General features: G+C 31.8%; 101 protein-coding genes and 4 pseudogenes (1 of these 105 only partly in view). 6 read left to right on the top strand and 99 right to left on the bottom strand.

Annotated elements, in window-relative coordinates; all coding sequences use genetic code 11:
- The 23 genes and pseudogenes from CDLVIII_RS32535 to CDLVIII_RS12575 form a co-directional block, all read right to left on the bottom strand.
- Positions 1-132, bottom strand: a 132-nt coding sequence (locus CDLVIII_RS32535; protein WP_278245928.1) for a carboxylesterase family protein, incomplete at its 3' end; no start/stop codon positions are given.
- 40 nt (positions 133-172) lie between these two features.
- Positions 173-514, bottom strand: a complete 342-nt coding sequence (locus tag CDLVIII_RS32530; protein WP_009169836.1) for a carboxylesterase family protein — start codon at positions 512-514, stop codon at positions 173-175.
- Between the two features lie 362 nt (positions 515-876).
- Positions 877-2,769 (bottom strand): beta-glucoside-specific PTS transporter subunit IIABC, encoded by a 1,893-nt coding sequence (locus CDLVIII_RS12665; protein WP_009169835.1) that lies wholly within the window; start codon positions 2,767-2,769, stop codon positions 877-879.
- A gap of 1,191 nt (positions 2,770-3,960) precedes the next feature.
- Positions 3,961-4,743: an aldo/keto reductase gene (locus CDLVIII_RS12660; protein WP_035301771.1), complete on the bottom strand. Its 783-nt coding sequence runs from the start codon at positions 4,741-4,743 to the stop codon at positions 3,961-3,963.
- A 212-nt stretch (positions 4,744-4,955) separates the two neighbouring features.
- Positions 4,956-5,921 (bottom strand): aldo/keto reductase, encoded by a 966-nt coding sequence (locus tag CDLVIII_RS12655; RefSeq protein ID WP_009169834.1) that lies wholly within the window; start codon positions 5,919-5,921, stop codon positions 4,956-4,958.
- 34 nt (positions 5,922-5,955) lie between these two features.
- Positions 5,956-6,432, bottom strand: a complete 477-nt coding sequence (locus tag CDLVIII_RS12650; RefSeq protein ID WP_009169833.1) for a flavodoxin — start codon at positions 6,430-6,432, stop codon at positions 5,956-5,958.
- A 101-nt stretch (positions 6,433-6,533) separates the two neighbouring features.
- Positions 6,534-7,034, bottom strand: a complete 501-nt coding sequence (locus CDLVIII_RS29300) for a flavodoxin family protein (protein WP_050816264.1) — start codon at positions 7,032-7,034, stop codon at positions 6,534-6,536.
- A 177-nt stretch (positions 7,035-7,211) separates the two neighbouring features.
- Positions 7,212-7,506 (bottom strand): annotated as a pseudogene (locus CDLVIII_RS12640) (flavodoxin family protein); the annotation flags it as partial.
- Positions 7,507-7,519: 13 nt separating this feature from the next.
- Positions 7,520-7,933 (bottom strand): cupin domain-containing protein, encoded by a 414-nt coding sequence (locus CDLVIII_RS12635; protein WP_035302260.1) that lies wholly within the window; start codon positions 7,931-7,933, stop codon positions 7,520-7,522.
- 301 nt (positions 7,934-8,234) lie between these two features.
- On the bottom strand, positions 8,235-8,876 hold the full coding sequence (locus CDLVIII_RS12630) for a carboxymuconolactone decarboxylase family protein (RefSeq protein WP_242835915.1): 642 nt from the start codon (positions 8,874-8,876) through the stop codon (positions 8,235-8,237).
- Positions 8,877-9,105: 229 nt separating this feature from the next.
- Complete coding sequence (locus CDLVIII_RS12625; RefSeq protein WP_009169829.1) at positions 9,106-9,867, bottom strand: flavodoxin; 762 nt, start codon at positions 9,865-9,867, stop codon at positions 9,106-9,108.
- Positions 9,868-10,216: 349 nt separating this feature from the next.
- Positions 10,217-11,131 carry a prolyl oligopeptidase family serine peptidase gene (locus CDLVIII_RS12620; RefSeq protein ID WP_242835913.1) on the bottom strand — a complete coding sequence of 305 codons (915 nt, stop codon included), beginning with the start codon at positions 11,129-11,131 and terminating at the stop codon, positions 10,217-10,219.
- 274 nt (positions 11,132-11,405) lie between these two features.
- Complete coding sequence (locus CDLVIII_RS31990) at positions 11,406-11,714, bottom strand: flavodoxin (RefSeq protein WP_050816263.1); 309 nt, start codon at positions 11,712-11,714, stop codon at positions 11,406-11,408.
- Between the two features lie 16 nt (positions 11,715-11,730).
- The gene (locus CDLVIII_RS12610) at positions 11,731-11,916 is read right to left on the bottom strand and encodes a hypothetical protein (RefSeq protein ID WP_035301770.1); all 186 of its coding nucleotides are present in this window, start codon (positions 11,914-11,916) and stop codon (positions 11,731-11,733) included.
- Positions 11,917-12,181: 265 nt separating this feature from the next.
- Positions 12,182-12,313, bottom strand: coding sequence for a hypothetical protein (locus CDLVIII_RS32525; RefSeq protein ID WP_278245919.1), 132 nt, complete (start codon positions 12,311-12,313; stop codon positions 12,182-12,184).
- Between the two features lie 285 nt (positions 12,314-12,598).
- The gene (locus tag CDLVIII_RS29890) at positions 12,599-13,204 is read right to left on the bottom strand and encodes a flavodoxin (RefSeq protein WP_242835911.1); all 606 of its coding nucleotides are present in this window, start codon (positions 13,202-13,204) and stop codon (positions 12,599-12,601) included.
- Between the two features lie 272 nt (positions 13,205-13,476).
- Positions 13,477-13,620 carry a hypothetical protein gene (locus CDLVIII_RS31765; protein WP_207636829.1) on the bottom strand — a complete coding sequence of 48 codons (144 nt, stop codon included), beginning with the start codon at positions 13,618-13,620 and terminating at the stop codon, positions 13,477-13,479.
- A gap of 130 nt (positions 13,621-13,750) precedes the next feature.
- A complete protein-coding gene (locus CDLVIII_RS12600) occupies positions 13,751-14,311 on the bottom strand; it encodes a flavin reductase family protein (protein ID WP_009169825.1) in 561 nt (186 codons plus the stop codon).
- Between the two features lie 299 nt (positions 14,312-14,610).
- A complete protein-coding gene (locus CDLVIII_RS12595; protein ID WP_009169824.1) occupies positions 14,611-15,309 on the bottom strand; it encodes a DUF4405 domain-containing protein in 699 nt (232 codons plus the stop codon).
- 353 nt (positions 15,310-15,662) lie between these two features.
- Positions 15,663-16,415 carry an SDR family NAD(P)-dependent oxidoreductase gene (locus CDLVIII_RS12590; protein ID WP_242835909.1) on the bottom strand — a complete coding sequence of 251 codons (753 nt, stop codon included), beginning with the start codon at positions 16,413-16,415 and terminating at the stop codon, positions 15,663-15,665.
- Between the two features lie 141 nt (positions 16,416-16,556).
- Positions 16,557-17,990 (bottom strand): MFS transporter, encoded by a 1,434-nt coding sequence (locus CDLVIII_RS12585; RefSeq protein WP_009169822.1) that lies wholly within the window; start codon positions 17,988-17,990, stop codon positions 16,557-16,559.
- A 1,304-nt stretch (positions 17,991-19,294) separates the two neighbouring features.
- Positions 19,295-20,383, bottom strand: a complete 1,089-nt coding sequence (locus CDLVIII_RS12580) for an alpha/beta fold hydrolase (RefSeq protein WP_009169821.1) — start codon at positions 20,381-20,383, stop codon at positions 19,295-19,297.
- Positions 20,384-20,419: 36 nt separating this feature from the next.
- Complete coding sequence (locus tag CDLVIII_RS12575) at positions 20,420-21,271, bottom strand: aldo/keto reductase (protein ID WP_009169820.1); 852 nt, start codon at positions 21,269-21,271, stop codon at positions 20,420-20,422.
- A 157-nt stretch (positions 21,272-21,428) separates the two neighbouring features.
- Between CDLVIII_RS12575 and CDLVIII_RS12570 the strand changes: the two genes are divergently transcribed.
- On the top strand, positions 21,429-22,079 hold the full coding sequence (locus tag CDLVIII_RS12570) for a TetR family transcriptional regulator (protein WP_009169819.1): 651 nt from the start codon (positions 21,429-21,431) through the stop codon (positions 22,077-22,079).
- Between the two features lie 278 nt (positions 22,080-22,357).
- Here the strand turns inward: CDLVIII_RS12570 and CDLVIII_RS12565 are convergent, their stop codons facing one another.
- From CDLVIII_RS12565 to CDLVIII_RS12505, 13 genes are all read right to left on the bottom strand, one after another.
- The gene (locus CDLVIII_RS12565) at positions 22,358-23,260 is read right to left on the bottom strand and encodes an alpha/beta hydrolase-fold protein (protein WP_009169818.1); all 903 of its coding nucleotides are present in this window, start codon (positions 23,258-23,260) and stop codon (positions 22,358-22,360) included.
- Positions 23,261-23,264: 4 nt separating this feature from the next.
- On the bottom strand, positions 23,265-24,167 hold the full coding sequence (locus CDLVIII_RS12560) for an alpha/beta hydrolase (protein ID WP_009169817.1): 903 nt from the start codon (positions 24,165-24,167) through the stop codon (positions 23,265-23,267).
- A gap of 69 nt (positions 24,168-24,236) precedes the next feature.
- A complete protein-coding gene (locus tag CDLVIII_RS12555; protein ID WP_009169816.1) occupies positions 24,237-24,707 on the bottom strand; it encodes a flavodoxin in 471 nt (156 codons plus the stop codon).
- Positions 24,708-24,845: 138 nt separating this feature from the next.
- Positions 24,846-25,985: a low temperature requirement protein A gene (locus CDLVIII_RS12550; protein ID WP_009169815.1), complete on the bottom strand. Its 1,140-nt coding sequence runs from the start codon at positions 25,983-25,985 to the stop codon at positions 24,846-24,848.
- A 408-nt stretch (positions 25,986-26,393) separates the two neighbouring features.
- Positions 26,394-28,124, bottom strand: a complete 1,731-nt coding sequence (locus CDLVIII_RS12545) for a carboxylesterase family protein (protein ID WP_009169814.1) — start codon at positions 28,122-28,124, stop codon at positions 26,394-26,396.
- A 327-nt stretch (positions 28,125-28,451) separates the two neighbouring features.
- Positions 28,452-29,348 carry a helix-turn-helix domain-containing protein gene (locus CDLVIII_RS12540; protein WP_009169813.1) on the bottom strand — a complete coding sequence of 299 codons (897 nt, stop codon included), beginning with the start codon at positions 29,346-29,348 and terminating at the stop codon, positions 28,452-28,454.
- 194 nt (positions 29,349-29,542) lie between these two features.
- A complete protein-coding gene (locus tag CDLVIII_RS12535; RefSeq protein ID WP_009169812.1) occupies positions 29,543-30,502 on the bottom strand; it encodes a methyl-accepting chemotaxis protein in 960 nt (319 codons plus the stop codon).
- A gap of 20 nt (positions 30,503-30,522) precedes the next feature.
- Positions 30,523-31,575 (bottom strand): FIST N-terminal domain-containing protein, encoded by a 1,053-nt coding sequence (locus CDLVIII_RS12530; RefSeq protein WP_009169811.1) that lies wholly within the window; start codon positions 31,573-31,575, stop codon positions 30,523-30,525.
- 145 nt (positions 31,576-31,720) lie between these two features.
- A complete protein-coding gene (locus CDLVIII_RS12525; protein WP_009169810.1) occupies positions 31,721-32,077 on the bottom strand; it encodes a carboxymuconolactone decarboxylase family protein in 357 nt (118 codons plus the stop codon).
- A gap of 235 nt (positions 32,078-32,312) precedes the next feature.
- Entirely contained in the window at positions 32,313-32,675 is a 363-nt protein-coding gene (locus CDLVIII_RS12520; RefSeq protein WP_009169809.1) for a MerR family transcriptional regulator, read from the bottom strand.
- A 651-nt stretch (positions 32,676-33,326) separates the two neighbouring features.
- The gene (locus CDLVIII_RS12515; RefSeq protein ID WP_242835990.1) at positions 33,327-35,015 is read right to left on the bottom strand and encodes a carboxylesterase family protein; all 1,689 of its coding nucleotides are present in this window, start codon (positions 35,013-35,015) and stop codon (positions 33,327-33,329) included.
- 710 nt (positions 35,016-35,725) lie between these two features.
- Positions 35,726-36,133: a hypothetical protein gene (locus CDLVIII_RS31985; RefSeq protein WP_242835907.1), complete on the bottom strand. Its 408-nt coding sequence runs from the start codon at positions 36,131-36,133 to the stop codon at positions 35,726-35,728.
- Position 36,134: 1 nt separating this feature from the next.
- Entirely contained in the window at positions 36,135-36,881 is a 747-nt protein-coding gene (locus tag CDLVIII_RS12505) for an FIST N-terminal domain-containing protein (RefSeq protein WP_009169807.1), read from the bottom strand.
- 354 nt (positions 36,882-37,235) lie between these two features.
- On the opposite strand from CDLVIII_RS12505, the gene CDLVIII_RS12500 reads away from it, so the two are divergent.
- On the top strand, positions 37,236-38,180 hold the full coding sequence (locus CDLVIII_RS12500; RefSeq protein ID WP_009169806.1) for an IS982 family transposase: 945 nt from the start codon (positions 37,236-37,238) through the stop codon (positions 38,178-38,180).
- A 348-nt stretch (positions 38,181-38,528) separates the two neighbouring features.
- Here the strand turns inward: CDLVIII_RS12500 and CDLVIII_RS32520 are convergent, their stop codons facing one another.
- From CDLVIII_RS32520 to CDLVIII_RS12475, 5 genes are all read right to left on the bottom strand, one after another.
- The gene (locus tag CDLVIII_RS32520; RefSeq protein WP_278245916.1) at positions 38,529-38,663 is read right to left on the bottom strand and encodes a hypothetical protein; all 135 of its coding nucleotides are present in this window, start codon (positions 38,661-38,663) and stop codon (positions 38,529-38,531) included.
- Positions 38,664-38,734: 71 nt separating this feature from the next.
- Positions 38,735-39,319, bottom strand: coding sequence for a histidine phosphatase family protein (locus CDLVIII_RS12490; RefSeq protein ID WP_009169805.1), 585 nt, complete (start codon positions 39,317-39,319; stop codon positions 38,735-38,737).
- A gap of 205 nt (positions 39,320-39,524) precedes the next feature.
- Complete coding sequence (locus CDLVIII_RS12485) at positions 39,525-40,940, bottom strand: glycoside hydrolase family 1 protein (protein ID WP_009169804.1); 1,416 nt, start codon at positions 40,938-40,940, stop codon at positions 39,525-39,527.
- A 161-nt stretch (positions 40,941-41,101) separates the two neighbouring features.
- Positions 41,102-42,997: a beta-glucoside-specific PTS transporter subunit IIABC gene (locus tag CDLVIII_RS12480; RefSeq protein WP_009169803.1), complete on the bottom strand. Its 1,896-nt coding sequence runs from the start codon at positions 42,995-42,997 to the stop codon at positions 41,102-41,104.
- Between the two features lie 233 nt (positions 42,998-43,230).
- Positions 43,231-44,070, bottom strand: coding sequence for a PRD domain-containing protein (locus CDLVIII_RS12475; protein WP_009169802.1), 840 nt, complete (start codon positions 44,068-44,070; stop codon positions 43,231-43,233).
- Between the two features lie 747 nt (positions 44,071-44,817).
- Between CDLVIII_RS12475 and CDLVIII_RS12470 the strand changes: the two genes are divergently transcribed.
- Positions 44,818-45,195: a MerR family transcriptional regulator gene (locus tag CDLVIII_RS12470; protein WP_009169801.1), complete on the top strand. Its 378-nt coding sequence runs from the start codon at positions 44,818-44,820 to the stop codon at positions 45,193-45,195.
- Between the two features lie 555 nt (positions 45,196-45,750).
- On the opposite strand, the gene CDLVIII_RS12465 is transcribed toward CDLVIII_RS12470, so the two are convergent.
- Both CDLVIII_RS12465 and CDLVIII_RS31250 read right to left on the bottom strand, forming a co-directional pair.
- Complete coding sequence (locus tag CDLVIII_RS12465) at positions 45,751-46,647, bottom strand: DUF362 domain-containing protein (protein ID WP_009169800.1); 897 nt, start codon at positions 46,645-46,647, stop codon at positions 45,751-45,753.
- Between the two features lie 547 nt (positions 46,648-47,194).
- A complete protein-coding gene (locus CDLVIII_RS31250) occupies positions 47,195-47,353 on the bottom strand; it encodes a hypothetical protein (protein ID WP_186005563.1) in 159 nt (52 codons plus the stop codon).
- Positions 47,354-48,399: 1,046 nt separating this feature from the next.
- On the opposite strand from CDLVIII_RS31250, the gene CDLVIII_RS29880 reads away from it, so the two are divergent.
- Entirely contained in the window at positions 48,400-48,504 is a 105-nt protein-coding gene (locus CDLVIII_RS29880; RefSeq protein ID WP_083825344.1) for a zf-HC2 domain-containing protein, read from the top strand.
- Positions 48,505-49,286: 782 nt separating this feature from the next.
- On the opposite strand, the gene CDLVIII_RS31245 is transcribed toward CDLVIII_RS29880, so the two are convergent.
- The 16 genes and pseudogenes from CDLVIII_RS31245 to CDLVIII_RS12385 all read right to left on the bottom strand — a co-directional run bounded on the left by CDLVIII_RS31245 (position 49,287) and on the right by CDLVIII_RS12385 (position 62,603).
- Positions 49,287-49,712 (bottom strand): DeoR/GlpR transcriptional regulator, encoded by a 426-nt coding sequence (locus CDLVIII_RS31245; RefSeq protein ID WP_050816261.1) that lies wholly within the window; start codon positions 49,710-49,712, stop codon positions 49,287-49,289.
- 72 nt (positions 49,713-49,784) lie between these two features.
- Positions 49,785-49,980 (bottom strand): annotated as a pseudogene (locus CDLVIII_RS31980) (transposase); the annotation flags it as partial.
- A 285-nt stretch (positions 49,981-50,265) separates the two neighbouring features.
- Positions 50,266-51,600 (bottom strand): PTS transporter subunit EIIC, encoded by a 1,335-nt coding sequence (locus tag CDLVIII_RS12445; RefSeq protein WP_009169798.1) that lies wholly within the window; start codon positions 51,598-51,600, stop codon positions 50,266-50,268.
- 443 nt (positions 51,601-52,043) lie between these two features.
- Entirely contained in the window at positions 52,044-52,355 is a 312-nt protein-coding gene (locus tag CDLVIII_RS12440; RefSeq protein WP_009169797.1) for a PTS sugar transporter subunit IIB, read from the bottom strand.
- A 63-nt stretch (positions 52,356-52,418) separates the two neighbouring features.
- Positions 52,419-52,742, bottom strand: coding sequence for a PTS lactose/cellobiose transporter subunit IIA (locus tag CDLVIII_RS12435; protein ID WP_009169796.1), 324 nt, complete (start codon positions 52,740-52,742; stop codon positions 52,419-52,421).
- A gap of 1,383 nt (positions 52,743-54,125) precedes the next feature.
- Positions 54,126-54,338 (bottom strand): hypothetical protein, encoded by a 213-nt coding sequence (locus tag CDLVIII_RS12430; RefSeq protein WP_009169795.1) that lies wholly within the window; start codon positions 54,336-54,338, stop codon positions 54,126-54,128.
- A gap of 80 nt (positions 54,339-54,418) precedes the next feature.
- The gene (locus CDLVIII_RS12425) at positions 54,419-54,643 is read right to left on the bottom strand and encodes a hypothetical protein (RefSeq protein ID WP_009169794.1); all 225 of its coding nucleotides are present in this window, start codon (positions 54,641-54,643) and stop codon (positions 54,419-54,421) included.
- A 666-nt stretch (positions 54,644-55,309) separates the two neighbouring features.
- Positions 55,310-55,441, bottom strand: coding sequence for a hypothetical protein (locus tag CDLVIII_RS32515; RefSeq protein ID WP_278245915.1), 132 nt, complete (start codon positions 55,439-55,441; stop codon positions 55,310-55,312).
- A gap of 32 nt (positions 55,442-55,473) precedes the next feature.
- Complete coding sequence (locus CDLVIII_RS12420) at positions 55,474-55,758, bottom strand: hypothetical protein (protein ID WP_035301768.1); 285 nt, start codon at positions 55,756-55,758, stop codon at positions 55,474-55,476.
- Positions 55,759-55,966: 208 nt separating this feature from the next.
- Positions 55,967-57,478 carry a phosphoglucomutase gene (locus CDLVIII_RS12415; protein ID WP_009169793.1) on the bottom strand — a complete coding sequence of 504 codons (1,512 nt, stop codon included), beginning with the start codon at positions 57,476-57,478 and terminating at the stop codon, positions 55,967-55,969.
- A gap of 114 nt (positions 57,479-57,592) precedes the next feature.
- Complete coding sequence (locus CDLVIII_RS12410; RefSeq protein ID WP_009169792.1) at positions 57,593-58,510, bottom strand: transketolase family protein; 918 nt, start codon at positions 58,508-58,510, stop codon at positions 57,593-57,595.
- Positions 58,510-59,331 (bottom strand): transketolase, encoded by an 822-nt coding sequence (locus CDLVIII_RS12405; protein ID WP_009169791.1) that lies wholly within the window; start codon positions 59,329-59,331, stop codon positions 58,510-58,512. The genes CDLVIII_RS12410 and CDLVIII_RS12405 overlap by 1 nt, the downstream gene beginning before the upstream one ends.
- A 176-nt stretch (positions 59,332-59,507) precedes the next feature.
- Entirely contained in the window at positions 59,508-60,467 is a 960-nt protein-coding gene (gene pfkA / locus CDLVIII_RS12400; RefSeq protein WP_035301767.1) for a 6-phosphofructokinase, read from the bottom strand.
- A 155-nt stretch (positions 60,468-60,622) separates the two neighbouring features.
- Entirely contained in the window at positions 60,623-61,063 is a 441-nt protein-coding gene (locus CDLVIII_RS12395) for a PTS sugar transporter subunit IIA (RefSeq protein WP_035301766.1), read from the bottom strand.
- Positions 61,064-61,106: 43 nt separating this feature from the next.
- Positions 61,107-61,784, bottom strand: a complete 678-nt coding sequence (alsE, locus tag CDLVIII_RS12390; RefSeq protein WP_009169788.1) for a D-allulose 6-phosphate 3-epimerase — start codon at positions 61,782-61,784, stop codon at positions 61,107-61,109.
- A 30-nt stretch (positions 61,785-61,814) separates the two neighbouring features.
- Positions 61,815-62,603, bottom strand: coding sequence for a glucose-6-phosphate isomerase family protein (locus CDLVIII_RS12385; protein WP_009169787.1), 789 nt, complete (start codon positions 62,601-62,603; stop codon positions 61,815-61,817).
- Positions 62,604-62,983: 380 nt separating this feature from the next.
- Here CDLVIII_RS12385 and CDLVIII_RS12380 point away from each other — a divergent pair, with 380 nt between their 5' ends.
- Positions 62,984-63,769 (top strand): DeoR/GlpR family DNA-binding transcription regulator, encoded by a 786-nt coding sequence (locus CDLVIII_RS12380; protein WP_009169786.1) that lies wholly within the window; start codon positions 62,984-62,986, stop codon positions 63,767-63,769.
- 553 nt (positions 63,770-64,322) lie between these two features.
- On the opposite strand, the gene CDLVIII_RS12375 is transcribed toward CDLVIII_RS12380, so the two are convergent.
- From CDLVIII_RS12375 to CDLVIII_RS12365, 3 genes are all read right to left on the bottom strand, one after another.
- Positions 64,323-65,747 (bottom strand): PTS mannitol transporter subunit IICB, encoded by a 1,425-nt coding sequence (locus CDLVIII_RS12375; protein WP_009169785.1) that lies wholly within the window; start codon positions 65,745-65,747, stop codon positions 64,323-64,325.
- 116 nt (positions 65,748-65,863) lie between these two features.
- Positions 65,864-67,036 (bottom strand): mannitol-1-phosphate 5-dehydrogenase, encoded by a 1,173-nt coding sequence (locus tag CDLVIII_RS12370; protein ID WP_009169784.1) that lies wholly within the window; start codon positions 67,034-67,036, stop codon positions 65,864-65,866.
- 1,024 nt (positions 67,037-68,060) lie between these two features.
- Positions 68,061-70,463, bottom strand: coding sequence for a hypothetical protein (locus CDLVIII_RS12365; protein WP_009169782.1), 2,403 nt, complete (start codon positions 70,461-70,463; stop codon positions 68,061-68,063).
- A 438-nt stretch (positions 70,464-70,901) separates the two neighbouring features.
- Here CDLVIII_RS12365 and CDLVIII_RS12360 point away from each other — a divergent pair, with 438 nt between their 5' ends.
- Positions 70,902-71,972, top strand: a complete 1,071-nt coding sequence (locus tag CDLVIII_RS12360) for a galactose ABC transporter substrate-binding protein (protein ID WP_009169780.1) — start codon at positions 70,902-70,904, stop codon at positions 71,970-71,972.
- A 452-nt stretch (positions 71,973-72,424) separates the two neighbouring features.
- Here CDLVIII_RS12360 and CDLVIII_RS12355 read toward each other — a convergent pair whose 3' ends face one another.
- From CDLVIII_RS12355 to CDLVIII_RS12175, 37 genes and pseudogenes are all read right to left on the bottom strand, one after another.
- Positions 72,425-73,327 (bottom strand): conjugal transfer protein, encoded by a 903-nt coding sequence (locus CDLVIII_RS12355; RefSeq protein WP_035302250.1) that lies wholly within the window; start codon positions 73,325-73,327, stop codon positions 72,425-72,427.
- Positions 73,328-73,346: 19 nt separating this feature from the next.
- Positions 73,347-74,348 carry a bifunctional lysozyme/C40 family peptidase gene (locus CDLVIII_RS12350; protein ID WP_009169778.1) on the bottom strand — a complete coding sequence of 334 codons (1,002 nt, stop codon included), beginning with the start codon at positions 74,346-74,348 and terminating at the stop codon, positions 73,347-73,349.
- A complete protein-coding gene (locus CDLVIII_RS12345; RefSeq protein ID WP_347462525.1) occupies positions 74,345-76,603 on the bottom strand; it encodes a YtxH domain-containing protein in 2,259 nt (752 codons plus the stop codon). The genes CDLVIII_RS12350 and CDLVIII_RS12345 overlap by 4 nt, the downstream gene beginning before the upstream one ends.
- Positions 76,604-76,663: 60 nt before the next feature.
- A pseudogene (locus CDLVIII_RS12340) lies at positions 76,664-78,781 on the bottom strand (ATP-binding protein); the annotation flags it as partial.
- Between the two features lie 85 nt (positions 78,782-78,866).
- Positions 78,867-79,061: a hypothetical protein gene (locus CDLVIII_RS12335; protein WP_009168857.1), complete on the bottom strand. Its 195-nt coding sequence runs from the start codon at positions 79,059-79,061 to the stop codon at positions 78,867-78,869.
- Positions 79,062-79,076: 15 nt separating this feature from the next.
- Positions 79,077-80,306 carry an IS91 family transposase gene (locus CDLVIII_RS12330; RefSeq protein WP_009168856.1) on the bottom strand — a complete coding sequence of 410 codons (1,230 nt, stop codon included), beginning with the start codon at positions 80,304-80,306 and terminating at the stop codon, positions 79,077-79,079.
- Positions 80,307-80,388: 82 nt separating this feature from the next.
- Positions 80,389-80,730, bottom strand: a pseudogene (locus CDLVIII_RS12325) (ATP/GTP-binding protein); the annotation flags it as partial.
- The gene (locus CDLVIII_RS12320; protein ID WP_009169776.1) at positions 80,714-81,106 is read right to left on the bottom strand and encodes a conjugal transfer protein; all 393 of its coding nucleotides are present in this window, start codon (positions 81,104-81,106) and stop codon (positions 80,714-80,716) included. The gene CDLVIII_RS12320 and the pseudogene CDLVIII_RS12325, both read right to left, overlap by 17 nt.
- Positions 81,107-81,198: 92 nt before the next feature.
- Positions 81,199-81,699: an antirestriction protein ArdA gene (locus tag CDLVIII_RS12315; protein ID WP_009169775.1), complete on the bottom strand. Its 501-nt coding sequence runs from the start codon at positions 81,697-81,699 to the stop codon at positions 81,199-81,201.
- 11 nt (positions 81,700-81,710) lie between these two features.
- Entirely contained in the window at positions 81,711-81,932 is a 222-nt protein-coding gene (locus tag CDLVIII_RS12310; RefSeq protein ID WP_009169774.1) for a hypothetical protein, read from the bottom strand.
- 44 nt (positions 81,933-81,976) lie between these two features.
- Positions 81,977-83,167, bottom strand: coding sequence for a MobT family relaxase (mobT, locus tag CDLVIII_RS12305; protein WP_009169773.1), 1,191 nt, complete (start codon positions 83,165-83,167; stop codon positions 81,977-81,979).
- A 95-nt stretch (positions 83,168-83,262) separates the two neighbouring features.
- Positions 83,263-85,962, bottom strand: a complete 2,700-nt coding sequence (locus CDLVIII_RS12300; protein WP_186005562.1) for a hypothetical protein — start codon at positions 85,960-85,962, stop codon at positions 83,263-83,265.
- 21 nt (positions 85,963-85,983) lie between these two features.
- Positions 85,984-86,478, bottom strand: coding sequence for a hypothetical protein (locus CDLVIII_RS12295; protein ID WP_009169771.1), 495 nt, complete (start codon positions 86,476-86,478; stop codon positions 85,984-85,986).
- A 441-nt stretch (positions 86,479-86,919) separates the two neighbouring features.
- Positions 86,920-87,186: a hypothetical protein gene (locus CDLVIII_RS12290; protein WP_009169770.1), complete on the bottom strand. Its 267-nt coding sequence runs from the start codon at positions 87,184-87,186 to the stop codon at positions 86,920-86,922.
- 25 nt (positions 87,187-87,211) lie between these two features.
- On the bottom strand, positions 87,212-88,582 hold the full coding sequence (locus CDLVIII_RS12285) for an FtsK/SpoIIIE domain-containing protein (RefSeq protein ID WP_009169769.1): 1,371 nt from the start codon (positions 88,580-88,582) through the stop codon (positions 87,212-87,214).
- 411 nt (positions 88,583-88,993) lie between these two features.
- Positions 88,994-90,412, bottom strand: coding sequence for a glycoside hydrolase family 1 protein (locus CDLVIII_RS12280; protein WP_009169768.1), 1,419 nt, complete (start codon positions 90,410-90,412; stop codon positions 88,994-88,996).
- 297 nt (positions 90,413-90,709) lie between these two features.
- Entirely contained in the window at positions 90,710-90,904 is a 195-nt protein-coding gene (locus CDLVIII_RS12275) for a hypothetical protein (protein ID WP_009169767.1), read from the bottom strand.
- Positions 90,905-91,018: 114 nt separating this feature from the next.
- The gene (locus CDLVIII_RS12270; RefSeq protein ID WP_009169766.1) at positions 91,019-91,402 is read right to left on the bottom strand and encodes a YdcP family protein; all 384 of its coding nucleotides are present in this window, start codon (positions 91,400-91,402) and stop codon (positions 91,019-91,021) included.
- Between the two features lie 26 nt (positions 91,403-91,428).
- Positions 91,429-91,737 carry a YdcP family protein gene (locus CDLVIII_RS12265; RefSeq protein WP_009169765.1) on the bottom strand — a complete coding sequence of 103 codons (309 nt, stop codon included), beginning with the start codon at positions 91,735-91,737 and terminating at the stop codon, positions 91,429-91,431.
- A gap of 338 nt (positions 91,738-92,075) precedes the next feature.
- Complete coding sequence (locus CDLVIII_RS12260) at positions 92,076-93,185, bottom strand: diguanylate cyclase (protein WP_242835905.1); 1,110 nt, start codon at positions 93,183-93,185, stop codon at positions 92,076-92,078.
- 254 nt (positions 93,186-93,439) lie between these two features.
- Positions 93,440-94,594 (bottom strand): aldo/keto reductase, encoded by a 1,155-nt coding sequence (locus tag CDLVIII_RS12255; RefSeq protein WP_009169763.1) that lies wholly within the window; start codon positions 94,592-94,594, stop codon positions 93,440-93,442.
- 152 nt (positions 94,595-94,746) lie between these two features.
- Positions 94,747-95,124, bottom strand: a complete 378-nt coding sequence (locus CDLVIII_RS12250) for a MerR family transcriptional regulator (protein WP_009169762.1) — start codon at positions 95,122-95,124, stop codon at positions 94,747-94,749.
- Between the two features lie 72 nt (positions 95,125-95,196).
- Entirely contained in the window at positions 95,197-96,567 is a 1,371-nt protein-coding gene (locus CDLVIII_RS12245) for an MATE family efflux transporter (protein WP_009169761.1), read from the bottom strand.
- 143 nt (positions 96,568-96,710) lie between these two features.
- Positions 96,711-97,241 (bottom strand): flavodoxin, encoded by a 531-nt coding sequence (locus CDLVIII_RS12240; RefSeq protein ID WP_009169760.1) that lies wholly within the window; start codon positions 97,239-97,241, stop codon positions 96,711-96,713.
- 89 nt (positions 97,242-97,330) lie between these two features.
- Entirely contained in the window at positions 97,331-97,756 is a 426-nt protein-coding gene (locus CDLVIII_RS12235) for a cupin domain-containing protein (RefSeq protein WP_009169759.1), read from the bottom strand.
- A 127-nt stretch (positions 97,757-97,883) separates the two neighbouring features.
- Positions 97,884-99,053, bottom strand: coding sequence for an iron-containing alcohol dehydrogenase (locus CDLVIII_RS12230; RefSeq protein ID WP_009169758.1), 1,170 nt, complete (start codon positions 99,051-99,053; stop codon positions 97,884-97,886).
- A gap of 143 nt (positions 99,054-99,196) precedes the next feature.
- Entirely contained in the window at positions 99,197-99,958 is a 762-nt protein-coding gene (locus CDLVIII_RS12225) for a carboxymuconolactone decarboxylase family protein (protein WP_009169757.1), read from the bottom strand.
- A 65-nt stretch (positions 99,959-100,023) separates the two neighbouring features.
- Positions 100,024-101,178: an aldo/keto reductase gene (locus tag CDLVIII_RS12220; RefSeq protein ID WP_009169756.1), complete on the bottom strand. Its 1,155-nt coding sequence runs from the start codon at positions 101,176-101,178 to the stop codon at positions 100,024-100,026.
- A 608-nt stretch (positions 101,179-101,786) separates the two neighbouring features.
- Positions 101,787-105,836 carry an N-acetylmuramoyl-L-alanine amidase family protein gene (locus CDLVIII_RS29290; protein ID WP_009169755.1) on the bottom strand — a complete coding sequence of 1,350 codons (4,050 nt, stop codon included), beginning with the start codon at positions 105,834-105,836 and terminating at the stop codon, positions 101,787-101,789.
- On the bottom strand, positions 105,836-106,636 hold the full coding sequence (locus CDLVIII_RS12210; protein ID WP_009169754.1) for a hypothetical protein: 801 nt from the start codon (positions 106,634-106,636) through the stop codon (positions 105,836-105,838). The genes CDLVIII_RS29290 and CDLVIII_RS12210 overlap by 1 nt, the downstream gene beginning before the upstream one ends.
- Positions 106,637-106,745: 109 nt before the next feature.
- The gene (locus CDLVIII_RS12205) at positions 106,746-107,129 is read right to left on the bottom strand and encodes a YdcP family protein (protein ID WP_009169753.1); all 384 of its coding nucleotides are present in this window, start codon (positions 107,127-107,129) and stop codon (positions 106,746-106,748) included.
- Between the two features lie 20 nt (positions 107,130-107,149).
- Complete coding sequence (locus tag CDLVIII_RS12200; protein WP_009169752.1) at positions 107,150-107,464, bottom strand: YdcP family protein; 315 nt, start codon at positions 107,462-107,464, stop codon at positions 107,150-107,152.
- Positions 107,465-108,051: 587 nt separating this feature from the next.
- A complete protein-coding gene (locus CDLVIII_RS12195; protein ID WP_009169751.1) occupies positions 108,052-108,993 on the bottom strand; it encodes a hypothetical protein in 942 nt (313 codons plus the stop codon).
- Positions 108,994-109,893: 900 nt separating this feature from the next.
- Positions 109,894-111,798 (bottom strand): hypothetical protein, encoded by a 1,905-nt coding sequence (locus CDLVIII_RS12190; RefSeq protein ID WP_009169750.1) that lies wholly within the window; start codon positions 111,796-111,798, stop codon positions 109,894-109,896.
- Positions 111,799-112,647, bottom strand: coding sequence for a hypothetical protein (locus tag CDLVIII_RS12185; RefSeq protein WP_009169749.1), 849 nt, complete (start codon positions 112,645-112,647; stop codon positions 111,799-111,801).
- Positions 112,647-113,642 carry a hypothetical protein gene (locus CDLVIII_RS12180; protein ID WP_009169748.1) on the bottom strand — a complete coding sequence of 332 codons (996 nt, stop codon included), beginning with the start codon at positions 113,640-113,642 and terminating at the stop codon, positions 112,647-112,649. Before CDLVIII_RS12180 ends, CDLVIII_RS12185 begins: the two co-directional genes overlap by 1 nt.
- A 5-nt stretch (positions 113,643-113,647) precedes the next feature.
- A protein-coding gene (locus tag CDLVIII_RS12175; protein ID WP_009169747.1) for a GTPase-associated system all-helical protein GASH crosses the window boundary here: on the bottom strand, positions 113,648-113,932 show its end. 789 nt of this gene lie beyond the right edge of the window; the window shows 285 of its 1,074 coding nt (coding positions 790-1,074); its start codon lies beyond the right edge, outside the window — the gene reads right to left on this strand; its stop codon occupies positions 113,648-113,650.

The raw sequence follows: 113,932 nt of genomic DNA, 5'->3' as shown, positions 1-113,932 counted from the left end.
CGTATAGAAGGATAGCTCACTGGAAGCACCATTATTCAGTCCTCCGCCATGAAAAAAGACTATAACTGGCTTGTCTTCTTTTAAATTATTCGTCCATACATTCAAATACTGGCAGTTTTCATTGCCGACCATGTCCGCCGTTCCATTTGAAGGTGTAAAAAATTCATATGGGTTAACATGCCCAGTGCTTGCAAGCGTTCTGTCCTGTGGTGAAAACTTCCCCATAAGTAAGTGCTGAATGAAAATTATTCTCATAGGAAGTAATCGGGGTAGGATTTTTAAATCGTTCCGCTGTAGCATATGGAATCCCCTTAAAATTATAGACATTTCCTTCCTTATATCCCATCAATGTGCCTGCAGATACATCTACAAATGCCTGTGATACGGCTTTTACTTCATCCGCTGATGCCTCGCTCTGGCTTTCTGCCTTCGTTTGTGTATTATTCGCACATCCGGTTAGCAATATAAATGATATTCCTAAGATACATGCTTTTATCAAACCTTTTCTTTTCATATACTGTATCCATCCCTTCTTCTAACATATAAATAATTCCAAATTATTTTTCAACAGACATTTTTAAAGGTTAGCACGATTCATGAAGTATGCCCATTATCCTATCTAATCAAACACTCCATGTTTTAGTCTATCACCTTTTTATAAAGCTTTAGGTGGTATTTCATTATCACCATTGGGAGAAATGCGATTCTAGGCAACGAACGTACAAAACACTTTGGAATCTATTTTAGTAACTAATAAATATCTCCATTATATTGTTGATAAAAATCAATTTCCATCGCCTTCACACTGATTTGCCGATATTATGTCTCCCCATAAAAGTCTTTTCCAAAATCTTATATTAATCTTCATTTCCTCTCTTACATTACCTTCATTACTGGCTCCAGAGCCTTGACATCCTTGTCGGTCAGGGATATAATTTCTGAATAATCTGCCGTATTACTAACAATGACTGGTGTAACCGTTTCATATCCATCCTCTGTTATTGCTTCTAGATCAAACTCCAGCATCAAATCGCCCCTTTTGATTTTCTGTTCATTTTTTACATGAGCAGTAAAATGCTTACCATTTAAACTTACAGTCTCTAATCCTACATGAATCAACAGTTCTATGCCGTTGTCTGATTTAAGACCCAAGGCATGTTTGGTTGCAAAAATTGCTGCCACTTCCCCATCAAATGGAGCATACACCTTTCCTTCACTGGGAATAATGGCGAATCCTTTTCCAATCATCTCTGTAGAAAAGGTAGCATCGTTCACCTGACTCAAGGGAATTGTTTTTCCAGAAACAGGAGAATATATAGTGTTTCCTTCAATTAAATTTTCTGTATCCAATTTCTTTTTTTTTGCATCTGTCTGTTCTCTCAAATCTTCTGTTTTATCATTTTCCTCTACTTCTACCGGATCCTCAAATCCCATAAACCATGTAAGCACGAAAGAAAGTACAATAGCAATTCCAGCTGTCACAAATGCCATCACAATATTATTGGATTTTTCAGGACTGAGGAACTGCGGAAGCGACACTATAGAAGGTGTTGCAAACGCATGTGCTGCGAGCCTTACAAATCCAGCAAAGGCACCGGTAATACCGCTAGCTATACAGATTGCTGCCATAGGCCTCTTAAGCGGAATACTCACTCCATACAAGCCAGGCTCTGTCACTCCTGCCAGCAACGCAGAAAATCCTGATGCAGATGCAATCTGTTTCATATTACTGTTTTTAGATTTCAATGCTACTGCCATACAGGCAGATCCTTGTGCCAAATTGCTTATCAACATAGCCGGAAGCATAAGAGACTCCCCAACTGGTGTTGCTAATGCTGCCATTGTCACTGGTATAAATGCCCAATGCATGCCTGTCATAACAATAAACGGCATAGCTGATGCCATTATAATCATGGCCACAACACTTGCATGGTTCTGAATACCAAGTACTACTACTGCAAGACCATTTCCAATAAGAGAACCAAGAGGTCCTAAAATAATAAATGCTACTGGTGCAGAAATAAGTAAAATCAATGCAGGCTTTAAAAAATTCTTAGTTACAGATGGAGTAATCTTCTCCACCAGCTTTTCAATATAGGACATCCCCCATGCTGTTAAGATAATCGGAATGATGGTAGACGAATAGCTGGCCGACGTTACAGGAATTCCAAGAAAATACACACCTCCTGTTGCATTGTTAAGGAGTGCAATGAAATTCGGATGTAAAAGCACACCTGCCACTGCTGCCACCATATATGGATTCGTGTTAAACTTCTTCCCTGCAGAATATGCAATAAGCACAGGCATAAAATAGAAAGCACAATCACCCATAACCGTTAAAAGCTGCATGGTCTGATTAGTATCAGGCACAAAGAATCCCATAATAATAATTAAAACTTTAATCATACCTGCTCCAATGATTGCTGGTATGATAGGTGCCATGCAACCCGATATTACATCAAGAATCGCCATCACTGGGTTCTGTTTCGGCTTATTCAACGGATTTCCATTTGAAGAGTCCTTGAAGTTCCCAAGTTTTAAGAGTTCCTGGTAACATTTTGCCACATCATTCCCTATGATAATCTGGTATTGACCGGCTTTTTTCATCACTCCAGCTACCCCTTTAATAGCTTTTATCTGATCATCACTTACCATTTCTTCGTTCTTTAATACAAAACGAAGCCTGGTCATACAATGTGTAACACTTATGATGTTTTTCTCGCCACCCACTTTGTCCAGGATTTTTTTTGCAATTACTGAATAATCCATGTAAATTCCTCCATTGTTCATGATTTTATTATTATATAAAGAAAATCCAAACTAAAAAAAGCTACGCGCCGCATTCCTTATAATTTGAATTTCACCTTATGAATATAACGTTTTCTTATCCTACATACTACTTTATCAGTCCCGGATATGTTTGCTTAAATTCCCCATCTCTTATTAGGAGCTGATTTAATTTGATGCTTCGATATGTTTAATGGATATTTTCTCCACCAACTGCTGCAACTTGCTACTTACCATTAAACTTTCTAATTTAAAAATCTTCTCAATTTCTTCCACTCTTTGAATAGTACTCACTCAATCAGCGACTTTTCATTACAAAAGCAACTGCCTTGATACAATTATTTTAATACAAAAAGTCTTGATTTGGAACGAGAAAAAAGCTACGGCGGTTCCAACCAAAACGTTAGAACATTCATTAATACACTTACTTATCTTCGCAGGCTGATCAGCCTTTCAACTATCCCCGGATCATAGTGAGCCAAAAACAAACTTTTCCCTTCATCCAGTGCAACAATCGCTTTCATCTCACCATCCCAGCACAAAATCAAACACATTGAAATTTCCATCCATACGTTCTTAATGCGTAGTTGCAGGAAATACATATTATCCGTAAAAAAATTTTTAAGAACTGAAAAAGGCCTACACAGATATAATCATCCATGTAGGCTTTTGAATGGATATATTTTTTGTTATCTTACATAATTTTTCACAAGTTATATCAGAGCTATTTCAGAATAAAAATATTTTTTATAAAGTTACTTTGTTTATGATGGTAAGTTTTGTATTTTAAACTCACAACTACAAGCTCTTTATTTCAAGGCTGTCTGACAGTCGTCGCTATTGGGATAGTATAATGCTTGTCCTTAATAAAAAAACAGCCGTTTTAACATATAGAAAAGCCACTCACTGTAAGATAAATTAATTTAGATATTGTATAAATGTAATTTCAGCCTAATAATAACTTTTAGCTCTTAAAGATATTATCTTTTGGTATTTGGGAGTTTTTACTTATTCCTTAGTCCAAACAAGATTAATTGACATTACTTCTTCCTTTTCTGGATATAGAAGAACTACTATGAGCTTCTACTTTGTCTTTAAGTTCCATTATATATATATTATGCAGTAAGAACTACCCGATTGTATCAGATAGTTCTTACTATATACGCATTAATTTTATCTTACTAAGCCTGTTAAATATTCAACTGTTTGTGGATCATAATGTGAGAAGAATAAGCTTTCGCCTTTATCTAAAGCAGCAATCAAATCCATATCCTCTTTTGTTAATTCAAAATCAAATACGTCAATATTTTGTATCATTCTTTCCTTGCTAACCGATTTAGGAAGCACTGATACTCCTCTTTGAATAAGATATCTTAAAGCAACTTGTGCAATTGACTTACTATATTTATCTCCAATTTCTTTTAATATTTCATTGCTAAATAGGTTGTTTTTCCCTTCGGCAAAAGGTGCCCAAGCTTGAATCTGAACGCCATACTTTTTCATTACTTCCTGAGCCTTTACTTGTTGATTAAATACATGTGTTTCAACCTGATTTACTGCTGGAACAACTTCATTGAACTTAGTTAAGTCGATTAATCTGTCTGGATAAAAGTTACTTACACCTATTGCTTTAAGTTTTCCTTCTTTATATAGTTCTTCCATTGCACGATAAGTTCCATAATAATCATTAAATGGCTGATGGATTAATAATAAATCTAAATAATCCAATTGAAGTTTTTTTAATGATTCTTCGATAGATTTCTTTGCATTTTCATATCCAGCATTAGCAATCCATACCTTTGTAGTGATGAATAATTCTTCTCTTGGAACACCACATTTTTTAACAGCGTTACCTACAGCTTCTTCATTACCGTAAGCCTGTGCTGTATCGATTAGACGATAACCTACCTCTATTGCATCTAGTACACATCTTTCACATTCTTTTTGATCTGGAATCTGAAATACTCCATACTAATTTCTCCTTTATTCTAATTTTTTCTGCTTTTCGTTATTTAACTTAAGCAGAACTATCTTTGCACAACTGAATTTGTTGTTATATTATCACTATAATACATTTGAGTAACTCGAAGTAGACTGCTTTTATAATTTTTTCGACCTGTGTTACAAATATTAATTTAAATTGCTAATGCAAAAATTTCTTTAATTTATTAAAAATGTGTTTCATCTATATCAATTTTAGATAAAGCTTCATTAATACTAGCTAATTCTTCCTCCGTTAATGTTATATTATCAGCTCCCAGATTTTCTTCTAACCTATGCATTTTGGTTGTACCAGGAATCGGAATAATATAAGGTTTTTGAGCCAATTCCCAAGCTAATACGATTTGTGCTGATGTTACATTTTTACTTTTAGCTACTTTTGAGATTAAATCCAATAATGATTGATTATGGTCCATAACTTCAGGCTTGAATCTTCCCATGAAACTTCTGAAGTCACCTTCTTGATATTTTGTATTCTTTGTATACTTACCACTTAAGAATCCATTACCTAAAGGACTATAAGCAACAAATGAAATACCTAATTCTTCACATAAATCAAACAATTCTTTTTCTGGCTCTCTCCACACCATTGAATATTGATTTTCAATAGCCACTAATGGACATACTGCATGAGCACGTCTCATATAACCGATTGGTGCATTTGATAATCCCCATGCTTTGATTTTTCCTTCAGCGATTAATTCTTTTATTACTCCAGCAACAACTTCAGGTTCTACTTTAGGATCAACTCTATGTTGATAATATAAATCAATACAATCAACCTTTAATCTTTTTAAAGACCCTTTTACTTGTTCTCTAATAGATTCAGGTCTACTATCTAAGATATTTTGAGGTTTTCCATCAACAATTTCTTGGCCAGTAATACCAAATTTTGTAGCAATAACAACTTGATTTCTCAATGGCGCTAATGCTTCACCTAATAACTCTTCATTGGATTTACCGTAAACAACAGCTGTATCAAAAAAGTTACATCCTAATTCAACTGCCCTGCGAATCAATCGAATCATCTCTTCACGGTCTGCTGCTTGTCCATAAGCATGATCCATCCCCATACATCCTAGACCAATTCCAGAGACCTCAAGATTACTATTTCCTAATTTACGTTTTTTCATTTTTTAATCCCGACCTTTCACTATCTTTTATTTATTAAATCATTCCTAATTTCTGGAGACACCTTGATACTTCTTCTGACATACTCACGCTACCTCCACTAATTGAAAATCCTCTTAAAACATTTGATTTTGAACAAAGTTTCTTTATGTCCACTTGACTGTTACCCATTCCACCTCCTCCATGGGTACAAAATGGAATAATAATCTTATCAGAGAAATCATATGATTCTAAGAATGTAAATACACCCATCGGCATTGTGCTCCACCAATTTGGAAAGCCAATATATATTACATTATAAGAACTCATATTCTCTACTTTAGTTGATAGTTTCGGTCTACTGTTAATTTCTTTTTCTTTCTTAGCCACTTCAACTACTTCATGATAATTAGTTGGATACACTTCTACTGTATCAATTTTAAACAAATCACCTTTTACCTTATCATTTATTATATTTGCTATTACTTCTGTATTTCCGGAGTCTGAAAAGTATGCAATTAAACTTTTTACCATCTCTATCCTCTCCTATTCTTTTTCTTTGTTTTTAATATAGATGTATTTTATACATTTAGTATTGTTGAAATTCCAACACACAATATCTGCAGCTGTATATTTTATTCTGTAACCCATTCTCCAATCATACGAGCGTGTTGCAAATATTCTTTATTGTGTAAACAAGAATCTGCAGAACCACAATTTGTAAACACTTCTGTTTTAAATTCTTCAATGGATCTTTGAAGGCTTGGAAGCGTTAATATATTATTAACATGACGTTTCATTTCTTCAGTTGAAGACCCTGTACAGGTCAACAAAATCCCCACCTTTTTCTTTAAACCAAGTTGATAGGAAGGACAGCTAAATGTACAGCAAAAACGATCAATTACTGTAATAGCCTGTGCAGCCATGCAGTTATAATAGATTGGTGCTTCAGCAATAATTCCATCACTTTCGTGTATTAAATTTAGTAATTGAGAAAAATCATCTTCTTGTACACATTTACCACTATCTTTACATTTATAACAAGCTTTGCACGAACAGATATTCTTATCCCTCACATCTACTCTTTGAACTTTTGATCCTTTTTCCTTCGCCGCTTCCATAGCGGCTTCGATCAATGTATCACCGTTACCTCCGACTGTAGGTGTAGTAGTAATAAATAATATTTTTTCATGACTGTCACTCCTCTTTCTATCTATATATTTATCATCTGCATCAGGTATCTATTTTACATACTTGTTCGATGATTTCACTTTATTTGGTAAATTCTCACAATATATTATGACATCGTATGTTTATCTTATAAAATTAGTGAATATCCCTATTTCACGCTCTGGCATCTTTGCACCGATCTTTAGACCAGTTTCCTTACATTTTAAGAAAAATGTCATATTTCTTCCTAAAGTTCTCATAGTCTGAAGTCCTTCTATATCCTGTTTTACTTGCTCAGGAAGTAACACCGTGAACCATATTCCAATACTGTGACGAAACAATTGGCATCTGCATTAAAACAAAATATTTATTTAATTGATTATAAGTTGCAGTTGTTCCTGCTCTTCTTGCCGATATAACATACGCTGCAGGTTTTAAATTTAATATTTTTCTATTTTGTTAAATTATTATATTCTTCATCAGTTACAGGTTCTAGCCATTCAACTCCCCCCTTTTCAATATTAGGCAACATCGCAATATGTGTAAACCAGCTATTAGGTGTTGCACCATGCCAATGTTTAACATTCGGAGGTATCTTTACTACATCTCCTGCATGAAGAATCTGTACTGGCTTTCCTTCTTCCTGATAATATCCTTCTCCTCCAGTAACAAGCAGAATTTGACCCCCTGGATGTTTATGCCAACTATTTCTTCCGCCTGGTTTAAAAGTCACATTAAATGTAGGGCAATTAAAATTCTCATCATTAGATATCAACATTTCAACCCATTCTTCCCCAACAAAATGTTCCGTATCAGTACTTTTTTCACCTTTTGGGAAAATTACACCTTCACTTAAATCTTTCACATTTTCCTCATTGGCAGTTGAACTAGCTTCTTTTGTTCCTTTATCAGCATTATCATTAGTATCGGTAGTTTTAATTTCCTTTTGTGTGAAGCTTTCCTGACTACTTGCACTTCTTTGGCTATTATTACAAGATACTAAGCTAACAGCAATTATCATAGTAATTACTAATACTAATAAATCTTTTATTTTCTTCATAATTTTTCTTCCATTCTTATAAAGATTTTATTTGTTTTCACATGAAATCCGCAAACATTAATTTTCCAAGCTTTTTTAGATTTGGTATTACTAGACACGAATTAGATTATTTATTTGTAGCATTAGCTGCTCTGCTAATTAAAACCTTATCCAGAACCCCGCTTGCATTATCAGATTGTTTCTTGCCAACTTTTGTTTCAAGTACAGATATTATGTTTCTCATCTGTGCCTCAGTCAGTCCTACATTAAACCCAACGTTAAAATGCCCCTGTAACTGTGGATTGACACCATCAATACTTGATAACGCCGAAATGGTTGCTATCTCTCTGCTTTGGAAATCTAGTACATCTCTTCCGAATATGTCCCCGAAAAGATGTCCTTTCAAAAAATCATCAATAACGGGAACAAAAGTATTTCCGCTACCGGCTGGCATTCCTGTCAGGCTAGCCTCAATTTCTGTTCCAAGTTCTATGCTGCTTTTATTGGAAGGCAATGGACTTGCTACCTTACCAACCTCGTCCTTTATTCCTTTTTGCTCCCGTTCTTCCATGACAATTCTAAAAGTATTAATACCATTCAGACTACGTGGAAATCCTGCATATGCATACATCTGCACCAAAATTTCCTTAATTTCATTTACAGTTAAACCTGCATCCAACCCTTCGTTCAAAGCTATTTTCAGTTTTTCTAAATCACCATTAGCAGTAAACGCTGCGATTGTAACTATACTCTGTTGCTTGATACTCAAGCTTTGGTTATTTGTTGCTTGTGTTTTAAACCTATTGTTTACTTCCGCTTCTGTCGCTTTGCCTGAAAATCCACTCACCGAAACGAGCAGTGAAATCGATAAAATCATTACTATTAATTTTTTCATTTTCTTCTCCCTTTCTCAATAAAAAATTAAACCAAAAATTCTTATCTTCCTCTCTCTTTTATATTTATTACTTTAAACAAGAATTCTTCTCCCTTTATGCTAGTTATTTTGCATATCCTAAATCATTTAACCAGGAAATAATATTCGGTGCATCCTCCTCAACTTTGTTTCTTGATACCGTATATCCTTTCTCATTTACTGTTGCATTAGGTTCAAGCTTCTCAATAGTACTGATGGTATTTGAGAATCCACTGCCTCCATGGCTGTTAAATGGGATAATAGTTTTACCAGACAAGTCATATTCGTCAAGAAAAGAGTATACAATCATCGGCATATCTCCCCACCAATTGGGATAACCTAAGAAAATAGTGTCATATTGTTCTATATTGTCAATATGAGATTTGATTACAGGACGCGCATTTTTATCCTGTTCTTCTGCTGCTAAATCTACAAGAGTGGCGTGATTAGTAGGATAAGGTGTTTCAGGCTCAATGCGGAAAATATCTGCACCTGTATTCTCCTGAATCACGTAAGCCATATACTGTGTATTTCCCAAAACTTTTCCATCAATGACCACAGTACTGTTGTCTTCCTCCTTGGTCATATTGCTCGGATCTGTGGTTTCTGGCATAGAAAAATAAACAACAAGTGTTTTTGAGTCTTTCTCAGTAGGGGCAGTAGTTTTGCTAGATGAAGTAGATTCCTTAGATGCTTCACTTTGGCTGGACGCACCATCTGTATCGTTCTTTGCGGTATCAGATGAATCAAGCTTTGAATTGTCAGCAGAGGATGCACCTGTTTTGCTGCACCCAACAAAACTTAATAAAAGAACACAGGTCATCACAAAAGCAAATAATTTTTTCATATAATTTAACACACTCCTCTTAATATCTAATAAATCGTTCTTTCATCCTTAAGCCTCCCTAAAAAAATCTAGGAAGCAAAATACAACGTGGACTTTTTATTTGATTTATTTTTTAAACGGTTATTCTTTTAAAATATTTATCCCTAATTTCAGTATTGCGCAAATCGTACTTAATAATATTGTTAACTATTTTACTATCTCGTCACTAGTTATATATTTACATTTTTATTATAGATAAATTTGAGAATTAACAGAAGTTTTAATAAGTTCTTCAGCTTAAACCCAAAGGTTGTAACTAGTTTTATGAACAAAAAATCCACGAAGCAATTACATCGTGAATTTTAAAAATCTATTTTTTTAACAGCCATTCCATGATATCTTTGTCATAAGCAAACAGTGCACCGCCACCATGTTCATCAGCAGCTCCCCTTTGTACAAAATAATCATGATTTTTCACATCAAGTACTAATAACCGATTGATTTCTTCTTCTGTCATTCCCTGTGCTTCATATAATTCATGCAGTTTATGATATGCCTCTTTTGTTGGCCCTGAACCATAATAATCATCATTCTCACCTACTGCAAAATATACCGGAATACGTTTATTAACGACTGGTTCATAAGCTCCATCCCATCTTGAACTGCAATGCAGATATGCTGTAAATAAATCCGGTCTTTTTCCTAACACGATAGACATGGTTTCTCCACCTCCTGAATAACCGTTGACATATACTTTTGTTTGATCAATATTGTAATTATTAAGAAAATATTCTACTAATGCAATTGTCTGGTCAGCTGATTTCTCACCCCAGTCTTCAAGCTGGGGTGCAACAATAATCATATTCGAATTATATTTTTGTGCCTCGAATCCAAATTTCTCCGCACCCAGATTTACGCCAACACCTTGAAAATATAATCCTTCATAACCTGGAAGTGTAAAATATAATGCATATGACTCGCTTCCATCATAGCTTTCAGGAATATACACGTTATAATGAATATCACCGTTTGTTTGCGAATGAAGTACATTGTCTAGTAAAAAATTTTTGTACTTTTTTATTCCTTCCGTATTAACTTCCTCTACGGGATTTTTTTCTTCACTCACAGGTTCTTTATTGTATTCCTTTCTATTTTCACTACTTACATTCTCATTAGTTTTATTTCGTGAATCATGAAATAAAAACAAGTATCCCACGCCTATGAAGCCCAAAAGAAGTAATATTACAATCAAAATAACTTTTCTATTTTCCATATTTCTTTCCAATCTCTATAACTACTAAATTATTACGCAACTCCTTATTTCCATGCACTAATGGATACTATGCCTGTATGTTACCTCCTTTCATAAATCAAGTCCCTGAATCCAATCTGTAATTACTTTGGTTTGATCCTTTGCCATATCAAAGCCACGAATTGGCAATCCTTTGAGCACAGTTGCATCAGGCTTAAGCTCTTTAATTGTCTCATACGTTCCACAGCCACCGCTTCCCTCATGGGTATTAAAAGGAATAATAGTCTTACCTCTAAAATCATATTTGTCAAAAAAATGTAAACATAGTCTGTGGAAGTGTGTACCACCATATTGGATATCCAACAAAAATCACATCATAATCTGCAAAAGGAATTTGATTTTTTATTTCTGGTCGTTCATCTGCATCTTTTTCATGTTTGGCAATAGCCTCTATCTGTGGATACTCAGAATGCAATCCGGGGTATGCTTTTACAGACTCAATTTCTACCAGATCTGCACCTGTCTTTTCATCTATAATTTTCGCGAACCTTTCTGTAAATTTATCCTTCGATGAAAATATCGAAAGATATGTGACTAATATTTTTTTACAACTCATATATGTTTTCCCTTCCTTAATATAAGATCCTAGTATAAGACATAGATGCTAGCTTAACGCTATCCTCACTTATTGTATAGACCTCTGTTACAACAAATGGATTTTCCATTTTGTTTCCATATACAATGGAAGTCATTTTTATTTTGTTCAATAGAACAACAGTAGATCCATCTGCTGAATTATTTTCTCCTACTTCTTTCATTTTGTTTTATCCTCTCTTATTTAAACTAATAATTTTCCCTATCACTGCCATACGCTCTAATGTTTCTAAATGCCTACTTCTTTTTATCAATGCCCTCTTTTTTAGCCCTGCGGAAATATCATCTGCAACTTGTAAAATATTTAAATCAGCATAATAAAGTGAGTATTTCCTTTAATTCTTTCAGCCGGAAAATCAACAACCGCTACATCTCCGCCATATTTATTAGCAACATATGCCACTCATATGCCATCTCTCTAAAAGCTCTCTAGAAATCCTGGGGAATAGAAATAGATACTTCTTCTGGAAGATCATGACCAAAATAAATAATAATTACAATCTCGGTAAGTTTTTCAAAGCTCCAATCAGATATAATGACTGTTTCAAATTTTCCGCCCATAATACCAGTGTAAAGATTAGGAATTTCCTCTGGTGCTTCTCATCTTGAAAACTCATAGGTTGCCGGCTCAAGAGCCACAATTGCACGAACATTATCGCTTTTAATTGCAATATCCCATCCATATCCATCACTTTGAGAATGTGTACAAAGAATACCAGTGTCTCAAGACTTAATTCCGTGCCCACATAAAATATATATTTTTAATATAAAAGAATTGTATTTATATTAAAAATAAATATTGGCTTAATTACGTCTTGAGCCACTAGTTCTCATACCTCTAATTTTTTATTTCATGACTCCAATTTTATTCAGCCATTCAGATACAGCTCTTTGTACCTCTTGTGCATCTCTTACATTTGCACCTGGCATTTGAAAAGCATCAAGTATGGTGGAATCTTGGCAAAGCGCCTTGATAGAATTAACAGTTTCCCCCAATCCATATCCTCCATTTGTATTGAAAGGTATGATCGTTTTTCCCTTGAAATCATATTCTGATAAAAATGAAGCTATAGGTCTTGGAATGTTCATTGCCCATGTGGGATAACCAATATATACGGTGTCATATGAATCCATATTTTCTATCTTAGTTTTTAGTTCCGGTTTAAATCCAGCGTTAAACTCATCAACATTTCGTTGTACAGTTTCATGATAGTCAGCTGGATAAGGTTGAACCGTTTGAATATTTACAAGATCCCCGCCAACAAGATCATGAATTTGCTTTGCAACAATTTCCGTACTACCAATCAAGCCATCATTTCCAACATTCAAGCTCGCCGATGATATTACATCAACATTATCGCTAAAGTTTGTATTGCCGACTCTTGAAAAATATACCACAATGATTTTTTTAGTAGCCGAAGACGAGGTTTGTTCCTCCCTCCCACTTACCATATCGGACGAACTATTTTCGGCTGTGGAGCTGCTTCCAGATACCGATAATTCCGTACCACTGTTTTTTGAAGCGTTGACTGCTGTTTCCCCACTGCCGTTTGAGGTACATCCAAAAAACATAAACAGGAGCAGGAAACAACCTAATAGAACAAAAATACGATTTTTCATGTTACTCACCTTGTATAATGAACATATAGTAAAAATTCATTATACTTTTCCTTTCTTAAATATTTTTTACTATACTTAACATAAGACGTTGTGGATTAGTTTTTTCACTTTGTATAAGACATAGATGCCAGAATGCTATCCTCACTTATTGTATAAACCTCTGTTACAACAAATAGATTTTCCACTTCGTTTCCATCTACAATGGAAGTCATCTTTATTTTCTTCAATAGAACAACGGTAAATTCCATCTGCTGAATAGTTTTCTCCTCTCTTACTTAAACTGATAATTTCCCATCACCGCCATACGCTCTATTACTTCTGAATCAGTGTGCCAGAAGAACAATATTTTGTTCTCATCAGTGCCAGGATTACCTGTCTTTATTTCAATACTACTCCATCCTTAAATGCATTTCCAACTTTTTCTCCAAGTATACGGTAGGAACCCGTTGCAGAATCAAATGAAAGTGGCTGTAATTTATCAAAATCAATATTGCCATTTTCATCAATGATTGATTCTTCTGCACTCATGTTTACTACTTCACCAACTACTCTTAATTCTCCAAGTTCTTCGTTCATGCTGACAACCTTGCATTCCAAAGTCAATGGGAATTCATCAATGATTGGAGCGTCTACATGGATGCTCTTTGTTACATGAACCCCAGCTTTTGTAATCTTGTCTGTATCCTTTCCCGATTCAAGACCAAAATAATCTGCAATAACCAGATTATTTTTATCTGCAAAGCTTACGGTAAATGCTTTTTTCAGCTGCAGATTATCCGTTGTCTTATGTTTAGAAAGATTCAATGCGACGTGTTTTCCTCCACACTGTCCTCCCCATGCAACATTCATTGCATCTGGTATACCATTCTCATCATAAGTAGCTACGATTAATACTGGTAATGGTGTTACGATTGTTTTTATTCCAAAATCTTTCTTCATTTCTTTTATCCTTCTTTCTTTTATAATTTTTAATATATAGTTTTATGCTGCATTAACAGTAACAGGTAGTTATATTGTTATGACTATATAATAGTTGTTTAATAGGATACTAGATATCTAATTCGAAAATCCCCATTATTGCGTTCGTAATAATTCCGTACGCAAAGACATTTCACTAGCTTCCTATAAAGTAAAATTAACTTCCATTGTTTCTGCACTGATCTGAACAATTCCTTCCTGGAAAAGCCCTTTTGCGTATGGAGTTGTTATAAGTGCAAGTACCTTGGCTCATCCAAATGCTATTTATATCTCTTCTGATGTTTTTTGCGGGTATATATCTGTAAAAGCATTGAAAAATAATATGCAACACATGCAAATAACATCATCATAGCTATATATTCAGCAAAGAATAGTATTACTGGCTGATTAGGATCAAAGAATACAAATATGTTTTTCAAAAACATGTAAGAGGTTATATCATTTTTAATAAAGGCATATAAACCATAATAGGAAATCGTAATTTCCATCAATGAAAGTACTGCTTTATATGGACGAGAACCCGACTGAATTCCAGATGACTTACTGACTATACCTTTAATCATGTTTCCATGCATACCAAGATGCAAAGACATTAAAACAAATCCCCAATACGCTGACATCATATGCAGTTCCCGTGCAAAGGATGCGCTTCCATTTATGGGCAGAAAAGAAAACACATAGCGTGACATAATAATGCCACTAATCATTAATCCAATCATAGATACAAACACCATCAGATTGATAGCAGTCTGCAAGATTCGCTGCGGTGTGTATTTTCCTCGGAATAAATTTAGATACCAATTGGCATTTAGGACATTATGGATGATAAACGCTGCAAACATCACCGCTCCAATCCATTCATGTACTTTCTGGCCTGTTAGCGCATAGGCCATAAGAACTGGTAGTAGCACAGTTAATAAAATATCAATTGTAATTTTAAATTTCAGCTTTGCTGTCATTCTTTCATCCCCTATTATGTTAAGTAATATAATCATTATTATTCTTAACTATTACATAGAAAAACATCGAGATATGCAGACCTCGATATTTTCTTCCTCCCTTCTACACTTTAAAATGCCATGTAAGCATAACTTACACCATATTTTATTTAAACTATTAATCGTTCTTTTAAAAAACATTTTATCACTTAGAATTTACTCCAATTGATAAAATATCTTCTCTTATCAAAATATATGATAAAACCCCTCTGCACTTTTCAATTAAATGCAATTAAGAATTTAATTAATGTTATATAATTTCTATTAAATTAATTTATTTCAGTATTCGTTACCAAATATCTATGAGAATTCACTTAATTCAGGAAATCTGTGGTAATACTATCCTTTTTCCAAGCTTCCAGTTCAGCACGATCTGCATCAAGTGCATCGCTAACTACTTGAACTGCATCGCTTCCCAATAACAGTAAAGAAGGTGGATTCTGAGCTTCGACAGCCTTAATAATAAGCTGTGCTCCCTTTGCTGGATCACCAATCTGATGACCATCTGTAGTATCATTCTCTATTCGACGGAGTCCCGCAGTTTTTGCATAATCAGTCATAGCGATTTGAGATTGCTGCAATGAGCGGCCGGCAAAATCAGTCCTGAATGCACCCGGTTCAACAATTATCACCGATAAACCAAGAGGACTGACTTCTTTCTGAAGACCTCTTGACAGTCCCTCAAGTGCACATTTCGTTGCCGAATAGTAGCCAGATCCAGGTGCAGTAGTACGAGCGGCAATCAAAGATATATTCACGATTGTACCATGTCTTCTAGTCCTCATTCCAGGTAATACAGCCTTAATCAGTGCTACAGGTCCAAAGAAGTTTGTGGCGAAAAGTTCATCTACTTCTGCTTCATCTGCTTCTTCTACAGCAGCACGATAACCATGTCCTGCATTATTAACTAGAACATCCATTCCACCAAATCGAGCCTCTGCTTGTTGCACCGCCTGAGTAGTAATCTGCTTGAGGTTAGTCACATCTAATTGGATAGCTAATGCTGTATCAGGATAGGAATCTACAAGTTGAAAGCCTCCTTGCAGTAATGACTGCATTATCCCCATGTTTCAGTACAGCTTGAACAAGATTACGGCCGAAACCGCTTGAACAACCAGTAATTAACCACGTAGGCATATTATCACCTCTCTTTCTTTTAAAATAGATTTGCTTAATATGTGCTTTTTCATTTTCAAAACCTCCTGTTATTAATTTTTACAACATTTTTTTGTACCAACGCCAGTTTCCTTATTATAGTAAGACTTAAGCCGAGGATAGAGAAAGATCACATAAGAAATTAATGCAATTACCACAAAGATAGTTAATCCAGCAAATGCTGTTTCATATCCCAAGTATTTAATTCCCACTCCCAAGACTACAGCTCCAAACCCATATGCCAAGTCCGCAGTGGAAAAAAGCGTAGCGCTGGCAATGCCACGTCGGTTTTCTGGACAAAGCATATACGCCGTGGTCTGCAACAGAGGAAAAGCCACGCCAAACCCAAAGCCAAACAAAACTGCCGACACCATGAAAATAGCAAAGCTTTCAGCCCAATTAAGTACAACCAATCCACTAAACATCAGCACAATTCCAGGAATCATAACCGCAGTTACACCATGACTATCTGATAATCGTCCGACCATTAAGCGGACTACAAACAGTGCTAAAGCAAACACAGAAAAATACAGACCTATATTACTGATGCCACGATCAATACCATAACTAGCAATATATGCCATGATAGCGCCATATGGCATAATTGTGAATAAAACCACCAAACAAGTAGTTAACACACTCTTTTCGAATAATATACTACATTTAGAGGATAGCGATTTTGCCGGTGTAGCAGTAATATCATGGATAGCCTCATGTGTTGAAATAAAACCTGACTGAACAGAACTTCGCTTTCTCTCGTAATTCAATAACATGCAAACTCCTAAACTGATTATTCCTGCTAACGCGCCAGCTCCAAATAGCCACCATGCACCATGTTGCTGTAGCATATGCAGTCCCAATTCAGGTCCAAGCGCCATGCCGATGGTATTTGCCAGAGTATAAAATCCAATGCCTTCTGCTCGTCTGGAAGCAGGCACCAAATCTGCAGCCATAGTGCTACCAGCAGTAGAAGACGCGCTAAAACCAACGCCTTGAATCAAACGTATGATAAAAATTCCAGGCAAAGACACGAACAAACCAAAAAAAGGTGCGGCTGCAGCCATTATTATGACACCAATAAGATATACTGCTTTACGTTCCCAACTATCAGCAAGATTCCCCCATATTACTCGCGGAACAAGAGAACCTATAGTATAGACTAAGATGATAATCCCCCCCACTGAAGGATCAATAACTCCTATGCTACGTGCGAACAATGGCAAAGTCGGAGTAAACATAAATGTTGCAATGTACATAAAAACAGCGGCAACCAAAAGTAAAATAAAATTTTTTGTCCATAAAGGCTCTAAGTAAGATTGCTTTTTCAAATATAAAACTTCCTTTCTAAATAGTGCTTTTCTATTGCGAGGCGAGGTATTGTTTAATATCGGCTGTCCCATCTGTGCTTTCATGCTTTTGAAATTAAGCTGGCATGCAGAAATCTGACATGTTTTAAGCTTTTTAGCTTCCACCATCTCATGACCCATTACTTTTCCTACCAAATTGGAAATGCTTACGCAAGCGGGTTTGTATTAAATTAATGTCGATTGTGTGTGCAAGGTTATATAATCTTTGTTTTGATAAGCACCTCCTATGAATTGATTTTATGTATTAGAAATTTATGCCATTCTTTTACAAAAACAGCACTTTCCATTACTTTTTCTTTAAGCGGATTAAGCTGAACCTTATCAAATATAACTAATTCCACCCCTGCCTTCTTGAATTCCTGTTCTGAATATACATACTGAAGTTCACAATTTTCCTCCTTAATTTATCATAAATATTTACCATATACTCTTATATGCGATACAATTATCTTATGCTTGATAATTAACTCTAAGTCAAGAATTTTTTCATTTAAACATTTCCGAAAAAGTTAACCATTCTATTCTCTCACTAGGTTTTTTATATTTTTATTATAAATAAATTTGAGACTTACCAGAAGTTTCAATAAGTTCTTCAGTAAAAACCTAAAGGTTGTAACACAATCAAGTTAAAAGCCCATGATGCAACTGCAACGTGGACTTTTAACCTAATTTATTTTTTATTCCTATAATTCAAAAACCTGCGAAACAGCTTTTAAAAATGAACGTACATGCTCAGATGGAGTTGGTTAATGTAGTATTTCATAGTTCCATTCTACAGAAAGAATTTTTAACAATGGGTGTATATTCTCTCAAAGATCAAATGCCATTAATACATCATTGCATTTTCACACTGATTAAACACTCCCACATCATAAAACATGAAATCTTTTAAAGATTACCGTATCACATTCGAATGACCTGAAGTCAAGTATATTTTCACTTAATAACAACTCAACACATTATGATTGAGAAAGGTTTATTAGGTGGTGAATCCTTTGCCTCTATAGCTAGAAAGATTAAAAAACACCCTAGCACTGTTGCAAAAGAAATTTAAAAATATCGCTATTTTCCTAAAAGAGAAGTATCTAGAACTAAGCTTCCATGTTCTTTGAGAAAAAACTGCCAGATTCGTTTCCTATGTAATAAAAAGAATTGCGCTAAACTCTGCAAAATTTGCTACGTTCCATCGCGCGAAGCGGACTGTAAAGAACTTTGTCCTTATTACACTATAACAGTGTGTCCAAAAATTTAATAAAATGACTGAAATTCGGTATAATTCTTTGTGGATAATTTTGTTTTTCGCATAACTATGCCATTTTTGCAGATTCTTCTGAATCCGCATTTTCATTTTAAGGTATAAAAATGGAGCCTTTGCTTCATAGTTAAATCATCTATTTTGCAAAAGCCCCATTTATTTTCAAAATTTATTTAACATTCTTCTGAATCCACTTTTCAATATGATCAGCTATCACACCATTATTTAAATCCTCGAACATAAAATGATCATTTCCTGTAATACCTTCCTTAGGAAGATCTACTACCGTACAATTTCCACCTTGAGCGGTATAAGTATCCGCAAAATCATAGCAAGTCTGACGCATTGCCTGCCACATCTTTGTTGCCTGAATGGACGGATCCCCATTATCGATATAATCACCAAAATAAAATGTCACTGGTATATTCTTCTCTGTAACTGCCTTAAAATCCTCTGAGCCAGCAGCTGGTGCTCCGCCTGGCTCGATTGCAATGATTGCTGCAATGTGATCTGTGTATCCAGCTGCTGTCCATCCTGGACCACCTCCTTGAGAATGTGTTACTAGAATAGAATTTTTTCCTGTTCTTTTATATACTTCATCAATTGTTGCAGCTAACGCCTTTGCCACTGTCTTATTATCAAAGTCTGCTCCCATATCTGATTTCATACCTGTATCCGGTGTCATCTGTCTAAAGAACTGATCTACGGATGCATCATCATTCGGGAACTGAGATCCTTCATTGACAACAGATTTTCCACCCTCCCAGCGTCCGATTCTAAACTGGGTATACCAGCGCTGATCTAATGTCTTTGTGCTGATATCACCACTTACAGAAGTCATACCAGCCTCTCCACGTCTCGGTTCATCCACTAGGAATACACCGTGTCCTTTTCTCAAAAACATATCAGACCAGCCTTCCCTGCCATCTGGCGTTGTCATCCAGCCCATACGCGACTGTCCATAGCCATGTAGAAACACCATTGGGAGTTCTGTATTATTTTTCGGAATTTGGTAGAGTACATTCGCGTGATCTACATGAGAAGTCTGTCCTGCTCCACTTTCCTCCCACTGGTTCTCTGGATTAAATGTACCATTAGAAGTCACTGTGGTTCCTCCTGCTGAGAAGACTCCCTGCTCTGCAATAGACAGAACTTTTGAATTAGTATCATCTTTAGCTGCTATATTTCCACATCCAGCTAATAATACCAAGCTTATTACACCTGTTAACAGTAATGTTGTTATTTTTCTCTTTTTCATTAATGCCCCCCCTTTTTCATTAATTTCTACTTTTTCTTATTCGTGAACTTTAGCACCATGCAGATATTTTACAAATTCAGGACTGCTATGATCAACAATTTCACTATGTCCTAAATCCATCGCTGCAATTTTATTCATATCTTCCTGTGATAATTCAAAATCCCATATATTAAGATTTTCTACGATACGATTTTGATGTACAGACTTAGGAATAATTACAACTCCTCTTTGTGTATTCCAACGTAAAACCACCTGCGCAACTGATTTTCCATACTTCTCAGCTATCTCAGTAAGCATTGAATTTGTAAATATACCATGTTTCCCTTCTGCAAGTGGTCCCCACGCCTGCGGTTGAACACCGAATTCTTTCATAGTTGCCAAAGCATTCTCCTGTTGGAAAAATGGATGAAGCTCAACCTGATTAACTGCTGGTAATACCTGAGCAGTTAAACAAAGATCCGTCAATCTTTCTGGATAAAAATTACATACCCCAATTGCTTTTATTTTTCCTTCTTTGTATAATTCTTCTATTGCACGCCATGCTCCATAATAATCACCTAATGGCTGATGTATCATATATAAATCAAGATAATCGAGACCTAGCTTATCAAGTGAAGTCTGAAATGCTTTCTTTGCTTCTTCATACCCTGCATCTTGTACCCATAATTTTGTAGTGATAAAAAGTTCTTCTCTTGGAACACCACATCTCTTTATTGCTGCTCCTACTGCTTCTTCATTAAAATATGCAGATGCTGTATCAATCAATCTATATCCTGCTTGAATTGCATCAACCACTGCCTGTTCACATTGTGCTGGATCCGGCACCTGAAATACTCCAAATCCTTCCATTGGCATCATAATTCCATTGTTTAATGTTATAAATTCCATTTTTTCTACCTCCAAATTTTAATAAGTGACGTTTCGTTTCTTACTTTTTTATTATAAGTGACGTTTCGTTTCTTGTCAACTATATTTTTTTATGTTACACTAAAATATATATTTTTTATGTCACACTAAAATCAAATTCAATTTGGAGGAGAAATATATGACTGAATTTATTAGAGCCCGCAGCATAGAGCAAAAACAACGGCGCATGAGCGAAATCATAAAAACGACTAATCGACTTTTTCATGATCATACTTATCACGATATTACATTAACCACCATAGCAGAAGCATTAGGGTGGTCTCGCGGTAATTTATATAAATATGTAACAACAAAGGAAGAAATATTCTTGGAATTATATCTAGAAAAGCAGAATAACTATTTTTCCGACATAGAATCTGCTTTCTCAGACAAATATGATTTAACTGATGAAGAGTTTACCAATTTATGGACCAGTATTCTGGATAAACATCATGACTATTTACGATATTACGGAATCCTTGCTACCATTATTGAAACCAATGTTACTATAGATCGATTAGCTGAATTTAAGAAAACTGTTCTCTCTGGTTTTAATCCTATCATACAAATTTTAACTAAGCATTGTCATTGTATATCAAGTGATAGAGCTACTACTCTTTATTGGACTTTACTATTTCACGCATGTGGATTAAATAACGGTTGTGATGTCAGTCCACTTGTTGAAGAAGCAATGAAACTTGCTGGTTTACCAGAATTTAAAAATGACTTCTCTCAAAATTTTCGTAATTTTATGCTTATGTGCTTGAGTCACTATAGACATAATCACTAATATTAAAAGGTAGTGAAGAATATTTGAATCCTCACTGCCTTTTAATATTATTGGTTATTAATTTCAAATTATTCCATTAACATGCTGTTTCTTCCATTATTTTTTGCTGTATAACAACACATTGTCTACAGGCTTAAATATCGTTTCTTTGCTTTCGTTTTCTTTTACAGTTATTACTCCCAGACTAATCGATAATGATCCTAGTTAGGATATCTGATTCTTCATCTCAATATAATCCACTCATAATACTATTTAATCTACATATAACTCCATTCCATTTAACAGAAGAAATGCGGCAAGCCATTATATACATACTCCATAACGGCTTCAAGATTATGTACTCCACCAGACTTTAACTGGTAGCATACGTTGCCTTCATTAAAGGTATCTGTCAGCTTCATCATCTCATGCATTTGTGGATCCATCTGCCTTAAGATAACATCGCGAGTTCCAATTGCGCCATAAATATAGAAATCCTTATCGTTGTATTCGGAATTATGCACTAAGTTTCTTAAATACTGTGCAGTTTCCTTCGGCTGATACATACCTCCATAGACCTGTAAAATCCAGCAATCACCACTCATTGGTAGGTAATATTTAAAATAATCCAAATTATGAACAAATGTAAACCAAGTGGTTACAGCTCCAAGAGAAAAGCCGCCAAAGGCTCTATGTTCCCTTGATTTTTTCAGTCCAGATTCATCTGTTGTTCGGGCAAATGTACGTACAGTACTTTCTACTGCAGGAATCAGTTCATTCACCAGTTCCTTGTGAAAGACTTTCAATTCTCTTACAGATTTAGAAAAATCATTGGGCTGATTATACGGGTCAAAAGTAGGTGTTACCACGATAGTCGGCTTGATCATTTCATCCTCGATCATATGATCAAGCAGGTTTTTCATACGTGGATTTCCAAAACTAAAGAAATCCTCTGCAGTCATGGTCCATCCATGCATAATATAAAAAATGTCATATTTCTTATCGCTGTTATCTATATCATATCCATATGGCAGATAGACGTAAGCATATTTGCGGATTGACTGTTTTCTTCTTGAATAGTCATACGTATCATATTCTAACTTTACAATTTTCCCTTGGTGCTTTGCATGCTGATAATAGCTGTAGGGAATCGGTGTTGTCATACTCTGTTGTTTTCTTTCTAATCTTTCTCTTAAACTCATACGATCACCTCTTAGTATCTTTCATCTGCCTCTCCCAAAAAGAAATAGCATCATCAATCCATCCTTCTGCCACAGTTCCAATGCCTAACCCAAATCCATGAGGCATTCCCTTATATTTGTGAAACTCTGTATCAATTCCACAGTCAGACATATCCTTTAGTCTTCTCTGCATCACTTGCCAGCTTGCAATGTAATCGTTGGTTCCAACACATACATAAGTTGGCGGATCATTTCTGGAATATTCACTATGTCCTGTATACTGCATCACTATAGTTTTCGGTCCAAGAATTCTATCCCCACCGAATCCAGCCGGTCCATAAGTTCCTAAATATGCTGCCATTCTGGCACCTGCAGATCCTCCCCAAAGTGAATAGCATTCTGTGCTGACACCAAGCATTTCCTTATTACGAAAAATAAAAGATATAGCAGCTGCCAAATCCTCACATGCAGCCTGTGCCCCAGTTGTCCGGTACTGCAGTGCAAATGCGTTATATCCTTTCTTGCTTAGATACATGGCATGCGGAAAGCTTTCATGGATGGATCCTACATATACAAATCCACCACCTGCATTGACCACAGCAAAAGGTGCATCCTTTTTTCCTCTGAAGAAAAACAGACCGGTATCTCTTTTACTCGAATTCTTTTGCTTTTCTTCTTCAGTATAAATATCATAAAAAATCTGTTTTCCCTCATTAACCTTTTCCTGCATATAATCAAGGATTTCTATAGAATTTTCTGTATTGATATAACTGTGCCACGGAAGAAGATGCCCAATTTCATCTAATGTCTGCCCCGAATATGGATTCCGGTATCCTGTCGGGAAGAGAAATTGTCCAAATTCTTCAAATTCCGGTGCATTTATTATATCTACAAGTTTTGATTTTTCATATATCTTTATGATTTTCACCCTCTTTCATCAAATTTTTATAACTTTCATGTCATTTATCTACTCTTTCTTTTTATCCAAAAAATAGTATTAGAATTCGTTCTTTTTTAACCAAGATTGGAGATTTTTAATGTCTTTGTTGTAAAGTCCAGGGATAATATTTGCATTGTTTGCACTTCTCTTAGCATCATTCAAAGAGTTAGTAAACTGACTTGGGATGTCACTGTATGAATTTGCAAAGATATATACTTTCTTACCTTTCCAATCTTGAAAAGACTCAAAGAAAGTAGATACTGTCATTGGTGAAGTGTACCACCAGATTGGAAAAGCAACAATCACTGCATCATATTCATTAATATTGGGAAGTGGTGTTTTAATTGCAGGGCGTTTGTGATTATCATATTCGTCCTTTGCTTCTACATAAGCACAAGTGTTATAGTCTTTGCTGTATGGTGTTATTCTTTCAATTCTATAAAGATCTCCATTTGTTCTTTTTGCGATATCCTGTGCAATTTTTGTTGTATTTCCGCTCCAGGAAAAGTATGTAACTAAAGTTTTCATAAATCTTTTTCCTTTCTTAATTAAACTTATTTATTTGTGTTATTAATGCTGTTTTTTTGAAACATTCTTGTTCCTTGTTTCTGAATATTTAATTTGTCCTTTATTCTATTTTCCAACTTTCTTTATCAGTTTTTGATTTTAATTTTCCTTTTTTACAGAGCAAATTATAACTCCTGAAAGACTAGCTAGCAAAATTGTTACAAAAAACAAAGAGAAATATGAATTCATTAAATATAAAATGAATCCTGCTACCATTAGACTCATTCCTCCCACTATTCTATAATATGGAATTTTCTTGGTTATCTGCCATAGATACCATCCTTGCGATATAAGATATAGAATAGGGCCACCAAATAGAAGAGTGCTCCCTAAAGCTGATATTCCCGCATAAAGGTATGAAATCGCCAGTTCAATTCCTACCGAAAATAGAATTATTCCCGTTACCGTCACTATTTCACTCTTTGCTGCAAGCCCTGCAGCCATAATAGGATTTGTAGTTTCCTCAGCATGTCGAACTACCATATGATCTGAACCTCCAAAGTAAAGGGCTCCTAAAGCAACTATTGATATTAAAGAACTCATTCCTGCAAGCAATGTCATCAAATTAATTGAAACTGCTGACAAAGCTGCAGCAGCATTAAAAATTGCCTCTCCGAGAGCAATAATTAGAAAAAGTCTACATCTTTCAATCATATGGTCTGCATCAAATTCAACATTATCGAATCCGAGAACACAGCCCGGAACAGGATGTGCAAGCCAAGTTCCTATGATATCAATACCCGCTGCAATCCCCCACCAGATAAGCCTTGGCCCGCTATCAACAAACAAACCTGCTATCCAAAATGGCGCAGAAGCAAAGATCCATCCGAGCATTCTCAAGAAATGAATTTTGAATAGTTTTCTAGTAGCGGTAAAATTCGCAAATACTCCAATGCCTATCTGGCTTAACATAAACGGAGTTATAAATGTCCACGCTGCTTCTCCAAATGCATGATTAATAGAGGCATTCATGAACAGCCCTAAAAGCATCACTGTCATCATCATCCATTGAGTTTGAATCTTTCCAACATGTACGAACGTAGCCTGACTGCTCGCATACAACCAGACATTGTATACCGCAACCAGCATTACTATCATTTCCACCATTCCACGCCAGCTGAGATTATCCAGTAGATGTGATGACAGCTGAGACACTGCGAACGCAAATACCAAGTCGAAAATCAGCTCAAGAGGTGAAACCTCATACTTTTCTGAAGATGTTTTTACATTATCCTGCATAGTTCAATCTCCTTCAGTTAAATAGTAAATATCAGTAATTCTGTAAACTTGAAAACCTAGTATTAGCATCTCAACATCATTATTTAAAATCATGTTTCTCACACTGGTAACATTAACTATTTTACTGTATCTTCATTAGTTCTCTCTTTATATTTTTATTATAAGTAAATTTAAGAATTAACAGAAGTTTCAATAAGTTCTTCAGTATAAACCCAAAGGTTGCAACTAGATTTTGAAAAAATCCACGAAGCTATCAGCATCGTGGACTTTTAACATAATTTATTTCTTATGCTTCTAATATGTGGTACTATGTCAAGAAAAAGTACAAATTAAACTTTTACCAGCATCTCTAAAACACTGCCATATGATTTATGATAGCAAGGTTTTAGAAACGTCTTTGGCAAGATGTTAATATTTATAATTTGGTGCAAGTAGTGAGAGCAGCTTCTTATCATGGTTATATACAAGCTTCACCTTATTATCAAAAATCATTGTCGCACCAGCTTTACGGTCATAAGCTTCCCACTTAGGTAAATTGTCGATACTTGGGTTGCCAGTCTTTGCAAAATTGATCCATGCCTGACTCATGCGGTCTTCTAGAATCTTTGCCTCTTGACCTCCGCCAATCGTTGTATCCGCTTTATCTATATTATCAAATACAAATGGTATCTCGGATGTGTGGTATGCAGTGAACACACCATTCATAACCGGCGATTCCCAGCTGAAAAGATATGAATAAACAGGTGCTCCCTGTTGATCTGCCTTGCGAGACATAATCTTTAAAAGTGGCAGTCTAATCATTGAATCAATATATACTGCATCTGCCTTCTTTTTATCAGGGTATGCTTGAAGAAATGCTTGTACAACTTCATCCGCCTTATCTCCATAAGTATCCTTTAGATGCTTGTCCACTTCTTCTTCTGTCCATGTATTTGGATTATCTGACTGTGCTTTATCCATATTAAATACTTGCGACATAGCTGTCCACTCTGTTAGATTTGAACCAATTAGGAGTGGCACATCCTTACCAGCTTCCGCAAATCCTTTATCTGTAACCGGACTTGTAGGCATATAGTCTCCATCTACTACCGGTTCCCATGATAATGAATATCCTCCTCCAAGGGCTACCGGAATATGAAGTTCGTCAGCTGTCTGCTTAAGTGCTTTGTCAGATGCTTGTGACAGTTGTTCATATGGAACTGTCTGTAATTTTTCTATCTGATCCCCAGTAATTCCAAGGTTTTGAAGTGTAAGTTCTGTCACCCTTTTACTTGCTTCCTTTGAAGTAAAATTAACTCCCATTGGCTCTGTGGCACCGCTCTCAACAATTCCTTTCTGGAAAAGCCCCTTTGCGTATGGAGTTGTCATAAGTGCAAGTACCTTTGCTCCTCCACCTGACTCTCCAAATACCGTAACGTTATTAGGATCACCGCCAAACTGTTCAATATTATCACGAATCCATTGAAGTGAAGCTACAATATCTGTAATTCCTACATTTTCAGAGTATTTATATTTTTCACCATATTGAGAAAGATCAAGATATCCAAGAGCATTAAGACGATGATTTACTGAGACTACTACAACGTCTCCCTTTTTGCTAAGATTTTCACCATCATAGGGAGCTATCGCTGCAGATGACCCTGATTGAAATCCACCTCCATGCAGCCATACCATTACCGGTCTCTTTGCATTATTATTAATACCAGGTGTCCAGATGTTCAGATTCTGACTATTATTATCCATTGTAAATTGTCTTGATGAATTTTCCCAGTTGGACTCAAAAAATGCAAATGCACCTGATGTCTGTTCCTGTGGCGATATTGGTCCATAGTTAAAAGCAAGTTTTACTCCATCCCAGTGCTGTGCTTTCTGTGCTGGAACGAATCTTTCTTTCGCCTCAGCATATGGAACTCCATGATATGTATAAATTCCATTGCGAATGTATCCTTGAACTTTTCCTGCCTCTGTATCAACAACAGCGATACCAGGCCCTGCACTGATTGTCCCAGATTGTTCTGTTGCGCTTTTTGTTGAAGCTTTTGCAACAGAGTTATTGTCTGTTATTCTAAATGCAGTTACAAGCGAAAATGTCATCACACCAACTAATGCACGCAAAATAATTTGTTTGTTCTTTATCATATATTGTTTCCTCCATTTTTCAAATTGAATTATTCATTACATAACATCTGAAAAACCAACTATCCTACTATAAAAGTTAATCCCCCCTAATATTAATATTTCTTCAAAACTCTAAAGCTATAGCCTTTATGTTATGTAATCTTGAATACTAGAACTTAGCATAGAATAATTATAGTCGAGAAATTAATTTCACTAAATATACATATTACAGATAAAGTTATATATTTTACCGATTATTTTAACTTATATTTCCTAAATAATTATTCTTTACTACAAAAAATCAAAGAATTAGGCCCAATCAAAAAAATAACAAGTACAGAAGAGTATTTATTTTCTGAATTCCATAGGCGATATTCCTGTCTTCAACTTGAAAAATTTTGAAAAATGCGCTGGATATTCAAATCCAAGCATATAAGCAATCCTGTTTACTGGTTCTGATGATCCGAGGAGTAAAGTTTTTGCTTTTTCAATTAAATGCAGTTGAATATGTTCCTGCGTATTCTTACCAGTTTCCTTCCTTAGTAAATCACTTAAATAATTTGTTGAATAACCCATTTTATTCGCTAAATATTTAACATTTGGTATTCCTTTCTCCTCTAAGTCTTTTGAGTTAAAATAATCTCCAATCAGTATATTAAAACGTCTAATTACATCGTTATTTGCAATACTTCTGGTAATGAATTGCCTGCCATAAAAACGCTTGGAATAATTAAGCAGTACTTCAATATTTGAAACTATTAGATCCTGACTATACTCATCAATATTCTGATTCAATTCATTTTCAATTGTCTTAACGATATTGGTTATAATTTCTTTTTCTTTTTCAGATAAATGTAGCGCCTCACTGACTTCATATGAAAAGAAAGTAAACTCATTCATTTTACGCCCCAGCTCACTTTTTCTAATTAAATCCGGATGAAAACAAAGCATCCAGCCCTCCTGTTTTAATTTATAATCTTCATCATCTATTATTACAACCTGTTCAGGTGCCGCAGACATCAAACTCCCTTCTCTAAAATCATAATTTTGCCGCCCATATTTGAAAGGGCAATTGAGTTTTAAGGCTATAGTATACAATCCACTTACTGTTTGTGCATTTTTAGGTACATTTACACCAGAGATTTTATTCAAGTTCAATATTGTAATCAATGGATGTTTAGGTTTATCATATCCCACAACCTCATGCAACTCAGATATTAAATCGATTCTAAATATATTATTCATAAGTACTCCTTTACTCCTTTTCCTAGTAGTGAATATCATACTCTTTGAAGTGAGTTCATTAAATATATATATCAGATAAATTTATCTATTTTACATATTATTCCAACAACTTACTTACCAACCTATAAATGTACATACAGGCATAGAAATCGTTCCCCACCAGTCTGGATATATTAGATTGATTCATAGGTTATTTATAAATCTTCTTTTAACAATGGTTCCAATTGTTCAGTCATATTATCTATATTTTCAAAAAGGACACTTTTTCTAGTATCAAATTTATTAATCATATCTATATGCTCTGTCATATTATGATAAGATTTTTGTGATGCTGATATATAATCATCAATTTTTTGCATTCCACTCGAAGACTCATTAATAGCATTCAAAATTTCAGCATGCACATCATCGAGCTTTATTGCCGTATTTTTTATCTCATTAAAAATTTCATTTGTATCATCTACACTTTGCCCACCATTTTCTAAAACTTTTTGTGAAGTTTTAAATGCTTTGCTTAATTCTTCTGTACCATTTTCTACATCATCAACACTATTTTTCACAAATGAAACTAAATTTTTTATTTCACTTGATAATTTCCTTACTTCTTCTGCAACCACAGAAAATCCTTTTCCATTTTCTCCAGCTCTTGCTGCCTCAATAGATGCATTAAGTGATAGCATATTCGCTTGATTTGCGATACCTACAATTTCATTTGTGCATTTTTTAATTTCGTCAACCGAATTTTGTAACATTTTAAAGACACTATCCATTTCATTAAAGCTAGCATATACCCTGTTAGCATTTTCTTTTAAAACATTTCCCTGTGTTTCTGCTCTATTAATAGATTTGATAATATCATTTTTAACTTCTTCAAATCCTCCTGAAGCAATGTCTATCTTGGAAAGGATATTATTAAAATTATTATCAATTTCTTCATTTAGTTTGGAATTGTCATTTAAAACTTTTTTAAATGATAATTCAATTTTACGAATCTGTTCTGATGTATTTAATTCTTCTGTAGTTAAATTTTCGGTGCATTTCTTAAGATAATCAATAGCATATACAATAGGTGAAATATCTTTTGGGGCCTTGACATTATTAATTTCAATTATATCGTGAGCTTTATCTTTATTTCTAGATTGAAATAAATTCATAAAAGTTCTCCTTTCAAACTTTATTCAAATGCAAAACATACCATTGTTAAATTTACGTGTTGTGAATTAAAATGCTCTCCCATTGCTACAATTCCAACGTGATTATCAGTAAAATTCATTGTTTTTAAATAGTCGTCCCAATAATTTTCATTTCTAAAAAATGTATATCGACCTCCGCAATTCATAGAAAAAATCCCTGATATATGATTCATGTCCTTTTTAATTGAAGTTACTGTATTATTAATAACCTGTTTATAATCATCTAACTCTAAAATTGAAATGATATCCATATTGTTTATTCTTTTATAGCATTGCAATGCTCCATCCTGTAACTGACCAATCCCCATTATGTAAAACTCATCACCAACCCATTTTCCTAATGGGTTTTGAAAGTATTGTGTGTTTATTTTATTTGGAGAAATATTAAGATAATCACAATAAACAGATTCTGCTGGCTTGCCATTTAATTCATAAAGGATATATCTTTTTGAATCTGCTTTAGTTACTACCATTTTTAAATCAGTTGGCTTGTAAATAGTTTCCTTATAAACTTTTATCCTTCCATCATTCTTAATAAACGCATATGCACAAGCATCTTCATATATAACGCCATTGCAAGAAACCTTATTGAAATAAACACCAGCTCCTATTAAAGGAATATGCTTATTTTCCAAAATACTTCCTAAAGTTGTCATTAGACAGCTATGATTTCCTGTGGCTAAATCAATACAAATTGTATTTTGTGACTCTGCTTTTACCTTTTTTATATCCTCTTCCATTCGACTAATATACTTAACTGGCATAGAAGAAAGTTCTAATATAACATTAGCAGCTGCACTAACACAATCAGAAAATGCAATTACTGTTACTCCATTTTCAATTGTGGAATACTTTGTATAACTAGTACAAGTACATCCGATACTTGGAACACCTGGATACAATTGTTCTAATTCTTCTACATGGTCTTCAAATTTGTTTTTATTTGATAATAGTATTATTAAAGAAGGATTAACAACTCCTTTTACTGCTTCAGCTAAATTACCACTTCGACTTATTCCAATTTTTTGTTTCATAAATAAATCTCCTTTCAGATTATATCTACTCTTATCATACCTATCCTTCACTTGTCCTATTTGGTTGGTAGTAAAAAACAACTATAACTCTATCCCGAGTTCTCATTTTCATTCTTTTAACGCAAGAATAACATTAGAATTTAATTTAACAAATGCATATATTACAGATAAAATTATATATTTTAAGGAATGGAAATACTCTTCCGATTCCAAGATAAACTACGGATTGATACACAATTTCTTTCACTTCTACTGGTGTTACTCCAAAATTAAGTGCAGCTGGTACTATTGCCTTAAATTCATCAATCCCTCGACATCCAATCAAGGTTGCAATAATTGCTATCATTCTAGTATGATCATCTAAATTATCCTGTTTTACAACTTCATCAAATGCAAAGTTGTAAAAAAACTCAATAAATTCTGGGTCTGTTTCTAAGAACTTTGATTCATATCCTGGAAACATACTCTCATGATACTCTTTTGAAAAATCTGTAATTGCCATTTTTAATCTCTCCTTTATTTTCTTTTCTATTAAACACTTTTTCTCATTTCTTGGTCTTCATGCATTATCTGAAGACTAAGAATGTCTCTCTTTTCCAATTTACTTGTTCCATGGTTAATTACCAAATAACTGATTTGCTTGTTCCATTTTATTTATTATATCTATATTAAATGAGCAGTTTTTCATACATGCGCCACATTCTATGCATTCACTAACATGATGTTTTAATAAGTCATCATGATTTTGTAACTATTCCTTGTTCACATCTTTCTATTTTATAATCTAAACGATCTAAGGTTTTTTTCATGTTTTCCATTTTTTTAGCTAACTGTGCACGTTGCTCTTTTAACAGCTCTTTTCTTTCTTCAATAGTTTCATCTCCTTGTTGAAACAGCATAACATACTTAATTAAGACTTCTATAGGAAGGCCAGCACTTCTCATACATTTGATAAATTCAACCCGCTTGCAATTTTCTTCAGTGTAGTTCCTAATTCCACCCCTATTACGGTTAACATTAGAAATTAGTCCTATACGTTCATAATAACGAAGTGTCTCCTGTGAAAGATCAAATTTTTTACTTACCTCCTTAATCGTCATACGATTTCACCCTCTATCTTTTAGTTATTTTTATTGAATTTTAAACTTAACCAAATTCTACTTTTTGGAGTTAACTCAATGTCAATATTTTTTACTTTTACGTTATTTTTATGATTTGTACAAAAAATTATTACTTCAACCCAAACAGTTCTTAGCAAAAAATCATGAACACATACGATATGTAATTCCTAAGGGATACAGCCTAGATTAATATACACAGTAAGATGATAACTCTTTTAACAAATCATATTAACAGAACACAGCAAGGGACAGTCTAAACGGCTGCCTCCCGTTTAAGCTGTCCCTAATGCTTAAATAACAAGTTGCACAAACTCCTTAAATTGGTAGAAATTTCTCCAGATAAGACCGCACTTAAATAACACTTAGCTACATAGTGTAATTCGTTGCCACGAACTTAATCTTGCAAAATAGCAACATGTGGAATTTATTTTTGCACATAGAGTACAAATAAAGCGACTTAAATCTTGCATTTTCAATGATTTATATAAATCATAAATTTAACTTTTTACTTAATGGATAAAAAGTGTATGAAAAAATGTTGACAGCCTATCTCTACATTTTTCCAATATCTCTAAAATCCTGTTATGTTATTTACGATAGCAAGGCTTTAGAAACATCTTTGGCAAAATGTTAATATTGATAATTTGGTGCCAGAAGCTTCATAAGTTCTTTATCATGGTTATGCACAAGCTTCACCTTGTTATCAAAAATCATTGTCGCACCACCTTGACGGTCATAGGCTTCCCACTCTGGTAAATTGTCGGCACTTGGTTTACCGTTCCTTGCGAAACTTATCCATGCCTGGCTCATGCGTTCTTCTAGAATTTTGGCATCTTCACCTCCACCGATCGTTGTATCCGCTTTATCTATATTGTTAAATACAAATGGTATTTCGGATGTGTGGTATGATGTGAAAACACCATTCATAACCGGAGATTCCCAGCTGAAAACATAGGAATAAACAGGTGCTCCCTGTTGATCTGCCTTGTGGGACATAATCTTTAAAAGTGGCAATCTAATTGTAGTTGAATCAATATATAATGCATCTGCTTTCTTTTTATCAGGATATGCTTTAAGAAATGCATTTACAATTTCATCTGCCTTATCTCCATAAGTTTCTTTCAGATGCTTGTCAATTTCTTCTTCGGTCCATGTATTTTTATTATCTGATTGTGCTTTCGCCATATTCATTATTGGTGAAAAATCTGTCCACTCTGTGAGGTTTGAGCCAATCAAGAGCGGTACATCCTTACCAGCTTCTGCAAATCCTTTTTCTGTGACCGGACTTGTAGGCATATAGTCTCCATCTACTACCGGTTCCCATGACAATCCATATCCTGCCCCAAGCGCTGCTGGAATATGAAGTTCTTCTGCTGTCTGCTGAAGTGCTTTGTCAGATGCTTGTGACAGTTCTTCATATGGAATAGTCTGCAATTTTTCTATCTGATCCGCAGTAATTCCAAGGTTTTGAAGTGTAAGTTCTGTCACCCTTTTACTGGCTTCCTTTGAAGTAAAATTAACTCCCATTGTTTCTGTCGCACCGCTCTCAACAATTCCTTTCTGGAAAAGTCCCTTTGCGTATGGACTTGTCATAAGTGCAAGTACCTTGGCTCCTCCACCTGACTCTCCAAATACCGTAATGTTATTAGGATCACCACCAAACTGTGTAATATTGTCACGGATCCATTTAAGAGAAGCTACGATATCTGTAATTCCAATATTTTCAGAATATTTATATTTTTCACCATATTGAGAAAGATCAAGATGTCCAAGAACATTAAGTCGATGATTTACTGAGACAACTACAACATCTCCCTTTTGGCTAAGATTTGCGCCATCATAAGCAGCTGTTTGTGCAGATGATCCTGTTGAAAATCCACCTCCATGCAGCCATACCATCACCGGTCTCTTTGCATTGTCATTAATACCAGGTGTCCAGATGTTCAGATTCTGACTGTTATTGTCCATTGCAAACTGTCTGGACGGGTTTTCCCAACTGCTATCAGATCCGCCTGCACTCTGTTGTTGTGGTGATATCGGACCATAGTTAAAAGCAAGTTTGACTCCATCCCAGTGCTCTACTTTCTCTGCTGGAACGAATCTTTCTTTTGCCTCAGCATAGGGAACTCCATGATAGGTATAAATGCCATTCCTACTGTATCCCTGAACTTTTCCAGCCTCTGTCTGAACAACAGCGATATTAGGCCCTGCAGAAATTACCGCAGATTTTTCTGTTTCACTTTCTACCGATGTCGTCGAAGCCTTTGCAACAGAGTTCTTTTCTGTTATGCCGAAAGTAGTTAAAAGAGAAAATGTCATTACACTAGCCAATGCGGTCAAAATAATTTGTTTGTTATTTCTCATAGATTGTTTCCTCCATTCTTCAAAATAATCTCTCAGAATTTCTAAGCCTTCATTGGATCAGACACTGCTGCTTGAGCTGCGAAGCTTGTACACAACACTGTTACTTAAAGTAAAGCTTATAGGTAATTCTTTTCAATTCCTCCTTTTCTATTAAATATTATTTATTTTAAACGAAGTTGTATATTCTTCGATTAAAACTTTTACGTATATTAGACACTTAATTGGCATTTTCAATTCCAGTTAAGATCAATATTATTTGTTTACATTTATTTATTCAATATTCTCTCTATTCGAAATATCCAACTATAACTTAAATCTTCCCAAATTTTTATTATTCGCTGAATAAATAACCTCAATCCTTATACTTAAATTATATAGGGCTATTCAAATTAACAGAAGTTTCAATAAGTTCTTCAGTATAAACCCAAAAGTTGTAACTCAATTAAACTTAGGAATAAATCTCCACCTGTATCGTCTTGTATCATCGATGCCAAAAGTTAATTATTGTTAATTGACATTGCTCAGTTCAATGAAGTTGTTACAGCAGTAAATCAAGTTGAAACACATGTGTTTAATCAACAAATAAAAGTTCAAAAAATACTGAAAAAATATAAATATGGCGTTCAAATTTAAACTTGGGCACCATTTGCTGAAAGGAAAATAACTTATTCAAAGAGGAGTAAAGTTTTTGCTTTTTCAATTAAATGCAGTCGAATATGTTCTTGCGTCTTCTTACCAGTTTCCTTCCTTAGTAAATCACTTAAATAATTTGTTAAATATCCCATTTCACTTGCTAAATATTTAACATTAGGTATTCCTTTCTCCTCTAAGTCTTTTGAGTTAAAATAATCTCCAATCAGTATATTAAAACGTGTAATTGCATCTCTATTTACAGTACTTCTGGTGATGAATTGCCTGCTATAAAAACGCTTAGAGTAATTAAGCAATGCTTCAATATTTGAAACTATGAGCTCCTGACTATACTCATCAAGATTCTGACTAAACTCATTTTTGATTGTCTTGACGATATTGGTTATAATTTCTTTTTCCTTTATAGCATTGTAATGCTCCATCCTATAATTGACCAATACCCATTATGTAAAACTCATCACCAACCCATTTTCCTAATGGGTTTTGAAAGTATTGTGTGTTTATTTTATTTGGTGAAATATTAAGATAATCGCAATAAACAGATTCTACTGGTTTGCCATTTAATTCATAAAGGATATATTTTTTTGAATCCGCTTTAGTTACCACCATTTTTAAATCAGTTGGTTTATAAATAGTTTCCTTAAAAGCTTTTATCCTTCCATTATTCTTAATAAACGCATATGCATAAGCATCTTCATATATAACACCATTACAAGAAACCTTATTGCAATCAACACCAGCTCCTATTAAAGAAATATTCTTATTTTCTAAGATACTTCCTAACGTTGTCATTAGCCGGCTGTGATTTCCTGTAGCAAAATCAATACAAATTGTATTTTGTGACTCTGCTTTTACCTTTTTAATATCCTCTTCCATTCGACTAATATACTTAACTGGCATAGAAGAAAGTTCTAATATAACATTAGCCGCTACACTAATACAATCATAAAATGCAATTGCTGTTACCCCATTTTCAATCGTGGAATACTTTGTATAACTAGTACAAGTACATCCGATACTTGGAACACCTGGATACAATTGTTCTAATTCTTCTACATGTTCTTCAAATTTGTTTTTCTTTGATAATAGTATAATTAAAGAAGGATTAACAAATCCTTTTACTGCTTCAGTTAAATTACCACTATGGCTTGTTCCAATTTTTTGTTCCATAAATAAATCTCCTTTCAAATTTATATTGATTATTATCATACCTATCTTTTACTTATCCTATTTGCGAGTAAAATCTAAGAAGTCAAATAAACTTGACTAATAAATATAAGAACAGATCAGCACAAAATATATTGTACATTGTGCTGATGAAGCTGTTTGTTAGTAAATAACAACTATAACTCTATTCCAACTTCTCATTTTGATTCTTTTACGTAAGGATAACATTTGGAAGTTAATTTAACTCGTTGTGCTAGTTGAAATTTTAGAAAGATTTACAGATAGAAAAACTCTAGCATAGTATGTTACCCTATCATTGAAAAGTACCACCAAATCAATGAAGGGGGAAATACATATATGCTAGAGCTTTACAAGACAGATTCTATCACAACTATAGAAGATTTAAAAGATTTTATAACTGTCATATTTGTTATTGTTGATGACATCTACCAAGAAGTAACTCCAGCATACATTAAAAACCGTAAAAACAGTAAAAATTCAATAATGAATGATAGTGAAATAATAACACTCTCGCTTTCGGGTGAACTTATGTCTATTGATTCAGAAAAAGTTTGGCTTGGATATTGTAAAAGAAATTTAAAAGAACTATTCCCAAGTTTTTGTAGTCGAACTAGATTTAATCGAACCCGAAGGGCATTATATAGAACAATAGAATTAATAAGGCATAGTCTTACAAAATTTATTAGTTTGCAATATGATTGTTTTAGAATTGTAGATAGTATGCCAGTTTATGCTTGTAAATTTGGCAGAGCAAGATTTCACAAAACATTCACGGGCTACGCCGCCTACGGTAAGTGTGCTTCCAAAAAGGAAACTTTTTATGGATTTAAGCTACACTCTTTAATCACATTTGATGGTTATATAACAGACTTCATATTAACATCTGCAAGTATTGATGATAGAGAAGCACTATGGGAATTAACTGATAATGCAAAATATCTAACTATACTTGGTGATAAAGGATATATTGGTAACAGTATTCATACTGAATTATACTCAGAGCGTAGCATAAACCTTGTATCTTTAAAAAGAAACAATAGTAAAATACAGCTACCAAAAAAATTAAGGCAGCAAATATTCAAAAAACGAAGACTAATCGAAACAGTTAACTCTCAATTATCAGAGCAATTAAATGTACCTAAGGTACTTGCTAAATCAAGATTAGGATTATTAGCAAGACTTGAAACAAAAATATTAGCTCATAATATATGCTGCTTTATAAATAAGTTTTTAAGAAAAAGTATGGATATTTTAAAAATAAAACAGTTATTGTTTGGATAATATATCCATAAAGTTAAATATTATTTTTATGGGCGCATTATACATTAATCTATTGGTATAACAAGTAAATATAAGCACATAAAGGAATTGATCTTATATAGCACAACGAGTTAATTTAATAAATACATATATTACAGATAAAATTATATATTTTATAGATTTTTTTGCGAAAACCCCATCACAAATAACAGATAAACAAGAAAACACTTTATTCCCATGCAAAGCATCAAAAAATAGCTCTATTCTATATAATCAAGAATAAGAGCCATTTTAGTTTTAAGAAACCTGATATATAAACTTAAGAAAGAACTTCTAATTATTGTCATATCCTTTAATACTATTGGTTACTTAATCACGAATAAAATTTGTCATTGAACCAGTTAAAGCTTCAAACATCTCAATATTATTTTTTTTTGCACTTAATAAGCATGTTATATTATTAGCTAGTACTTTAAAAATTCTTACACCTTCCTCGTCTTTCATAACATCTTTAGGTGTGAAAACATGGATTTGATCCCAATAATTTGATGAAGCAATTGGCATTTGACATATTTTTATTGGTTGAGATTTTCAAAATTATGATTAATAACTTCTATGAGTCTGAATTCATTATTTTCATATTCAAATTTCAATATGCAACAGTTTCCAATTCTTTCTTTTTGAGTAACATCACTAGTATGTGCCCATTTTCTCATAAAACCTCTACATGAAGCACCATGGGAAACTACTAATACAACTTGATTATCTTCCTTATTCATGATTTCTAATAGTATATTGGAAATTCTATCTCTCATTTCCATTTCACCTTCGCCACCGAACTGAATGAAAAAATCACCATAAGGAATCTTTGGATTTAAATTTTCACTCTCCCCTTCGAGCTTTCCAAAATTCCACTCTTTTAACCCCTTTACTCTTGTATAAGACATATCTGTAACTTGTTCTAAAGTATCACAAGCCCTTTCTAAAGTAGATGAATAAGCATGATCAAATATAATATTATTATCTCTAAAATATTGCCCTACAACTTTTGCTTGAGCAATACCTAATTCAGTTAATGGCGAATCACACCATCCTTGAATTTTTCTTCTAATATTAAATAAAGTCTGTCCATGTCTCATTAGATATAATACTTTCTTCATATGTTTTCTCCACCTTAAACTCAAATATTTTCCGAAATAATTTATTGCAAATATTCATGTAGTTTCTAATTTCACTTATGTTTCTTTATTCTGTATATAGTTTATCACTTTGAGTTAACACCAGGTCAAGTAGTTTTTTAATTTTTACTTTCTTTTCAGATTCAATCCTTGATTATATTTCCTCATACCCTTTTACTCTTTATAATTAGTATATTAAATTTGCTCCATTTGCAGCAATAATTTCCTTGTACCAATAAAAGCTCTTTTTCTTATACCTTTCTAAAGTTCCACTCCCATCATCATGTCTATCTACATAGATAAATCCATATCTTTTTTTTAGTTCAGCTGTTGATGCACTTACTAAATCTATACATCCCCACGTAGTGTACCCCATGAGTTCAACACCATCTTCAATTGCTTCTGCAACTTGAACAAGATGATCATTCAAGTAATTAATCCTATAGTCATCATTTACAGTTTTATTACCATTCTTATTTATTATTAATTCATCAACAGCTCCTAATCCATTTTCAACTATAAATAATGGTTTTTGATATCTATCATAGAATTGATTAAGTATATATCTTAATCCTTCTGGATCTATCTGCCATCCCCAGTCTGATGCTTTTAAATATGGATTGTGTACTCCACCAACAAGATTTCCTTTTCCTTTTATATCTTTCTCAACATCTGCAGTTGCACATGAACTCATGTAGTAACTAAATGAAACAAAATCTATTGTATTTTTTAATATTTCTTTATCACCAGGTTCCATCCTTATTTCTATGTTGTTTTCCTTAAAAAATCTATTCATATATCTTGGATATTCTCCCCTTGCATGAACATCTCCAAAGAAAAGATTTTGCCTATCTGCTTCCATAGCTTTAAGTACATCCCTTGGTTTTGGTGTTAATGGATAGTTTGGTACTCCAAGAATCATACAACCAATTTTAAATTCTGAATTTATTTCATGACCAATTTTTACTGCAAGTGCACTTGCCACTAACTCATGATGCATAGCCTGATATAAATCTTGTTTACTTAATTGTTCTTTTGTAGTCCATATTCCAGCGCTCATATAAGGAAAATGAGTTGCAGAATTTATTTCATTGAAAGTTAGCCAATATTTCACCTTATCTTTATATCTAGTAAATATTGTTCTTACATAGTTTTCAAAAAATCTTATTAGCTTTCTGTTAACCCATCCATCATAATTCTTAGCAAGTGCGAGTGGAGTTTCATAGTGTGAAATTGTGACTAGTGGCTCTATTCCATACTTAGCTAATTCATCAAACACATCATCGTAAAATTGTAATCCCTTTTCATTTGGCTCTTCATCATCACCATTTGGAAATATTCTTGACCAAGCAATAGATAATCTAAAAACTTTAAATCCCATTTCTGCAAATAGCTTAATATCTTCTTTATATCTATGATAAAAATCAATTCCTATAAGCTTCATATTATCTTCTGTCGGCTTATCTGTTAAAGGCCCCATCACTCCTTTCGGTGCTATATCTTGAGTTGATAATCCTTTACCATCTTCATTATATGCGCCTTCAAATTGGTTAGCAGCTGTGGCTCCTCCCCATAAAAATCCTTCTGGAAATTTAATCGACATAATATTCCTCCTAAGTCTTATAAGTAATAGCATTCATATTATTTTACTATTTATTAAAATTGTTGTTAAATACTAAATTCTTAAAATTTGATTTAATTATTATTCATTAATTATACTAGCAAATCTATTTAATATATCTTCGCTAGCATAATCACTTAAATTTACTTTACTACTTTTATTAATTCATCTTTTTCTTTTACGTCTTTGTCTATTAATGATAATACATCTTTATAATCACTTGCATTAGTAACAAGAACTGGGGTTATTACTTCATATCCTTCTTTTTTTATTGCTTCTATATCAAATTCAACTAATAAATCTCCTGCATTTACTTTATCGCCGCTCTTAACATAAGCCGTAAAATGTTTTCCACCTAATTTTACTGTATCTAATCCTATGTGTATCAAAATTTCTATTCCATCATCAGATGTAATTCCTATAGCATGTTTTGTTTCAAATAATGCTGAAACTACCCCATTAACTGGTGATACTGTTTTACCTATATTGGGTATTATAGCTATACCTTTTCCCATTATTTCCTCTGAGAATGTTATATCATTTACTTGGCTTAATGACACTGATTTTCCTTGAATTGGACATAAAATTATTGATTCACTTTTAGATTCAACTTTATCTAAATTAGCTTCTCTGACTTCTATTTTTCCTTCATCTGATCTCTCTTCATTATCTTCATTTGCTGGATCATCAAATCCAATTATCCATGTTAATACAAATGAGCCTATCAATGCAATAGCTGCTGTTATTAGAGCATTAATAAAGTTAGAGCCTCCATTTGGATTAATAAATTGAACTATTGATATAAGTGCTGGTGTTGCAAAAACATATACTTTTAAATATACAATTCCTGCATAAATACCTGCTATACCACTTGCTATCATACTTGCTACTAAAGGTTTTTTATATTTTAATGTAACACCATACATTGCAGGTTCTGTTACTCCTGCAAGTAACGCTGAAATACTTGATGCACTTGCAACTTGTTTTAAATCTTTATTTTTAGATTTTAGTGATACTGCTAGAGATGATGCTCCTTGTGCTAAATTAGATGGGAGCATTGCAACTAACAATAATGTTTCATATCCTCCTGGATTAGCTAAAGCTGCTAATGCTATAGGCACAAATGCCCAATGCATTCCTGTCATAACTATTAACGGCATAAATGCAGCCATTAAAGGTAATGCAATCCAATTTGCCTTATCTTGAATTGTATACATAACTGTTGATAAACCCTTACCTACTAAGAATCCAATTGGTCCAATAACTATTATTGCAATTGGCATAGCTATAAGTAATATTAACATTGGTTTTAAAAAATTCTTTGTAACAGCAGGAGTGATTTTATCTACAAATTCTTCTATATATTTCATTACCCATGCCATCATTATTATCGGAATAACTGAATAACCATAACTTGCCTGTGTAACTGGTAACCCTAAAAATGATACAGGTGTTTCTGAACCAAGTAATTTTACAAAATCAGGATATACCATAACACCTATTACTGCCGCAAATATATATGGATTAATATTAAACTTTTTAGAAGTGGAAATTACAAGTATTATTGGTAAAAAATAAAACGTTGCATCTCCAAGAGCTGATAATATAGCATAAGTCTGACTAGTATTTGATAAAAGTCCAATAGTTGTAAGCAATACTACTAACACCTTTACCATACCTGCACCAATTATTGCTGGCATAGTAGCTGACATACTTCCTGATATTACATCTAGTACTTTTGTAATTATATTTTGTTTTTCATTTGAACTTGTAGTATTATTAACACTATCACTAAAATCACCAAGCTTTAATACTTCTTTATAACATTTAGAAACTTCATTTCCTATAATTATTTGATATTGACCGCCTTTTTTCATAATACCCATAACACCATTTATTTTTTTAACTTCTTCATCATTTACAATACTTTCATCTTTTAAGGTAAATCTAAGTCTTGTCATACAGTGTATGACACTATTGACATTACTTTCTCCACCTATTTTTTCTAATATTTTTTTTGCTACTATTGAATAGTCCATAATACAATAATCCTCCATTTAAAATAAATTTTTAGAATCAATTTTAATGAAGTAAAGCCCATAATACAGTTTTCTGCTTACAGTAACTACCTTTCATACTAATTTATCTATATTTATACTTTTATCTAATGCCTAGCTAAGCTCTTCTTTACAAAAAATACCCAAGAAACGTAAAAGAGCTCTTATTTAACGTTTCTTAGGTATAGCCTGCATTACCAGTAACAATCCTCCTCCTATTCAGTTTGTTTTGTGACCCTATTTATATGAACTGCTAAATACATCATTTCTTCATCGGTAAGTTCTGAATTAAATTCACTTTTAATATATTTTTTAATTTTTTCTGTACATTTATATGCTTCCTTATATTTTTCTCTCATCATTTCAGAAAGACTTTTATCCTCATCTTCAATTTCACTTCCTCTAAAAATTCTTTGAGAAAAGAATTTTAAATGAGTAATAAATCTTTCATAGTGAAGTGAATATTCATCTAATTCTAACTTATAATGAAACTTTACTATATTTAAAATATTTTGAATCATATTAGTCATACTCATAGTGTCATCTATATTGCTAGAGTTAAGTTGAGCATTAACAATATGTAACGCAATGTTTGCAGCTTCATCTTCTGGTAAATCAACTTTTAACCTTTTTTGAATTATTTGGAGCGCCTCTTTACCAATTAAAAACTCATGATTATAAAATCTTTTTATTTCCCATAATAACGGATTTTTAAACTGCACCCCTTCTTTAACTCTTTCCATTGCAAAATTTATGTGATCTGTTAGTAAAATATAAATGTTATCATTTAGCTTTTTTCCGAGAGAATATCTTGCATAGGATACTATTTCATTAGTTGTTTGAATTACTTCTAAAGGGATATCAGATAATAATTCTATTAATTTATTTGAATAATTTTTATCTTCTAGAGAATAAATCTTTTCAACTTTATCTTTATCAATAATTTCACCATTTTTTTTCTTGAATCCAAGTCCACATCCCATAACAAGAACTTCTTTATTGTTATTATCAAAAGATTGTACTAGATTATTATTAATTATCTTCTCTATCTTCATAAGTGTTCCCCTTTTTGAGTGAATTAATTTAACAGATACACTAACTAAAAATAAACTACAACTTCAAGTACTCCACATATTACATATAAAATTAAGATTCTAAACTTAAATTAAATACTATTTTATCTTATTAGGTACACAAAAAAAGACTGTACCTTCAAAAATAATATTAACAAAATATCATCTATAGAACGGTAAAGCCTGCACAACCAGTAACATTCCTTTTTCATTATATGATAAGGATATCATATAATTTTCAACATGTCAATTATTTTCTTTATATCCATGATAAAAGAAATTATGATACTAATACTGTAAGTCCATTTAGCTAGTTATAAACTCTTACATGATCAGGATCATTCATAACAAATATTATTATATTATTAATTAGTGTAAAAAAATTAAGTTTGGGATAAATTCAATATGTTTTTTATAAAATATAACTTATTCATTTTCCACGGTTAAAATGTAAATATTTATTAACTTACATTTTATTTAATTAGTGGATTTCACGATAGCAGCTAAGCACAACATTTCCACCAATATTTAATATTAACTGCATCTCTCATAGCTTTGATGTGCTCTCTTAGATATAAAATCGAAATGTTCTTACAATTATTGCAAAGGACAAAGTTTTCATAATATTGTATATTTCAAAATAATACTTAATGCTTCAGCTTCAATATTATTTAGCTAATATGGTCATCTACTAAATTTTTTCTTTTATCTTAGGTTATCATAAAACTTATGGCCATCGCAGAAATAAATGAAAAACGTAATACTACAATTAACACACTTCACTATTATGAACATGTTGGAGTAATCCCTTATATGAACTGTACCACGAATGAAATCAGTAATTATACGAAACAAGATTGTGAATGGATTTATTTTACTAAATGTATGCGATCAGCAGTTTTTTCGATTGCAACATTAATTGACTATGTTTTACTCTTTCAACAGGACGATGTGACTGTTGATGTTAGGAAAAAGCTTTTGATCGAGCATCTTAAAAAGTTAGTAGCAATAATGGAAGACATGTGTCAAATCTTAGAACGCTTGAATTACGAAATTGAAAGATACGAGCAAGTAGTTGTTCCAAGGGAAAATACGTTAAAAATTTAAAAATTACGTACGAATGAATATAAATTATAATACAGTAGCATCACAGATTTTACTGGCATGAATGATACCATAATAACAATAAGAAAGATTAGAAACAAAGAAAAGTAGATAAAATAATAAGTACTGATTTTATTTATTTTACATCAACAAAAGTTCATTTTTGAGAGAATAAGCTTAAATAAAAGCCTGGGAAATAAACTAAAACCGTTTGGTAACGGGGCTACTCTTAACCTACAGAGAAAGTGCTATAAAAAATATGGTTTACGGATAAGTGCATGACTAAACTGAATGAAGCAAAACTGGAATGTATGAATTCGGTGTAATTGAACTGAATCTGCATCATACTTATGTTACTGCCACAGCGGAGAATTATCTATTCATTAATAATTATTTATATCATTGGATAAGTGAATATGAATAATACAGAAAGAGTGCATTTTCAAATACCTAGCTATTTCATTATATACAATGCAAAGAATCAATCCAAGATTCTTTGCATCAATTCTTTTTATTAATGGTCTTTAATTATATGATACTTTATAAATAGGAACACAATTAGATTTCATATAAATCATAATTACGAGTTCCTAAGCCAATTTTCTCTGCATGCTCCAACGTATGAATTCCATGTCTTGATTCCATTCTCTCAATCAAAGCTTTTCCACCTGCTGCATATACAAGATCTACACATGCCTGATCTAACGCAACAGGATCTAGTGATGAGAGAATTCCGATATCGTTCATTTCCGGTCTTGCAGGATGAGAATCACAATCACAGTCTACTGACAAATTATTCATAACATTAATATAGATAATATTTTTTCCAACATAATCTGCCACTCCTTTTGCGGCTTCCGCCATAGATTCTAAGAAATCATCTTGTGGTGTATTTGGAGAAAAACCAGTAGTTTCTTTACCTGCACTGTGAATCAAGCTTTTTCCTATTGAAGATGCAATACCAATAGACATATTCTTAATTACACCTCCCAAACCTCCCATAGCATGGCCTTTGAAGTGTGCGAGGTTCACTACAAAATCATAGTTTGCAAAACTTGCACCAACTATATCCTCTTTCAAATGCTTTCCTCCTATAATAGGAATTCTTATTGAACCTTCTGCATCCATAATATCAACTGGCGCTATGGCAGTAAACCCATGTTCTTCCAAAACTTTATGATGAGATTCTGTATCTGCACGTCTTCCACCATATGCAGTATTGCACTCAACAATAGTCCCATTTACTATTTGAACTAACGGAGCTATTAATTTCGCAGATAGAAAATGATGCCCTCCAGGTTCACCACTAGAAATTTTCACTGCAACTTTTCCTATTGCCTTACAATTTAATACCGTATAAATTGCCATTAATCCTTCTGCACTAATATCTTCTGTCATGTAAACAACAGATTTACTCTTGCTATTGCTATTCTTCTTGCTTAATAATAATTTCATATTTTTCCTCCTAATAATTAAATATTTCTTATATTCATAATCCGAGTTCATTTCAAATGAACTTTCAATTTTAACTATTTGCCATTCACTAACTTTATATATAATTTCCTTTCTTTATTGTACATTTCAAGTCTAGCACTTGGAGTTCAGTCCAAGTCAAGGCTTTTTATAAAAGATCTTCCTAAAATGAAAAACTAATTTCGTGATTGCAAGAGTAATTTTATCTTACACGAAGTTAGTCTTGCACAAAAAAGTAGTTCAACTATTTTTATCATGTATTTGAGATAATTGATCCAGGTGATAGTTTAACTATTTTTTGATTATCTAACTAAAACTATCTTAAAGAGCTGTCTATACAGTTCTGCTGTTAACTTTACCATTGACATTCTATTACCGTTGTGTTATTTATATCATATCTTATAGCAAAATACTAAGTTCAAGAATTTAGTATTGCAAATAATAAGGTAGGCGGAATTTAGTCTTGCATTTTCAACGACTTATATAAATCACGAATTTAACTTTTCACTTAACGTTATAAAAGATCTTCCTAAAGATCTTTTAATATATTAATATTATGTCTATCATATTTTAACATATCAAAGACTCTAATCATTTCCTTCAGATGTTTTACAATATGAATATGCTGTTCACATTGCTTGCCGTATATACATTCAGAAATTTTTCCAAAATCTTGTACTAAATTCATATAGTAAGGCCATTTGGGAAATTCCAATACCAAACTGCTTTTGGTTATTCTATTATACAGAGAAAAGTATTTTGGTGTTGATATTTTAAGGTTACAATCGTCCATACAACATTGACACACGGTGCATATGCAATGCTCCTATACTACCATTAATAACCTCTGCAGCCTTTTTTACAATTTATCTTTCTGATCGTTTAAACTTATAAAATATTACATTTAACGTGTATTATTAAGTAGCTGCTCCATATTTGACATTCCTTAATACCACACAATTATTCCATCATGGCTTCCTATAAATAAATCAGATTGCCATAATGGTGCAGATATATCTAAATGACACTCTTTGAGCAATTTTTCTACTTGACTGCGTGACTTCCAAAGATGACTTTTTTTATCTCCATCGCATAAGCCTCTTCGATGTTCACACGCAAAACGTTTGGTTTACAAGTATCAACTATCTAATACATTTCTTCTAATTAAAAATAGCTATTTGAATTTATATAAAGCAAGACTTTCTTCAAATATTTACCGAATAATCCACAAAAATCTAGAATTCATATGCTTCCTTTATATTAGACAGTTAAAATAATAAAACTGTCAGTATGAAGTGAGTATATTTTTGTTGGAATAAAATGTCATTCAAACCTTCATGCCAAACGAATTTTAATCAAATTGCAATACTAAAACTTATTAGTTTAAAAAGAAAAAACAACTTACTTGCTTGGCTATGTCAAATTGATAAAAATTTGTACTTTGACTATTTTACAGCATTCTCCAACATAATTAATGTAGAAAACATACAAAAAGTAAATTCAAAAATTTTTCCAGAAGATAACATTGTAAAAAAAATGAACTACACTACATTTCAAAACTAGTTATTCAAATGCATGAGCCATATAGAACTGTAATTTTTTATAAAATATATTTCGAATTAAATTATAAATAAAGAAATAGCAAAAATTTACACTAAAAGTGAAACTTGGGCAAGAGTCACGTTTCACCATGCAAAACCATATGTTACAAAAAAATATAGAGGAGATAAAAACATGAAATGTGAAATAATTAGAGACTTATTACCTTTGTATATTGATACTACATGTAGCAAAAAAAGTACAATTCTTGTTGAAGAACATTTACAGAATTGTATATAATGTAATAAGCTTTTTAGAGATATAGATATCCAGCTGATTTAAAACTAAATTTTGAATATAATGATGAAAAAAAGAGCTAAAATATACAACTTTAATTGAAAAAAATCAAGATTTACATTAAAACAAGCTAATTAATAAAGACTTTTTCTTAAATCAAATTTTAATAATAAATAGACAATAGCCATACTAGCATATTACATTCCCCCGCATATGGATACAAATACAAATCAACAAGAAATAGGCAATAAATTAGCTATAAGTCCTTTATTTGTAAGGATTTAAGCGAAATAATCCAAATACCAATTAATCTCAAAAAGTTGATATTTCTCCTTTTATTGGATTCCAAACTGATTAAAATAACATTAGATAAGTATTTAATAAATAATTTTTTTGTTTCTAACCACCTCAAAATTTGCTAAATCCCTAAATACTTCAATAGAGGAACTATAAATTCGTCTTTATGAATGATATATCTATCATACCTCATACGATAAGAGCAACAACCTTCATCTCATGTATCTGCTACATCTACTCTTAAGAATTTAGATAATATTGAACTTTGTTTTACAAACTCGTCCATTCCCAATAAGCAGTATATGTAGTTCGTGTCCCTCATGCTAAGACTTTGTCTCCGACTTACTTTAGATTTAGATTCCACCTAACGATGAGCACTCTTGCTATTGACTAGCTGCTTCCACTATCAATCCACGGAGAATTTTCACTGCCAAGTTATTGTTACCCTGCCGTACACACAAAAATAAAATAATGATACGTTAATATCATTATTTCATTTTTTCTATATTAATTAAAGATAAAATTTTAGTTTCACCATTTTTCAGAATGGCTTTTTCTTCCTCATTAAATTTATAATCCGTAACTACATAAGTATAATCTGTAACTGAATTCACGTAGGTCAAAGCTCTTCTGTTAAATTTAGATTTATCTGCCACAAGAAATGACTGCTGACATTGACCAACAATCTGCTTCTTTAGGAATGCTTTGTCAGATGTAGGCGTCATCATGTTAAGTTTTTCATCAATAGCAGATGTTCCAAAAAATCCAATGTCAAACTTCATATGTTCCAACATATGTATTGCATAATAACCATAGATACTTCCTGTACTTTTTTGCACAGTTCCACCACAAGTTATCAATTCCACATTGCTGTTTCTCAGAAGACGAACAATCTCCAAATCGTTTGATATCACTGTAATATCACCTGTAAACAGGCCGATATACTACTCTTTAAACTCATTTGTTCATATGCTATATCTTCTTGGTATCTGATTTTTTATATACTCTTCTGTTATCTTCTTATTTCTTCCTACAGTATCTACATATTCTTTGCCCCAAAATTGTCTATTGCTATACTTGTACTTCAAATTTGTATGTCTATCAAAAATCATGAGTGAATTCTTATCCCACAAATGCTGAAACACTTAATTTTGGTGGTACACTTACAAGCATACGTATATGATATTTACAATTCCATTTAGCATGTGCTAAACTAGTATTGCCCATTTCGGACACACCTCCTATGCATTTTAGTTATGGTCGGCAAACTTACTACTATCTTACATTGGAGATATTGTTTTTCTACTCATAGCTAATAAAAGCTTTCCAGAACCACCGTTCTAACCTGTGATATTCTAAATACAAAAAAACTCAGCATTTATATAAATACTGAGTCTTAATCTTAATTAATTAAAATCTTTACTCTAAATATATTTTTAAATTGTTAACAAAAGGACTAATTAATTTTTATGCTTCTGTACCATCTCTAAGTTGAGCTGCTTGTTCGCTAGCATAAGCCATAGAATCTACCTTTTTGACGAAAGGAAGGTAGATAACTGTTCCTATTGCTAACATAATTACTTGTGTTATTGCTAACGATGGACCACCGATTAAGAATCCTGAAAGTATAGCTGGTGTTGTCCAAGGTGGCATAAGTCCACCCATTGGAGAAAGTATACCTGAAGCAATTAATCCATAGAATATCATTCCATTTATTGCTGGTATAATCATAAATGGTATAGCCATAAGTGGATTCATTACTATTGGAGTACCAAACAATATTGGTTCATTAATATTAAAGATTCCTGGTACCAATGATAATTTACCTAATTGTTTAAACTGTGCAGACTTTGTAATAAACAACATACAAATAACTACTCCGATAGTTTCACCTGAACCTGTCATATTAATAAAGTTATCCAGAAATTGTTGAGTTACTATATGAGCTCCATTTGCAAGTGAAAGTTTCCCTGCTGCTTGTAAAGCTGCATTATCCATAGTATTAGCTGTCAATATACCAGTCATAATACCACTTACAACATTACCACCATTTACACCAAAGAACCAGAAGAAAGGTACAAAGAATGCAATTCCTATAACTCCAAGTGGTGAATCTGATAAACCTTGTAATGGTGTTTGGATAATTTTATATATCCATTCAATCATTGTTGTGTTTAATCCAAATCTAAATATTGTATAAATAATATCGGCTCCTACAAATATTACTGCTGCTGGAATAATTGCTGAAAAGGCGTTAACTACTCCGGTAGGAACTCCTTCTGGCATTTTAATTGTAATATTTTTAGCTATAAACCATGAATAAATAGCTCCTACTGATATACCGATTATGATAGCCGCAACCATACCTTTACCGCCAGCCCAATCTATTGGAAGTACGCTTCCAACTTGAACTGGTTCTGCACCTTTTGCAGTATATATAACCCAGTTTGGAGTAGTGATTATAAAAACAACTAATGCCACTATACCTGCTGCCAAAGGTTCATGTCCTTCATTTTTTGCATAGGTATAAGCTATACCAATAACTGAAACTATAGCCATAATATTCATTGTTGCATTTTGAACTTTAAATAATGGATCAGTCCAACCTGCTCCAAATGTGGAAGTAAAGAAATTAGTTACTGTTACTGATGGAAAACAAGCTATTAATAGAAATATTGATCCTATAATATTTAATGGTAGAGCAAACAGTATACCATCTTTTAATGCTTGAATACCCTTAAGATTAATGAATTTCATAACCGTTGGTAATACTTTCTCGTTAAGTGTGTTACTTAATGACATAATAATTCCTCCTTGTAAATAAATTAATGTATATTTAGTGTAATAACTAGAAATTCATTATGTTATAATACATTTTTGTGCTACTATAAAATTTATAATTATCACTTTAAATTTATCTTCATTTTTTCCTGTATCATTTTATAATCAACTATTAGTATTGCACCAACTGAAATTACTTTTGGTTCACATATTTTTTTGCTTTCCCTATCGTGTATCCAACTTGTAACGCTAATTAAATAACGTTTACATTAACTATATTCCTATCCATCTTATAAATAAATTAATGTAATAACTAGAAACTTACTATGCTAGTACATTTTGCATTGCCATAGAATTTATAATTATCCCTTTAAATTTATATATTTCCATATTGCTCTAGCCAATAATATCCTAATCAAATCATATGAAAATTTATGACCATTATTAACTCCTTAGGTTTATCTTCATTTATTTCCTGCTAACTTTATTGCAAAATCTAATACTTTTGCTCCATTCATCATTCCATAATCAACCATTGGTATTACATCAACTGGAATTCCTTTTGGTTCACATATTTTTTTTGCTTTCCCTATCGTATATCCAACTTGTGGCCCTAATAGAACAACGTTTACATTTTCTAAACTTCTCTCCATTTGTGCTTCTGGAAAAGCTTCAATGTCTACTTCTAATCCTTTAGCTTTAGCTGCATCTTTCATTTTACTAACTAAAAGACTTGTTGACATACCTGCTGAACAAAATAATCTAATTTTTATCATATAATTTTCCTCCCAAATCATTTTTTATATTTAATATATTATTATTTGATTTTTTCTAGATACTTATTTGTTCAAAAACGTGTTTACAACTTTTCTTAGTTCAATTATTTGTTCAATTAAGTTTTTTTCTGTTACAGCTGTCATTAAATGATCTTGTGCATGCACAAATAAAACTGAAATATCTATTTTTTCACCATTTGCTTCTTTATGAAGAAAAAACGTTTGTCCATCATGTGCCTTAGACAATGCATCATTTGCTAATTTAATTTCTTCTTCTGCATTTTCATATCTTCCTTCATTTACTAAATTAAGAGCCATATAAGCATGATTCTTGCAATCTCCTGCATTTATTATAATATTCATAATTGCCATTTCTAATTCTTCCATCTTGATCTCCTCCATCTTTATGCTTTATTGTTTTATGTCACTATATAGAAAAATACTTGTACCAAACAATACATAAATTTTAAAAACCATTTTATTTACCACAGGCAATCAATTTCAGTTATTGTAAAAATTCCAACAATTATATAGTTTATTTTTTATAAAAGAATATGTTTAATCAATTAATTCTGAAACATTATTAAAGATTGCTGACCATATTAATATAATATCGTTTTCAATATAGGTAATATAAAAAATTATCTTCTAATGTATACCATTATCAGAAATAGGCAGAAGGCAATGACGCAAAAAAAGATTTGATTTACCAAAAGTTTCTTCAATGATAAGTCCTATAAGTTCTTTAGTATATCTGTATTATTTTTTCTTTTAGAATTCAGAATATTATCAAAGTTAACTACTTTATGACGCCTCTTTGCTTTGTGAATAAAATATTTTATTCACAACTATGACAATTAGCTTACACATATCCCCTCCCTTAAAATCATATATTTAGTAGCAACTTTAGTTTTATTATAATTACTCTAATATCCTTTTTACAGACCAAGATATTTCACCTTAAAGGGTGAAATAATTTATATTAATTTTTTCATTATTGTATGAATTGCTTAATACTTGGAGGTATTGGCGTTGTGAAATCAATGTTTACTTTTTTAATGTATAACTATATTCTAGATAATGAAAGTAAAATCAGAGAATTCTCTATTTATAGTGTTTAACTATGCAAACTATACTAATAATCCCCAATTACTTACTTTTCTTTTCAACATTTTAGAGTAAAAAAGGCGTCTGTACTGGTGCTAACTAAAATAGATAAAGTTTTTTAATAGAGCAAGCTGATTCTAGTAATTTATTCTTATATAAAATCCATAATCTTGGCTCCCTCAGAAGGACAAGAGATTCTAATAGTTGAACTTTTAGGAAACCTATATTCCAACCAGAAAAGGTACTTTATACTTTGCAGTACTTATATATATTCAAGAAAAGTTGTTGGATAGTTTTGGGACATTAGAATGAAAGATATTCTTGTAATGAATGCATTTATGTGAGCATGCGAAAGAATTTTATATACGGACCAGGGATCTCAATTTACAGCTTTAAGATTCCAAGTATTATTAAAAATGTATGCTGCTATTCATAATGAAAGTAAAAAAGTAAATACCTATACCGTATTATAGAACAATAAAGAGAGAACTCATTCAAAATGCTCATTATGAGTCACCTGAACAAATTCAAAAAGAAAACTTTTAAACACATTGAAATTATTATAACTAAAAAATATATTCTTTAGAATTGCTTAACTTTATGTCTACAAAACCTGACAGGGAGCAGTTCATTTGAGAGCTCTAAAATACGATTTCGTGATATTTATATATATATCTTCACTATGTATTCATATTGATATTCCACTTTTAATATTTTAGTTAATTCATTTTCTCTTATATACTCAATAGCCCTATGAAATTCTTCAGCACTGATTTCCACATCATCATTAGATAGTGATACTATTGATTTTTTGCTAGAGCGTGTCGTTGGTGTTTCTTTTATTTTTTCTAATATTATATATACATTACTACTCATACTACCACCTTCCTATATTTCAATTATATAAATTTCACCAATATACTTTTAAAAAAACATATTTCTAAAACTTCAGCAGATCATTTAGAAACATCCGCATATAACTTTGTTATATATTGATGGTCACGTTCTACTTTTAATATTTTTACTAAATCATTTTCCCATATATATTGAACAGCTGCATCAAAGTCTTCAACTTGCAAATTTACATTGCTGATAGATAACACCACTATCGATCGCTTGCCAGATTGTATTATTGGCACTACCTTTATTTTTTCTAATATTGTATTTACATTATTATTCATATTTATCATCTCCTTACGATATAATATTATATAAAAAATATAAAATCTTTTGAAATATTACATTCTATAATAGTTAAAGAGCTTTTTTGTTTTATTATTCTAGAAGAAAATAAAGGCAAATTAAGTACTTCTACCTAATCTACCTTTATTTTTTGTTTTCTAGTTTTATATTTGAGTTGTTTAACATATAGATATAATATCACATTATTACATAGTAATTCTTATATTTTCAAAATTCCTAAAAATATAAAGAGCATAGATTTAATTTAATAAACTATATCTCTCAAAATTCAACTTATTTTATTAGCTGCACCTTTATTATCAAAATCATCTACAGCTCTGATGCATAATTCCATGATAATAGAATAAATAAGCTTGTAACTTATTCGAAAAAAATTCAACAAATTATCATTATCTAAAACTTATATCGCACATATTCATGTTCACATGGATTGCCGACCGTTATATATAGTCTTTTCTTAAGGTATTATAATAAATGATGCAAGAGTTTTGACGATATCGTAACTTTTAAATCAATATGACGGCATATAGATTTTAATCATGATCCATCAAAATTTTCTTAATAATTCCAATATTCATGTGTCCGTAATGCTGATTCATCAGATTACAAATTCTATCTAAACGTTGGTAGCTGTCTAGCTGTAATTATGGTGCAGTATCCACTTCCTTAAAACGTTCTGTAATATAATGATTTAAGTGTAAAATCATATCCCTTTCTGGATATAGAAGTTCAAAATCATTATGAATACTTTCAATACCTAACATACGACCGTTCATATCCGCTATATGATAATAGCCAAGACCAAGCACTATTGTATAGCATCATAAGCACGTTCCTCCCTCACAACTTTAGACAGATAATAACCTACCGGAATATTAAATGAGTAATTTTTGCCTATAGTAGCATTTGCACACATTACGATTCCAGCGGATGAAAATATGAATTCACTGGACTTTGAAAAACTTAATATGAATTGTTGAAGACAATTACCATGATGGATTTTTAATAATTCTATTGGTGCTTCAGTAAAAAAATCTATATTTTGCCCTAGAATAGTTTTCCCGTCTTGTATTGCCTTTCTTGTTACTGCCAATTATCTATATCTGAAAGTTCTGAAACATTATTACAATGGAAAGTAAGCTCATTATAAAACACTTCTTTATAATTTCAGTATTTATGCTTAATTATTTATAAAACTTATAATGAACTGTTATTTTTTCTTTAACGTTATTAAACTCATCAATAGTAATTTTATCCATCAAAGTTTCCACTAATCTCCTATCACATTACTCACCCCTTAGTTATTTAATACTGCTTATTTCTAATTGATCATATTTCTCTAAAAATGGAAGTAATTTATCTATGATTATTTGAGTTCCACCTTTTGTATCAGACTCTATATTTAAGGCTAAAACAGGTTCATGTAATGATAATCTTAATAAAAACCATCCATCCCCATTAGCCTTATTGCAGGCAACTCTAATGCCCTCATAATTATTAGGCACTATACTAAAGCCAGTTCTATTCGCATAACTTTCTAGATCACCTATTATTCTCGATCCATATTCTCTAAAATTCTCTTTCCTAATTTCAATTCTAAAATCTGTGCTCTCACATGGCATTTTTAGGTCTTTTATCAAACTTTCGATTCTTTTACCTTCTGCATTTAGCTTGGCCATTTTAATTAGTATCTTAGCAATTAAATATGCCCCATCATCTAAGAAATAGTTTTCTTTTAGTGCCGCATGACCTGATGTTTCAATAGCTAAATCAGATTCTTTTCCTTCATTGTTTAACCTTACTGCTTCATTTATAACATTTCTATACCCTCTTTTAAATCGGTGATGGATTCCTCCTGATTTATTAATAAATTCACCTAATCCAGTTGAGGTTATAGAATCAGTTACTATTATAGAATTGGGATGCTCCTCTAAAACAATCGATGAAATTAATGCTATTAATGCATTTTTATTTATTTCCATTCCATGTGAATCTACGATTGCAGCCCTATCTACATCTGTATCAAAAATTATTCCTAAATCAGCCCTATTTTCTAATACTGCATTTCTTATAGATTCCATTGCTTCTTTATTTTCTGGGTTTGGAATATGATTTGGAAAGGTTCCATCAGGATCAGTAAATTGACTTCCAGTTATATCTGCTCCTAAAGTTTTTAACACTTTATATGCAAAAAAACCACCTGCACCATTGCCAGCATCAACAACAATTTTAAATCCTGCTAATGGTTTATCATAATTTACTTTAGCATCAGCACCACGCCTAATCATTCCTGCTAATATCTTTGAATATTCATCAATGAGATCCACTTTTGAAACTTCGCCTAAATTTGCACTATTATAACTTTCTTCTTTAGAAGCTATTGAAAGAATATTTTGTATATCTTCCTTCTCACATCCACCTTCTTTTGTAAAGAACTTTAATCCATTATAGTAGTAAGGCAGATGACTTGCTGTAATCATAATAGATCCATCACATTTATAATTCTCTAAAACTGTAGTCATAAACATTGCTGGTGTTGTTGCCATTGAGCAATCATATACACTGCATCCTAAATCTGTTAATTCTTCAATTACAGCAGCTTTTAAATCTGGACCTGAAAGCCTTGAATCAATTCCAACGGCAATCTTTAAATTTTCAGCTTTTGCATTTATTTTATTTTCTAGCATTCTTACAAATCCATAAGCTATGAATTTTGCAACCTGAGGAACTAAATTAACTTTCTTTCCTGCTCCACCAATAGCTATTCCTCTTATGTCTGAACCATTTTGTAATTTTTCATAATCTACTAGCATATTACGATACCTCCTACTGCATTTAGTTTATAAAGTATAACTATAAATTTCAATTATGCATGAAAATAGCTGATTAATAATTGTTAAAAGCATAGGATCTTTCATACTACTTTTCTAAAACAACTTTACAGTTTCAACTATATTATCTGTTGTTAAACCGTAATGCTCTAATAATGCATTTGGGGTTCCTGACTGACCAAATACATCATTTAAACCAATCAATTTAATTTTAGTAGGTAATTCTTGTGACAATACTTCACAAACAGCTGAGCCTAATCCGCCAATTACACTATGTTCTTCTACAGTTACAACTTTACCATTTTCCTTTGCTACTTTAACAATAATATCTTTATCTATTGGTTTTATAGTTGCAATATTTACAACTGTTGCATTTATACCTTGGTCTTTTAATTTTTCTGCTGCTTCCAGGACCTTAGCAACCATCATTCCAGTTGCAATTATTGCAACATCTTTACCTTCTTTTAAAATTTCACCTTTTCCAATTTCAAACTTATAGTTTTCGTCATGAATTGTTGGTGTAGCAGCTCTGCCTAGCCTTATATATACTGGTCCATAATATTCTGCTGCTGCATATATTGCTGCTTTTGCTTCTATATCATCTGCTGGATTCAATACTACCATATTAGGTATACTTCTCATTAATGCTATATCTTCAACTGCCTGATGAGTACCTCCGTCTTCTCCTACTGTTACTCCAGCATGTGTTGCTGCTATTTTCACATTTAATTTTGGATAACATACAGAATTTCTAATTTGTTCAAAAGCCCTGCCTGCTGCAAATATAGCAAAAGAACTTGCAAATGGAATCTTACCACTTGCTGCAAATCCCGCTGCTGTTGCTATCATGTCCTGTTCCGCTATACCCATATCAAAAAATCTTTCTGGGCAGACTTTTTTAAATTCTATTGTCTTTGTAGCCTGCGCTAAATCTGCATCTAAAACTACTACTTTTTCGTTTTTACTTAATTCTACTAACGTTTTACCGTATGCTTCTCTAGTTGCTGCTCCCATTATGCTTCTCCCCTTCCTAATTCTTCTATAGCTGCTTTTCTTTGCTCTTCATTTGGAGCTGTTCCATGCCAGCCTGCTTGATTTTCCATAAATGATACTCCTTTACCCTTTACAGTTTTTGCAATTATAACTGTAGGTTTACCCTTAATAGCCTTAGCTTCATCTATAGCACTTCCTATTGCTTCTAAGTCATGTCCATCTATTTTAATTACATGCCATCCAAATGCTGCAAATTTCTCATCAATCGGATTTATATTCATAACTTCTTTATTTGGGCCATCTATTTGTAGACCGTTAAAATCTAATATTGCTATTATATTATCTAATTTATAATGTGCAGAACTCATTGCCGCTTCCCAAATTTGACCTTCTTGAACTTCTCCATCTCCAAGAATTACATATATATTGTGATCTTTATTATCAAGTTTTGCAGATAGCGCCATTCCATTTGCGGCTGATAAACCTTGCCCTAGTGAACCAGTTGACATATCAATACCCGGTGTTGATTTCATATCTGGATGACCTTGTAACATAGCGCCAATCTTTCTTAATTTAACTAATTCTTCTTTTGGAAAATATCCTCTTTCAGCTAACGTAGCATAAAGCGCTGGAGCTACATGACCTTTTGATAGTACCAATCTATCTCTATCTTCCCATTTTGGATTTTTAGGATCAATATTCATCTTATCGAAATACAATACTGTTAATATATCTGTAACTGATAAAGATCCTCCTGGATGTCCTGACTTTGCAGCTGCTACAGCTTCTATAATGTTTATTCTTACATTTTTAGCTACATTTTTTAATTCAGGTATATTCATAAATTATTCCTCCTTATATTTTTTTAAAACGAAAACATCCCTTTCTGGAATAATAGAATTATTACAAATATTAAACCAATCAAAGGAATGTTCTTAAATAAAATCTTTTGTTATTTATTAAAGGTTTCATCGTAGCTTTTAATGAATATTCAATACCAATATACGTTCTGCCAATATTAGATAGATAAAATTTGTGATAATTTAAACAAATCATCTGCAAAGACTTTTTCTTTTTTTATAGCATCACATATATTGTCTGCTATTAAATGGTTATCTCTAATACCAATGGCACAATTTGACTTCCCTTCTAGCAGAAGCTCAACTGCTTTTGCCCCCATTTGGCTTGCCAAAATTCTATCAAAAGCAGTAGGTGCACCGCCTCTTTGCAAAAATCCCAATACCGTAACCCTAGATTCAATACCAGTCTGTTGTAATATTTCTTTTTTCAAATCTTCTGCTGAACCTCTTCCTTCTGCTAAAACGATAATATTGTGAGCCTTACCACGCTTTTTTCCTTGTAATAATTTCTGTGCTATATCGCTAAGTTCATATTGTTTTTCTGGAATGAGAATGCTTTCTGCCCCACCTGCAAGACCAGCATATAGAGCAATATCCCCACAGCATCTTCCCATAACTTCAATAATAGTAACTTTTTCATGAGACATGGATGTGTCTCTTATTTTACTGATCGCATCTAATACTGTATTAAGTGCTGTGTCAAAACCAATTGTATAATCGGTATAAGGCAAATCGTTATCTATAGTTCCAGGAATACCTATAACCTGTATATTTTCTCTACTAAGTTTGTTGGCTCCTTGAAATGAACCATCACCACCAATTACTACTAATCCTTCAATCTCATGCTCTTTTAATATAGTACTGGCAGCTTGAATTCCTTCATCTGATTTCATTTTTTCACACCGTGACGATTTTAAAATGGTTCCACCTTTATGAATAATATCTCCAACCGAAGATACATTCATCTCTTTTATTTCTCCTTTTAAAAGACCGGTATAGCCTCGCTTAATACCAACGACTTTAAGATTATAATGATGTGCAGTCCGAACTACAGCTCTAATGGCCGCATTCATCCCTGGTGCATCTCCACCGCTGGTAAGTACACCAATTTTCTTCATTCCTTTATCCTCTTTTCTAAGATGAGCTTGATACACTTCAAGCTCATTATTTTAGCTTGCTTATTATGCTATTGCTTACTATATTCAGTATTTCATTCATATACTTTTTATCACAATCGTTTACTACTTTTTCATTTACTTAATAGCAAAAGTTATTAGATAACTTCTATTTCTTCTAAAATATTACAGATTACTTTTTTATCTTTTGCTTCACGCAATTTTTGAACATTACCTATATCTGAACACACGGTAGCAATTGAACCAAGAATTTTTATATGCTCTCCGTCTCTACCAGCGATACCAATTAGAATATAGGCTATTCCATCTTCAAATTGTACACCATCTGGAACTTGTAAAACTGATATTCCCGATGTAATAATGTACGGCTCTGATCCATCTGTTCCATGTGGAATAGCTAGATTATTACCAATATACACCGTTGCTCCTCTTTCCCGATCTACCATGCGCTCTACATATTCTTTATAAACGTATCCATTTTTCACTAAGGTATCTCCACAAGCGCGAATCGCATCCCATTTGTTATCGAATCTTGCATTAAGGATAATATTATCTTCACAAAGTATAGCACGCTTCAAAGTAATCCCTCCTTCTAACACTGTTGTCATCCTATATTAATGTTTAATTATTAATACATTTATTAAACATATTCATCATTTTATCCCATGAAACTTTTAAATCTGCATCTAAATTAAACAATCCTGATGATCCAACGATAAACACTTCTGTACCTGCTTCAGCTAATTTTTTGAAAGTCTTTTCATTACATGAACCATCAACTTCAATAAGGTAAGAATATCCATTCTCTTCACGTAATCTTTTAACTTCTTCAATTTTATCTAGCATTTCTTCAATAAATGTCTGACCAGCAAATCCAGCATCTACTGTTAATATTGTAATTTTATCTAACATACCAAGATAATGCTTAATGTATTCCACAGGGGTTGCAGGATTAAGTACAACACCAGTTTTACAACCTAAAGCTTTTATAGTACGCATAATTCTGAATGCATCCTTATTAATTGTTTCAGCATGTGGTGAAATATAAGTTGCTCCTGCTTTTGCTATACCTTCTAAAAAATCTGCAGGATTTTCCACCATTAAGTGAGCATCCATTGGAATTTTAGTAATTGTTTTTAATTGTTCCATCATAGCTGGAGACAACGAAAAGTTTTTCACATAATGTCCATCCATAATATCGACATGAAAGATATCTGCCCTCTCATTTAAAATTTCAATTTGGTTTTTTAAGTCTAAAAAGTTAGCGCACATAAGTGATGGTGCAAACATTGGTTTCATAAATTATCATCCTTTCTTCTACTAAACTTATTAAAATTTAATGAACTTATCCATATAATTAATAGGATTATTCAAATAATCATATAAACTTGGATTTTCTACGAATTGATCATAAATCGGCTTGTCCATAGAAATTCCCAATGATGGATTTTCTGATATATTTGTGATTTTTACATCAGCCACATTCCCATAATTAGGATTCACAACTGCTTTAAATCCTAAATTTCCATTTTCCGTGATATAGTAACTCATTCCATGATTTTCACCAATAGGTCCATACATATTACTACATTCAGTAGAAACTAAATCTGCAAAAACCAACGGTTCATTTCCAACATTAATAGTCACATGACCATAATCTGGTGGTATAAGCAATTTGTCACCTGAATTAGCTTTAACTGCATAAGCTTCAACAATATCTCCATTTTCATTTGATTTCTGTAATACAAAAACTGCATTTCCTTGCATAACTTCGTAAATTTCAGGATATGAAATTCCTTGATCTGGAACCTGACAATGATAATGTCCAGATGTTTTTTTGAATTCATCTCCCATGTTACCTGGTCTAACTACAATTAAATCATATCTCAGTTTATGCTTTGCAAATAAATCAACATCCTGTTTCATCATTACGCCTTCATAAAAGTTATAAAAAACTTCTTCATTTAGAACATCTGGATTTTTTAATAAGTTTTTCATCTGACTAGTAGATTTACCAGATGAACTTATACAATTTACTTCTTCTTCAAAATGCATTTCACAATTATCCTGCTCAAACATAACTGGAAGTGGACAATTATTGATCTGTTTCTTATTCATCATATCACTCCTATCAACATATTCTCTTTGATAAACAATCTGTTCTTTAATAAATCGAGCAAACTTTGCTCGTCGTGTTTATTTGTGTTATTTTGTTGTTATATGTGTATTATATATATTTATTTTTGTTTTGTCAATGCCATTTTGTCATTTTAGCAACTATATCAACATGTAAATTATTATTTATACACATGATAACCACATTTAAGCATATAAACTCTCATAAATATTTAGAAACTCATATGCAAACTTATGCAATTCTTTCACTTTAACAATGTGTTTTTTTGTTATTTTCCCCAATATTCAATATGTATTTGTTGTTTTTAATGGATAATCGTGTTATAATAATTATAAATATTTATAGGAAAGAGGTTCAGAGTATGGAAAAACTACTTGCTGTGGACCGACAGCAGAAAATTGTAGAGTTGCTAAATAGCAATGGTAGCATGAAGGTTCAAGATCTTGCTAAATCTTTTCAAGTATCTAAGGAAACAATTCGTCGAGATTTAACCTATTTATCTGAAAAAGGTCTTGTAAAAAAAAGTCACGGTGGTGCCCTAGCTCCTAACGATTATGAATTAGAATTAGATACAGTCTCGCTAGAAAATCGGATAGATAAAAATATGGATCTAAAAATGCAGTTATGCAAAAAAGCATTAGAATATATTCCACCTAATGCTGTCATTTATTTAGATACGGGTAGTACAATTCATTGCCTCGCTGAACTTTTAAGTCAAATGTCTGGCTATACAATTGTTACCGCATCGTTAAATGCTGCAAATACCTTAGTAAAAAGCAATAACCGAACTTTAATTACTGGTGGTCAATTAAATCCAACCACTATGGCTATCGATGGACTACAAACAATTGATTTTATTAGCAAGATTAGAGTTGATACAGCCTTTTTAGGTACTAATGGATTCGAGCAGCATAATGGTCCGTCAGGCACTGACTTTTCAGATGTGCAGGCAAAGCAAACCATTGTTCGCAATTCAAGAACTAATATCGTTATTTCAGAAAGTCGGAAAGCATCTTATTCTGCTCTACTCCAGTATGCAGAGTGGCGGGACATTGATTATTTTATTACAGACTCTGATTTACCTCTAAAGACAAAACAAAAACTCGATGACATGACGACTGTTATCACACTGCAAAAATATCAATGACAAAAAAATGATCCACACAAAGACAAGTGTTGATCATTTTTTATGCATGATTTTAATCACAGCTATATCTATTAAAATATATTCAAGTAAAAAATCTCATCAAATTTTAATATTGAATAAAGCAATGATTTTAAATGAACAAGCATTTAATGTCATAATTAGCCTTTTATTTTTTAGATTGGAGTTTTTTTTACTTATGAGTAAATTTGCAAATAATAGAGGCATATATAAAAATTAATTAAACTTATTGATTGAAACATGAAAGTTCTTTAATGCATTAGTTTAGAAAGATATGCATTAAAGAATTTTACTACTGTGAATAATTATAAAATTAAGAATTCTTCCCAAAAATAAAGTATATATCTGCAATATTATTTATAAAACAATTAATAATAACTCCAACCAATTAAAATGCTATTGATTGGAGTTTTAAATATTATACATAAACGTTTTCTATCATGACCTTTTTTATTATGGGAATGGTCTACTATCACAGACATCTTCCATATAGCCTACCTCTTAATTACGGCAGCATAAGAAATTCTTTATAGTATTAAGAATTCTTTATATAATTTATAATTTTATCATATTCAGAGTTTTCTAGTAAATTTGACACTCCAAATACTGGTATACTTTTATTATATTTCTTAATTGTATCGTGTACTCTTTCTTCTAATGCTTTACTTGTGATAATAATATCTGCACTTTCTGGAATATCTTTCACTGAGGAATGCTCTACATTTATCTCCAACATAGCCTTATTCAATTTATTTTTCATTAGAGAAACGCCCATTACGCTTGAACCCATTCCTGCATCACAGGCGAAGAGAATATTTTTAATTTTTCCAGCTGATCTTACAACTGTTGCAGAAGCAGAAGTTACAGAAGTTGTAGCAGTTGGCATTCCAGGAATTGAAATTGCAGGACTTTCTTCTTCGCTTTCTTCTTCATCTACAGATTTATCTCCAATTAGAAGTAATCCTGTTACTGCACAAGTTACAACTAACCCTACCGCATATCCTGCTATATTAGCAAAGAATGTTCCCTTTGGAGTCATAGCTAATAATGCTATAAAACTTCCTGGAGAAACAGCTGCAACTGTACCACCATGTAAAATACTAAGTGTGAAAAGTGCTGCAATATTTCCTGCTATAGGTCCTAAAATTGTCTTAGGTTTAGATAATATATAAGGGAATACTACTTCTGCAATCCCACCAAAAAACATTATAATTGTTGCTGCTGGTGCTGACTTTTTAGCAATACCTTTTCCAAATATTGCGAAAGCCAACGCAACTCCAACCCAAACACTACCATTTGCTTCTACAAGGAACAGAATTGATTTTCCTGTAGCTGCTGCTTGTTGAACACCTAATGGTACCATAATACCATGATTAATTACATTGTTTAAGAATAGAACATCCGCTACTTGTACAAAAATTGATGTAAATGGTAATATATTAGCATTTACTAGGTATTGAACACCAGTCGATAAAACATTCATTATTGCATTTAATACTGGTTGGACTGTTATTAATCCAAGAAGCATTAAGAACAAGCCTACGAATCCCATAGAAAAGTTATCAACTAGCATTTCCATACCTGGTTTAACTTTTCCTTCAAATAGCTTATCCACCTTTTTCATAACGAAAGCTCCTAGCGGTCCCATTAACATACCCCCAGCTAGCATAGGTACCTCAGCACCAACAACTACACCCATAGTTGCAATTGCACCAGCTACTCCACCACGACGTCCGTGAATCATAGTTCCACCAGTATAACCAATTAGAACTGGCATTAAATATTGAAGAGTCGGTGAAACTAAACGGGCGAAAAATTCATTTGGAATCCATCCTGTAGGAATAAATAATGCTGTTAAAAACCCCCATGCGATAAATGCTCCAATATTAGGCATTACCATACCGCTAAGAAATGTTCCATACTTCTGAATTCTCATTTTTATAGAAGTGTTTTGACTCATAATTTCATCCTCCTAAATATACTTTTTTATTTTGTTTTTAAATATGTGTTTAATCAAAAATAATGTATTATTGCCTTACTAAATAGTTAACCAATATATTATGAAATACTTCCTAATTAATATCTTAATTTATCCTGAATCGCTTTTTGTTCATAGTAATGTTGTAGAATCAATGTATGCATTCTGTCATCTTGCTTAATGCCTGTAAAGTGTTCAATCGCATAAGTAATCCCTTTTTCTTTAATACACTTTTGTACTTCTACAGCCTCAACATCCTCATTATCAAGCAAGAATACTAAAGCGATGCCCTTTAGCAGATATTCATTTTTTAAATCTCTTTCCTCACATTGAACACATGGTCCTACCAATCTATCAGTAGCTCCTAATTTTCTAATTGGAGAACGTGTGACCATTGATACACTATAATCTACCCCTTCTGCCTGATACCTTCTAATACCAAATTCAACATACTCATCCATTTCATCTTCCGAGAAATCATATTTTTTACTAATTAAGTTTGCAGATTCCATCATGACACAACGAATTTGTTTAACAAATTCCTCATTTATAAATACATCACGAACGCTGTCATACCCATGTGTATAACCAAGATAACCTGCATAAGCATGCCCACAATTAATCACATACAATTTTCTTTCTATATATTTCTGTAAATTATCTGTGTAGCGTGCTCCTTGTATTGGCTTTTGTTTTGGATTGCATAGCTTAGGTTCTTCAACTGCTAATTCAAAGTAATCAGCTATATTAACTCCTAATTTGCCATCCTTTTCAAAACCTAAAACAATACGATCTACAGCTGTGTTGGGAAAAGCAGCAATCGTTTCCAACTCTTTGCTGGTAATTTCCACTCCACAATTTTTCATCGCTTCTTTAAGAATATCAGTAGCAAACATAGCGTTTTCACATGCCAATACATTTACTTTTTCTTTTCCAGCTACTAAGCGTTCCTTTAATCCTTTACATAGAACTGGAGCAATTTTAGATAAATTGTTAGCCCATACAGAAGTAGTAATAATATCCGCTTCAACAATAGCTTGAATAACTTCTTCTGCATTTTTAATTGATGAAATAGCGCTTACGTGGTCAATCACTCTTTTCTCATAGTTATGATCAATAAGGTATAGATCATAACTATTCGTATTATTAATGCTAGAAATTAAATCTTCACTTACATCTACAAAAATAACTTCATATCCTGATTGATGGAGAAGATCTCCAATAAAACCTCTTCCAATGTTACCTGCTCCAAAATGTACTGCTTTTTTCATGACTATCCACCTCTTCTTTAACAAATTAATATTGATATAAATTTTAAATAAATTTCATTGCTATAAATAACAACCCGTACACCACCACCTTTCGTGTGTTATAGCAACTCTGGGATGACACACAATGTTTAAATTCATGGATCATAACCAAATCACAGCCACAATCTAAAAATAAGCATTATAACAAAATTGTTACCTGATCTGAGCCAGGGAATATTCTTGTGAAACAAGGATATTCATGTTAAAAACTTCCATCAGCTCCACATCCGTATTTGTGTTTATATGTTGCTTTTTTTGTTTATATGTGTATTATATAGAATTAAGCATTGCAAGTCAATACCATTAATGTTTTTTTATTAATTTATTTTTTTGTTTTTTAATTATTTTGTGACTTTATTAGGAGTCGTGGCAAAAATATTGATTATTCACTTTTCTTAAGCTTCTTCTAGTATTTCCATCAGTAAGCCTAATTAATTTTCTAAATACACTTCTATTTGCAAATTTATTCATAAATAAAAACAACCTCCAATTTTATAATTGAAGGTTGTCCGTAATATTAAGTATTTATTCATTAAAAATCATTATTTTATTCAACACTAAAAAATTAAATTCTGAAAGTGAAAACTTTAAAAATTTTTAACCTTTTCTTTATATGCTAGTTTATCCAATCTTTTGATAATTGACATCGATGAAAAACTATTACTCACTAATTCCTACATACTTTGCATGCAAATTTTCTCCAACACGAAGTTTAGGTGTCGATTTTAACATTTAATATCTGGAAAACTTTGCTTGAATCGCCATTTCGCCTCTACATATATTCTTGTTAATGTATCGATATCCCCACGTCCTTCCATAAAAACAATATCAACTCATTCTTCCGGTGTGAAAAGATGCAAAGGAGCACTCAAACGACTCATTCGACCAAGCATTGCTATTTTAAGTTTCTTTTCATTCGGTAGAATTTTTATGGAGATAAACACTTCTAAAATATTTAGCTCTTAGAAATTAAAATATAACATTACTAATTCAACAAAGTTTTAACTTGTCCAGAAATTAGTGCCCTTAGTATATAGACAGCTTTATCCTTTCTATGTTCAGGAATTTCATTACCAATATAAGATGCTTGAATGCACAAGTAATCGACATACTCATCTACTGTTTTAAGTGATTGAGATAACATTCTTTCGAACTGCTGAGCAATGTTTTGTTGTACTTCAGAATCAAGTAGTAATAATAATTTTTGACAATCAAACTCACTGAGTTTAATAAGCAAGAACTTTAATACTCCCCCACTTTCTATCCATTCATGTGTATTAATATATTCCATCACCTTTTTCATACTTATAAAATTTGATATAACCATAAATGTTTCAAAATTACCACTTAATATCAACTTATCAATTGCTATATAATCTTTTTGATAACCAAAGATAGAGTATAATACATCAACAAAATACTTTTCCTTCATTACATCTTTTATCCTCGAGATTTCATTAATAAATTGAATTCTTGCTTCATCATTTAGGAAGTTCGTATTTTCTAATGTGCCATAATATTCATCTTTAAAAATATATTTAAATGATATAAAAATTGCTAGACTCAAATATCTTCTTTCAGAACATTCCTTTACTATACTTTCATTTATTGGTGAACATATATTATGAAAAATCCATTTAATTAAATCAGAAGAAATTCTATGGCCAATATTACTAATATTATAATCCGCTATGGCCTTAGCAACAAAATCCACGTTCTGTTTTTCAAGTATATTATCTTCATAATATCTAGATGAAATCAGATGTTTAAAAAAACGTACTTCTGCCTTCCATTTCCAATTATCCGGTCCTGTATATAAAATACGATAAATAATAAAAGACATAATATATTTTACTTCCATGAACTCACCTAATTTATTTATAAAACTTTGGTTAAGTTCATTATTTTTCAATCCAGTAAAGTAATGCAGTAGTTTATCCTTGAGTGATCTTTTTAATTCTTCTCTAAAATTTATATGACCTCCACATATATCTCCCCCTTGTATTTGATCATAATTCTTCTTGTCTTCCTTCCAGTTTTTAATATCTAATATATACTCGATTTTCCTATCATCCATTTGCAAGATTATTTCTTTTTCCTTTTCGAGAACTTCTATTATAAAATTACAATATCGTTCAATTATTTTTTTTCTTAACAGTTCACTGCAATAATCACTACTTTTAAACGAATAATATAGTTCCTTTATTATGAGAAGCTTACGAACTGAGTCACATAATGAAATGATATCTTTTTGAGAAGAAACAGCTTTCCAAACTTCCTCAGGAAAATCAAGGAACTCAATTTTATCTAATAATGTATTGTCATTTCCATAAACCGTCTCAAACATGGATGAAAATTTCTCTTTATCTCCATTAGATTCTTTTTGCATTAAATTAAACATAAAATCTTCTTGTCTTGTATATATTTCTAATAGCTTATCAAGCGGTAGTTCAAGCTCACTTTTCTCATAATGACTCCAAAAATTTGAATTTATTGATCGTAAGCTTGCCAATTTATAATATGAGTTTTGGTTCTCAGAACTTTCGAAAAAATTCTTTAATGGAGCCAAAATTTTTTTATCTTGGTTTTCCTTCTCCCATTGATACCATGAATATACATAGCATAATACTGAATAGAGCATTTCTTTCCTCTGTGATTTTTCTATATTTGATAAATCTTTAAATAATATTTTTACAAAATCATAATAATCTGATTTAATCGTTTTGTTAAATATAAACTCATACTCATTAAGAATATTTCTTTCAATTTGTCTGGTTATCCTGTCTTCACCCTCTTGAACATAAAAGAGTACATTACTAATCATTAGACCCTTTATAAATAAAATAATAAACTCCATCATAATGATCGTTATCGAAACATAAAAGAGTGAATCGGCATAACCATAATATTTACCTAGTAAAGACACTTTCGTGAAATCTAAAATTGAATAGACAGATAAATATAGAAGTAACATTCTAAATAATGTCGAATTGAATACTCTATATTCAAAACTGTCCATCAGAATTAATTTTATTTTACTTTTTCCCCAATAAATATCTCTATTATTCGTTGCTGAATAGCTAATTAAGAATTGTATAAACGAAACAAATATTCCATACATAGTATAAATAGCTACAGTTAAAACTATTGAATCACAATCAGGAATTCGTATAAACTGCTTTTTTTCTTGAAGCCCAGTAAATACGAACAATAAAATTATAGTTGTATATCTAATAAGCAAATTTGTAAGATTACTTATTTTAGGATGTTTTAGTTCAAAGTCTCTTTCTCTAAATCTAAACCTTATCTGCGTCATTTTTTTATCTATCAAAATAAATAGTAAATATATGACTATAGCATATATAAAAATAATTGATATATTATCCATATAATCCTCCTTGCTGCATATGCACGTATTACTACCAATCTGACTATAATGCATTTTATATAACTTGTCTTAATTAATTTTCATTACCAGTAAACCAGTATAAAATACAAGTGTTGATTTTAAGGTATTATAAGATTTTAAAATCTCCAACATATACTGAGAAGATTTCACTAATCTCAACGTCAGATATTTCACTCATTGCAATATCTAATAGCGTATTAACATCAATCATTTTTGACCTCTAAAATGCAATAACAATATAAACATACTGCTGTTATGATTGTATATCTTTAGAACACTTGTTTCAACAAAAAACATTAAATTTTCCCATATTTTATTATATTATTTCTGTAACTGATAAGGTTTATATTGATTTAGTATAAACTTTATCTTAAAACGTATAATAAGATTAATAACCAAATGAATGGGAGGATTTAAATGAAAATATTAAAAAGGATCTTAAATCTAACTTTACTTACAATTATATTGATTATAGAGCTAGAAAATAAGTTTTATATAGTTGCAGGCGCTAGCACAGGCTATCGCCAAGAGCTTCCCATTAGAATAGGCTTATTTACAAGGGATCTTAATGATGATTATATTATACTTCTTCGCAAAAATTTTGAAGATATTCAAAAGAATAATCTAGGAAAAGTTGTATTTACTTTTTACAATGCCAATTTCAACCAATCAACACAAAACTCAGATATTGAAAATGAACTTAAGAAAGGCATTGATCTTATATTATTAGATATGGTTAATCTAATTGAAATAGAAGGAATGATTAATACAATTTCACAGCATAACGTCCCAGTAGTAGTCTTTAATAGAGAACCATTTACAATGGCCCCTATTAAATCTTATAAAAAAGCTTTTTATGTAGGAACAGATTCAAAACAAGGCGGTACTATACAAGGAAGAATGATTGCCGATGCCTGGAAAAATCATAAACAATTAATTGATAAAAACCAAGATAATGTGTTGCAATATATATTGCTAATTGGTGAAAAACTTAATCAAACAGCTATCAATAGATCAGCATATTCCATCTCAACTATTCAAAAAGCTAATATAAAAATAGAAGAGCTTGCATCACCTATTTTACATTGGGACACAAAATCAGCTGAAGACACCGTTAGCGCATTGTTTCTCAGATATGGTAACAAAATAGAAGCAATAATTTCAAATGATGATTCCATGGCGATTGGTGCTATTCAAGCACTTCAAAAATATGGTTATAATTTAGGAGATAAGGAAAAAACAATAGTAGTTGTTGGGCTAGATGGAGTATCTGAAGCTAAAGATCTAATTTCAAAAGGCTTTATGTTAGGTACTGCTTCACAAGATACTGCTGATATGACTAATACAATTTATGCCGTAGGAATGAACTTAGTTTATGATAGAAATCCTGTTGAGGGTGTACCATATAAATTAGATGAAACAGGAGTGGCAATTTTTCTTCCATATGAAGAATATACAGGGCCAATGTTTCAACAAAAAATTAGCTAATAATATATTTTTTTAAAGATTTAAAAATTAATTGAAATTTAATTAAACAGAGTATAATAATAGTAGTATTATACTTAATCTAAACTAAGCTTTAATTGGGTGAATCTCTATTTTACTTTCTCTAAAGAACAGAAAACTATCACCTTTTATATTTCTTTAATGAAATTCTGTAATTCAATAATTTCAAATCCCATAGTAGCATGCGATCTTATCCTTACAATAATGTTATTTTAGAAATTGAGTGATGTAGATACTAATATCAATAGGTTTTTACTATTAAATAAAAAGGGGAAAGTGAGTTTATAAATCAAATATTTAATGAAAACAAATTTATAGGTGATATTTTAGTAAATTATCATCTTAATAGATTAAAAAATATAAGTCTTTTAATTTATAAAACATAAAAAGGGCTTGTTAATCACTCTATTCGAATGAAGCAAACCCTTTCGGATTTAAATAATCATCCAGTTCTCATCCTTTTCCAATATCAAATCAAACTGTGAAATTTGAGTTACTTTTGTCTGCTGGTCAAGATATTTCACTGATACGGATACCTGCACTTGATTTCCTTTCTTTTTATAGACAGGATTTAGCAATTCTGAAAACACATAGTCTTTACCTATTGGCTTTAATACCTCATTCTTTACATAGTAGGACAGTTCCTTCTCTGTTGCTGTTGGGTAAAGTTTAAAAAATGTCTTTAGAAATTCATTAATTTCTCCTGTCGTAGTAGAGTCCACTGTTCCGTCATTTTCATTTGCCTTTGGCTCATAATCAGATTTTGTAGGTATGCTACAAATAGTCGGATTCTTTATGATAACCATACTTCCAGAATCATCTGCATATACTACCACTTCATAGGCGGATCGAACTACTTTCTTATTTTCACTCTCTGTAATAAGCTGATCTACAGTAAAAGTCACTTGAAACTGCTTTTCATCCTCCTGCTTAATAGACCAAATTTGAACATCTTGAACTGTTGAGCTAACAGGTATATCCCTTCTGACAGTATCAACATTTAGTGTCTGCAATTCCTCTGTGAGATAATTTTTAATTGCTTCATTTCTATTTTCAATAGAAGCCTGTAATGGCTCCCATGTATAGTAATCCTTCGCAAAATTCTTCACGAAATTTTCTATCTTATGAGTATCAACAATTTCTTTATCAACAATTTTTGTTTCATGGACTGTGTTAATGTTTATTGCAGTAAAGTTTTTATAAACTGCAAAACAAAAACTAACTATAAGAAGTAACCACAATGCTATTACAGTTTTCTTATGTGTATTTACTTTATATACTCTCAGCTTTTTAGTTTTAGGCTGCTTTACTTTCTTTTCTCTCTTTATAAGATTCATATACTTTTCATCCTTCTTTCTATTTTTGAATTCTTCCTGCACCGACTAAGTGTTCCTGCCAGTATGAACTTGTTAAATCTGCATATCCTATAGGATCACCGGCATGGAACATACTATTATTTCCTTGATATATTCCAATATGAGTAATATAAGTTCCGGCTTCATATGTTGAATGAAAAAAGACCAAATCTCCAGGTTGTGCTTCAGATAGCGGAATATGCTCCGTAGCATCATACTGTTCCTGTGCTGTTCTAGGTAAGTTTATACCAGCTTTTCCGTAGCACCATTGGACAAGTCCACTGCAATCAAAAGAAGTTGTCGGATTATATCCACCATATACATACTTCCAACCTTCATATTTCAAGGCTTCATCCATAATATTCTGTACCGTAGCATCATCAAATTTTTCTGTGGTCAAATACTCTGACACAAGCATAAAATAAAACATGTTCCCATAGCTGTACTTCCAACCACCATTTTCTCTAACAGCTATTGGATTATCATAATTTACTTTGTTGTCTCTAGACTTGTCATTTGCAAAGCTCTCTGCAAGCTCAAAAGTGTATTTATTTCCTCGACTTGCCACGTAATCAATGAAACTACTGCCGTAATTATAAGATTGGACAACTGTGTTAATATCGCAATCTTTATTTTTAGCGACTTTAAGCAGAGAAGCAAAATACTTGCAACCCTGCCTTATAGATTCCTCTGCATTTAATGTATTAGCTGGTAATCCCATAGATTCGCTTGACTGCATAACATCTTGAATTATACCGCCTGATTCTACTTGCATAATAGCAAGTAAATAATTGATGTATTCCTCAATTCCAAACTCTTTGGCATATTTCTCAACTATAGGTTCATATGCCAATACCTCCGCTGATACACTGACTCCACCATATTTAATGTTTGAATTCCCACCATTTTCTTCATCTGAGAAAAGGATAGCAACAAGCAAAAGCATTGAAAATATCAGTGCAAAAATACTAGAGATCATAATAATGATATATTTCGCTTTCATTTCTTCTGACCTCTCTTCTTAATGGCTGTAGCAGCATTAGCGATTTTTACTTTTTTCTGATTGCCTATTCCACGTTTAACGGTAATTTTGTGTTCTTTTATAAATTGCCTTTGAGGTGTTTTTTCTGTTGATGCAGGATAAACAACTTTTTGTGGCTGTTTATTTATACTAAAGGCTCGCTTATTCTGACTATCAGATACACATTTGCGTTCTGCTTTAATTGAAGCTTTCTCTGGTTTTATAAGCTTACGTTCTTTTTTTGATGATTGTTTATCTACATTACCGCCATTTGGTTGTTCAATAGATTCTTTAACAATTCTTTTATTCGGTCTGTCAGTAAATTTTCTATCATTAGTACTAGTAGATCCTGTAGCTCTTCGTATATTCTCTATTTTGTCATTTTTACTAGGACAATCCGTTCTTCCCTGTATATCAGCCGTAGCAGGTCTTTCATGATTGGAATAAGCTCCATTTCTCGGTTCTGTAGCATTTTTAGCTTTACGTTTATGTTCTTGTTCCATCTTTGAGCGGCGCTCCGCAATCGTCATTCTTCTTTGATCCTGCTTATCTTTTCTTCCTTGCTGTCTTGCTTTTCTTGTATCTGTAACGCTGGTTTTAAAGTCAGAAATTCCATCTACAATCTTCGATTTTCCATGATGCAAAGCATATTTCGCATTTACTGGCAAATCTTCTGCCTGTTCTTTAAACTGTCCTGCGGTATCTTTAATACGATCTTTTGTATCCATTACTGTACCCGCTGCTTGTCCAACTTGTTTCCCAAAAGATGTTTTTTGAGTATTTCCGTCTGGTCTGGTGTGATCTGCTTGTCTAGTTCTTGAAGCAGAAGTTCCATAATCTTTACTGGATTTTTTACCTGCATTTGATTTCTTTCCATTGTCTGAAATCGAACGCCTAAGTTTATACTGTAAGCGATGCATATGAGCTAGCATTAACATACGAGGTCTTCTTAAAATTTGTCTTCCCATACTTTGAGATTCACCGCTTTGAAGTGAAAACATGCTCATTAAATCTCCTAATTTAAAATAGATACCTGCAAAAGTTACTATCTGCAAAAAGGCTATCAAAAAGAACGGATAGCCAGTAGACAATGTGTAAAGCATAGTAGAGATACTAAAGGCAGTTGTAACTATCAGCGTAATACCAGCTCTTGACATAATAGTATTAAATAATTTTGTGATAGCACGCCTTGTCATGCTTTCAAAGGTAGGTATCATGCTTAAAAGAAAGCTGACAGGTAAAAACATTGCATAAATAATAAACAGTACCTGTGAAAAAATCATGATACCAGTAAGCAGAAACACAAAGGCAGAAATTCCAATATTAAAAATAAAGAGAAAGAATACCATACCTAAACGGTTAATGGTTTTTGTAATAGTAAGATTTGTATTTTTTCTGTCCTCTATTTCAGACTTTACTATTTCCTCTCTATCTTTACCGTTGTTAGCATCTGGACTTGTAGAAAGCAGCTTTTCTACTCTATTTTCGCCAATAGCTTTTATATCAGAGTTATCATATTGTAGTAACAGCCACGGTTGTTGTACCTGTATAGAAAATAAACTGTCTCGAATAAGATCTACACTATCTTTACCTTGACTTTTAGAGTTTGGCATAACGATTTTCGTACCCATTGATAAACTGGCATTACTAATATCAGCAGAAAAGCCATTTATTTTTTCTATATAGTCTGGCGCATAGGCAATAAATGCCGCTGAGAGTATAAACACCACCACAAAATTAACAGATGCATGAATAGCTTTTGTAGTTTCCCTTTTGATAAGCCCTATATAGGCAACATAAATGCCAAGTATCAAAATGAGAATCAATAAAAATCCTCCATAGAAACCATCTGTAGAAAAACCATTTATGCTAATACCTGCTATAGTCTGCATATTCTTTCCAATGGAATCTGCTGTTACTGATATGAAATCTAGAGAATATGCTTCCTGTACAAGATAACCTGTGGCATTTGATAAAAAAAGGCTTATGGTCCATATGAAATTTGTAATTGCATACAGGCCATACATAACTTGTTTTCCAATGCCATCAAGCCAATTCCAAGGAAGCCAATCCCAACTATTATCTACGTAAAAATCAAGCTGATAATTATCAAGTGGATACTTGCTGTATTCATTACCGGCTTTAATAGTATCATCAACAAGTCCCGCCGCATGTGCTACTGTCCCCACTATTGCTAATATAAAAATAACAATCACTAATACTACAAGTATAGTAATTGCTATTTTAGCTATCTTTTCACATTTGCATTTATGATTATTGGTTTGTTTCTTCTTCACTTATCCCACCTCTCTTTTTACTGGTGGACGTGTATCAAACGCATGTAGCAATTCTTCAAAAATTGGATGGAATTGTATTACTCCAACTCTACCATATAAATCACTGAATAGGCACTGTCCATTTTCCAGATCACGTAAGCGTTTTTGGTTATTTTCATCCTCCTTATCCACTCCAAAAAATTCTAAAGTTTTCTTTATCTCATTAATATCTGTAGAACGAAAGGCAAATTTTAATCCTAAATTATTTTTAAGCTTTTCATCCAATAGATCAGTAGTATTTTGAGTTACAAAATATACTCCTGCATTCATAGCTCTACCAGCTCTTACAAGCTTCATTGAAAGTGTTTTTCCTTGTGCTACCTGTAAGAAACTCCATGCTTCGTCAAGGTCTACAATTTTAAAAATGCTACGATCAGAATGTATGAAGTCAAGAGCAAAAGTACTAATAACAATTAACATAGCCACTGAAAGAAGTTCCATTGTGGTATATTCTTCAAATGAGGTTTCCTTATCTGGAAGCACTAAATCAGCAACTTGTATAATATTTAGCTGTTTTTCTAAGCTAATAGATTGAGAAATAGAACCATCTGAAAATAGCAAATGTGCAAAGTCATAATCTATAAATGATTCTATATGCTCTGCAATACTATTACTTATTGCAGTATTTTCAGCTCTCAATTCATCTATAACAAGTAATAATCCTCTTTTTTCACTCTTTGTCACAGCTCTTATTGCTTTTCTTAATACTGGAAACTTCTCACCATCACGAGAAGAAATACCTGTAAGAAAGGTTAATATATCAATCGCTAAACTTTCAGAATCTTTTGGTCTTTTCATAATCACATAAGGGTCAAGCAGTCCTTTATTACTTTCTTCGCTTGTAAGATTTACGATATTAATTTCCTTCGCAATTTCAGGTAGCGTTTCTTTCCAGCTTCCACGTTCAGATTTAGGATCTACAATAACAGCCTGTGCTCCAAATAATACAGAATAATATATAATCATATTATTAGAAAATGATTTTCCACCACCTAAAGAACCGACAAATGCAGCAGCCAGGGCATTAGTAACAGAACCTTTAACACCTTGACTTGCAAGGGCGGGTTTTAAATATACATTTCGTCCTGTATCAAGGTTATACCCTATATAAATCCCTTCTGTTTCCCCGAGCATTTGAGTTGCTCCAAAGCCTAAACCAGCAAGAAAATCAGAAGTAACATATTGTATATAATCATTCATATATCTTTTGCTTGCAGGAATGAATTCATTGTTCAGGCCCATCATATCTCCAAAAGGTCTTGCAAGTTTAACATTCAAATCGTCGTAAAAGTCTTTTACTTCATTACATCTACGCTTTAATTCATCTAGGTCTGGCGCGGATACCCTTATGACATAACTAAGTTTATACATAGATTCTTTACTCTGGTCTAAGTTTGTTTCTAACTCATTTACACTGTCCAAAGCTTCCATAACATTTGAGCTTGTTTCTGTATCACTTTCTAAAGCATGATTATCAAGATCTTTTAATTCCTTTTTTTTATTACGAATGGTAGACAAAGCTTTCTTATTCGCTACTATTTCGACGTTCATACTTGTATCAATAGGAAAAGTGAATTGTTGTTGCTGATAATAAAAAATCTCAGAAGATGGAAAGTCTAATTCTCCTACAATAGAGTTGATTGTAAAGTAAGCCACATATACCGTTGATTCCTCATGTTCAATTTTTAAGTAACGCTGATTTTCTTCAATCAAGCAACGAGTAGGTTTCAATAAGTCGTAGCGTTTTACCAAAGTCTCATGCTTAAACTTCTTACTAGGCAAGTAATATTCATAATCTTCATAGGCTGTTCCAGTCTGACCATATAAATGTTCAATAAGATAACCGAAATCATTTTTATCTAAGCGTCGAACTTTAAAACGGCGAGAAATTTTATTCTCCAATAATTTCTCCATCTTTGTAAAACGTCCAATTTCATTATTACTCATTGACACGAAATCGCCCATAAATTTATGGTTTACATCCTTTAAGAAATCAGAAAGTGCGTTTGCTGCTTCCTGCCTAATATTCTTTATTGTTACTTCCTGATCATTTAACAGAAGCTTAAAGCCAAGAACAAAAGTGTCTGCGACACGCTCCTTCGGAGAAATTATTAATAGTTAAATTAAAAACCATAGAGATTGCTGTTCCTCTATGGTTTTCTTCTTATAGTTTATAACTTTTGCCATATACCCCATTGTATTCTTTAGGTCTCATAACTCCACCACATTTTTCGCATGAAAAACAAGGCGGTTCATCTATATTACTTTGATCCATCTCATCAAAGTATTCTACAACCTCCCTAGGTATATTTTCTGTTATTCCACAATTTAAACATTTATATGGTATTATATCTTTCACTTAACATCCCTCCAACTATGTTGTTGTCGGCTTTATTTTACCATATAGTACTCCTTTTGCAATTGCATATATTTCCAGGATGTTTTCTAATTTTTCTTTCCCTTCACTTATAAATTTATCTTTAAAATATTCTCGCATCGAGCCGTATCGTGGATACACTATATCATTAAATCTCATCTTACCACCACATTTAGAACATTTGCATGGATCTACCCCAAAAGACGCAAGAATTCGATATTCCCACTTTTCTATTGATTTCTTAATTTGTATTATTTTCTTATCTATCATCTTGATAAATTGATCTTTATCCTTACATCTCCTCGAATACAGTCCAAAATATCTCACCATTTTAAAATTCTTGTCTGGTATATGTATTATAACTTTTTTTATAAACTCAAAGACTGGCACTTTCTCTATTATTTCTTTATTGTCTTCATGTCTTTTATATTTAAATGTTACACTTTCACCATCATACGCAATTATTCTTGATTCTGCTATCGCAGGTCGTCCAACATATCTTCCAATATATTTTGCAGCTATCTTTGCTGATTTTATTTCATTTTTAGCATGAACATAAAATCCATCTTTATTATTTTTATATATTTTGTTCTTTAATCGTCTAAAACTATCTTTATTTCCTTCTCTTTTTATTATTTCATCTAATAATATTTTTTGCCATCTCTTTCTTAATGCTTCATACGAAAAATATTTAAAATTTCTCCAGGTAGTTAGCTTACCCTTTCCACCTTCTGTAACCATCATGTGGACGTGGGGATTCCACTTTAAATCTCGTCCAAAAGTATGTATAACTGCTATAATTCCAGGTATAAATTCTTCTTTTTTATTTTGCTTATACATCCAACTCGTAACAGCTTTAGCTGCACATTGCGGAAGTAACTTCAGCCTATCTCTTTCTCTTCCGAAGTAATTTCTAAGTTCCTCTGGTATTGTAAATACCATATGTCTATGCTTTACATTTATTAATTTTCCCAGCATTCCATTAACCCAATTATCAACATAAACCTTTCCACATGATGTACAAAATCTACTTTTACAAGTGAACCCAACTTTCTTTATTTCGCCACATTCCTTACATTTTAATTCAATATAACCATTACTTATATCCTTGCATTTCATAACTTTTTTTACTTCTGCAATAACACTAGGTCTAATTCTGTTTTTATATCTTTTATAAAATTCATTCCAATTTTCCTCTAATATTCTTCTTAATTTACTCTTAATCATTTCATCAATTTACCACATATATTTTTCTAATGCAAGTCTACGCCGCGCTTTCAGCGAGCGCGATTTTTATACTTTCCTATACAATAAAAAAGCGATAATCAATCTGATTATCACCAATCATAGAAATTAAAGCCTCTGTTTGCTCGTCTATTTTTTCATATGCAACTTCTTTAAGCCTTCCTGTTACTTCCTGCTTTGAGCGTTCCTGCGTCGCTCTTATGCTAGATTCGGTACTAATCTGCAAGGCATGAATTTTACCATCACGATTTTGTGCTATTAGTTGACGAAAGCTATCATGCACAATAAATTTCTGCTCTGCTGACAGAAAAGAATAATTATATGGTATAAGCTCATAGTAAGCAAAACATTCTCCATCATGATTCAATACTAAATTATTTTCAATATATTTAATCGGATATGCCATAAATTTCACTCCTTACTATAGTGATTTCTTCATTTATTTTCTGCTTATGCAGCTTTACTGGTTTTCCCGCATAAGTAACTTTATGCCTGATAATATAGGTGATAGCAGATTTTAAAAATCCATAAGGTTTCTTTCCATCAAAGGTCTTCTGACACATAAACCAAGTAATAGCTACAGGAATTCCAAAATATTTTAAAAAAGCCCCATTTATCATAGAGAGTGGTGGTACATTTCCTAGTAACATAACTGCAAACAGTGACAGCACAAACCATGTCATTTGAGTAAAAGTAATTGGAAACGGTAGCTTAAAATCATTTATGGAATACAGTACTTTTTCTACTGACCATATACTTGTATAGCTTCGTATTTTTTTCATATAATACTCCTTTCTTTTTTGCATAAAAAAGGCAGCTCCATAAATAAGAGCTGCCCTGTAAAATCTATTATTAATCACCCACTATTTAATTGTTATCCTATATATTCAAAAATGCCATGAGCTGTAACAAGAAAATTTCCTTCTATCTCTAGATCTCTTCCGTAGGCTTCGTAGTCGATATAGTTTTGCAAACTGGCTGGAATTTCTCCTAAAGTTCCTGTTTCCTCAATAAGATAACGCGCTACATCTTCCATATCATCACAGTCTGGGTAATAGATAATGTCATCAACATGCTCTGCCATTTCTTCAAAGCTGCTAAAGAAGTTATTTTGAATCTCTCTCATTTCAAGTTCAATAGGCGTTCCTTCTAATTCTTCAGCTAAAGCACATAAACGGTTAACTTCTTCAATTGGAGTATATTCATCAATGTCAAAAGGAAGTTCAAAATCATGTATAGCATATTCTTCATATTCACCATTTAAACCTATTTTTTCTTTCATATCTTCTATGTCAATAGGTGGAGTAAACCATTCTCCAACAAGTTCTCCTTCATTGTATTTACCTAAATTAGCAATGTAAACCCGCATCTCCATTCTGATACCTCCTAAGCACCTATAATTTTATTGAATAGTTCTAATAAGATATCCTTAACACCTGAAGCATTAAATACAAGTCCAACAGCAATTAAAGCAATAACTAAGAACCCTATAAGCTTTGAGAATTCTCGCTTAAAGCCTAAGTAAACTCCAATAACCACAATCGCCATAAGTACCAAAGATTGCGCGTTTGATAAAAACCAATTATATAGATTCTGTCCGAAATTCATAAAACTTCTCCTTCCCTTATTTAAATTCTTTTATATAAATCTGCTTATATAGGGTCAGTTATCATCTCCCCAACCGCAGCTGCCTGCTGTTTTAATATTTTCTCATGTCTTTCTGTAAGCTTTGCATTAGTGATAATCTCATTTATAATCTGCGTATCATTAATTTCATCAAGCTTCATAGCCATCTTTAAGGTTGGAGCAACTTGACGAGAAATCCAATTCAAAGTTCGTCTAAATGAGTACGGCTCTGGCTTTGTAGTAAGCTTCATAGATTCTCTATTTTCTCCAATGAACCACGCCCATTCATCATTTAATTTCCACTCACTGCGAGACTTTCCATCCTCTTTATCCACAAAACGAATATAGCGATTGATAATTTTAAAAGCAGTACGTTCTGGATTATCATAAAACATCAAATCACGAATAGCATAATAAGCTCTTTCATTCTTAAGTCGTATTTCAAAACGATTTTTTACTTCTGCATCTTCTATTGGAATATCATTTTTCTTGTACTGTTCATAATCCTTTTCATAAATGCACAAATAAACTTCGCTCTTCAAAGAACCAATATACAGTGTATTTCCCATACACTCTTTTTCATCCTTACGAACCAATTCACCGCTGCGGTAATTCTTAAAGCTGCGAAACACGGAAATACATTCTTCCTTCCTACACTTTTCTGTAAGACTGGGAATATTTAAAATTCCCGTCCTGTCATTTATGGCGAGGTCAAGCCGCTTCATTACGCCTCCTTCTGCCAGTGCATCCATAAAAAATTCATACCAGCTCCGCTTTTGTGCCAGCAGATAATTTTCAAACTGACGGCAGCCACGCCCTTTTAGTTCTAGTAGTACTCCCTTTTCTTCTTCGCCAGATACCAGTACAAAAATATCACCTATACAGTAATGCTCTGAATAAGAGTAAAAACCGTAATCCTCATGAAGCATATAGGATAGTTTAAGTCTCAAAATATCTTCTACGACATGCTTAACATCAAGCGTCGGAAAGCGAATCCTCACATAGTCAAATAGCATTTCTAGTGGTGCATCTGGATTAAAACGTTCGAGCGCTTCCATAATAGATGTTTGAATTTCTACGGATGGAAAAGCCTTACCTGTTTCAATATCACTTAAATATTGTCTTGTAATACCAACAGCTATCGCAAGCTTGTTTTGTGAAATACCATAATCAGCTCTTTTCTCTTTTAATTCTTTTATCCACGTGCTTTCCTCCAATCAAAATCCCTCCAATTGAAAAAGCGCATATCAACTTTAAATAATTCGTTGACATACGCCTTGTTTTGTAACATTCTTTGCAAGAATGAGATATTTTATTGAACCCATGCGCCTGTTGAATCTAAATAGTAACCATCTATTGTTATATCATGGGCCATAACTCCTGATATCTGTAAGTAATACCATGTTCCATCTGCATCTTCAAACCATCCAATAGCCATAACTCCATTTGATCCTAAGTAGTACCAGACTCCATTATAATTTAACCAACCTATTTTCATTGATCCATCTGAGTTTAAATAGTACCAATTGTTATTCCATTTAAGCCATCCTATTTCCATAGCTCCTTGTGATCCATTCTCATTTGGATTTAGATAATAATATTTTCCATTCCATTGTATCCAACCGGTCTGCATTGCTCCTAAAGTTTTGCCACCGCTTTCATTCAAGTAATACCAATTGTTGTTCCAGAGTAACCAACCAGTTGCTAAACTTCCATCACTCTTAAAGTAGTACCATAATGCATTAATTTCTATCCAACCTGTAATCATTTTTCCGTTAGCATCATAGTAATGCCAAATACCATTTATATTTCTCAAACCATTGGATTCATTTTTCGTATCTGATGTTGTTGTATTTGATTGATTCTGTGTATTAACTTCATCATCTGTTGAGCTATGTGATGATGTTCCCCCACTACTACTGCCACCAGTAGATTGCTTAACAAGCTTATCAATTACTAAGTTAACTTCAACATTTACACTCTTAGCTCCATTGCTAACTATAATTGTTCCTGTTATTGCTCCAGTATTAGAATAATCTGCATCCTTTTTAGTAAACGCTTGCCCTTCACCTGTTCCAAATGCCATTGAAATATTGCTATTAGTAATATTAGTTTTAACTGCATCTATAATATTTTGTTCTGTAGTATTATTAGTTGCTTTAATGTTTCCTAATGCAGCTTCTATACTAGCTTGAGTATCCTGTAATTCTTGATTTATTTCATTTTCAATTTTATTTAGCTCATCTTGTAAGTTACTTTTATCTTGACCATCAGGCAATTTATTAATATCTTGTTGTGCACTATCAGCATCATCTTGACTTTTAGTTTGCCCTGCTTTATCAACTGCCTGCGCTGCATCGATTATTGCTTGTACTGAATCTAATCTATCTTTTAAATCTGTCTTCTCTTGACTATCCGTCAATAGATCTACAAGTGCTTTAGCTACATCTACATCCGATTGAGTCTTTGAGCTTTCTGCCTTTTCAACTGCTGTTAAAGCATTAATTATTTCTTGCACTACATCTAATCTACCTTCTAATCCTGCCTTATCTTCACCATCTGGTAATGCATATACAAGTTTCTTAGCTGCGTCCACATCTGATTGAGCTTTTGATCCTTCTGCTTCTTCAACCGCTGTTACAGCATTAATTATCGCTTTTATTACATCTAATCTACTTTCTAAATCTGTCCTATTTTGACTATCTGATAATGCATCTACAAGTGTTTTAGCTATATCCACATCAGATTGAACTTTTGATGCTTCCGCTTTTTCAACCGCTGTTCTAGCACTGATTATCGCTTGCACCACATCTAATCTTTCCTTTAAGTTTGTCTTATCTTGACTATCTGGTAATGTGCTTACAAGTTCATTAGCCGCATCTACATCCAATTGTGCTTTTGAATCTTCTGCCTTTTCAACAGCCTTGGTTGCTTCTGAGACCTGATCTATATATTCTTGAATTACATCAAGTCGAGTTTGTAAGCTAGTTTTAGTATTGCATAAAGGCAATTTATTAATTGCTATTTGCGCACTATCTACGTCAGCTTGCAATTTACTTGATTCAGCTTTGGCAACTGCATTTTGAGCATCTGTTAAATCAGCGCTATTAAGTTGTAATTTTGCAATTGTAATATTTACTGGAACATTAGTGCTTGAAGATCCGTCACTAACATAAATCTTTCCTGTTATTAAACCTGCTATATCATAAGTTGCTTTTTGTATTTGAAAAGCATCTGAGTTACTTCCAAAACCAATAGTAATACTACTATTGGTAATATTAGTTTTTACGGCATTTATAATATCCTCTGCTGTTGTATTATTATTAGCTACAAAATTTCCTAATGAAGCTTGAATTTTAGTTGCAGCACTATTTACACTCTGAACCAATTTAGCTATTGGTAAATTAAAGTTTACAGTTTCAGTTCCGCCATCTGAATATGATATAACTGCTGTTCCACTAATTGAGCCTGAACTGATTTCTGTAGCCAAACTTGGATTCCATGCTGTAATTCTAGCACTTCCACCTAATCCTCCTTGGATTATTATATTGTTTAATACATCTTGCTGACTTGTACTATTAGTTGCACTACTCATATTTAAATAAGCTGATGCATAATTAATAGTGAATGGATGTACCTGCCATCTACTATCTGTTAGGTATGAGTCTGGATAATCATCATAGTTAAATGTGTAAATGCAACCTGAACCAGTTATTCTTGGCACTGTATAAATAGCATCAACATTTTCTGCTGATCCACTATCACCTCGATCAAATACTACTGCCCCATTAATTGTAATTACAATGCTAGTATGATGACTATCACTATGACCATTATAGGTCTCTTTAACTTCAAAAGTATCTCCTGGATTATATGAACCTTGTATTCCAAGATAACCTGCGGTTGTAACACTTCCACTGCTTGTAGCTGCTAAGGCTGTAATAGCAGTATTAGGTATAACCCTAAATATAATACTTAATACTAACAATCCAGATATAAATTTTCTTTTCATTATCATTTCATCCCTCCCATATTAATCATCATAAGACACACTATATTCAATCTTTTTACCTCTAAGAGCTTCTGTAATTTCTAAACTTTTATCTGTTCCTACTACTTCATCATTAGCTATCCATTCATATTTTATTTTGCCTTCATCTAAATCAACCTCATTACCGTTTGCATCAAAACCTTGAACTTCTATTATAGAAATAGTTCCACCAACGCAAAGATCACCTTGCATTCCTGAAGTCAAATTAACAACTTTATTAACCGTAACTGCTGCCTCTGTAGTAGCTCCTGGTATTACAGCTGCATCAGTTGTTATTTCTGTATTCGTTAAAACAAGAAAATCATCTGTTTTCTTTATTAAATCTGAATCACCATTTATTGTCGCTGCTACTCCCGTAGTAGCACTACCCTCCATATTGCTTTGATTTGATGTTGTATCTGCAAAAGCAGATATATTTGGTACACCTCCTATTGCCATCAACATTGCTATTAATCCTGATATAATTTTTTTCTTCATTAACTCTCCTCCTAACCTGTAGTCAAAGTTTTTTAGTATAAATTTTTATTCTTCAAAAAATTGTGCAAAAAAATAGGCCCGTTTTATTCTGGCCTAGGTTTACACAATTTTGAATTTAACAAGTACTTTATTGCTGGAATCATTACAAATTCTGCTTTTATAAAAAAATGTATTTCATATAAGTTGTTTTTCTCCTTTCTAATGTCAACTTTTAAGCCTTAGTTGACATACGCCTTATTTTCCTGAATCCATTGTAAATAAAAGATCTTCAGCTTTTTACCTCCTGTTTTCAGTTTATTTGTGCCCCCCTGTTAGATACGGGGGGCTAATAATATGCAGGCGTGGCTTCGCCACACCTGCAAGCAGGTCAGGAATCACCTGCGGCTTTCGCTTCGCACGCCGCCTGCTCTTCCTGCCTGCTTCTTGTTGTTTTAAACTTTTTTAACTAAAACCAATATAAGACACTCTCACTTGCCCATCTTCTACGTTAATATTAAACTCAAACCTTATAGGATATTCTGCCTTTGTTTGCCCATAATCTAAATAAACACTGCAAATCGTGTCAGCAGTAAATTCAGAAAAAACACTTTGTAATATTCTAGCACCAGATGCTTTACAATACTCTGATGCCTGCTCTTCAAAATCCTTAATGTACTCATCATAGCCTATAATTTCCTCAACATTTTCAATAGAATATACTTCTTGCATTAAATTAAACACCTCCAAATTTTAATCAGCTTTCTTTCTCCGTTTTTACAATCAATTTACTTATTTCATCTAAGAAATCATGACCTTTGGGTACAAGTGGAGTATAAAATTCAGATATTACACTAGTACCAGTATCTACATACCCCCTTCCCTTAATTTGCTTTAAGAAAAAATTTTTTTCAACCTCGCCAAACATCATATTATATCCCATTTCAGACATACGCCCTAAAGCTACACGAAAATTAAACTGATCCCTCATTCCATCCCCAAGATATTTAGCATCTGGTCTTTGACAAGCAAGAATCAAAAAATATCCGGACTGTCTTCCAAGCATAACAATTTGTTTTAATTTATTAAGAACAACCGCACTTTCCTTACTTCCCAGCATTTCCATAAAAGCAACATATTCATCAAAAACCAAAAAATTCGCAGCTAATCCCAAATAAGCATAATTTTCTCCTGTTTTATATCCCTTCATCTGTTTCATGTCCTCATTACGCTTCATCATTTCATCATAAAAGTTATCAATACAGACAATCATATCATCCCTTTTATAATAGACATTAGGCATAACAACTTCCAAATCTGCAAGGTCCGAATTCTTTGGATCAAGAACATAAAGTATAGAATTAGTACGCAGCAAAGCTTCAATTAAAGTTAAAATGAAATAACTTTTTCCTCCACCTGTACCGCCTGCAATAAGCATATGAGGCAATTTATCATATTCCCACCAAATATTTTTCATTAGTCTTAACTTTCCATATTCCGCCTGTACATCTTCAATAGAAATACGATTTGCTATTGTATCATAAAGCAGCGTATATTCTACATAAGAATCTTTCAATTCCTTGTCAGTAATTTCACAATATAGACCACTTTCAAGCTTCTTTTCAAGATGTAATAGCTGATCTTGATATTTACCCATAGTAATTTCTACTTGAATATGAATCAAACCATTTTTTAGCTTATAGTACATCTTTGGAAAATGAGTGATTTTTTCTTTTGTTTTGCCAGAATGTAGATCTTTAAAAAAACTGTTTGATTGTACCTGTTCTGCTTCATACCATTTATTTTCTAGTATCATTCTTGCTAATTTTTGTCGATGCATTAGCTGCTTAATTCTGTCATATTGAAAACGGTAATATAACCATGCCGAAAATGAACTTACTCCTGTTGCAAAAATCACACTAAACACAAAATAAGCAGTAATCTGGAACTGAAAAGTACCATTTTTTAAAACACTTACACTTCTCCAGTTTATATGCAATATTTGTTTTGCATTAATTAATAAAAACGCTATACTAAAAATTACTGTTAATGAAGCAGCTGCAAAATTAAAAACCAGCGATTTATCGCTGGTTTTGATTCTCTTTCCCCTATTTTTATAGAATTTCATTATTTATCTTTAGCGAGAAAGTGTATATTACCGAATTTCTCACTAAATCTCACTTCCTTCCATTTTATCTCTTTTTAATACTTAATATGTGTTATTTTGCTTTTAAATTAATATAAGAGATATTTTAATAAATGGTGGAGTTAATTATGGCATATGTTTTTAATGATGAAAACTTAGCTTATAAGATTAAATAATCTCCAATTCCTAATTTTTTTTGCATACAAGTGAAGTATTTTGTTTATTTGTCTGATACAGAAAGTAAAATACCGGGAAAATTTATGCTATGGTCTAAAAGCATTTCAGATAATCTATGCCTTAAAATTATCAAATAATTATTTTAACAAGAAATTATACCCAACAGAGAATTATAAGTTTTTCTGTTGGGTACAACTTTATCATATAAGTTATATGTTAATTGCTTAAATCTTTACCGTTAGTAGAAATAACTTTTTTATACCAATAGAAAGAGTCTTTGCGATAACGATCTAAGGTCTTTAAATCAAATTCATCTCTATCTACATAGATAAATCCATAACGTTTAACCATACCTTCATGGGTAGAAATTAAATCGATAGCAGACCATGGGCAATACCCCATCATCTCAACTCCATCTGTAATAACTAAACGAAGCTGTTCTATATGTTTTCTTAAATATTCAATACGATATGGATCATGAATTGAACCATCTTCTTCTAATTTATCATAAGCTCCTAAACCATTTTCAGTTACTATTAATGGTAATCTGTATCTTGAATAAATTTCTCTAGCTGTAGCTCTAAAACCTTCCGGATCGATTTCCCATCCAAATTGTGTTGTTTGTAAGTTAGGATTTTTAAAGCCCTTACATACGCCAGGTTCATCCATAGCTCTTTGCTGATCCTTTGTACTACCTACGCCACCTTCAATATTAAACGCTTCTACTGTAGCTGTACTGTAATAATTGAATCCAATAAAATCTGGCTTTCCAGAAGCTAAAATTTCCATATCTCCTTCTAGAATTTCTGGAACTGCATCATTTTCTTCTAAAAATGACCAAACTAAATTGTTATATTTTCCATACACAGCCATATCTAAATATAGCCAGTTACGAATTGCATTTAAATTTTGAGCAGCTAAATTATCCTCTGGTTTACAACTTGCAGGATAAACCACTGATATATTAGGTGCTGGTCCAATTTTAGCATTTGGAATCATTTCATGACATAAGGCCATAGCTTTTGCCTGGGCAACTAACATGTGATGGTTTTGTTGATAAAGTTCTCTTCTTATGTTATTACATCCTTCAGGTATCATTGTAGTACCAATAACATCACCCATTAATGTTAATACATTTTGCTCATTAATAGTTAACCAGTACTTAACTCTATCACCAAAATTTTCATACATAACTTTTACAAAGCCTACAAACCAATCAATTGATTCTCTTTTAGACCAGCCGCCACGTTTATCTAGCGCTGCAGGCATATCAAAATGGAACATTGTAACTAAAGGGATAATATTGTATTTTAAACATCCATCTATTAAATTATTATAATATTCTATTCCTTTTTGATTTACTGCACCAGTTCCTTCTGGAATTAATCTAGACCATGAAATAGAAAAACGATAAACCTTAAAGCCCATTTCAGCCATTAAAGCAACGTCCTCTTTATAACGATGGTATTGATCTGCACAAACATCTAATTCTGAAGTTCCTTCTGGTACTTTTTTTACATCCTGACAAGATGGTCCTTTACCATCAATTAAGTTAGCCCCTTCAACTTGATAGGCAGATGTTGAAGCTCCCCATAAAAAATCCTTTGGAAAACCTTTTAAATTCTTATGAAACATATAATAACCTCCATCGCATGTTATATTTATTCAATTAAACAAATCAAATATAAAATTTAGTAAAGTGATTTTCATTCTTTTCCATTACTATACCATAATTAATTCTACATTTGTTTTCTTTAGCTTATTTAGTAACACATGTTTATTATTAGGTATTTGTTTTTTTATAATACGCCTTGTTTTTTATTTTAAAGTTTGGCTACGTTAAAAATAGAATTGATAATATACTATATATTAATGGAAGTCGTTTAAAAAGCTCCCGCAATACACATTCTACAACAGAACTGAATCTTTAAATTATATTACATTAACTCTATAAATGGTAGTTACATCATTTGCTACTAAACTCTCCTTATTTTCAATTTGTACTCTTTTTTCTAAATTTATATCTTGACTTTCAGTATCTGTCAAAGCAACAAGACCTTGAGATAATCCAATAGTTGCTACAATCAATGAAGCGGTAAATTTTGATATAATTCTAATTTTTCTCATTTTATTTACCCTTTCCATTGATGAAATATCTTATTTTTGATGTAAAAAAATAAACTAATGCTGATTTTGCATTAGTTTATTAATTATTTAATTGTCTACACTATATTTCTGATTTTATTCCTGTGATTTTTGTTTTTCCTGTGACTTCTGACTTTGATTAGTAAAAGAAGACTGCTTCTTTAAAACAATATCTTGCGCTTTAAGATACCAGTCCACGTTCGCTCCCTGAAAAGTAGCATTTGCAACAGTATCTGCTAAAGGATCTATAATCTCAACTTCTGCGTTGTAATCAAATTCCTTTAAAGACACAGTGGCCGGAATACTAACTTGAATCATTCTTCCTTGCCCTCCTGACTTTAAATCATAGGTACGTTCCTTGATTTCACTTGATGGCGTACCATCTTCATTCTGTACGTATACCTCACGTCTTAAAGCAGAAAATTTTAAATTTCCAAATGTAGCTTCTTTATCAATAACAATTCCATTTGCTAATCTCATATTAATTTCTCCTTCTTTCCTTATGCTTATATCATGTCATCTGCATGAAGAATATAATTTGTAAATCCACGCTCTCCAATTCTATAACCTTCTGCGGTAATTCGTGGATTAATAAGCTTTACCTTTTTTTCAACTTCAAAATGTTTCTCTCCTGCTTCAACTGGAAGAATAACAACAATATCATCTGCCCTCTGAATATCTGAATATAAATTGTAGCTACGTGACAAAATTGTATTATGCCCATTTACTCTTCTTTGTTCAATATTACCTTCACCAGCATATTCTAAATTTCCGAATGTCTTTTCCATGTTTGGGATCACATATTTTAGTTCCATATTTTTTTACCTCTTTCCCTTTTTATTTAAATTTAGATAATTTACTTCTAATGCTTCTATTCTGCTTAAAAAAACACCTAATTTCCTGTTTATTTAAGTAAATATCAATTAATCAAAATAAGAAAAATTTTATTAGTCTTTGATGGAGGTGAACGCTCCTTATTTTTTCTCTGTATTTGAATCACTTCCTTTATAATTTTTTTCATAAAAATAGATCACATTATGGATATAACTGCCATATTGTGATCTTCTATATTTTTTAATATTATAAGAAAACATCTAATTATTATTTATAATCATATTTCAAATTTATTTGACTCATCATAATGAATTTCTTATTAAGTTTTAGAATCATTAAATAACACTACTTTATTTCTCCCACTGTTTTTTGCTTTATATAATGCGCTGTCAGCATTTTTAGGTAAATTCTCAATTTGATTTGTCAGTTCAGGATATGACGATATTCCAATTGAAATTGTAACTTTTATAACCTCGCTATCTGAAATATAAAAATTATTATTTTCAACATTCTGCCTTAATCTTTCTGCGATTTTAAAAGCTTTAGATTTCGAGCAATCTAATAACATTATAGAAAACTCTTCTCCACCCATTCTAGATACTACATCATAGGTTCTACATGTATCAAGAAAAATCTTTGCTAAATCCTTTAAAATAATATTTCCTGCACCATGACCATAAGTATCATTTATTCTCTTAAAAAAATCAATATCTATAATTAACATAGATAATTCTTCGTTTTTGCGTATAGCCAATCGAGAAAAACTATTAAAACTATCGTCAAATTGCCTTACATTATTTAATCCAGTTAAATAATCTTTTGTTGCTTCTTTTTTTAATCTTTGGTAAACCTCAATTGTTTCGATTATATAATCCGTATATTTAATTGAAAGATAAGAAACTATTACATATCCCAATATGAATATTATCAATGATCGGAAAATTAATATTACATTTTTTAGTGCTATAAATGAGGAAATTATTGATACCATGCTTAAAAAAAACATAGAATAAGCATATTTAATTTTTTTTGATAACTTTAATGAAGCAATAAATCCAAATCCAATTCCTATTAGTAATGCATCTATTAGCCCAATTATTGATACACTTGAGATTCCTAGAAATAAAAATCTAAAAACTCCTATCACAAGAGAAGCAATAATTGAAGGTAAAATCCCACAATAAAAGGCCATTAATAAAATTGGTATATACCGAAAATCAATAATTACATCATTCGTAATTTGTACACTACTTATCATTAATATTATACCTAGTATACCATTGCAAAATCCAAAAATAATTTTTCTATTCAATGACAAACTTTCAAAAATATTTTTATCTCTAGAAAAATGTTGAATTATACTTAAAAATGCAATTAAAATGCATGCATTTTGAAAAAAACCTAATACCATTTTTTCTTCCTCTTTCACAGTAATTAATTTAATTGAGTTCAAAATTTAATATCCATCTTTGCTATAACATAGTTATAAATTAATTAATTATATATGTTAAACTATAGTAAAAAGCCAAATTCTCAGTATGAAAATTTGGCTTCTTACACATAGTTATAAATATTAAGTTGCAATATTATAATATTTAATCTACTATATTTAACGTGTTTCTACACTCCATATCAATAACTAGAGAAACGTTAATACACTTTTTTAACTATTTATACAGATGTTCAGTTTTTAAATAATTTAACTGCCTGTTTCATTTTATTAATAATATCTACACCAAACGGGCAATTTTTCACACATAAACCGCATTCTATGCATTCACTTGCATGGTATTCTAATAAGTCATAATGATTCTTTAACGTCTCTGGAACACTTTCTTGAATTAATGCTAAATCTAAATATCTATTTATCGATGCAATATCTATTTTTTTTGAACATGGAGCACAATGACCACAATACATACAATGCCCGCTAAATGAACTTCTTGGAGCATTTGCAAGAACTTCGCTATAATCCTTTTCTTCATTACTTGCGGAACTATATGCTGCTGCTGCTAATATTTGATTGGTATCAGATACTCCAACCATTACAGAAGCAACTGCTGGCCTTGTCAGGCAGTAATGTAAGCATTGCACTGGAGTCAGTGCTTTTTCAAAAGGAGATTCTTTATCACTTAATAGCACTCCAGCAGCATATCCTTTCATAACAGTTAAAGCAACTCCTGCATTTTCACAAATTTGATATAACTTATCACGTTTTGGATCAATTCCCTCATAGGCTCTATCTTTAAAAGTATTTTCTTCAAATAGTATATTTACATCCTCACTGGCCGGTAACATATCATAAGCAGCATTAATGCTAAATAAAATCACATCAATTATCCCCGTTTCAACAGCCCTAAAAGCAATATCTGGATTATGAGTTGATATTCCTATCGACTTAAGAACTCCTTTTTCTTTTAATTGTTTTGCATATTCAATTATTTCTCCATTAAAAATACTATTAAAATCTTTCTGATCATCAACATAATGAATCATTCCTACATCCACATAGTCTAATTTCATTCTATTTAAAAAGTCTTCATATGCAGTAACAACTTCATTAATATTTCTAGTACGTCTATATTGTCCTCTATCCCACATAGAACATAAATGTCCTTCAATAACAAAACTATCTCTAGGATATTTACTTAATGCTTTTCCAACATTACTTCTAACTTTCGGATTTGAATTATATATATCAATAAAGTTAATTCCCTTATTGATTGCACAATTAATAATTGTTTCACAATCTTCATAACTTTTATTTTCAAATCCCTCTCCACCAATGCCGATATTACTTACTTTAATTCCTGTTCTTCCTAAAATTCGATATTCCATATTACTCACCTCATAACCAACATATCACTTTAAGTTAATTCAAATACAATATGTTTTATATTCCAAAAACTCTTTACACTTTTTTGTTTCTAAATAAGTGCAAAGAGAATTTATTTAATAATTTTTTATTTGTAATACATAAAATTAAACATTTATTTTTTTAATTCATTTTCCTTCGGAACTAACGCTTTGTCATATCTTTCTATTTTATAATTAAGACGATCCAATGTTTTTTTCATGTCATCTATTTTTTCTGTCAGTTGTCTACGTTGCTCACTTAATAGCTCTTTTCTAGTTTCAATAGTTTCATCGCCCTGCTGAAACAAAGTAACATACTCAATTAATATTTCTATTGGAAGCCCCGCTCCTCTCATACACTTTATAAATTCTACCCACTTGCAGTCCTCTTCTGTATAATCTCTATTTCCACTCTTATTTCTGTCTACTCCAGGTATTAATCCTATACGTTCATAATAACGAAGTGTATCTTGTGAAAGATCAAATTTTTTACTTACTTCTGCAATTGTCATATGATCTCACCTCCTTCTGACAATATAACACTTGAAGTTCAGTCCAAGTCAATATTTTCTATCTTTTGTCTATTAAATTGCATGGAATTTCGTCCATCTTCCACTTAAGTAACGGTATATAAAAATTAGTGCTTTAACAATCCAATCAATAAACATAGCCACCCATGTGCCAAACATCCCCATATTGAAATGCATACATACTATATAAGCTAATGCAATACGGCAAAAAAACATAGATAGAATTCCAACGATCATAGGAAATTTCGCATCTCCTGCTGCACGAAATGTTACAGGTAAAGTATATGCAAGTGGCCAAATTAATACCATAACTATTCCGTGACTCCAAACAGTTTGTGTAGTCAAAGCTGTCGCTGCTTCGGATAAGCCATAAACTCTTAATATACTTGGAAGCAATGCAAGTACTACTGTGCAGCTTATTATATGAGCCATATATACAATACCAATTATTTTTCTAGTGTAATATTTAGCTTGTTCATACTCACCAGCACCTATGCATCTGGATATGATTACAGTTAATCCAAGCCCAATTGCCATACCAGGAAGTACTTGAAACATAACAATAGTCCCTGAAACTGCGTTTGCAGCTATTGAAGCTGTTCCAAAAGTAGCTACTAAACTTAACACTACAATTCTTCCAAAATAAAACAAACCATTTTCTAATCCATATGGAATACCAATGCCTAATATTCTTCTGAGCATTGGCCAATTAAATTTATGCTTTAAACTTCTCTTTAAATATATTGGTTGCCTTTTATTAAAAGCTAATATTATAACAATAACCCCAGCTGCAACACGTGCTATTGTAGTTGGCACCGCAACTCCTTCAATTCCAAAGTGAAATCCATAAATTAGTACTGCATTTCCTATTGCATGTGCTACATTCATAACAAACATTATCTTCATAGGCAACTTTGCATTACCCATGGTACGGAAGATTGCCGCTCCAACATTATATAATGCAAGAAACGGAATGGATATTGTTGTAATCATCAAATATATATTTGCATCATTACGAACTTCCTCTGTTATCGTTCCAAAAAGACCATTTAAAATAAGTGGTTTTATCAGATAAATAATAAGCATTATGCTAATTGAAAATACAGCAGCAAACCATACTAATTGATTAGCTGCTTCTCTTGATTCTTTCAACTGCTTTTTTCCTAGATATTGTCCTGCAATTACAGTACCTCCAGTAGCTAGTGCTGCAAATACGCTTATTAATAACGCCATTACAAAATCAACTAAGGATACACCAGACACAGCAGATTCCCCAACTGATGATACCATAATTGAATCTGCAAGTCCCACCAAATATTCTAAAAACTGTTCTATTATAAGAGGTATGAATAATTTAAATAAATTCATATTCGTAAATAATCTTTTTTCAGTTAAAGATTTTTGTTTCAAAATTTTATTCCCCATATTTTATCCTTCTTGTGTCTTCATATTTTCATATTTCAATTTCATAGCCTAATTTCCATTAATTTTCTTATCTACGAATATAATGTTTAGACATAAAAAATCTACTTCTTTTCATCCTTCATGAATAGTTAAAGAAGAAAACCTTATGGTATTAAATCAAGTTTTTTCAACCATTTTTCAAGATCTTTGCCCGCTTTGTCAGAGCTACTGCCTCTGATCGCCAAACCTGATAAAACATTGCTATTTGGGCAAAGTTTCTTAATATCACGTTCACTGTTTCCCATTCCACTACCTTCATGGGTGCAATATGGAACAATGGTCTTTCCTGAAAAGTCATATGACTCTAAAAGCGTAAATACCGCCATAGGCATTGTTCCCCACCAATTGGGATATCCTAAATAAATTACATCATAAGAATCCATATTATCTACTTTTTGTGTAATTTCAGGTCTGGTATTTTCCCTTAGTTCTTTCTTTGCTACATTTGTTGTTTCTGTATAATCTTCTGGATAGGATTTTACTGTTTTTATCTCAAACATATCACCTCCTGTTAATTCATGTATTTTATTTGCTAATACTTTTGTATTTCCGATTTTAAGGTTTACAATCTTGCCTCTCGCATAATTATTTCCTTTTCGTGAAAAATAAGCAATAAGACTTTTTGAATTTTTCATTTTACCATTCCTCTCTAATTTTCTATATTTTCTCTACTGATGTCACATTAGACAATACTAATCATTTTATTTATCTGAATACCAATGTCTTATTTAAATTTATTGTAATACTCATCTGTTACCGGCTCTAACCATTCTGCTGGCCCCTTCGACATATCTCCTTCAATTGCAAGATGAACAAACCAACTGTCACCTGCAGCACCATGCCAGTGTTTTACGTTTGGAAGTATTTCTACTACATCTCCTGGATGAAGTTCTCTTGCATCTTTTCCTTCTTCTTGATACCATCCTCTTCCTCCAGTAACTAAAAGAATTTGTCCCCCAGGATGCTTATGCCAGTTATTACGGCACCCTGGTTCAAAAGTTACATTCCCAATTGGACATTTTAATGGACTATCGAATGGTACTAACATATTAAGGTAACTCGTACCTATAAAATATTTTGCAAATGCCTCTGAAGCTTTCTCACCTTTTGAGAAAATTACACTATTATTTAAATTATTTGAATTATTCATTGTTCTATCTCCTTAATTTTTAAATTACAAATACTTATTAAAACTTTATAGATTAATTAATAACATTTCTTCCTAACAATAATGCACCAGTTTTGATTCAAGTGCATTAAGATCAGTCAATCAATTATTACAAGCACATCTTAAAGATTTTTTCAATATCCTGTTCATTAAGCGGTTTAAATCCTGGCAGAACACCACCTGCACAGGCTTTCCTTGCCATTACGCTAAAGTTTACAGCATCAATATCTAATTCTGTAAAAGTACTCTTTAAATCTAATGTTTTAAAGAAGAAGTCAGATAACATATCAATACTTTTCTTTGCAACTGCCATAGGTTCCATATCCTTATTAATGCCGAATACATTACATCCAAATTGATAAAATTTTGATACTGTTGTTTCATCTAATGTATATTCCATCCAACGTGGTGTAAGTATAGAAAGCCCTAAACCATGAGTGATGTCATAGATTGCAGACACTTCATGTTCCATTGGATGACAGCTCCATGCCTGCCTTTTGCCTCCGTTTATAAAACCATTGATAGCCCACGATGATGCCCACATCAAATTTGCACGAGCTTCATAATTTTCCGGTTCTTTCATTGCAATTGGAGCATATTTAATGACGGTTTTCATAAGCCCTTCTGCAACGCTATCTAACATATATAAATCTTGATTCATATTAAAATACACTTCCATAATGTGAGACATAATATCTGCTGCACCACATGCAGTCTGATATGGACTAACTGTGTAAGTATTAGTTGGATCAAGGAAAGACACTTTTGGAAGTAGCATAGGATGAATGTAACCAATCTTATCTTTTGTTTCCAAATTACTGATAACACCACCTGCATCCATTTCTGAACCAGTCGCAGCCAGTGTCAGCACTGTAACTATAGGAAGACAATTCGTAACAGGTGCTTTATTAGTAAGAATATCCCATGAATCACCATCGTAAAATGTAGCTGCACCAATAAACTTAGTAGCATCTATTGTAGAACCACCACCTACAGCTAGTAATACATCAATTTTTTCCTTCTTGCAGATTTCTGCACCTTTATTAACAGATGTAACACGTGGATTTGGTTCAATACCTGAGAATTCAAATAATTCAAGTCCTGCATTTTTAATTTCTGCTGCAATCTTGTCATATAATCCTATTTTTTTAATTGATCCTCCTCCATAAGTAAGCAACACGCGTGTGCCATACTTTTTTAACTCTTCTCCTAAATTTCCTCCAAGTTGATCTTTTCCGAAATATACCTTTACAGGTATATCGTAAATAAAGTCGTTCATTTCATAACTTCCTTTCTATTGTTGGTTTGTTAAAGTTTTATTTAAAATATATTTCAATCTTTTATACTGCCCTTAATCAATCCAATGCTCTTTTTTAATCAAGTTTATCTATATTCTCAAAATAGTAAATTCGTATATATTTTCTATTTACTTTCTGGAATCATCTCATTTAAATAACTAATTGCACTTAATGCTCTTGGATAACCAATGTAAGGCAATAAATTAGTTACAACAATTAATAAAAGTTGTTTATCATTTCCTACATGAACATTCGCCATGATATGTCCTTTTGCTTGCATCTCACATCCTCCCATGGCAATCAGCATTGAAAATGTTAGTAACTCTCTTGTTTTAACATCTAGCCCTTTTCTTGTATAATAGTCACCAAAACAGTTTCCAGATAAGTATTTCTGAATATGAATTTGACTTTCTGGAGAGTTCTCATACATCTTATCAATAACTTCTGCTCCAATTATTTCTTTTTGAATTTGTAGTCCTTCCTTCATTCTATTATCTGGATCAGTAGTTGACTGACTCTCTAATGGCAATTTAATACCTCTGCTTCTAAGTATTTCATTAGTTGCATGAATAAAATCAAAAGCTTTTGCAATGCCACAGTATGCTACAGATTGATATACTATTTCTTTTATTTCTATTGGTGTAACTCCTACATTTAAAGCTGCTCCAGCCATTACTTTATATTCACTTAATGTCTGCATAGCAATCATTGCTGCTAAAATAACCTTCATTCTTAACTTAGTATCTAATTCACCATACTGTAATACTTCATCAAATGCAAAGTTATCAAATACTTCAATTAATTCTGGATCTGTTACTTTTAAAGTTGATTTATGATTTGAAAATAACGCTTCATGGTTCTTTTCTGCTGTATCACTAATCCTCATTTTATACACTTCCATTTCTCTTCTTATTTAATTCCTTCCTTTTTCTGGATACTAATTCTATATAATTATTTTCTGATGGGAACAATGCTGTTCTTCTCAAATTTTTCTACCACGTCCTTTAAATGAGTGGTAATTGGCAAATGCTGTGGACAAGCTTTTTCACATTGTTTACAATCAATGCACTCACTAGCTTTCCCATTATTGATAGCAATATTATTGTAATACACCATTTGACTTGAAAAACTACCAGTAGTACGCATAATACTGTTGTATAAGGCAAAATATTTTGGAATTGCAATGTTCTTTGGACATCCGTGCGTACAATACTCACAGGCAGTACATTGCACAGCTGTTTTATCATTAATGATTCTAGTAACCCTTTTAATAATGGTATTTTCTTCTTCATTTAAAGGTACGAAATCTCCCATAACTGAAGCATTATCCTCTACCTGTTCCATACTATTCATTCCACTTAATACTCGAAATACTCCCTTTTGGCTGGCTGCGTAGCGAAATGCCCAGCTTGCAGTAGAAAAAGTAGGATTATAGTCTTTCATTAATTTTTCAGCTTCTTCTGGTATATTTACAAGAGTTCCACCTTTGCAAGGTTCCATAACAGTTACTGGTTTATTATATTTATTAGCAATTTCTAAGCAACGACGGGATTGAACATTTGGCTGCTCCCAGTCAACATAGTTAATTTGAAGTTGAACGAAATCCACTCCATCACCATACTTTGATAAAATCTCTTCTAGTAATTCTGGTATATCATGAAAAGACATACCAACGACTCTGATTTTACCTTCAGCTTTCTTTCGCTGAACAAAATCAAAAGCACCATATTTACAGCATTTCTCATAAACATTAGAACCCATATTGTGTAACAAATAGTAGTCAAAAAAATCAACACCACAGTTAGTTAGCTGTTCATTAAAGATGTGTTCCATATCCTCACTATCTTTGAAATCACGAAGTGGTAATTTTGTCGCTAATTGAAACGAATCTCTAGGATGGCGCTCTACTAAGGCTTTACGTATCGCTTTTTCACAATGATAACTATGATATGTGTAAGCAGTATCAAAATAAGTAAATCCCTTTTCCAAATAGGTATCAAATAACTTATTAATTAATTCATAATCAAAAGAAGTCTGATCCTCTTTATTTAATAAAGGCAGACGCATACATCCAAATCCTAATTTTTTCTCTTTCATCAATTCCATAATAAAACCTCCCTCAATACTTATATATATTTCATTAACTCATTTCAATATGAAGTGTAGCATCTGGAGTGAACTCCAAGTCAAGTCTTTTTCTACTTTTTTATCCTACTTTTTTATACTCTAGATTTATAAATCGATAAGAATCTTTGATAAGTAAAAAAGCTGTGGTTTTAAACTAGCAGTTATTAATTTTTAATGAAGGTGCACGTTTCTCTTTTTTCTGTTCTTCATGTTGTATGTGTGAGTTACTTTCTTTCTGAGTTTTTTACACATAAATAGACGCTCATTTCTGAACGCCAAACCTAAAAAGAGATATCATTTTCACAGCATTCCTTAATCTCTAACTCTATTCTATTGTATCTCCAGACTCTATATCAATAACCACAGAAACATTGATATGATTCTTTATCTATAAATGCATAAGTTAAAGGTAATGATTTTTTCAATTGCTTTGTTTTTTCTATCATTCACTGTATTGGGAATGTATTGCTCATCTATCTTCTTATCTGTTTCAGTTATTTCATATTTCCCAACCTATTTTGCAATCTTTTATTATAATTTTTTATGGTTAAAAGCAACATTTACTCTCACTTCTTTTCCCTAAAGTTTTATATTAATCTCCCTTGATCATCTAAGTTATAGCCATCTACTATTGTGCTTTTTAGCATAGCTCCAGATTGATCTGCGTAATACCAATTATCATTAGTATCTTTAAACCAACCAGTTGCCATGCTACCAGAATTATTTAAGTAATACCACTTTCCCTTGTCATAGAACCAGTTAGTTTCCATTACTCCACTTTCTTCTAAGTAATACCAACTTCCATCAGTATCCTCAAGCCATCCAGTTCTCATTGCTCCATTTGACTGAAAGTAGTACCAATTTTCATCAATAGTTTGCCATCCTCTAGCCATTGCACCTGTGCTATTTAAATAGAAATATGCTCCATCATAACTTAACCAACCGGTCTCCATTGCTCCTAAATGATCATCTGGATTTGGATTTAAGTAGTACCAGTTTCCATTTTCATATAACCAACCAATTTGTAATGTTCCATCAACATTAAAGTAATACCATAATCTTTCTATTTGAACCCATCCAATTTGTATTACACCATTAGTATAGTAATGCCATGATCCATTTTCATTTTTCCATTCACATGTTCCAGCTCCATTTTTAATATTACCTGTTTGATCTTGAATAGAACTTGATTTATCTTTATCTGATGATGAACCACCGCCGCCTCCACCTGAACTCGGTTTCGCTACTAATTTACCTATAATTAAATCGATTGGAATCGTTGTTTGCTTTCCAGTATTATTATCTATAATGGTAACAACACCTGTAATTTCTCCTGAGGTTGTAGTCGTAGCAGGAGTTTTACCAAAATCTCCATCTCCAATTATTATAGTAATATTATCACCAACTTTATCTTGAAGTTGATTTTGCAAATCATCCTTTGTTGTATCATTACTAACAGGTAAAGTTGGTAATACCTCTATTACTGTATTTTTAGCTTCATCAAGGGTTTGTTGTAATTGGGGAATGGTCAAGTTAAACAGAATTTCCTTAGTACTTCCTGTATTTTTATCTACAAGAATAACTGTTATTTGTATATTCCCTGCACTCTCTAATGTAGATACTGTTTTATTGAACTCCTTAATTGCAACAATCATATTAGCTGCACACACATCTTCTATTTGTTTTTTAATATCATCTGGTGTTGTATCATTAGTTACTACAAAATTAGGTAATGCTACTTCTATACCTTGTGCTACCTGATCAATTGTCTGTGGCAATTGACTTATGATTAAATTAACTGGAATTTTAAATATATCAATCTCATCTGATACATTTATTGCTCCAGATATCAAACCTTTACTAAATTCTGTAGCTAAAGTTTTATTAAATTTTTCTTCATTTGCTCCAAACATAACATTTATATTGCTGCTTCTTATATTAGTTTCTACAGCATTTATTACATCCTGTTCTACTGTTGCATTAGTAGGCTTAAAGTTGTTTAAAGTTTCCGTTATTAATGTCTTTGCTCCTAATAATGTTTGATCTGTCTTTTTTATGATTATATTAAATGGAAGTTCTATTGTAGCACTTCCATCTGCAATTATTACAGTTCCGTTCATATATCCTGCATTAAATTCATCTGAATCAACTTTTTTAAGTTCTCCATCTGTTTTATAATAAATATCTATATTTGAGTTTGTAACAACTTCATTGCAGGCTCTTAATATTTCATCGAAGGTTGTACTATTGCTTGCTGCATATGTGTTTAATATATTTTGCACCAATCGAGTTGAAGTTGAAAGATCTTGGCTTAGCAATTGAATTGTCTTATCAATTTCAACATATCTTGTATTTATGCCATCTGATATTTCAACTGTACCAGTTACCTTTCCTTCTTCTGTATCATTAGCCTGTAACACTGAAAAATCTTTAATATCTACGCTGATATCTTCATTACTTCGAGTATAAACTAATGACTTAATGTCATCTTCTGTTACTTCGTTAGTAGCAACGAATGTCTTCAATTTACTTGTGAAAAATGCTGCAACTGTATCAACTGATTCCTTAAGCTGTGCTATTTTCAATTTAACTGGTACTGCTTCTGTTATATTTCCATCTGTTATGTTAATAGTACCAGTTATTATTCCACTTTTTGTTTCCGTAGAATCAGTTTTACTAAAATCGTTCATAGTTACTTTTATAGATTGATTTGTAACTAGGACATTATCAAGAATATCATCTTTTGTTGTATTATTTGATATCTGAATATTTTCTAAAGCTTTTTCATAAAGGCTTTTTATTGTTGCTACTGATTGTTTTTGAACTCCAATAGTATAATTTTTTGTAATATCCTCACTATTACCGCTGTTATCTGCTAATCTTATTGTTATATTTGCATTACCTTCATTAGTTTCACTTGATTTTCTTAAATCAAAACTTTCTAAGGTGGCTGTAATGTAATTTGTATTTATAGCTTTATTTACAGCACTTAGCACTTGTTCTTCAGTAGTTGTATTATTTACACTATAGTTATTTAAAAGCTCTGTAACTACCGTTTTAGCATTGTCTAAAGTTTGTACTAAAATTGGAATAGTTTTATCTAGTGGCACAGTTCTAGTAATGGCGCTATCACTCTTGTCTTTAATTGTAATAGTTCCAGTTATTTTTCCTAGTATTGTTTCAGTAGAATTTATATTCTGAAAATCACTTATTGAAACATCAAAATAATTTGTATTAATTGCAGATTTAGCAATATTTAAAACTTCATCTTCAGCAATATAATTATTTGCTGCCAAACTATTCATTGCATTTTCAACATTCAATTGAGCTGTAGCTATTGATTCATCTAAGTAATTAATAATCTTGTTTATTGTAACAATTTGATTTGTAGTTCCATCGCTAACATTTATAGTTCCTACTAAACTTCCCTTAGATGTTTCACTAGCTTTAGTCAATGTCCATGTAGGTATTGTAACTGTTATGTTACCTGCAACTGCATTCTTACAAGATGTTAAAAAGGCTGTTTTATCTGAGGCATTGGTTGCAGTGTAATTACTTACTAAATTTGATATTAATATTGACGCTGTTGCTGATGTTGTTGGTAATTTATCTACAGTTTTACTTACCGCAAAAGTTTGCCTTACTGTTGATCCTTCATTTATATATACATTACAACTCAAACTTCCAGTATTAGTATCAGTAGCAGGAGTTAAGCTCCAATTCCCTACCGTAATATTATACGATGGGTTTGTAATAGCAACTGCCGTTTTAAAGTCATTTGCAGTACTACTATTAACAGCACTATAACTTTTAATAAAATTACTTAAAGTAGTAGAAATAGTACTTAAACTTTGAGCCAGTTTAGAGATAGGCAGAGTAAATGAAGTAGTTGATTGTTCTCCGTTAGACATTGATGTTACAGTTAAATTACCAGCAAAAACCCCATCACTTGATTCCGTAGCTGCCACTCTATTTGTTTGAGATAAACTAACAGAATACTTAGATATATCAACAGAACTTTGTACTAAAGCTTGTAGCTGTGCTAAAGTTGTTGAATTGTCTATTTTAGTATTAAGTAAAGTTTGCTGAGCATTTGAAGCAGCAGTATCAGGAGTATCAGCTGAACCTACTGGTGTTGGAACAATATAGACATATACATCATTACCATCATGTCTACTTCCTTTGTAATATAAATCAAGAGTCTGTTCTGCATTATCAACAGTAATTATTCTTCTACTGTAAGTTTTATAATATCCCTCGTAGGTGCCTGTACTTTCACTAACTGCATCAAATTCCATATAAATATTTGAACCTTCAGGAGCTGTAACTACACTTCCATAAACACCCATTCCAGTATTTATTATAGGCATTTGTGCACCATTAACATATAACCACGCACCTGTACTTGCACTCGTACCTAATTGATCTGTAGGTTTATATGAACTTATTCCATCAGAATTCATAATCCATCCTGATTCTGTCAAAAAACTTGTAGGATCAAATGATGACACTGAAGCTGTTGCCGTAGCAGTCGCTGCATTAACTGCTGCAAAAGGAATACTATTAAGAAGTGATGATAATACTAATGCGATTGCTATTGCTTTAGTTTTATTTCTTTTAAAAATTTTTCCAAGCACTATATAGCTCCTCCTTTATCATCGTAATTAACTGTGCACTTTATATCTTTACCCTTCATATCTTTCGTTATTTTTAGTTCTGAATTTGTTCCGTCAAGAATAGCTCTTCCATCTACATACCATTGATATTGAATTAAACTTTGTTCTAACTCTACTTGTTTTCCTTCTACGTTATATCCAGTTACTTGAACGTAAGCTTTATCGCCAATATACAATAATTGCTTATCTTGCTCTAGACCATTCATTTTAACTTTTAAACTAGAAACAACTACATTTTCTACCTTTAATTTATCTATAGGTTTATAAATCTTTAATTCTTGTGCTTCTCCATTGAATGTAAAGGTCAATATTCCTGTAACAGCTCCAAATGTATCTATTGTTGCAGGTATAACATTGAAATCTTTGATTGATATTGCTATGTTTCTATCTATGTTACCTTTCATTAAGTCAATTACATCTTCTTCTGTAGTAACATTAGTTACTTTAAATACTCTTAAAGCTTCATTCGCCTTATTATATTCATTATTTAAATCAATACTTACTGGCTTCTCAATTGCAGAATCATCTGTTTCAGAGTCAGGCCTTTCCAGAACTACGACACTTGAAGTTGTTGCTGTAAATTTTCCTATGTCAGCTACATCATCTGCTACTAAGCTTTCTTTATTTTCAACTTGCACTGTTTTTTCTAAATTGATATCTTGGCTTTCAGTATCTGCTAAGGCAACGATACCTGGGCACAATCCAATAGTTGATACAACCAATAAAGCTATAAACTTTTCTAAAATTCTAATTTTTCTCATTTTTATTCCCCCCTTTACTTATAAAACGAAAATGGTATAAAAAATAAACTAATGCTGGTTTTGCATTAGTTTATTAATTACCTAATTGTCTACACTAATATCCCTAACTTTATTCTTGTGTTTTTTGTTTTTCTTGTGACTTCTGACTTTGATTAGTAAAAGAAGCTTGCTTCTTTAAAACAATATCTTGAGCTTTAAGATACCAGTCCACATTCGCTCCTTGAAAAGTAGCATTTGCAACAGTATCTGCTACAGGATCTATAATCTCAACTTCTGCGTTGTAATCAAACTCTTTTAAAGGCATAGTAGCTGGAATACTAACTTGAATCATTTTTCCTTGCTCTCTTGATTTTAAATCATAAGTACGTTCTTTGATTTCATTGGATGGTGTACCATCTTCATTCTGTATATATACCTCACGTCTTAAAGCAGAAAATTTTAAATTTCCAAATGTAGCTTCTTTATTAATAACAATTCCATTCGCTAATCTCATATTAATTTCTCTCCCTTTCCTTATGCTTCTATCATGTCATCTGCATGAAGAATATAATTTGTAAATCCACGATCTCCAATTCTATAACCTTCTGCGGTAATTCGTGGATTAATGAGCTTTACCTTTTTTTCAACTTCAAAATGTTTCTCTCCTGCTTCAACTGGAAGAATAACAACAATATCATCTGCTCTCTGAATATCTGAGTATAAATTGTAGCTACGTGATAAAATTGTATTATGTCCATTTACCCTTCTTTGCTCAACATTACCTTCACCAGCATACTCTAAATTTCCGAATGTTTTTTCCATGTTTGGGATTACATATTTTAATTCCATATTTTTTTACCTCTTTTCTTTTTTTAATATTTAAATATAAATTTCTCTTTAATATTTTTTATTCTGCTCCATGAAAGATAGCTAACTGCCTGTGTTTTATCAAGAGCAAACTTTGTGCTTCATATCCCTAACGAAGCATATTCCATTTAGTCAAATTTTAATTAAGCAGAATAAAGAAAATTTCTACCACTCTTTAATGGCGGTGCGCGTTTTCCATTTTTCCGTCCTTTTAGTTGTATATGAATCACTTCCTTTCCATTTTTGATAAAAAAATAGACGCTTATTTCTAAACGCCTAAATTTAAAAAATAGATACCATTTTTCACACTATTCCTTTAAGTTACTTCTGATCATATAATTACCACTTCCTATGAGTTTCAAAATATAACTACTTTAAAGTTTTATCCATAATATCCCATATTTCTGTTTGTTTAACTTTGTGCTTCACAAAACAAAAGAGACTATGAAATGTAAGCTAGTAGCTTTTTCATAGTCTTTTTCTATTTTATAGACTCAAAATATCTCTAATTATTTAAATACCTAAAGCCTCATTCTTAGATGTTGAGAAATTAGCTACAAAGAGCATCCCTACTCCGAAACAGCCTCCTCAAATGATAATATATTATTATCAGAATTACCTTTATACCTCTTCGCTATATTTATCACTTTTCTTAGCTCCTTTTGCTTATTCATTTTCATTTTATTTAATGTATTTAGATAGTTTTGATAAAATAATCCTGTTCTATTATGAGATATAAACTGAATAACTTCTCTCTTATTAGTATATTGGAAATCATATCCATACGAATTTAAAAATGCAATTAAAGTCAGTTGAAATAACTGTAAAACATCCCACCTGTACCTATTTTCATATGGGTTTATGCCATCAAGAAACAAGCATAATCCATTGAGATTGATAGATAAATCTATTAAATTTTCTTCATAATATGTAAAGTCACATATTTTATCATCAATTATCAATGATTCTACCATTTTTTCAAAGTTGTTTCTAAAAAAATGGTCTCTAGCATAATTTTTATCATATTTATATCCATCAAATAACGAATGATCACAAAAAACTAACTGTAGTAATTTTAAATATTTTACAAAATATAAATCTTCTTTTGTAGCTAATGTTACATCAAGATATATCATGTCCTTTTCAATTTTCTTAATCCATGCAAAAAAAGCTGATATTCTGTATACTGTAGAAACAAAATAAGCATTTTTAGAATTTGTATATTCTCCTTTAACATCCATCCATCCTTCATTGACATTTTCATTAAAATGCTTTAGTCTATGACATAATGATTCAGATAAATTTAAAAATTGCATCTTATTTCCAGATAATTGTTCTTTTATTTTCTTTTGTTGGTCATATCTATATTCTATTTGTAACTTAAAACCATGAAAATTCTTATCAGTAAAATGTTTAATTGCTGAAGAAATAATTAGAGTAATTATTGATGTAATAGCAGCTATAATTGCAGCAATTATAGCTGACTTTGCCTTTATTAATTCATAGTCCATAAATTTTCCTCCTAATTAATAAATAAAAAATTTGCTTCACTTAATCATAATATTCTCAACATTATTAGAATAGCTATTTATTTTTCTCCATTACCACTATATAAATAATATGAAGCTAAAACATGGTGAAAACTCCATATTTTAGCCCTTGATTGATTGTTTAATTGTCTATATAAATCCTTCTTATGTAAATCACTAATCTTTAATACTTTCTTTAAATTTAAATAAATTTTCTATTATTTTAAATAAGAACACCATTAAAGCCATACAAAATACAATGAAATTCCATTCTAGTTGTTTCACATTGTAAATACTTTCATTTATTGATAGTACATAGGATAAACAATAATCCCAAAAATTATTTTAAAACACACTGAAAATATTATGTTTAATTTCTTTGCTCTTTTAATATAAAATAATGTAGATAAAATTATAGTAATGTTAATTATCAAAAATAATTCTTAATTTTAATATTCTACAAAATCCCAAATATCCCTTTTCATTCCTCACAAATATACTAAAATGCATTTGTATTCCTTCATAAATATATAATAATACAAGTCATTTAATTCAAAAATTATAAACGAAAAAAGACAATGAAGTGTTTAATCTAATAATTTTATCCATCGTCTTTTCCTACTTTGTATTAAATTAATATTTATATCTCTACTTAAATATCGTATCGAATCATACGTTATTTAAAATATACGCTCATCTATGAATGCCTACTTCTAAAAAGGGGATACCTTTTTTCACAGTATCCTTTAGTTTCTAATATTGAAAATAAATTAAACCTTAGATTAAAAATATCATATCTTTACATATTGGAACATGAGAGGTCTTTACACGTATGCGTACTTGATAACTCTCTACTATTCTTAATTTTGTATTGTATACATTTTAAACCAAATATCCTTTATTTTTAAACGCTTTTTTTAATCTTTTACACTTATCCCAATCCCCAATTAGTGGCATTCGAGGCAATAATGAGTCTACTTTTCTCCATTCATCACAATTTATCTTATCAGTAGCTAGCAGATTATTTACTATATTGAAGCAAAAACTAACTATATCATTAGGAAATATTAAACCGGCTTTTAATATTATTGGTAGATATAATAATGCTATCTCGTTTTTCTTTTCTATCCATTCACTAAAACTATTGTTTCTAAAAATGACAATCCAAATTTGTGGATTTATTGAATTTAAATCTATGTTATAGACATTAATTTTATTTAATATTATAAATACAAAATCTCTGTTATTAATTTCCGCTACTGCCTCTAAACATTGTCTGACATTGTATACTAAATAATTTATCCACTTATACAATAAATCACAGCTAAATGAATTCAATTTACACCAATTCCATACTTCTTCTACAAGTTTATCTCCCGCAATCTCATATACTTTCTCTGCAATCTCATTACTGCAATTTAGTATTAATTCATTAACAAAATTTTCAAAATCAAATTCAATAGAATCAATATCTAATTGTGAAATTAGTCGTATCTGATATTCTATTGATTGTTTCCAGATATCCCTGCAGCAAATTAAATTGTTATTTGCCTTAATAAGAATTAATGAGACATCAAATTCCATATTACTTACTTTAGCAAAATCTTCAATTTTAATCTTGACCAATAGCTCATTGACTAATGAGGAGCCAAAATCGTTCAAATTATCATTGCAATATTTCTTAAAATAAGTATATATACTGTCCCTATATTCATCATATAATATATCTCTTAAATAACTTATTATCCTATTTGAATTCTCTATAAAAAATTCATTGTCATCAACTAATTCTAAGCACAATTCACTTATGTTTCTATTATTGAACCACTGCATATTATAATTATTACAAATAATTTCAATGGTCTTATAACTTAATTCTTCATATTCATCCTTAAAAACTATTTTAACAGCATTCATGTAGCCCAAAAAACTTTTACTAATATTGCTATTATTAAATGCATAAAACATTTTTGCAAATTTATTAAAATATTTTCTTGTTTCGAATAATTTGCCATGCTGCTTTTTATAATTTTCAAACTTATCCATATTGTGATTTATAAAATCAATTGTAATCAAATTGACCCATTTAGGTAACTGTTCAACATGTTCTATACTTTTATAAAAAACATTCTTTTCACTTATTTCTCTTATAACTCTATTCCCCAAATTTTCGGGTACTATCTGATAACTAAAATCTTGCCTATTTAACTTTCTACTATTAAATGACTTTGTACAAAATGAGAATTGCCTTAAAAATACTTTATTTTGTTGAATTAATATATCAATTATAATCCTTGCATAGTCATCTGATTTGTCATTCTCTATAATTACACTATTATCGTTTGATAACATTGTATATACAATATACTCATACTGCTTTTTATCAAATATAAATTTTTCATTTTCATTTGCCTCTAAAAGAATTTCATTTTTATAATAATCATACTTTGAATTTGATGGATACTTAAATAATTTCAAAATATTATTTGTAGACTTAATATATTTTAGCTCATCTATATTTATTAACAAGGAATGAGTCCAAACACATCCAGGACGTTTCATTTCTTTTGCTATCCAAGTCTTTGCAAATACATATATATTTTCATTTTCTAAAGGATAACCAGTTATATAACTTTCCCATTCTATATTTGATGACATTCCTGAAACATCACTGAGGATATTTATTATATTTTCATCGTTTAATGATAAATCTATTGATGAAGCTATCTTACAATGCCCATTTTGGTAACCATTAAGCATCTGATCTATCTTTATCTGCCTATTCATTTATTTCATTTCCCCTTGATTTACAGCAAATAATCTCGTAATATCTTTACTTTTATTTCCATCATTATCTACAACTATTATCCTATCGCCTATATTCATTGATTTATTTGCTAATTCTAGCCTTTGTTCAAAATTTTTCAAGCTTCCACCTTGTGCACTTACTCCCCAACATTTTATGTTAATTTTATCGTTATTAGCTATAACATATTGATTTAATAATGGAAGGTTTTTCTCTATATATTCCATAGGTTTTTTCACACTCTTATTTGTTAATAAATCCCATGCTGATATAACAAAATCTAAATTAATGCTTATATCTTTTTTTATGTATAATAAAAATTGTATCAATTCTACTAATTCAGTTTCTGTAGGAATTTTATCACTTTTATTCATATACACGTTTTCTTCATTTTCTTCTCGCACATGTTCAGGTGCCTCAATAATAAAATGTGGTTCTTCGATCTCCTGTGGATTAATAAACAAAAAAAATCTATTTGCAGATTTTATTTCATTTACTTCTTCTATATTAATAAATCTATCCTTAAGCATTTTTTTAAATTTCTCGCCAGATGAATCTGGAAATTTTATTTTATAAACGTTATGATTATTATCTTCTAATTCTAATTCAGTTTCTAAATTTTTATTAGATAAATTTGTCCTATCTAACTCTGTGTACTCTGCCCAAGTATCACTTAATTTTCCTATATAAGTTGCATCACCTAATACATGTTTAATTCTTAATTCACACTTCCCTCCTTCTTCATTCATTAACAAATAATATAACGCTCCTAAAAAAGTTGATTTTCCTGCAGCTGGCAAACCAAGTATGTAATAAGAACACTCCTCCATTATTCACACTCCTCATTTTTTACACCAAATCTGTTAAACTCATTTACTAATTTTTTATCACTACTCGAATAAATATCAATAGCTTGTATTTTTAATGAATCATTATGTGTTATCCATTTATTAATTAATTTTAGTATAGAATTATCTTTATCTGATTTTTTTATATCATTTACTGATGATACTTTTTGGAAATATACATTTATTCCCTGAATCCTCTCAAATTTTTTATTTATTTTTTCATCAATTGTTTTTATAAAATCTTCTAATGACGTATCCTTTTTCATGGCCTTTTCAACAATATCATATTTTGTTAAAAGTATACATATTAAAGTATTATGTTTTACTAATTTAGCATCTAATGTTGTTTGTATAAATTGCATCACTTGACTAAGTGCAGCATTTCTTTTAAACACATCAATTAAGCGTTCACCATCTAACACAAAACATATTGATTTTGCCAATTGTAAATTTCTAAATTTGCTGCCCATTAATGCTGGATTATTACAGCAATTTTCAAATTCTTCACCTGAAATATCTGTTAACAATAAATTATGAATATTATTTGTTGCAATATTTTTAATTCCTAAATGTAGGTATTTATTAACAACATTAGTAGATGTTCGTTCCATATCAGGTTCACTTTTACCACTTGCTATTCTCATATTAATTGCACGTTCTTCAAAACCTTTTAAACTAAATGAACCAGCAAATATTAAATCGCTAAAGGTATTACACAAAAAAATTTGATAAGCCATAACCTCTATAGTAGTTTTTCCACTTCCAACTGGACCAACTAAAAAAATTAATTCTACATTTTTTCTTGAACTTAATGAATATAACTGCTCCTCGTTTAATGCATTTCCTTCAGGCAAATAAAAAACATCTTTATTTTCTTGCATATTATCATAATCTGCATCGTTAGTATTCTCTATAGAATTTTTATTAATATCTTCATCCTTTAATATTTCTTCTATATTTTGATTATTTACCTCCATTCATTCTATTCCTCTCTCTCACTATATGCTTTGCTAAGTAAACATTCTAAATAAATTGAATAGGCAATATCTTTATTTGTAATTTCTTCTTTCTTAATTATTGCTGGACATATATTTTCTAATTCATTACTACTATTATCCAACTCATCAATTTCAGTAATCTTATTAAAATATTTTAATATTGGCGTAAAATCTGATATAGCCTCTATATAATATTTTTCAATAAACTTTTCTAACCAATCTCTTTCTATTTTTTCAGCATACTTATATACGTATAATTGCTTATCTTT

Source organism: Clostridium sp. DL-VIII (assembly GCF_000230835.1).
Lineage (GTDB): Bacteria > Bacillota > Clostridia > Clostridiales > Clostridiaceae > Clostridium.
The sequence above is the reverse complement of the archived record's forward strand: the minus strand, read 5'-3'. Positions and strand labels throughout refer to the sequence as shown.

Bases quoted from the DNA above. Each gene is read 5' to 3' on its own strand.
- CDLVIII_RS12365 (WP_009169782.1), bottom strand. From the start codon at position 70,463: ATGGATAATATATCAATTATTTTTATATATGCTATAGTCATATATTTA.
- CDLVIII_RS12315 (WP_009169775.1), bottom strand. From the start codon at position 81,699: ATGGAGATGCGGGTTTACATTGCTAATTTAGGTAAATACAATGAAGGA.
- CDLVIII_RS12205 (WP_009169753.1), bottom strand. From the start codon at position 107,129: ATGAGATTAGCGAATGGAATTGTTATTAATAAAGAAGCTACATTTGGA.
- CDLVIII_RS12230 (WP_009169758.1), bottom strand. From the start codon at position 99,053: ATGAACGACTTTATTTACGATATACCTGTAAAGGTATATTTCGGAAAA.
- CDLVIII_RS12225 (WP_009169757.1), bottom strand. From the start codon at position 99,958: ATGAGGATTAGTGATACAGCAGAAAAGAACCATGAAGCGTTATTTTCA.
- CDLVIII_RS12525 (WP_009169810.1), bottom strand. From the start codon at position 32,077: ATGGCAATTACAGATTTTTCAAAAGAGTATCATGAGAGTATGTTTCCA.
- CDLVIII_RS12555 (WP_009169816.1), bottom strand. From the start codon at position 24,707: ATGAAAACTTTAGTTACATACTTTTCCTGGAGCGGAAATACAACAAAA.
- CDLVIII_RS12195 (WP_009169751.1), bottom strand. From the start codon at position 108,993: ATGGACTATGAATTAATAAAGGCAAAGTCAGCTATAATTGCTGCAATT.
- CDLVIII_RS12470 (WP_009169801.1), top strand. From the start codon at position 44,818: ATGGCCATCGCAGAAATAAATGAAAAACGTAATACTACAATTAACACA.
- CDLVIII_RS12480 (WP_009169803.1), bottom strand. From the start codon at position 42,997: ATGGACTATTCAATAGTAGCAAAAAAAATATTAGAAAAAATAGGTGGA.
- CDLVIII_RS12200 (WP_009169752.1), bottom strand. From the start codon at position 107,464: ATGGAATTAAAATATGTAATCCCAAACATGGAAAAAACATTCGGAAAT.
- CDLVIII_RS12270 (WP_009169766.1), bottom strand. From the start codon at position 91,402: ATGAGATTAGCAAATGGAATTGTTATTGATAAAGAAGCTACATTTGGA.
- CDLVIII_RS12310 (WP_009169774.1), bottom strand. From the start codon at position 81,932: ATGAATTTCGGACAGAATCTATATAATTGGTTTTTATCAAACGCGCAA.
- CDLVIII_RS12520 (WP_009169809.1), bottom strand. From the start codon at position 32,675: ATGACGATTAAGGAGGTAAGTAAAAAATTTGATCTTTCACAGGAGACA.
- CDLVIII_RS12485 (WP_009169804.1), bottom strand. From the start codon at position 40,940: ATGTCGATTAAATTTCCAGAAGGATTTTTATGGGGAGGAGCCACAGCT.
- CDLVIII_RS12585 (WP_009169822.1), bottom strand. From the start codon at position 17,990: ATGGGTCATGAGATGGTGGAAGCTAAAAAGCTTAAAACATGTCAGATT.
- CDLVIII_RS12375 (WP_009169785.1), bottom strand. From the start codon at position 65,747: ATGAGTCAAAACACTTCTATAAAAATGAGAATTCAGAAGTATGGAACA.
- CDLVIII_RS12265 (WP_009169765.1), bottom strand. From the start codon at position 91,737: ATGGAACTAAAATATGTGATCCCAAACATGGAAAAGACATTCGGAAAT.
- CDLVIII_RS29880 (WP_083825344.1), top strand. From the start codon at position 48,400: ATGAAATGTGAAATAATTAGAGACTTATTACCTTTGTATATTGATACT.
- CDLVIII_RS12190 (WP_009169750.1), bottom strand. From the start codon at position 111,798: ATGAATAGGCAGATAAAGATAGATCAGATGCTTAATGGTTACCAAAAT.
- CDLVIII_RS12235 (WP_009169759.1), bottom strand. From the start codon at position 97,756: ATGAATAATTCAAATAATTTAAATAATAGTGTAATTTTCTCAAAAGGT.
- CDLVIII_RS12285 (WP_009169769.1), bottom strand. From the start codon at position 88,582: ATGAAATTCTATAAAAATAGGGGAAAGAGAATCAAAACCAGCGATAAA.
- CDLVIII_RS12530 (WP_009169811.1), bottom strand. From the start codon at position 31,575: ATGAAACAAAAAATTGGAATAAGTCGAAGTGGTAATTTAGCTGAAGCA.
- CDLVIII_RS12240 (WP_009169760.1), bottom strand. From the start codon at position 97,241: ATGAAAAATTCAAAAAGTCTTATTGCTTATTTTTCACGAAAAGGAAAT.
- CDLVIII_RS31990 (WP_050816263.1), bottom strand. From the start codon at position 11,714: ATGAGTTGTAAAAAAATATTAGTCACATATCTTTCGATATTTTCATCG.
- CDLVIII_RS12435 (WP_009169796.1), bottom strand. From the start codon at position 52,742: ATGGAAGAATTAGAAATGGCAATTATGAATATTATAATAAATGCAGGA.
- CDLVIII_RS12430 (WP_009169795.1), bottom strand. From the start codon at position 54,338: ATGAGTAGTAATGTATATATAATATTAGAAAAAATAAAAGAAACACCA.
- CDLVIII_RS12590 (WP_242835909.1), bottom strand. From the start codon at position 16,415: ATGGGGATAATGCAGTCATTACTGCAAGGAGGCTTTCAACTTGTAGAT.
- CDLVIII_RS12280 (WP_009169768.1), bottom strand. From the start codon at position 90,412: ATGTTTCATAAGAATTTAAAAGGTTTTCCAAAGGATTTTTTATGGGGA.
- CDLVIII_RS12255 (WP_009169763.1), bottom strand. From the start codon at position 94,594: ATGGAATATCGAATTTTAGGAAGAACAGGAATTAAAGTAAGTAATATC.
- CDLVIII_RS12625 (WP_009169829.1), bottom strand. From the start codon at position 9,867: ATGAAAAAATTATTTGCTTTTGTGATGACCTGTGTTCTTTTATTAAGT.
- CDLVIII_RS32525 (WP_278245919.1), bottom strand. From the start codon at position 12,313: ATGGGCGGAAAATTTGAAACAGTCATTATATCTGATTGGAGCTTTGAA.
- CDLVIII_RS12245 (WP_009169761.1), bottom strand. From the start codon at position 96,567: ATGGGGAATAAAATTTTGAAACAAAAATCTTTAACTGAAAAAAGATTA.
- CDLVIII_RS12650 (WP_009169833.1), bottom strand. From the start codon at position 6,432: ATGGTAAAAAGTTTAATTGCATACTTTTCAGACTCCGGAAATACAGAA.
- CDLVIII_RS12655 (WP_009169834.1), bottom strand. From the start codon at position 5,921: ATGAAAAAACGTAAATTAGGAAATAGTAATCTTGAGGTCTCTGGAATT.
- CDLVIII_RS12380 (WP_009169786.1), top strand. From the start codon at position 62,984: ATGGAAAAACTACTTGCTGTGGACCGACAGCAGAAAATTGTAGAGTTG.
- CDLVIII_RS12300 (WP_186005562.1), bottom strand. From the start codon at position 85,962: ATGAAAAGAAAATTTATATCTGGATTGTTAGTATTAAGTATTATATTT.
- CDLVIII_RS12250 (WP_009169762.1), bottom strand. From the start codon at position 95,124: ATGACAATTGCAGAAGTAAGTAAAAAATTTGATCTTTCACAAGATACA.
- CDLVIII_RS12475 (WP_009169802.1), bottom strand. From the start codon at position 44,070: ATGAAGATAGAGAAGATAATTAATAATAATCTAGTACAATCTTTTGAT.
- CDLVIII_RS12570 (WP_009169819.1), top strand. From the start codon at position 21,429: ATGACTGAATTTATTAGAGCCCGCAGCATAGAGCAAAAACAACGGCGC.
- CDLVIII_RS12350 (WP_009169778.1), bottom strand. From the start codon at position 74,348: ATGAAAGCGAAATATATCATTATTATGATCTCTAGTATTTTTGCACTG.
- CDLVIII_RS12565 (WP_009169818.1), bottom strand. From the start codon at position 23,260: ATGAGTTTAAGAGAAAGATTAGAAAGAAAACAACAGAGTATGACAACA.
- CDLVIII_RS12385 (WP_009169787.1), bottom strand. From the start codon at position 62,603: ATGAATAAGAAACAGATCAATAATTGTCCACTTCCAGTTATGTTTGAG.
- CDLVIII_RS12575 (WP_009169820.1), bottom strand. From the start codon at position 21,271: ATGGAATTTATAACATTAAACAATGGAATTATGATGCCAATGGAAGGA.
- CDLVIII_RS12665 (WP_009169835.1), bottom strand. From the start codon at position 2,769: ATGGATTATTCAGTAATTGCAAAAAAAATCCTGGACAAAGTGGGTGGC.
- CDLVIII_RS32515 (WP_278245915.1), bottom strand. From the start codon at position 55,441: ATGAACGGTCGTATGTTAGGTATTGAAAGTATTCATAATGATTTTGAA.
- CDLVIII_RS12320 (WP_009169776.1), bottom strand. From the start codon at position 81,106: ATGAAAAAAATACGAAGCTATACAAGTATATGGTCAGTAGAAAAAGTA.
- CDLVIII_RS12540 (WP_009169813.1), bottom strand. From the start codon at position 29,348: ATGAATAATATATTTAGAATCGATTTAATATCTGAGTTGCATGAGGTT.
- pfkA (WP_035301767.1), bottom strand. From the start codon at position 60,467: ATGAAGAAAATTGGTGTACTTACCAGCGGTGGAGATGCACCAGGGATG.
- CDLVIII_RS12185 (WP_009169749.1), bottom strand. From the start codon at position 112,647: ATGGAGGAGTGTTCTTATTACATACTTGGTTTGCCAGCTGCAGGAAAA.
- CDLVIII_RS29890 (WP_242835911.1), bottom strand. From the start codon at position 13,204: ATGGTAAGTGGGAGGGAGGAACAAACCTCGTCTTCGGCTACTAAAAAA.
- CDLVIII_RS12425 (WP_009169794.1), bottom strand. From the start codon at position 54,643: ATGAATAATAATGTAAATACAATATTAGAAAAAATAAAGGTAGTGCCA.
- CDLVIII_RS12360 (WP_009169780.1), top strand. From the start codon at position 70,902: ATGAAAATATTAAAAAGGATCTTAAATCTAACTTTACTTACAATTATA.
- CDLVIII_RS12445 (WP_009169798.1), bottom strand. From the start codon at position 51,600: ATGTCATTAAGTAACACACTTAACGAGAAAGTATTACCAACGGTTATG.
- CDLVIII_RS32530 (WP_009169836.1), bottom strand. From the start codon at position 514: ATGAAAAGAAAAGGTTTGATAAAAGCATGTATCTTAGGAATATCATTT.
- CDLVIII_RS12415 (WP_009169793.1), bottom strand. From the start codon at position 57,478: ATGCTAGTAGATTATGAAAAATTACAAAATGGTTCAGACATAAGAGGA.
- CDLVIII_RS12535 (WP_009169812.1), bottom strand. From the start codon at position 30,502: ATGAATTTATTTCAATCTAGAAATAAAGATAAAGCTCACGATATAATT.
- CDLVIII_RS32520 (WP_278245916.1), bottom strand. From the start codon at position 38,663: ATGAAAGACGAGGAAGGTGTAAGAATTTTTAAAGTACTAGCTAATAAT.
- CDLVIII_RS12600 (WP_009169825.1), bottom strand. From the start codon at position 14,311: ATGAAGAAAGATTTTGGAATAAAAACAATCGTAACACCATTACCAGTA.
- CDLVIII_RS12500 (WP_009169806.1), top strand. From the start codon at position 37,236: ATGCTAGAGCTTTACAAGACAGATTCTATCACAACTATAGAAGATTTA.
- CDLVIII_RS12515 (WP_242835990.1), bottom strand. From the start codon at position 35,015: ATGACATTTTCTCTTTTAACTACTTTCGGCATAACAGAAAAGAACTCT.
- CDLVIII_RS12220 (WP_009169756.1), bottom strand. From the start codon at position 101,178: ATGGAATTGATGAAAGAGAAAAAATTAGGATTTGGATGTATGCGTCTG.
- CDLVIII_RS12505 (WP_009169807.1), bottom strand. From the start codon at position 36,881: ATGGAACAAAAAATTGGAACAAGCCATAGTGGTAATTTAACTGAAGCA.
- CDLVIII_RS12355 (WP_035302250.1), bottom strand. From the start codon at position 73,327: ATGAATCTTATAAAGAGAGAAAAGAAAGTAAAGCAGCCTAAAACTAAA.
- CDLVIII_RS31765 (WP_207636829.1), bottom strand. From the start codon at position 13,620: ATGGAATTTACCGTTGTTCTATTGAAGAAAATAAAGATGACTTCCATT.
- CDLVIII_RS12410 (WP_009169792.1), bottom strand. From the start codon at position 58,510: ATGGGAGCAGCAACTAGAGAAGCATACGGTAAAACGTTAGTAGAATTA.
- CDLVIII_RS12595 (WP_009169824.1), bottom strand. From the start codon at position 15,309: ATGACAGCAAAGCTGAAATTTAAAATTACAATTGATATTTTATTAACT.
- CDLVIII_RS12580 (WP_009169821.1), bottom strand. From the start codon at position 20,383: ATGAAAAAGAGAAAAATAACAACATTACTGTTAACAGGTGTAATAAGC.
- CDLVIII_RS31250 (WP_186005563.1), bottom strand. From the start codon at position 47,353: ATGAATTTAGTACAAGATTTTGGAAAAATTTCTGAATGTATATACGGC.
- CDLVIII_RS12295 (WP_009169771.1), bottom strand. From the start codon at position 86,478: ATGAAGAAAAAAATTATATCAGGATTAATAGCAATGTTGATGGCAATA.
- CDLVIII_RS12180 (WP_009169748.1), bottom strand. From the start codon at position 113,642: ATGGAGGTAAATAATCAAAATATAGAAGAAATATTAAAGGATGAAGAT.
- CDLVIII_RS12370 (WP_009169784.1), bottom strand. From the start codon at position 67,036: ATGAAAAAAGCAGTACATTTTGGAGCAGGTAACATTGGAAGAGGTTTT.
- CDLVIII_RS12330 (WP_009168856.1), bottom strand. From the start codon at position 80,306: ATGATTAAGAGTAAATTAAGAAGAATATTAGAGGAAAATTGGAATGAA.
- CDLVIII_RS12210 (WP_009169754.1), bottom strand. From the start codon at position 106,636: ATGAGAAAAATTAGAATTTTAGAAAAGTTTATAGCTTTATTGGTTGTA.
- CDLVIII_RS12405 (WP_009169791.1), bottom strand. From the start codon at position 59,331: ATGAATATACCTGAATTAAAAAATGTAGCTAAAAATGTAAGAATAAAC.
- CDLVIII_RS12550 (WP_009169815.1), bottom strand. From the start codon at position 25,985: ATGCAGGATAATGTAAAAACATCTTCAGAAAAGTATGAGGTTTCACCT.
- CDLVIII_RS12490 (WP_009169805.1), bottom strand. From the start codon at position 39,319: ATGAAGAAAGTATTATATCTAATGAGACATGGACAGACTTTATTTAAT.
- CDLVIII_RS12610 (WP_035301770.1), bottom strand. From the start codon at position 11,916: ATGAAAGAAGTAGGAGAAAATAATTCAGCAGATGGATCTACTGTTGTT.
- CDLVIII_RS12465 (WP_009169800.1), bottom strand. From the start codon at position 46,647: ATGAAATTATTATTAAGCAAGAAGAATAGCAATAGCAAGAGTAAATCT.
- alsE (WP_009169788.1), bottom strand. From the start codon at position 61,784: ATGAAACCAATGTTTGCACCATCACTTATGTGCGCTAACTTTTTAGAC.
- CDLVIII_RS12290 (WP_009169770.1), bottom strand. From the start codon at position 87,186: ATGCAAGAAGTATATTCTATTGAAAATGTTGAGGAAATTATAGGCTAT.
- CDLVIII_RS12545 (WP_009169814.1), bottom strand. From the start codon at position 28,124: ATGATAAAGAACAAACAAATTATTTTGCGTGCATTAGTTGGTGTGATG.
- CDLVIII_RS31985 (WP_242835907.1), bottom strand. From the start codon at position 36,133: ATGGAGCATTACAATGCTATAAAGGAAAAAGAAATTATAACCAATATC.
- CDLVIII_RS12275 (WP_009169767.1), bottom strand. From the start codon at position 90,904: ATGAGAAAAATTAGAATTATATCAAAATTTACCGCTTCATTGATTGTA.
- CDLVIII_RS12440 (WP_009169797.1), bottom strand. From the start codon at position 52,355: ATGATAAAAATTAGATTATTTTGTTCAGCAGGTATGTCAACAAGTCTT.